General features: G+C 51.9%; 100 protein-coding genes, 1 pseudogene and 2 riboswitches (2 of these 103 cut by a window edge). Of the genes and pseudogenes, 25 read left to right on the top strand and 76 right to left on the bottom strand.

What is annotated here, in order from left to right; genetic code table 11:
* Together IRJ17_RS06140 and IRJ17_RS06135 are read right to left on the bottom strand one after the other, a co-directional pair.
* Nucleotides 1-362, bottom strand: partial view of a fibronectin type III domain-containing protein gene (locus tag IRJ17_RS06140; protein ID WP_242773761.1) — the beginning only. It extends 955 nt beyond the left edge of the window; 362 of the gene's 1,317 nt are visible here — the first part of the coding sequence; its start codon is at nucleotides 360-362; the stop codon falls past the left edge of the window.
* Between the two features lie 434 nt (nucleotides 363-796).
* Nucleotides 797-2,230: an NAD(P)/FAD-dependent oxidoreductase gene (locus IRJ17_RS06135; protein ID WP_173596325.1), complete on the bottom strand. Its 1,434-nt coding sequence runs from the start codon at nucleotides 2,228-2,230 to the stop codon at nucleotides 797-799.
* A gap of 130 nt (nucleotides 2,231-2,360) precedes the next feature.
* Nucleotides 2,361-2,460: riboswitch (purine riboswitch) on the bottom strand.
* 283 nt (nucleotides 2,461-2,743) lie between these two features.
* Between IRJ17_RS06135 and IRJ17_RS06130 the strand changes: the two genes are divergently transcribed.
* Entirely contained in the window at nucleotides 2,744-3,931 is a 1,188-nt protein-coding gene (locus IRJ17_RS06130; RefSeq protein WP_173599072.1) for an amino acid deaminase/aldolase, read from the top strand.
* On the top strand, nucleotides 3,919-5,235 hold the full coding sequence (locus tag IRJ17_RS06125; RefSeq protein ID WP_242773746.1) for a D-arabinono-1,4-lactone oxidase: 1,317 nt from the start codon (nucleotides 3,919-3,921) through the stop codon (nucleotides 5,233-5,235). Before IRJ17_RS06130 ends, IRJ17_RS06125 begins: the two co-directional genes overlap by 13 nt.
* 90 nt (nucleotides 5,236-5,325) lie before the next feature.
* On the opposite strand, the gene IRJ17_RS06120 is transcribed toward IRJ17_RS06125, so the two are convergent.
* Nucleotides 5,326-6,735, bottom strand: a complete 1,410-nt coding sequence (locus IRJ17_RS06120) for an amino acid permease (protein ID WP_122962500.1) — start codon at nucleotides 6,733-6,735, stop codon at nucleotides 5,326-5,328.
* Between the two features lie 75 nt (nucleotides 6,736-6,810).
* Entirely contained in the window at nucleotides 6,811-7,575 is a 765-nt protein-coding gene (locus IRJ17_RS06115; protein WP_063228884.1) for a dimethylarginine dimethylaminohydrolase family protein, read from the bottom strand.
* A 288-nt stretch (nucleotides 7,576-7,863) separates the two neighbouring features.
* Between IRJ17_RS06115 and IRJ17_RS06110 the strand changes: the two genes are divergently transcribed.
* Nucleotides 7,864-8,604, top strand: coding sequence for an IclR family transcriptional regulator (locus IRJ17_RS06110; RefSeq protein WP_122962499.1), 741 nt, complete (start codon nucleotides 7,864-7,866; stop codon nucleotides 8,602-8,604).
* 58 nt (nucleotides 8,605-8,662) lie between these two features.
* On the top strand, nucleotides 8,663-10,297 hold the full coding sequence (locus IRJ17_RS06105) for a M20/M25/M40 family metallo-hydrolase (RefSeq protein ID WP_242773743.1): 1,635 nt from the start codon (nucleotides 8,663-8,665) through the stop codon (nucleotides 10,295-10,297).
* A gap of 108 nt (nucleotides 10,298-10,405) precedes the next feature.
* On the opposite strand, the gene IRJ17_RS06100 is transcribed toward IRJ17_RS06105, so the two are convergent.
* The 3 genes from IRJ17_RS06100 to IRJ17_RS06090 are packed head-to-tail and all read right to left on the bottom strand — an operon-like array spanning nucleotide 10,406 to nucleotide 14,284.
* The gene (locus tag IRJ17_RS06100; protein ID WP_242773741.1) at nucleotides 10,406-11,542 is read right to left on the bottom strand and encodes a DUF4339 domain-containing protein; all 1,137 of its coding nucleotides are present in this window, start codon (nucleotides 11,540-11,542) and stop codon (nucleotides 10,406-10,408) included.
* Nucleotides 11,512-12,816, bottom strand: a complete 1,305-nt coding sequence (locus tag IRJ17_RS06095; protein WP_242773739.1) for a tetratricopeptide repeat protein — start codon at nucleotides 12,814-12,816, stop codon at nucleotides 11,512-11,514. The genes IRJ17_RS06100 and IRJ17_RS06095 overlap by 31 nt, the downstream gene beginning before the upstream one ends.
* 52 nt (nucleotides 12,817-12,868) lie before the next feature.
* Nucleotides 12,869-14,284, bottom strand: a complete 1,416-nt coding sequence (locus tag IRJ17_RS06090; RefSeq protein WP_341276021.1) for an AAA family ATPase — start codon at nucleotides 14,282-14,284, stop codon at nucleotides 12,869-12,871.
* Nucleotides 14,285-14,440: 156 nt separating this feature from the next.
* Here IRJ17_RS06090 and IRJ17_RS06085 point away from each other — a divergent pair, with 156 nt between their 5' ends.
* The 3 genes from IRJ17_RS06085 to IRJ17_RS06075 all read left to right on the top strand — a co-directional run bounded on the left by IRJ17_RS06085 (nucleotide 14,441) and on the right by IRJ17_RS06075 (nucleotide 17,605).
* The gene (locus tag IRJ17_RS06085) at nucleotides 14,441-14,833 is read left to right on the top strand and encodes an OsmC family protein (RefSeq protein WP_217022084.1); all 393 of its coding nucleotides are present in this window, start codon (nucleotides 14,441-14,443) and stop codon (nucleotides 14,831-14,833) included.
* Between the two features lie 42 nt (nucleotides 14,834-14,875).
* Nucleotides 14,876-16,501: an AraC family transcriptional regulator gene (locus tag IRJ17_RS06080; RefSeq protein ID WP_341276020.1), complete on the top strand. Its 1,626-nt coding sequence runs from the start codon at nucleotides 14,876-14,878 to the stop codon at nucleotides 16,499-16,501.
* A gap of 108 nt (nucleotides 16,502-16,609) precedes the next feature.
* Entirely contained in the window at nucleotides 16,610-17,605 is a 996-nt protein-coding gene (locus tag IRJ17_RS06075; RefSeq protein WP_173599539.1) for an ABC transporter substrate-binding protein, read from the top strand.
* A 101-nt stretch (nucleotides 17,606-17,706) separates the two neighbouring features.
* Here the strand turns inward: IRJ17_RS06075 and cls are convergent, their stop codons facing one another.
* Together cls and IRJ17_RS06065 are read right to left on the bottom strand one after the other, a co-directional pair.
* Complete coding sequence (gene cls, locus IRJ17_RS06070; RefSeq protein WP_122962495.1) at nucleotides 17,707-19,155, bottom strand: cardiolipin synthase; 1,449 nt, start codon at nucleotides 19,153-19,155, stop codon at nucleotides 17,707-17,709.
* A gap of 83 nt (nucleotides 19,156-19,238) precedes the next feature.
* Nucleotides 19,239-20,183, bottom strand: a complete 945-nt coding sequence (locus IRJ17_RS06065; RefSeq protein WP_173599540.1) for an aminopeptidase — start codon at nucleotides 20,181-20,183, stop codon at nucleotides 19,239-19,241.
* Nucleotides 20,184-20,497: 314 nt separating this feature from the next.
* Here IRJ17_RS06065 and IRJ17_RS06060 point away from each other — a divergent pair, with 314 nt between their 5' ends.
* Complete coding sequence (locus IRJ17_RS06060; RefSeq protein WP_063228874.1) at nucleotides 20,498-21,781, top strand: haloacid dehalogenase-like hydrolase; 1,284 nt, start codon at nucleotides 20,498-20,500, stop codon at nucleotides 21,779-21,781.
* Nucleotides 21,782-21,897: 116 nt separating this feature from the next.
* On the opposite strand, the gene mdh is transcribed toward IRJ17_RS06060, so the two are convergent.
* The 15 genes from mdh to eutL all read right to left on the bottom strand — a co-directional run bounded on the left by mdh (nucleotide 21,898) and on the right by eutL (nucleotide 34,622).
* A complete protein-coding gene (gene mdh, locus IRJ17_RS06055) occupies nucleotides 21,898-22,839 on the bottom strand; it encodes a malate dehydrogenase (RefSeq protein WP_122962493.1) in 942 nt (313 codons plus the stop codon).
* Between the two features lie 33 nt (nucleotides 22,840-22,872).
* The gene (gene eutC, locus IRJ17_RS06050) at nucleotides 22,873-23,805 is read right to left on the bottom strand and encodes an ethanolamine ammonia-lyase subunit EutC (protein ID WP_242773733.1); all 933 of its coding nucleotides are present in this window, start codon (nucleotides 23,803-23,805) and stop codon (nucleotides 22,873-22,875) included.
* 20 nt (nucleotides 23,806-23,825) lie between these two features.
* Entirely contained in the window at nucleotides 23,826-25,187 is a 1,362-nt protein-coding gene (locus IRJ17_RS06045) for an ethanolamine ammonia-lyase subunit EutB (RefSeq protein ID WP_063228871.1), read from the bottom strand.
* A 20-nt stretch (nucleotides 25,188-25,207) separates the two neighbouring features.
* Nucleotides 25,208-26,668 (bottom strand): ethanolamine ammonia-lyase reactivating factor EutA, encoded by a 1,461-nt coding sequence (locus IRJ17_RS06040; protein WP_242773730.1) that lies wholly within the window; start codon nucleotides 26,666-26,668, stop codon nucleotides 25,208-25,210.
* 158 nt (nucleotides 26,669-26,826) lie between these two features.
* Entirely contained in the window at nucleotides 26,827-27,423 is a 597-nt protein-coding gene (locus IRJ17_RS06035) for an ANTAR domain-containing response regulator (RefSeq protein WP_425266752.1), read from the bottom strand.
* On the bottom strand, nucleotides 27,389-28,849 hold the full coding sequence (locus IRJ17_RS06030; protein WP_063228868.1) for a sensor histidine kinase: 1,461 nt from the start codon (nucleotides 28,847-28,849) through the stop codon (nucleotides 27,389-27,391). The genes IRJ17_RS06035 and IRJ17_RS06030 overlap by 35 nt, the downstream gene beginning before the upstream one ends.
* Nucleotides 28,850-28,924: 75 nt before the next feature.
* The gene (locus IRJ17_RS06025) at nucleotides 28,925-29,368 is read right to left on the bottom strand and encodes a EutP/PduV family microcompartment system protein (RefSeq protein WP_063228867.1); all 444 of its coding nucleotides are present in this window, start codon (nucleotides 29,366-29,368) and stop codon (nucleotides 28,925-28,927) included.
* Nucleotides 29,365-29,706, bottom strand: a complete 342-nt coding sequence (gene eutS / locus IRJ17_RS06020; protein ID WP_063228866.1) for an ethanolamine utilization microcompartment protein EutS — start codon at nucleotides 29,704-29,706, stop codon at nucleotides 29,365-29,367. Before eutS ends, IRJ17_RS06025 begins: the two co-directional genes overlap by 4 nt.
* A 2-nt stretch (nucleotides 29,707-29,708) precedes the next feature.
* The gene (locus IRJ17_RS06015) at nucleotides 29,709-29,996 is read right to left on the bottom strand and encodes a EutN/CcmL family microcompartment protein (protein WP_063228865.1); all 288 of its coding nucleotides are present in this window, start codon (nucleotides 29,994-29,996) and stop codon (nucleotides 29,709-29,711) included.
* Between the two features lie 4 nt (nucleotides 29,997-30,000).
* Nucleotides 30,001-30,819 (bottom strand): hypothetical protein, encoded by an 819-nt coding sequence (locus tag IRJ17_RS06010; RefSeq protein ID WP_173596318.1) that lies wholly within the window; start codon nucleotides 30,817-30,819, stop codon nucleotides 30,001-30,003.
* A gap of 16 nt (nucleotides 30,820-30,835) precedes the next feature.
* Nucleotides 30,836-31,615: a phosphate propanoyltransferase gene (gene pduL, locus IRJ17_RS06005; RefSeq protein ID WP_063228863.1), complete on the bottom strand. Its 780-nt coding sequence runs from the start codon at nucleotides 31,613-31,615 to the stop codon at nucleotides 30,836-30,838.
* A 6-nt stretch (nucleotides 31,616-31,621) separates the two neighbouring features.
* Nucleotides 31,622-31,909: an ethanolamine utilization microcompartment protein EutM gene (gene eutM / locus IRJ17_RS06000; RefSeq protein WP_005827515.1), complete on the bottom strand. Its 288-nt coding sequence runs from the start codon at nucleotides 31,907-31,909 to the stop codon at nucleotides 31,622-31,624.
* A 42-nt stretch (nucleotides 31,910-31,951) separates the two neighbouring features.
* Nucleotides 31,952-33,445, bottom strand: a complete 1,494-nt coding sequence (locus IRJ17_RS05995; protein ID WP_173596317.1) for an acetaldehyde dehydrogenase (acetylating) — start codon at nucleotides 33,443-33,445, stop codon at nucleotides 31,952-31,954.
* A complete protein-coding gene (locus IRJ17_RS05990; RefSeq protein ID WP_063228861.1) occupies nucleotides 33,445-33,936 on the bottom strand; it encodes a BMC domain-containing protein in 492 nt (163 codons plus the stop codon). The genes IRJ17_RS05995 and IRJ17_RS05990 overlap by 1 nt, the downstream gene beginning before the upstream one ends.
* Before the next feature lie 35 nt (nucleotides 33,937-33,971).
* The gene (gene eutL / locus IRJ17_RS05985; RefSeq protein WP_063228860.1) at nucleotides 33,972-34,622 is read right to left on the bottom strand and encodes an ethanolamine utilization microcompartment protein EutL; all 651 of its coding nucleotides are present in this window, start codon (nucleotides 34,620-34,622) and stop codon (nucleotides 33,972-33,974) included.
* A gap of 335 nt (nucleotides 34,623-34,957) precedes the next feature.
* Here eutL and IRJ17_RS05980 point away from each other — a divergent pair, with 335 nt between their 5' ends.
* The gene (locus IRJ17_RS05980; RefSeq protein ID WP_242773728.1) at nucleotides 34,958-35,554 is read left to right on the top strand and encodes a hypothetical protein; all 597 of its coding nucleotides are present in this window, start codon (nucleotides 34,958-34,960) and stop codon (nucleotides 35,552-35,554) included.
* Nucleotides 35,555-35,716: 162 nt separating this feature from the next.
* Here the strand turns inward: IRJ17_RS05980 and IRJ17_RS05975 are convergent.
* Together IRJ17_RS05975 and IRJ17_RS05970 are read right to left on the bottom strand one after the other, a co-directional pair.
* A pseudogene (locus tag IRJ17_RS05975) lies at nucleotides 35,717-36,031 on the bottom strand (SDR family NAD(P)-dependent oxidoreductase); the annotation flags it as partial.
* A gap of 31 nt (nucleotides 36,032-36,062) precedes the next feature.
* Nucleotides 36,063-36,413, bottom strand: coding sequence for a MarR family winged helix-turn-helix transcriptional regulator (locus tag IRJ17_RS05970; protein ID WP_242773725.1), 351 nt, complete (start codon nucleotides 36,411-36,413; stop codon nucleotides 36,063-36,065).
* 176 nt (nucleotides 36,414-36,589) lie between these two features.
* On the opposite strand from IRJ17_RS05970, the gene IRJ17_RS05965 reads away from it, so the two are divergent.
* Both IRJ17_RS05965 and IRJ17_RS05960 read left to right on the top strand, forming a co-directional pair.
* Entirely contained in the window at nucleotides 36,590-37,267 is a 678-nt protein-coding gene (locus IRJ17_RS05965; protein WP_242773721.1) for a response regulator transcription factor, read from the top strand.
* On the top strand, nucleotides 37,257-38,765 hold the full coding sequence (locus IRJ17_RS05960) for a HAMP domain-containing sensor histidine kinase (RefSeq protein ID WP_242773718.1): 1,509 nt from the start codon (nucleotides 37,257-37,259) through the stop codon (nucleotides 38,763-38,765). Before IRJ17_RS05965 ends, IRJ17_RS05960 begins: the two co-directional genes overlap by 11 nt.
* Before the next feature lie 110 nt (nucleotides 38,766-38,875).
* On the opposite strand, the gene IRJ17_RS05955 is transcribed toward IRJ17_RS05960, so the two are convergent.
* On the bottom strand, nucleotides 38,876-39,772 hold the full coding sequence (locus IRJ17_RS05955) for a LysR family transcriptional regulator (protein WP_242773715.1): 897 nt from the start codon (nucleotides 39,770-39,772) through the stop codon (nucleotides 38,876-38,878).
* A gap of 130 nt (nucleotides 39,773-39,902) precedes the next feature.
* Here IRJ17_RS05955 and IRJ17_RS05950 point away from each other — a divergent pair, with 130 nt between their 5' ends.
* Nucleotides 39,903-40,973, top strand: coding sequence for a YeiH family protein (locus IRJ17_RS05950; protein WP_242773712.1), 1,071 nt, complete (start codon nucleotides 39,903-39,905; stop codon nucleotides 40,971-40,973).
* 114 nt (nucleotides 40,974-41,087) lie between these two features.
* Nucleotides 41,088-42,797 (top strand): sulfatase family protein, encoded by a 1,710-nt coding sequence (locus IRJ17_RS05945; protein ID WP_242773707.1) that lies wholly within the window; start codon nucleotides 41,088-41,090, stop codon nucleotides 42,795-42,797.
* Between the two features lie 24 nt (nucleotides 42,798-42,821).
* Here IRJ17_RS05945 and IRJ17_RS05940 read toward each other — a convergent pair whose 3' ends face one another.
* From IRJ17_RS05940 to IRJ17_RS05855, 18 genes are all read right to left on the bottom strand, one after another.
* Nucleotides 42,822-43,079, bottom strand: coding sequence for an HPr family phosphocarrier protein (locus IRJ17_RS05940; RefSeq protein ID WP_122962479.1), 258 nt, complete (start codon nucleotides 43,077-43,079; stop codon nucleotides 42,822-42,824).
* A gap of 15 nt (nucleotides 43,080-43,094) precedes the next feature.
* Entirely contained in the window at nucleotides 43,095-44,822 is a 1,728-nt protein-coding gene (gene ptsP, locus IRJ17_RS05935; protein WP_242773704.1) for a phosphoenolpyruvate--protein phosphotransferase, read from the bottom strand.
* Between the two features lie 19 nt (nucleotides 44,823-44,841).
* The gene (locus tag IRJ17_RS05930; RefSeq protein ID WP_173596311.1) at nucleotides 44,842-46,002 is read right to left on the bottom strand and encodes a mannitol-1-phosphate 5-dehydrogenase; all 1,161 of its coding nucleotides are present in this window, start codon (nucleotides 46,000-46,002) and stop codon (nucleotides 44,842-44,844) included.
* Nucleotides 46,003-46,008: 6 nt separating this feature from the next.
* On the bottom strand, nucleotides 46,009-46,443 hold the full coding sequence (locus IRJ17_RS05925; protein ID WP_122962476.1) for a PTS mannitol transporter subunit IIA: 435 nt from the start codon (nucleotides 46,441-46,443) through the stop codon (nucleotides 46,009-46,011).
* Nucleotides 46,443-48,548 (bottom strand): BglG family transcription antiterminator, encoded by a 2,106-nt coding sequence (locus IRJ17_RS05920; RefSeq protein WP_242773701.1) that lies wholly within the window; start codon nucleotides 48,546-48,548, stop codon nucleotides 46,443-46,445. The genes IRJ17_RS05925 and IRJ17_RS05920 overlap by 1 nt, the downstream gene beginning before the upstream one ends.
* Nucleotides 48,549-48,611: 63 nt before the next feature.
* Nucleotides 48,612-50,045: a PTS mannitol transporter subunit IIBC gene (locus tag IRJ17_RS05915; RefSeq protein WP_242773698.1), complete on the bottom strand. Its 1,434-nt coding sequence runs from the start codon at nucleotides 50,043-50,045 to the stop codon at nucleotides 48,612-48,614.
* A 194-nt stretch (nucleotides 50,046-50,239) separates the two neighbouring features.
* Nucleotides 50,240-50,548, bottom strand: coding sequence for a PepSY domain-containing protein (locus IRJ17_RS05910; RefSeq protein WP_242773695.1), 309 nt, complete (start codon nucleotides 50,546-50,548; stop codon nucleotides 50,240-50,242).
* 105 nt (nucleotides 50,549-50,653) lie between these two features.
* Complete coding sequence (gene cshA / locus IRJ17_RS05905) at nucleotides 50,654-52,168, bottom strand: degradosome RNA helicase CshA (protein WP_122962473.1); 1,515 nt, start codon at nucleotides 52,166-52,168, stop codon at nucleotides 50,654-50,656.
* A gap of 309 nt (nucleotides 52,169-52,477) precedes the next feature.
* Entirely contained in the window at nucleotides 52,478-53,335 is an 858-nt protein-coding gene (locus IRJ17_RS05900; RefSeq protein WP_173596448.1) for a transporter substrate-binding domain-containing protein, read from the bottom strand.
* Between the two features lie 100 nt (nucleotides 53,336-53,435).
* Complete coding sequence (locus IRJ17_RS05895) at nucleotides 53,436-55,409, bottom strand: methyl-accepting chemotaxis protein (RefSeq protein WP_122962472.1); 1,974 nt, start codon at nucleotides 55,407-55,409, stop codon at nucleotides 53,436-53,438.
* A gap of 72 nt (nucleotides 55,410-55,481) precedes the next feature.
* Nucleotides 55,482-55,582, bottom strand: a riboswitch (cyclic di-GMP riboswitch).
* A 222-nt stretch (nucleotides 55,583-55,804) separates the two neighbouring features.
* On the bottom strand, nucleotides 55,805-57,262 hold the full coding sequence (locus IRJ17_RS05890; protein WP_122962471.1) for a methyl-accepting chemotaxis protein: 1,458 nt from the start codon (nucleotides 57,260-57,262) through the stop codon (nucleotides 55,805-55,807).
* Nucleotides 57,263-57,581: 319 nt separating this feature from the next.
* Nucleotides 57,582-59,210, bottom strand: a complete 1,629-nt coding sequence (locus tag IRJ17_RS05885) for a formate--tetrahydrofolate ligase (RefSeq protein WP_122962470.1) — start codon at nucleotides 59,208-59,210, stop codon at nucleotides 57,582-57,584.
* A gap of 146 nt (nucleotides 59,211-59,356) precedes the next feature.
* The gene (locus IRJ17_RS05880; RefSeq protein ID WP_122962469.1) at nucleotides 59,357-60,721 is read right to left on the bottom strand and encodes an FAD-binding oxidoreductase; all 1,365 of its coding nucleotides are present in this window, start codon (nucleotides 60,719-60,721) and stop codon (nucleotides 59,357-59,359) included.
* Between the two features lie 32 nt (nucleotides 60,722-60,753).
* Complete coding sequence (locus IRJ17_RS05875) at nucleotides 60,754-61,524, bottom strand: SDR family oxidoreductase (protein WP_122962468.1); 771 nt, start codon at nucleotides 61,522-61,524, stop codon at nucleotides 60,754-60,756.
* The gene (locus tag IRJ17_RS05870) at nucleotides 61,521-62,945 is read right to left on the bottom strand and encodes an aldehyde dehydrogenase family protein (protein WP_242773682.1); all 1,425 of its coding nucleotides are present in this window, start codon (nucleotides 62,943-62,945) and stop codon (nucleotides 61,521-61,523) included. The genes IRJ17_RS05875 and IRJ17_RS05870 overlap by 4 nt, the downstream gene beginning before the upstream one ends.
* Before the next feature lie 22 nt (nucleotides 62,946-62,967).
* Nucleotides 62,968-64,044, bottom strand: coding sequence for a tartrate dehydrogenase (locus IRJ17_RS05865; RefSeq protein WP_274874520.1), 1,077 nt, complete (start codon nucleotides 64,042-64,044; stop codon nucleotides 62,968-62,970).
* A 507-nt stretch (nucleotides 64,045-64,551) separates the two neighbouring features.
* A complete protein-coding gene (locus tag IRJ17_RS05860; protein WP_173596306.1) occupies nucleotides 64,552-65,037 on the bottom strand; it encodes a hypothetical protein in 486 nt (161 codons plus the stop codon).
* A 69-nt stretch (nucleotides 65,038-65,106) separates the two neighbouring features.
* On the bottom strand, nucleotides 65,107-65,811 hold the full coding sequence (locus IRJ17_RS05855; RefSeq protein ID WP_173596305.1) for a M23 family metallopeptidase: 705 nt from the start codon (nucleotides 65,809-65,811) through the stop codon (nucleotides 65,107-65,109).
* Nucleotides 65,812-65,895: 84 nt separating this feature from the next.
* Here IRJ17_RS05855 and IRJ17_RS05850 point away from each other — a divergent pair, with 84 nt between their 5' ends.
* Nucleotides 65,896-66,225, top strand: coding sequence for a DUF3139 domain-containing protein (locus tag IRJ17_RS05850; RefSeq protein ID WP_242773679.1), 330 nt, complete (start codon nucleotides 65,896-65,898; stop codon nucleotides 66,223-66,225).
* Between the two features lie 201 nt (nucleotides 66,226-66,426).
* Here the strand turns inward: IRJ17_RS05850 and IRJ17_RS05845 are convergent, their stop codons facing one another.
* Nucleotides 66,427-68,211: a sigma-54-dependent Fis family transcriptional regulator gene (locus IRJ17_RS05845; protein WP_122962463.1), complete on the bottom strand. Its 1,785-nt coding sequence runs from the start codon at nucleotides 68,209-68,211 to the stop codon at nucleotides 66,427-66,429.
* 265 nt (nucleotides 68,212-68,476) lie between these two features.
* On the opposite strand from IRJ17_RS05845, the gene adh reads away from it, so the two are divergent.
* A complete protein-coding gene (gene adh, locus IRJ17_RS05840) occupies nucleotides 68,477-69,997 on the top strand; it encodes an aldehyde dehydrogenase (protein ID WP_122962462.1) in 1,521 nt (506 codons plus the stop codon).
* A 3-nt stretch (nucleotides 69,998-70,000) separates the two neighbouring features.
* Entirely contained in the window at nucleotides 70,001-70,342 is a 342-nt protein-coding gene (locus IRJ17_RS05835) for a DUF779 domain-containing protein (protein ID WP_063228830.1), read from the top strand.
* 73 nt (nucleotides 70,343-70,415) lie between these two features.
* Here IRJ17_RS05835 and IRJ17_RS05830 read toward each other — a convergent pair whose 3' ends face one another.
* Nucleotides 70,416-72,254 carry a DEAD/DEAH box helicase gene (locus IRJ17_RS05830; protein ID WP_242773677.1) on the bottom strand — a complete coding sequence of 613 codons (1,839 nt, stop codon included), beginning with the start codon at nucleotides 72,252-72,254 and terminating at the stop codon, nucleotides 70,416-70,418.
* Between the two features lie 21 nt (nucleotides 72,255-72,275).
* Nucleotides 72,276-72,899 (bottom strand): class I SAM-dependent methyltransferase, encoded by a 624-nt coding sequence (locus IRJ17_RS05825; RefSeq protein WP_122962460.1) that lies wholly within the window; start codon nucleotides 72,897-72,899, stop codon nucleotides 72,276-72,278.
* A gap of 153 nt (nucleotides 72,900-73,052) precedes the next feature.
* Between IRJ17_RS05825 and IRJ17_RS05820 the strand changes: the two genes are divergently transcribed.
* Together IRJ17_RS05820 and IRJ17_RS05815 are read left to right on the top strand one after the other, a co-directional pair.
* Nucleotides 73,053-73,745, top strand: coding sequence for a response regulator transcription factor (locus IRJ17_RS05820; RefSeq protein ID WP_122962459.1), 693 nt, complete (start codon nucleotides 73,053-73,055; stop codon nucleotides 73,743-73,745).
* Nucleotides 73,723-75,855 carry a sensor histidine kinase gene (locus IRJ17_RS05815; RefSeq protein ID WP_242773675.1) on the top strand — a complete coding sequence of 711 codons (2,133 nt, stop codon included), beginning with the start codon at nucleotides 73,723-73,725 and terminating at the stop codon, nucleotides 75,853-75,855. Before IRJ17_RS05820 ends, IRJ17_RS05815 begins: the two co-directional genes overlap by 23 nt.
* 70 nt (nucleotides 75,856-75,925) lie before the next feature.
* Here the strand turns inward: IRJ17_RS05815 and IRJ17_RS05810 are convergent, their stop codons facing one another.
* From IRJ17_RS05810 to IRJ17_RS05770, 9 genes are all read right to left on the bottom strand, one after another.
* Complete coding sequence (locus IRJ17_RS05810) at nucleotides 75,926-76,189, bottom strand: HPr family phosphocarrier protein (RefSeq protein WP_122962457.1); 264 nt, start codon at nucleotides 76,187-76,189, stop codon at nucleotides 75,926-75,928.
* Nucleotide 76,190: 1 nt separating this feature from the next.
* Complete coding sequence (locus tag IRJ17_RS05805; protein WP_229049768.1) at nucleotides 76,191-77,084, bottom strand: Cof-type HAD-IIB family hydrolase; 894 nt, start codon at nucleotides 77,082-77,084, stop codon at nucleotides 76,191-76,193.
* A 12-nt stretch (nucleotides 77,085-77,096) separates the two neighbouring features.
* Nucleotides 77,097-78,419 (bottom strand): 6-phospho-beta-glucosidase, encoded by a 1,323-nt coding sequence (locus tag IRJ17_RS05800; RefSeq protein WP_173596299.1) that lies wholly within the window; start codon nucleotides 78,417-78,419, stop codon nucleotides 77,097-77,099.
* Nucleotides 78,416-78,742: a PTS sugar transporter subunit IIA gene (locus IRJ17_RS05795; RefSeq protein ID WP_122962455.1), complete on the bottom strand. Its 327-nt coding sequence runs from the start codon at nucleotides 78,740-78,742 to the stop codon at nucleotides 78,416-78,418. The genes IRJ17_RS05800 and IRJ17_RS05795 overlap by 4 nt, the downstream gene beginning before the upstream one ends.
* 12 nt (nucleotides 78,743-78,754) lie before the next feature.
* Nucleotides 78,755-79,501 carry a chitin disaccharide deacetylase gene (chbG, locus tag IRJ17_RS05790; RefSeq protein WP_122962454.1) on the bottom strand — a complete coding sequence of 249 codons (747 nt, stop codon included), beginning with the start codon at nucleotides 79,499-79,501 and terminating at the stop codon, nucleotides 78,755-78,757.
* A gap of 22 nt (nucleotides 79,502-79,523) precedes the next feature.
* Nucleotides 79,524-80,867, bottom strand: a complete 1,344-nt coding sequence (gene celB, locus IRJ17_RS05785; RefSeq protein WP_370641087.1) for a PTS cellobiose transporter subunit IIC — start codon at nucleotides 80,865-80,867, stop codon at nucleotides 79,524-79,526.
* Nucleotides 80,868-80,879: 12 nt separating this feature from the next.
* Nucleotides 80,880-81,182: a PTS sugar transporter subunit IIB gene (locus tag IRJ17_RS05780; RefSeq protein WP_063228821.1), complete on the bottom strand. Its 303-nt coding sequence runs from the start codon at nucleotides 81,180-81,182 to the stop codon at nucleotides 80,880-80,882.
* 204 nt (nucleotides 81,183-81,386) lie between these two features.
* On the bottom strand, nucleotides 81,387-84,065 hold the full coding sequence (locus IRJ17_RS05775; RefSeq protein ID WP_242773664.1) for a sigma-54-dependent transcriptional regulator: 2,679 nt from the start codon (nucleotides 84,063-84,065) through the stop codon (nucleotides 81,387-81,389).
* 146 nt (nucleotides 84,066-84,211) lie between these two features.
* A complete protein-coding gene (locus IRJ17_RS05770) occupies nucleotides 84,212-85,969 on the bottom strand; it encodes a methyl-accepting chemotaxis protein (protein ID WP_242773656.1) in 1,758 nt (585 codons plus the stop codon).
* Between the two features lie 258 nt (nucleotides 85,970-86,227).
* Here IRJ17_RS05770 and IRJ17_RS05765 point away from each other — a divergent pair, with 258 nt between their 5' ends.
* From IRJ17_RS05765 to lplT, 4 genes are all read left to right on the top strand, one after another.
* Nucleotides 86,228-87,598 carry a sensor histidine kinase gene (locus tag IRJ17_RS05765; RefSeq protein WP_122962450.1) on the top strand — a complete coding sequence of 457 codons (1,371 nt, stop codon included), beginning with the start codon at nucleotides 86,228-86,230 and terminating at the stop codon, nucleotides 87,596-87,598.
* Between the two features lie 25 nt (nucleotides 87,599-87,623).
* Nucleotides 87,624-88,262: a response regulator gene (locus IRJ17_RS05760; protein ID WP_122962449.1), complete on the top strand. Its 639-nt coding sequence runs from the start codon at nucleotides 87,624-87,626 to the stop codon at nucleotides 88,260-88,262.
* A 107-nt stretch (nucleotides 88,263-88,369) separates the two neighbouring features.
* Nucleotides 88,370-90,478 carry an AMP-binding protein gene (locus IRJ17_RS05755; protein WP_173599553.1) on the top strand — a complete coding sequence of 703 codons (2,109 nt, stop codon included), beginning with the start codon at nucleotides 88,370-88,372 and terminating at the stop codon, nucleotides 90,476-90,478.
* Between the two features lies 1 nt (nucleotide 90,479).
* The gene (lplT, locus tag IRJ17_RS05750) at nucleotides 90,480-91,670 is read left to right on the top strand and encodes a lysophospholipid transporter LplT (protein ID WP_122962447.1); all 1,191 of its coding nucleotides are present in this window, start codon (nucleotides 90,480-90,482) and stop codon (nucleotides 91,668-91,670) included.
* 105 nt (nucleotides 91,671-91,775) lie between these two features.
* Here the strand turns inward: lplT and IRJ17_RS05745 are convergent, their stop codons facing one another.
* From IRJ17_RS05745 to IRJ17_RS05655, 19 genes are all read right to left on the bottom strand, one after another.
* Entirely contained in the window at nucleotides 91,776-93,746 is a 1,971-nt protein-coding gene (locus IRJ17_RS05745; protein WP_409362251.1) for a bifunctional metallophosphatase/5'-nucleotidase, read from the bottom strand.
* Between the two features lie 232 nt (nucleotides 93,747-93,978).
* On the bottom strand, nucleotides 93,979-95,754 hold the full coding sequence (recQ, locus tag IRJ17_RS05740) for a DNA helicase RecQ (RefSeq protein WP_122962445.1): 1,776 nt from the start codon (nucleotides 95,752-95,754) through the stop codon (nucleotides 93,979-93,981).
* Nucleotides 95,755-95,904: 150 nt separating this feature from the next.
* Nucleotides 95,905-96,546: a GNAT family N-acetyltransferase gene (locus tag IRJ17_RS05735; protein WP_242773653.1), complete on the bottom strand. Its 642-nt coding sequence runs from the start codon at nucleotides 96,544-96,546 to the stop codon at nucleotides 95,905-95,907.
* Between the two features lie 18 nt (nucleotides 96,547-96,564).
* Entirely contained in the window at nucleotides 96,565-97,335 is a 771-nt protein-coding gene (locus IRJ17_RS05730; protein ID WP_242773650.1) for a MerR family transcriptional regulator, read from the bottom strand.
* Between the two features lie 80 nt (nucleotides 97,336-97,415).
* The gene (locus IRJ17_RS05725) at nucleotides 97,416-97,985 is read right to left on the bottom strand and encodes a VanZ family protein (protein ID WP_242773647.1); all 570 of its coding nucleotides are present in this window, start codon (nucleotides 97,983-97,985) and stop codon (nucleotides 97,416-97,418) included.
* Nucleotides 97,960-98,868, bottom strand: coding sequence for a D-alanyl-D-alanine carboxypeptidase family protein (locus IRJ17_RS05720; RefSeq protein WP_173599556.1), 909 nt, complete (start codon nucleotides 98,866-98,868; stop codon nucleotides 97,960-97,962). The genes IRJ17_RS05725 and IRJ17_RS05720 overlap by 26 nt, the downstream gene beginning before the upstream one ends.
* Before the next feature lie 107 nt (nucleotides 98,869-98,975).
* Nucleotides 98,976-100,088, bottom strand: coding sequence for a sensor histidine kinase (locus IRJ17_RS05715; RefSeq protein ID WP_242773644.1), 1,113 nt, complete (start codon nucleotides 100,086-100,088; stop codon nucleotides 98,976-98,978).
* Nucleotides 100,078-100,770 carry a response regulator transcription factor gene (locus IRJ17_RS05710; RefSeq protein WP_423751956.1) on the bottom strand — a complete coding sequence of 231 codons (693 nt, stop codon included), beginning with the start codon at nucleotides 100,768-100,770 and terminating at the stop codon, nucleotides 100,078-100,080. The genes IRJ17_RS05715 and IRJ17_RS05710 overlap by 11 nt, the downstream gene beginning before the upstream one ends.
* A 220-nt stretch (nucleotides 100,771-100,990) precedes the next feature.
* Nucleotides 100,991-102,379 (bottom strand): class II fumarate hydratase, encoded by a 1,389-nt coding sequence (gene fumC, locus IRJ17_RS05705; RefSeq protein WP_173596288.1) that lies wholly within the window; start codon nucleotides 102,377-102,379, stop codon nucleotides 100,991-100,993.
* A 181-nt stretch (nucleotides 102,380-102,560) separates the two neighbouring features.
* Nucleotides 102,561-103,238, bottom strand: coding sequence for an MgtC/SapB family protein (locus IRJ17_RS05700; RefSeq protein ID WP_063228806.1), 678 nt, complete (start codon nucleotides 103,236-103,238; stop codon nucleotides 102,561-102,563).
* Between the two features lie 187 nt (nucleotides 103,239-103,425).
* The gene (locus tag IRJ17_RS05695; protein ID WP_173599557.1) at nucleotides 103,426-104,781 is read right to left on the bottom strand and encodes an MATE family efflux transporter; all 1,356 of its coding nucleotides are present in this window, start codon (nucleotides 104,779-104,781) and stop codon (nucleotides 103,426-103,428) included.
* 169 nt (nucleotides 104,782-104,950) lie between these two features.
* Nucleotides 104,951-106,435, bottom strand: a complete 1,485-nt coding sequence (locus IRJ17_RS05690) for a lytic polysaccharide monooxygenase (RefSeq protein ID WP_242773640.1) — start codon at nucleotides 106,433-106,435, stop codon at nucleotides 104,951-104,953.
* A 339-nt stretch (nucleotides 106,436-106,774) separates the two neighbouring features.
* Nucleotides 106,775-108,484 (bottom strand): adenine deaminase, encoded by a 1,710-nt coding sequence (locus tag IRJ17_RS05685; protein WP_242773638.1) that lies wholly within the window; start codon nucleotides 108,482-108,484, stop codon nucleotides 106,775-106,777.
* A 17-nt stretch (nucleotides 108,485-108,501) separates the two neighbouring features.
* Nucleotides 108,502-109,563 (bottom strand): ABC transporter ATP-binding protein, encoded by a 1,062-nt coding sequence (locus IRJ17_RS05680; RefSeq protein WP_122962433.1) that lies wholly within the window; start codon nucleotides 109,561-109,563, stop codon nucleotides 108,502-108,504.
* Between the two features lie 16 nt (nucleotides 109,564-109,579).
* Nucleotides 109,580-110,368 carry an ABC transporter permease gene (locus tag IRJ17_RS05675; protein ID WP_063228801.1) on the bottom strand — a complete coding sequence of 263 codons (789 nt, stop codon included), beginning with the start codon at nucleotides 110,366-110,368 and terminating at the stop codon, nucleotides 109,580-109,582.
* Nucleotides 110,369-110,373: 5 nt separating this feature from the next.
* Entirely contained in the window at nucleotides 110,374-111,195 is an 822-nt protein-coding gene (locus IRJ17_RS05670; protein WP_122962432.1) for an ABC transporter permease, read from the bottom strand.
* A gap of 26 nt (nucleotides 111,196-111,221) precedes the next feature.
* Nucleotides 111,222-112,154 carry a nucleoside hydrolase gene (locus IRJ17_RS05665; RefSeq protein ID WP_122962431.1) on the bottom strand — a complete coding sequence of 311 codons (933 nt, stop codon included), beginning with the start codon at nucleotides 112,152-112,154 and terminating at the stop codon, nucleotides 111,222-111,224.
* Nucleotides 112,155-112,232: 78 nt separating this feature from the next.
* Nucleotides 112,233-113,306 (bottom strand): ABC transporter substrate-binding protein, encoded by a 1,074-nt coding sequence (locus tag IRJ17_RS05660; protein ID WP_122962430.1) that lies wholly within the window; start codon nucleotides 113,304-113,306, stop codon nucleotides 112,233-112,235.
* A gap of 290 nt (nucleotides 113,307-113,596) precedes the next feature.
* A complete protein-coding gene (locus IRJ17_RS05655; protein ID WP_063228797.1) occupies nucleotides 113,597-113,947 on the bottom strand; it encodes a hypothetical protein in 351 nt (116 codons plus the stop codon).
* Between the two features lie 257 nt (nucleotides 113,948-114,204).
* Here IRJ17_RS05655 and IRJ17_RS05650 point away from each other — a divergent pair, with 257 nt between their 5' ends.
* From IRJ17_RS05650 to IRJ17_RS05640, 3 genes are all read left to right on the top strand, one after another.
* Nucleotides 114,205-114,642 carry a hypothetical protein gene (locus IRJ17_RS05650; RefSeq protein ID WP_063228796.1) on the top strand — a complete coding sequence of 146 codons (438 nt, stop codon included), beginning with the start codon at nucleotides 114,205-114,207 and terminating at the stop codon, nucleotides 114,640-114,642.
* Complete coding sequence (locus IRJ17_RS05645) at nucleotides 114,630-114,929, top strand: YxcD family protein (RefSeq protein ID WP_063228795.1); 300 nt, start codon at nucleotides 114,630-114,632, stop codon at nucleotides 114,927-114,929. Before IRJ17_RS05650 ends, IRJ17_RS05645 begins: the two co-directional genes overlap by 13 nt.
* A 200-nt stretch (nucleotides 114,930-115,129) precedes the next feature.
* A protein-coding gene (locus IRJ17_RS05640) for an ABC transporter ATP-binding protein (protein ID WP_122962427.1) crosses the window boundary here: on the top strand, nucleotides 115,130-115,343 show its beginning. The gene runs 662 nt beyond the window's last position; only the first 214 of its 876 coding nucleotides appear in the window; the start codon lies at nucleotides 115,130-115,132; its stop codon lies off the right edge, out of view.

Raw genomic sequence — 115,343 nt, 5'->3', positions numbered from 1 at the left:
TCTAATGTGCTTTTTGAAAGCCCAGACAGTAATTCGTTCTTTTCCTTGGGCCTTGTCATAGTCTTTACATTTACCTGATCTATAACCTTACCTTCTGCATCTAAAGCTTTTATAACGTAATAATATGGCATTGAATCAACCAGATTATCATGTTTAAAACCCGAATTTTCCCCCTCATAAATTAAGTTCCCATTCGAGAATACTTGATAGCTTTCTCCAACTTCATTCCAATCCAGTTTAATTTGACTTTCAGACGAAATGATTGGTTTTATTTCTAAATTTTCAGAGGAATCAGCATAACAATTACCGCAAAGAATCATAGTAAAGATAAAGCTACTTACTACTCCTATTAATTTCTTCATCATCTTTCTCCTTCTTAAATTGATCGACAAAATACACGTTACCATAATTAGTAAATTTATTCCATATTTATTTTTCATTAATGCATTTATTTCCTTTTAAAACTAGATATGTATGTAAACTTTAAAAAGTCACAAAAACGATCCTCCATCCTCAACAATCACTACATAAGTTTCACTTTCGATTTTTTAAAAGTGATAATCAAGCACTTAAAAATGTTGATAACTTAACATTCACTTATGTATTTAACAGCCCGAAATATCTTGAGCGTTCATATTGTTGTACGATGCATTGTCATTGAGGAAGTATCTCTACAAATTAGGAACTCATACTATTACGTTAAAACTAAACATACTTTTTCACAAAAAAGACTTCTACCTAAACATCGCTGTTTCAGGTAGAAGCCCTTCTCATTATTCCCCAATTATATGGACGGTTAGCTCATCCGTTTGACCATGCTGCGCGCCATCCAGACGCCTGCCGCTCCCGCCTGCGCCAAGCCGCGTGTGATTCCCGCGCCGTCGCCACCGCAGAACAATCCTTTGATCTCTGTTTCAAACTCCTCTGTAAGCTTCGGACGAGCCGAGTAAAATTTCGCCTCCACCCCGTAAAACAGCGTGTGCTCCGAGGCGATTCCCGGCGTAACCTTGTCGAGCGCCTCTACCATTTCTATCAAGCTTTTCATCGTGTTGTACGGCAAGACCAGTCCCAGGTCGCCCGGTACCGCTTCCTTCAAGGTCGGCTCCAGGAAGCCTTCCCTGATCCGCGCTTCAGTCGAGCGGCGCGCCCGCAAAATATCGCCGTACTTTTGCACGATGACGCCGCCGTTGGACAAATCGTTTGCCCGTTTGCATATTTCCCGCGCGTATTCATTCGGCTTGTCAAAAGGCTCTGTAAACGTGTGGGATACGAGCAGCGCGAAGTTCGTATTCGGCGAGCCGAGAGCCGGGTCCTTGTAGGAGTGACCATTTGCCGCCATCACCCCGCTGTGGTTTTCCACGACCACGTGCCCGGACGGATTGCTGCAAAACGTGCGAACCCGTGTGCCGACAGACGTGTTGAAAATGAATTTGCCCTCGTACAAATGCTCGTTGATCTCGCGCATCACGACATCTGATGTCTCTACGCGCACCCCGACGTCCACCTGATTGTTGTACATTTTCAGGCGGCGTTTTTTCAAAATGCTGGTCAGCCAGGCGGAACCGTCCCGTCCAGGGCCGATCACGACAAAATCGCTTTCGTATTCTTCCCCGTTTTTCAGGACAACCCCTTTGACCCGATGGGCTCCGTCTTCCTTGACCGTCAAAATATCCTCGACCTCTGTCTTGAACATCATGTCGATCCGTTCCTTCAAGTATTCAAAAATCGACTGCAAAATCTCCAGGTTTTGCTCTGTGCCCAAATGGCGAACCTGGGCGCGCAACAGCTTCAGCCCTGCCGCGTATCCGCGCTGTTCAATGCTTTTGATCGTCTCTGTCGTCGGATCGGTAATCGTCTCGGTCGCGCCGTGCTCCAGATTGATTTCGTCTACGTATTTGATCAAGCCGAGCACAGTCGAAGGATTGAGGTAATCCGTCATCCATCCGCCGAACTCCGTCGTAATGTTGAATTTGCCGTCACTGTAAGCGCCTGCTCCACCAAACCCGCTGGTGATCGAACAGGCCGGAAGACAGCCTGCGTAATCCTTTTTCCCGGCAGGAGGCGGGCAGAGCTTGATTTTCTCTTCCAAAATCGGGCAGCGTCTGCTGTAAATATCGTGGCCTTTATCTATGAGCAGCACCTTCGCATTCGGCGCTTTTCGCGTCAGTTCATAGCATGTAAAAATTCCGGCTGGTCCTGCTCCTACTACAATGGCATCGTATTTTTTCATCTGCAATTCCTCCCTGTAAACACGTTTGAATACTTGGTTTTTATCAAGCATGAGTCACTCTTGCGCAGTCTCCCCTGAGTTGTTGTATGGACGACAACACAAAAAATTCCCGGCCGACGAATAAGGTATGTCAAAAAACAACCTCATTCGTAGCCGGGAATTTACGGTTCCCTGTAGAGACCCTCAAACCATATTTTCGAGGATATACGAATTTATTAAGGATTCATCAAGCCAGTTCATCTTGCTAACAACCATATGTATAGTAGCGCATAATCTGAATCAAGTCAATATACGACCATCCATTTATTCGTGTTTACATTTTTTTAACATGAAAACAGCTTGTTTGAAACGGTTACATTCAGCAAAAACCGAACATTATATCCGAACGTTCGTAATTTCCAAGGAACTCCCCCAAAAAAGTTGGAAGGAAACGACATAAAAAGATAGAATATGTAGAATTTTAAGAAATATTTTCGTATTACTACACTCATACAAAAAGGATGGGGCTTGCCCATGCGGGATTATCGTTATTACCAGTCTGCCTTTGCAGGGATTCCAAAGCCATTCGCTTTCGTCGACCTGGACCTTTTGGAGCAAAATGCCGAGCAGATCGCTTTGCAAAGCAATGGAAAGCCGATTCGGATTGCCAGCAAGTCAATCCGCAGTGTCGCCCTTCTCAAGCATCTGTTGCAGTTCGATGACTGCTTTTCCGGGCTTATGTGCTTCTCGGCTCCCGAAGCGCTCCATTTGTGCGCGGCAGGCTTTGACGATTTGCTGCTGGGGTATCCCGTCTGGGAAAAAAGCTGGCTGCTCGCCCTTGGCGAACAGATCAGGCAAGGCCGTACCATCACTTTGATGATCGATTCCGTCTCCCATGTGGAACATCTGGAACAAATCGCCCGCGAGCAAGACGTGATTTTTCCCGTCTGCCTGGATATAGACATGTCGTCCGATATGTTGGGCCTGCATTTCGGCGTTTGGCGCTCTCCTCTGCGTTCTCTGGAGTCGGCCGTTGCGCTTGCTTCCCGCGTTGCTTCCTCCAAGCATCTCCGCCTGGACGGAATCATGGGCTACGAAGCGCAAATTGCAGGCGTCGGCGACCGCTATCCCCGGCGATTTATGAAGAACAGCCTGATTCGACTGCTGAAGCAACGATCGGTAAAGGAGGTGGCACATCGCAGAGCGGAACTGATGAAGGCACTTACGGCAATGGGAATCTCGCTGCGCTTCGTCAACGGCGGAGGGACAGGAAGCTTGCACCATACGGGAAAAGAAGACGCCGTTACAGAACTCACGGCTGGCTCCGGCTTCTTTTCTCCCGGACTTTTTGATTACTATCAAGACTTTCATTTCCAGCCAGCAGCCGGCTTTGCCCTGGAAATCATCCGCAAGCCGACCGAGCATATTTACACTTGCGCAGGCGGCGGCTATATCGCTTCCGGTTCAGCCGGAGCGGACCGATTGCCCAAACCGTACTTGCCGCAAGGTGTCCGGCTCATTTCCAACGAAGGCGCCGGAGAAGTGCAAACCCCCATCCAGTATCGCGGGTTGGAAACATTGGAATTGGGTGACCCCGTCTTCTTTCGCCATGCCAAAGCGGGCGAGCTGTGCGAGCGCTTTTCGCGGCTCTATTGTGTCTCAGGAGGAAACGTTGTTGATGAAGTGACGACATACCGGGGGGATGGACTATGCTCACTGTAAGCAAAAAAACAAACCGCTGGAGCAACTGGACAGGAAACGTTCAGAGCCAGCCGCGGCACATTGCCATGCCGCAATCTTTGGATGAGGTCATCTCCGTCGTCCGCGCCTGCAAAGCTGACGGAACGCGCATCCGCGTCGTTGGTTCCGGGCATTCTTTTACCAGACTCGTGCAGACCGAGGAATGCCTGCTTTCCCTGGATCGCTTGCAAGGAATCGTCCACGTCGACCAAGAGCAGCAAACCGTGGAAGTCTGGGCGGGAACGAAGCTCAAGACGCTTGGCGCGTTGCTTCATCAGGCGGGCTATTCCCAGGAAAATCTCGGCGATATCAACGCCCAGTCCATCGCAGGTGCCGTCAGCACCGGAACGCATGGCACGGGCATTCATTTCGGAAGCGTCTCGACACAAGTCGTCGGATTGACGGTCGTTACCGCATCAGGCGAAGTGCTGGAGGTGTCAGAGCAGTCACATCCCGATCTGTTCAAAGCGATGCAAGTCTCCCTTGGATTGCTCGGCATCATCGTTCGAGTCAAACTTCGCGTCCTGCCTGCTTACCGCCTTCGCTACCAAAGCCATCGCATGCCGCTTGATAAATGCTTGTCTTCCCTCGATACATTCAAGCAATCGCACCGTCATTTCGAATTTTACACCTTCCCGTACTCCGATACCGTCCAGGTCAAATTCATGAATGAAACCTCCGAGCCATCCAGTGCGAATCAGCAATGGAGCTACATGAAAAAAATGGTGGTGGAAAACGGTCTGTTCTGGCTGCTTTCGGAGAGCTGCCGTCTGCGCCCGACGCTTAGCCAATCCGTGAGCAAGCTGTCGGCGCAAAGCGTCCCGAACGTCAACGAAAGCGGCTATAGCCACGAGCTGTTTGCCACGCCGCGTCTGGTCCGTTTTTACGAGATGGAGTATTGCATTCCCGCCGAGCATATGGGCGAAGCCATCAAGGAAATGCGGCAAGCCATCGAGCAGGAACGCTTTGCCGTGCATTTTCCGCTGGAGTGCCGTTACGTGAAACAGGACGATATTTGGCTCAGTCCCGCTTACGAACGAGACAGCGCCTTTATCGCCGTGCACATGTACAAAGGCATGCCATATGAAGCGTACTTCGCGCGCATGGAGCAAATTTTCCGCCGCTTTGGCGGTCGCCCGCATTGGGGAAAAATGCACAACATGACGGCAGAACATCTGCATCAGGTGTACCCGCGCCTGCCCGACTTCCTCGCGATCCGCGCTCAGCTTGATCCTGACGGCATGTTCGTCAATCCGTATTTGTCTGAACTGTTTGGGCTGACCTGAATCTGACCCAAACAACCAGCCATACCCGACACGACACGCAAAAATGCCCCGCCACGGCAACTGGCAGGGCATTTCATTTTGACCGATCGTCTAGCCTTGGGTCGGAATATCCGGCTTGATTTTCTTGTTGCGGCCATAGCGCAAATAGTAGTAGAGATAGAACAGCGCCAAAGCGCCGATCCCGTAAAACAACCCTACCCGCTGCGTCGGATCAAACGCCGGGAAGATGAGGATGAACGTGCACAAAGCCAGACACAACAGCGGCATCACCGGGTAAAACGGCGCCACGAACTGCAAGTCTTCAAGCTTGCCGCCTTCCTGCAAATATTTCCGGCGGAAGTTGAATTGGGACAGGGCAATGCCCATCCAGGTAAACGTGACCGCGATCCCGGAAACAGACATCAGCAAAACGTACACGGTATCAGCCGCGATCACGCTGGTCAGAAGCGACAAAAGCGAGAAGGCCAGAGTCGCAAGCAAGCTGTTCAGTGGAACGCTCCGCTTGGTCAGCTTGCCGAATGCCGGATGCGCCATCCCGCTGTGCGACAATGCCCAGAGCAAACGGGTAGCGGCGTACAGGCAAGAGTTTCCGACAGATAAAAGCGCTGTCAAAATGACGAAGTTCATAATATCCGCCGCAAACGGAATGCCTACCGAATCAAATACGGTCACGAACGGGCTTTCCAGCAACCCCAGCTCGCTGGATGGGAAAAGAGCGGACAAAATCATGACCGAAGCCACGTAAAACACAAGAATCCGGAAAACGACATTGCGGATGGCCCGCGGGATGTTTTTGTGCGGATTTTCCGTTTCTCCGGCAGCGATCCCGATCAGTTCCGAGCCTTGATACGAAAACACGACGTTCATCATCGTGACGAAGACAATCGCAAACCCGAACGGAAACAGCCCGCCATCCGCGGAAAAGTTGGAGAAGAACGGAGCTTCCCTGCCCTCCATACTGACTATACCGAAAATAGCACCTAGTCCGACAATAATGAAGATAAGAACGGCCAACACTTTGATGCCCGCGAACCAGTATTCCGTTTCCGCAAATCCTTTGGTCGTCAGAGCGTTGAAGGTAAAGAGCAAAAGGATAAAGAGCGCGCACCAAATCCAGATCGGCGTATCCGGGAACCATCGCTGCATAACCATGCCGGCCGCAGTAAACTCCACGCCAGCCGTCGTCGCTGAACCGAGCCAGTACATCCATCCGAGTGTAAAGCCGCTTGCCGGGCCAATGTACTTCGTCGCATACGTTTGAAAAGAACCTGTTACGGGCATTTTCACGGAAAGCTCACCCAGGCAGGTCATCACCAGGTACAGCAGAATGCCCCCGACGACAAACGCGACGAGCGCTCCGCCCGGCCCCGCCTGATTGATCGTATACCCGGCATTCAGAAAAAGCCCCGTTCCGATTACTCCGCCAAGCGACAGCATAAAAAGATGGCGGCTTTTCATCGAGCGTTGCAGTTGTTTGTCCTTGTCATTCCCAGCGTTCATATAATCCCTCTCTTTCCCCAGCTCGTGAGTGGAAAATAGATGTGTAAAAAGTAAGCCGGGAAGGAACTGCCTGCGTTAGAAGCGCAGGGACAGGCAGCTCAATCCTCCATCTTGCTTGCGGAACTCGGACATATCCAGCTCGATTACTTGGTAGCCAGCATCCGTGATCTGTTTTTTCGTGCTGTCGAAGCCTTTTGGAATGATTACATGGTCATTGATGTGGATGCAGTTGGCGGAATACTCCACTTCTTTTTCCACTACCAGATGCTTGTAGTCTTTGAACACTTCGGAGTCGATAAATTCGCCTGCGAGTACGAGCGTGTCGTTACCCAGGTAAGCAATGCCCGTTTTCAGGTGGAAAAACTCCTTCAGCGGAACGATCGTAACCTCATAGCCGTATTTGGAGAGGATTTCCCGGAACTGAATCGCGCCTTCCTCGTTCGTACGCGTGGACAGGCCCACATAGAAATGATTTTCTACCTGCATGACATCTCCGCCGTCAAGGAAGCCCGGAGCCTGAATGTATTCAATCGTGTCATAGAAACGCGGGAGCACTTGTTTCATGTCCTCAATCTCACCGTTGCGGCTGTCCGCGCCAGGGTTGGTGATGACCGCGCACTTTTCGGTCAGAACCGCTGTATCTTCTACGAAAGTGGAATCCGGGAAACGCTCGTCCGCTTCCAAAACGGTCACTTCCAGACCCGCTTGCTTCAGCGCCTCTACATAAGCAGCATGCTGCTCCAAAGCAAGAGCGAAATCCGGCTTTCCCAGATCGGAAGTCGTCAGACCGTTCACGTAGCTCTGCCCCGGTTTTCTTACAATCGCACGAGAAAATTTCATGATAAAATCTCCCTTCTGTTTTGAAATCTCGTCAGTGGAACAAATGTTTCAGCGGCGATGATGCATCGCTTCGTTTTACTGTTGATTATTCCGTATTGTGGAACGGCTTCTACAATACAAAATTACACTCCTAATGTAAAATAGTTTTAAATTTTTTGTCAATGAATTTTTGTCTGCATGAAATGATGTTGATTCGTCCGAATAATTCTGATAGATTGATCTCATAAAAAGCTGGCGAAGCATCTGACAAATCGTCATTCGCAAAACGAAAGCCAGGAGGGAAACAACTTGGTACAATCGATTGACCGGGCGATGAGCATCATCTTGGTCCTGACATCTGACGAAAGCAAGACGCACTGGTCTATCTCAGAAATCGCAGAGAAGACATCTCTCCCCATCAGTACAGTCCACCGCCTGATCAGCAGTCTCATGAAGTACGGGCTGATTCAGCAGATCCCGGAAACCAAGCAGTACAAGCTTGGCATCACCTGGATGGAAATCGGTCTGCGCATCCTGGACAAAATCGACATGCGGGCAGTCGCCCGAACCGTTATGGAGCAGTTGGCGGCAGATGTGCGCGAGTCGGTCTACCTGAATATTCCAGATGGGCATGACGCTATCGTGCTCGAACGGGTGGAAAGCTCCATGACTGTCAGAAGCATCGACAATCTGGGAGAGCGCATCCCGCTGCACATCGGCGCGGCCAACAAAACGATTTTGGCGAACATGGAGCCTCGGGAAGCGGAACGAACCGTCATGGCACTGATTCCTGATCCTGAGCAGCAGCGTGAATTTATGAAGCAGCTCCCCGCCATCCGCGAAAATGGTTACGCTGTCAGCTACGGGGAGAAAACGGAAGGAACCGCCTCCATCGCCGCCCCCATTATCGGCTATAACCAGCGAGTGGTCGGCGCCCTGAGCATCGGTGTTCCCACTTATCGGATCACAGAGGAGCTATTGGCTACCTTGATCGATCGCGCCAAGCAAAGCGCCAAGGAAATTTCCAAAAGAATCGGAGCAACTCCGTAATTTTTTTGCCCACTAAACGGAAATGGTTTTCACTATACGGAAAACGGAGGCATACCCCATGCAAAAATGGCAAACAAAAGAGCAACTCGTCGATCTTCTGTGCAATTTGGTGAACATCCCGAGCATTACCGGATCGCCTGCTGAGAAAGAATTGCCTGGCTACATCGTCGAGCAGCTGCGTTCATTGCCTTACTACCAGGCGAATCCCGACCACGTTCAGGCCAATCCGACCGAGGATGGACGTCATTTTGTCACGGCGCTCGTCAAAAAACCGGGCGTTCGCGACACCGTCATTTTGGTAAGCCACTTCGATGTAGTCGATGTGGAGGATTACGGCGGCTGGATGAAGCATGCCTTTGATCCGAAGACGCTCACTCCGCTGTTTCAGCAAAACCAGGCTGACATGCCTGCCGATGTGCAGCAAGACTTGCGTTCCGGCGACTGGCTGTTCGGACGCGGGACGATGGACATGAAATGCGGCTTGACCCTGCACATGTCCATGATCGAGCAAGCTTGCGCGGGCGAGTTTGACGGCAACATCCTCTTGCTGACTGTGCCGGACGAAGAAGTAAACTCCGTCGGCATGCGGGCAGCTGTTCCTCGTCTTTTGGAAATTGCCCAAGAGTTTGATTTGCACTACACGACCGTGCTTAACTCCGAGCCGATGTTCACCCGCTATCCGGGCGACCAGAACACCTACGTGTACACAGGCTCCATCGGAAAGGTCCTGCCAGGCTTCCTCTGCTACGGAAAAGAAACGCATGTAGGCGAGCCTTTTGCCGGGTTGAACGGGAACTACATGGCGTCGCAAATTACGTGCGAGCTGGAGCTGAACACTTCTTTTTGCGAAGTCGTGGACGGCGAAGCTTCTCCGCCGCCTACCAACCTGATCCAGAAAGATTTGAAAAAAGAATACTCGGTGCAAATCCCGCATCGTGCCGTGACGCTCTTCAACCTGTTCCTGCTGGAAAAACAAATGGAGGAAGTCGTGGAGCCGCTGCTTGGCGCAGCCCGCAATGTAGCGGAACGCATCCGCGAAAACTACCTTCGCCACGCCAGCCAGTTCGCCAATTTCGCTCCGTTCAGCCCGCGCGACCTGACGATCTCTGTGATGACCTATGAGGAACTGTACGCCTACGCCCTGAAAACGCACGGAGAAGACAAGCTGCGTCAGTTGGAGGCAGATGTCATCGCCAACCGCCAAGACAAGGACGACCGCGACACGACAATCGAGCTGGTCGATCAACTGGCGATTTTGTGCAAAGAGCTGTCCCCGATGATGATTTTGTTCTTTGCCCCACCTTTCTACCCGGCCGTCAGCTCGCGCAACCATCCGTTGATCCAGCAAACGGTCGCAGAGATGGAAGCATACGCGCGCGAACAGCATCAAGTGACCTTGCTCAAGCAAAACTACTTCGGCGGAATCTCCGACCTCAGCTACGTCGGCCTGCAATACCCTGCCGCGTCGATGCAGCCGCTGGTCGCCAACATGCCGCTGTGGGACAACGGCTACTCGATTCCGCTCCAGGAGCTGGAAGCCTTCGACGTCCCTGTCATGAACCTCGGCCCCGTCGGCCGCGACGCGCACCAATGGACGGAGCGCCTGGACGTTGATTATGCGTTCGACACATTGAAAGACATGCTGCCGAAATGCATTCAGTCCTTGTTGCGGAATGGGCGGGCAAGCGAGTAACTAACACATCAATAGAAAAAAGGCTCTTACGGCGAGGCATGAAGCATGGCTGTCGCGTAAGGGCCTTTGTTTTCAGGAAAAAAGGGACGGCAAGACAAGAGGCTACCTTTAGACTTTGTCTCCCACCGTTTCTTTGAACTGCTCCACGCTCTCCACCGCAAGCCAACCGGGCATGCCTCTCGTCCACACACTCAGTTGCTGCCAATCGACCTGCCCCGTCTCGATTGCCCATTTCAGCTCATTCGTACGCAGCATCGGCAACGGCATACCATTTTCAACCGGAAGCCACAAAGCTTCCTCCCCCGAGCTGGAAATCGGCATCGCTCGAACCTTGGAATACGCTGTGTCGTAATCGTACCGAATAGGGCAGCCGTCAGTAACGATCCCCTCCAGATACAACTGGATGTTGTTCACCAATTGCACAGCCTTTGCTAAATAGCTGTCAGCTCCCTCCAACAACCGGGCATTTCCGGCACGGATCGCGCCTCCCTGTTTCTCCACCTTGTTAAGCAGGACTTCAGACCAGTTCCAGCAAACAGGGGCATTGTCGCTATTACGCCACTTTACCCCCTGAGAATGAACCACCATACCGTACTTGCCCAATGCAAATTTGCTAGGATAGACAATGCCGTAAACCCATTCATTGTTATCAATTTCGAAATGGTTGCAAAGAAGCTTCATCTTTTTGGTCGGAACGTCCACACCTGTCCAATAATGTGGATACCAATAATACCGGAAGCATATATCCCGCATGTAAAATAGGTCTACCTTATCATTGCAGTTGATACCTTCCCGGCGCACAGTAATTGGCGTGTTGCTTGATCCTTTCTGTCCAAACTGCGGCTTCTGAAAATGTCTCCCCGCTGCTTCCTGTATCTCCCTTAACATCTCTGCGACAAGATGAGCATTGTACTTCCTCTTGACCTTAACCATGATGTTATCTTTCAGCCTAACGGTATTGGCGTCGATAGCCGCAATATCCGAAGAAATCAACTCGTCCCAGGAAAACCGCGTGAGCGACCACCACTTTTTTCTATATACAGCAGAACAAGTAACGACAAGTCCATCTTTGCCACTACCGAACGAGGAATTGATGAGGGTAACCAAAATCTTCTCATGTGCTGGAATCCGAAAGATACGCATGGTTTGATGCTTGTTGTTTTCGGACAACACCAGTTTGTCAGCTTCCTGGAAATATTTCAAACATATAGAGGTCAGCTCAACCGTCCATTTCGCCTGTTCCACAGAGGATCTCCTTCCCTTATTATTTTAAGTAAGCGACCCTTTACACGCTTTCTCCTCATTTGGAAAAGAACATCTAGCGATTTTAGCAGAAAGTAAAGTATGAACACAATCGGCCTCAACAATATCAGCCAGAAAAAGTAAACAATATGGGGAGGCATCGCCCTGATCCAAAAACCTAACTTGAGTTTAAACAGGGAGAAGCCTGCAGGCGCTTCAGAAGCTTTTTGCAGCCAGTCTTCCACTTGCGGTTGCCCCGGGAAACGTTCGGCACACTTTTGAAAATGGGCAACAGCCTTTTTGTACCTCCTTCCGAGATATAACAATCGACCATAATGCATGTTCATTTCCAGATTATCAGGTTCAAGCTTTAAATACTTTTTGAGTTCCTTAATTGGACTAAATCGGTTTGCCATCAGCATCAGCTGAATCGATCTTAAATAAATATCAGGACGGTCCCTGTAAAGCTTTGCATAAACAGCGCTTTTAAAACTCATCCCGTGAAGATATCCAAAATAATCCGCCTGGCTCTTGGAAATTGTCTCCTGCAACTCACTTGCAAAACGATACTCTGGATCAATCTCCAGTGCCGCATCAACTGCTTGCTTTGCCTCTTCCAGTTTCCCAAGATCGTAAAGAACATCGGCATGTCTCGCTAGAAAAGTCGGGTTACTCGGTTCTATCTCAAGCGCTGCCTTGGAATTCCGTTCTGCTTCTTCCACAAACCCCAGCGTTCCGTTAACATATGCCAACTGGGCATAGCTCCAACCATACTCCGGGTTCAATTGTATGCTTGTCTGCAAAAGCTCCCGTGCCTGCTCAAACCCTGCTTTATACCCTTTATTCCAGAATCCCGTGCCTGCAACTGATTGAATGATCCTATCACCGTAATTGTTCTCCGCCTGATAGCATATGGACACAGCCAAATGATAATAAGACATGGCCTCTTGTGGATCAAGCTCGACGCTGTGCTTCAACACTTCAACTGAATCGTCATATCGTTTGGTATCCCGATAAATCAAGCCAGCCAAACGATACACATAATAATCGTCCGGTTGAAGCTCAATCCAGTGAGCAGCGTACTGAAGCGCCTCTTCATAACGGTTGAGATTGTAGCAATTCCAGCCCGCAATGCGTAAAGCATCGCAGTGATCGGGGGCAATCCGCAATGCCTCCATGGCTTGTTCCAAAGCAGCCTCGTTCTTGCCCATATCCCAATAATGATTAGCTAATTTGATAATAGCTGAAATCGTTCGCTCTTGTTCTGATATCGCCATGGCTTTCTCCCTTTTCCGATAACTCAGTCTGAAGGTACTGCGATGTAAAGCGTCAAATCAATCTGCCGAATTGCCGGAGATAATCTTCGACTTCATTGTAAATACCGCTTTGGTTCGAGTATTTGACGTAGTTTTTGGCTGTGCGCAACCATTCCAGCGTAGTCGGTCGAATTTCGCTCAACGCCTGCTCCATATCCCTCATCTGAATCGGGCGCTCAACCCCTGTCTCAAGAATGTTCTCCAATACGTGCTCCGTAGCTCTTTCCACTACGTTTTCAATGTCTGCACCTGAATAAAATTCAGTGGCTTTCGCCAGTCGTTCCACATCAATTTTGCTTGAATATCTTCCTTGAAGCTTGATTTCAAAAGTAAGTTTCCTCGCCTCCATATCCGGTGGCGCAACAAAAATCATTCGGTCGAACCTGCCCGGGCGTTTTAATGCATTGTCGACATCCCAAGGCAAATTGGTTGCTCCCAGTATCAATACCTGGTCTGTGCTTGTATCAATGCCTTCCATTTCTGTCAGGAGCGTGTCGACAATCCCTCGCATGGTATCGGTGGAGGCTTTGGAGCGGTTGTAGCCGACCATGTCAATTTCATCGAAAAACATGATGCTCGGTTTGTGAGCACGAGCTTTTTCGAACAATGCCTTCAAATTTTGCTCGCTTACTCCTATGTACGGGTCGATCACATCGGTAATATGCACAGGAAGAAATGTCGCCTTGCATTCGCCCGCTGTCGCTCTGGCCATAAACGTTTTCCCACAACCGGGCGGCCCGTAAAGCAGGACGCCGCCACCGATTCTTTTGCGGAATTTCGAGAATAGCCCCTGATTGAAAAACGGACTGATAATGCGTAACTGAATCACCTTTTTCAGATCATTTAACCCCGCTACATCCTGAAAGGTAATCGTAGAAAGTCCAGGAGACGCTACTCTTTGCTCTTCTTGCCCTCCATCTAACAGCTTCAAACCAGGAAGCGCTTTTGCCGCATAGTAGCGTACATCAGAACTGGCCTGATCGTTTTTTTCGTCTTCCCATTTATTCTCAGGCTCCTCCATGTTATGTTCTTTCTCAACCTGGCAGGATTCAATTGCACATTGCTCATCTTGATGAGCACCATCGTTGCTCGCTTTCGGTGCCTGCTGCCGCTCTTTTGGCTCCATCCCCTCATTCAGGACGACTGAAGCGGAAGCCGTTTGAAGCTGCGTTGTAACTTGCGAAAGCTCCAGAAGCAGTTTTTTTCGCAATTCATCATCTCCACCACAGCAAGCAAGCCCGGCCGAAAATGCACCAATTGCGTCTACATTCAGTCCATTTGTGGCATATTCTACCCCGAGCCAATAATGAGCCTGAGCATCTTCAGGCCGATCGACAACCATCTGGCGCAGCCACTCTATTTTATTCATATTTTGTTTTCCACCCTTGTCAAAAAAATAGATCCTTCTATTATTGTCGAATTTTACCATGGTTTTTTGAATAGTTTTGTCGAAAATTTTGATAAACTGGGTTATTATGCCACGAAATTACCAGCAATCGACCAACACATAATTACCAGCTTTTTATGCCCCCCTCCCCACTTTTTCTTTATAATGAAGAAAAGCTATCGCAAAGGAGAGCGGGACATGAATTTTGAAGCAAAAGAAAAAGGGTTCGTCACCCATTTATCATATGGCGATCTGCACGTCTCTGGCGATGAGGCGTACGGCTTTCGCCCTTACCAGCTGCTCGTTTCTTCCATTGCCGTTTGCAGTGGCGGCGTCCTGCGCAAAGTGTTGGACAAAATGCGCATGCCTTGCACCGATATGAAAATCACAGCAGATGTCACGCGCAATGAAGCAGAAGCAAACCGCGTTGAAAAAATTCACCTTCACTTCATCATTACCGGAGAAAACTTGAAGGCAGAAAAAGTGCAAAAGGCCGTCGATGCCGCCAGCAAAAACTGCCCGATGGTACAGTCAGTAAAAGGCAGCATCGTCGTCACCGAGTCATTCGAACTTGTGCCACTTGTACCGTAATCCGCTAACTCCACGCTATTCCATTTGAAATGAGAGGTCATCATGGGCGACAACCACGCAGAGACGACAACCTTTTTCCTCTTGAAAAGCATCCGGCAAATCGCTTTGCCTCCGAATCAAGCATGGTCGCTTCCCGGCTGCCCGGAACACGCCTTGCTCATGATTACGGAAGGCAGCGGATATTGGCAGGGCGACGACACCGCTAGTGCCCCGCCCCTGTCTTCCGGGAGTGTACGATTTTTCGCACCGGAAGCTGCCGATTCCATCGTAGCTGGGCGTGATGCTTCTCTGTCTTTTTTCGCCCTCTTTTTTGACGCGCTGCAACAAGACGCGAGGCAACATAACAGCTATGCACCGGATGGCCTGTGGCACCCTCCGGCCGACAGCTATCATATCCAGTCCCTGCATGCCTGCCTGGAGCTGGCCCGCGCCTTGCTTGCCGACCATGAGCACAAGCACGAGGCAGCGAATCCACTGGATATGTTGCAAAATCAGATTCGTTTTCAGCAGCTGTTGCTCACGATCTGGGAGGCCCCTGCCGCGCAAGCAGTCGTGGAATCGTCGCACCCCATCGACCAGACTCTCTCCTACATCCATGAGCATTACGCACAATCGCTCTCGCTGGCTGATCTGGCCAACAAGGCCGGGCTTACGCCTCGCTACTACACGGAGCTATTCAAAAAGAACGTAGGAAAAAGCCCGATTGAATACTTGACCGGGTATCGGATGGATCAGGCAAAAAAGCTGTTGTGGGACTCGAAAAAGCGTTTGCGTGAGGTAGCGCAGCTTGTCGGATATGAGGATGAGTTTTACTTCAGCAGACGGTTCAAGCAACAGGTTGGCGTCTCTCCGACTGTCTTTGTCAAAATGAGTCAGCGGCAAATCGCCCCTGTCACTTTCCAGTACACCGAGTATTTGATGGCTCTCGGCATCAAGCCTGTGGGGGCGCAGGAAGACCAAGTCTCTCACATGCGGGAACAGCTCCGGCTACAAGAGGCGTCAGATATCATTTCGCTGTCCAAAGCTTGCCCGGATTTGATCAAGCCACTGCAACCGTCCTTTATTTTGACCGATTATCCAAAAGACTGTGCGGCCTTCTCCTCGATTGCCCCTACGTGCGCACTGTCCTGGACGGATGACGACGTCTTTGGTCATTTGCAGCAAATTGCCGACCTGTTCGGGCAAAAAGACAAAGCGCTGCTCTGGTTCAAGCAGCATGATCAAAAAGTGCAGAAAACGAAGCGGTACGTGGACGCACGCATCGGCAAAGAGGAGACGGTGTCGATCCTGAATGTCCGTCCGGCGCACACCTTTGCTTACGGGGTTCGCAATATCGGGCACGTCTTGTACAAATCGCTGAAGCTGACGCCGCCCCCGATCATTCAGGACAACATCAAGCGCGATCCGAATTTTTGGGCCGTTCCCGTACAGGAACATCAACTGAACGCTTACGCTGCCGATTGGCTGTTCGTCCACATTTTTGACGACGACCTGTCGCGTGCTCATTTTCAAGCCTTGACCCAGCGCAAAGAGTGGCAAAGCATTCCTGCCGTACAAAAAGGACAAGTCGTGCTGCTTGGCCCCGTCTGGTTCGCGTATGATCCCCTGTCGCTTGACGCCCAATTGGACGAAGCGATTCAGCTGTTGGAGCAGCAGAAAACTTCCTGACCGCCGGATTGTCCAAAGAAAACCGGAATATCCTCCATGGATGAGTCAAACGGTTCACGGTAAGATGAAGCTTGTTGTTGAGAATCATTTTCATTCAGGAGGGTATTCATGAAACGATCTCGCATACAAGCGTGTCTGTCCGGCATTATGCTCTTTGCCCTGCTTCTTTTGACAGCATGCTCCCAAACGGCTCCAAGCCAGTCCGAGCAGCAAACCGCTTCACCAGCACCTGCTTCCGAGCCTGCCAAAAAAGAGACGCGTGTCATCAAGCACGCAAAAGGCGAAGCAACGATTCCAGTCAAGCCAGAGCGCGTCATTGCCTTGCAATACTTGAGCAATATGCTCGTCCTCGGTATAAAACCGATTGGCGCGGTGCAAGGTCACATGGAAGGGGCTGACATGGCCCCGTTCGTAAAAGGCATCGAAGTGGTAGGCGATTACGATTCCTACAATCTCGAAAAAATCTTGGAGATGCAGCCCGATCTGATTGTGACCGACACCGAGGTAGAGCAGCAAGTTTTTGAGAAGCTGCAAAAAATCGCTCCTGTAGTCGCAATCGATTTCGATAAAACCGACTTCATCGGCCACACGAAGCAAGTTGCTGACGTCCTCGGAAGACAAAAAGAGGGCGAAGAGTGGATCGCCAAGCATAACGCCAAAGTCGAAGAAGCCCGCAAGCTGGTGCAGGCCAAAATCGGCAAGAACGAAACAGTCGCAGCCTTGAACGTCCGCGCGAAAGTAATCAAAATGTACGGCGCGCGCAATATGGGCCACGTCCTGTACAATTCGCTCCAACTGACGCCGCCCGCTCCGATCAAGGCCGAGCTGGACAAAGACCCTAACTTCTGGTCCAAAGACATTTCCATGGAGCTGCTGCCAGAGTATGCGGCCGACCATATTTTCCTGATGCTGTTCCCAGGCGAAGATGCCGCTTCCTACTTGAAAGAAATCGAAAGCAGCAACCTGTGGAAAAACCTCCCGGCTGTGAAAAACAATCATGTGTATATCGTCGATGTAGACAGATGGCTTGGCTACGATCCGATTTTGATTGAAAAACAACTGGATGAAGCTGTGGAATATTTGACAGGCGCGAAAAAGCCTTAAAGTACCTCGCTGAACTGGGAGTGACGCCCGGGACGCGCAAAAAACGAAAGGACCCCCAACCCGTGAAAAAGATTCACAGGGCCAGCGGGTCCTTTTTCTTGTTATAAAATCGGTGACAACAGCCGTGTCAATGATTCCTGCATCCGCGAACGGAGCGGACGGTTCAAATACTCTTCCATCGTCATTTCCCGGCAATCCTCCAGATCAGCCTCGAACAGCTCCTCCAGTTGCTTGGCCATCTGCGAATCGTACAGGAACACGTTCGTCTCAAAATTCAGCTTGAAGCTGCGAATATCCACATTCGCTGTCCCTACAGAAGAAAGCTGCGTGTCCACCACCATCGTCTTGGCGTGCATGAAGCCTTTTTCATACAAATAGCAGCGGACACCGCTTTTCAACAGCTCCCCCAAATAAGAGTGGGTCGCCCAGAAAACCATCAGGTGGTCGGGCCTGCCTGGCACCATCACGCGCACGTCCACTCCTGACATCGCCGCCATCTTCAGCGCTGTCAGCATGCTGTCGTCCGGAATGAAGTACGGTGTTTGCAAGTAAATCTTTTTCCGCGCCTTGTAGATCATTTTCAGAAACGCGTGCTTGATTTGCTGTTTCTCCGAATTTGGCCCGCTGGACACGATCTGGCAACCAATCGTCCCTTGTGGCTCATTCATTTCCGGGAAATAGGCAAACGACTCCTGTATTCGCTTGGGAGCGGACAAATTCCAGTCCAGGAAAAAGCGGGCCTGAAGCATGTAGACGGCTTTCCCCTCGATTAGCAGGTGGGTGTCTCGCCAATACCCCAGCTTTTTGTCCTTGCCCAAATATTCATCCCCGATGTTGAAGCCGCCGATATAGCCGCTTTTCCCGTCGATGATCGTCAGCTTGCGGTGATTGCGGAAGTTGACCCGGAAATTAAGGAACGGGATCGACGAAGGGAAAAAGGAGACGACCTCCCCGCCCGCTTCCACCAGCGGCCGGAAAAACCGCGAAGGGACGCCTGCCGACCCTACTGCATCGTACAGCAGCCTGACTTCTACGCCTTCGCGCGCTTTCTTCGTCAACAGCTGCACGAGCTGTGTTCCGAGTTCATCATCATTGAAAATATAATAGAGCAAATGAACGTGCTCTTTTGCCTCTGCGATCTGCTTGAACATAAGGTCGAACAAGCTGTGCCCCTCGGCAAACACCTGAATGGCGTTATCCTGCGTATAGTAAGCACCGTCGCTCACCACGTTCATGAAAATCATGTCCCGATGCCGTTCCATCGCCAGATCGTTCACTTGCAGCTCGCCTTGTTCCAGAAGCTTTTTCTGCTTGTCGACAGCCGCCCGAAAATGCGAGAACTCTCCCTGGCGGAGCCGATACAGCTTTTTCTTGCTCAGTCTTTGCCCAAAAATCAAATAGAAGAGAAACCCGATACCCGGCAAAAACAGGAGAACCATCAGCCAAGCCCAGGTAGCCGCAATGTTGCGCCTCTCCATGAAGATGAGAACAGCGGCCAAAACCAGGTTCCCTGCCGTAATGACCGCCACAATTTGCTCCAGCAACAACATCACATCACATCCGCCTCAAAGGATATGCTCCCATCATACACCATTTGTGATCGGGATTCATCCTGGCTCCCGGGTCAAGTCGGCTACTGTCCCAAAAGCTTCCCGCTTTTCATGATGCATGTGTCGTCCAAATACACATCCGGGTCTTTGACCACCAGATCGATATGCACTCCCGCCACAATTGTGCCGCCGAATGTGTTGTTGCTGCCAAACGCAACGTGAATCGTTCCGTACACTTTTTCGTCTTCCAGCACGACTCCCGTAATTCGTGCCTTGTCGTTCGTTCCTATCCCAAATTCGCCGAGCAGACGGCCGTCTTGATCGCCCAAAATTTGCAGCAGTCGCTCAGCCGATGCGCCTTCTGCCTGCGTGATCCGCCCTTTTTCAATCGTCAACAAAAGGGGCGAGTCGATTTTGCCAATCCCGGCGATCGAGCCGTCCACGAGGATTTGTCCCTCTGCCGTTCCTTCCAGCGGTGCCACATACGCTTCTCCGGAAGGCAGGTTGCCCGATTCACCCGGATTGACATACATGCCTGTGCTCGGCACGCCATTGCGTCCGGCTATGGAAAAAGTGAGCGATTTTCCTGCCTTTTCAATCCGCACGCTGCTGGCTGCGGTCAGCAGCTCGGTCACTTTTTCCGTCAGCACTTTCACTTGCGCATAGTCGGCAGAAATCGCCCCTTCGAGGAACATGTCTGCGGTGATGCCTGGCATGGTGGCAAGTCTCGTCCCGTTTGCCGCTGCTTCTTTGCGCGCTTTGGTGTGCGTCAAGGAATGCTCGGTCACACACACGACCACGTCGGCACTCTTCATCGCCGCTGCTACCGCCACAGGCGGCTCCTGCCCGGACTTTTCACGCTCTGTCATCACCATCAGCACCGACTCTGCTCCAAGCTGCTTGCCGGCTTCCCATAGCGCCTCGCCAAGCTCCCGCTTCGGTTCGTCCGCGACTACCAGAAAAGACTCGTTTGCTTTTAACGCCATGCAATTGGTCAAAATGCCCTTGCTCGTCTCGATCAGCTTCACCGTTCATCATCCTTTTCCTGACATCTCTTTATTCATTATGTCCATCACGAACCTGCAAACCTTTTTGACTTCGCGTTCTTTTCCATCCACTCCTGCCTGGCAAACAACTGGCGAAATTTTCTTGATTTTTTGGCTGAATTTAGTATGATGGATGTACAAATAAAAACGCAAAAGACAATGGGGTCTTTTTCTGCGCTTGCGTCAAGCGCCGGGAAGGGCCCTGTTTTTTTGCCTTTGGTCCACTTCCCGAAAAAATGATAGCGTTTTCATTTGGCAAATCGACGAAACTACAGAAAGAAGAGGGGATGACAACTATGTCTCACACACTGGCAAAACGCAGCTTTTGGTGGCTGACACTGCTGATGATCGCTGTTCTGCTCGCGACTACTGTGTCCGCACAGGCTGCCACACCAGCCGCGCAAGCGCTCGACAAGGGGAAATGGGCGCCTGCAACTTATCAGGCTGTCAACGCATTGATTGAGAAAAACGGCATGCAAAATCCTGCCTACAACGCTGCAAAAAAACCGTACGCCGTTTTTGACTGGGACAATACAAGCATCATGCACGACACAGAGGAAGCTCTCTTCGTCTACCAGATCAACCACCTCGCCTACAAAATGACGCCGGAACAATTCGGCAAGGTCATCCGCACCAATGTGCCAGAAGGACCTTTTTCCGATTCGTACAAAAACGTGGACGGCAAGCAAGTGACGCTCGACGCGATCGCAAGCGATCTCGTTGCCGACTACACGTACCTGTACCAAAATTACAAAGGCTTTAAAGGAACGAAGACATTGGAGGAAGTGAAAGCAACGGAGCAATTCGCTGACTTCAAGACAAAGCTGTTTTTCCTGTACGAAGCGATCAACGATACACACAGCAACTCCGTCGGCTATCCATGGGTGCTCTACCTGTTCACCAACATGACGATCGACGAAGTTCATCAGCTTGCCGAGACTTCCAATGACGTCAGTCTGGGCATGGCGATTGAAAAAGTGACCTGGACAAGCCCGAAAGCATTGGCTGGCAAAGCTGGCGTGGTCACCGCTTCTCACACAACAGGACTGCGCCTGACTTCGGAAGTGGCAAACCTGATGAACACTCTGCGCGCCAACGGTATCGACGTGTACGTCGTATCGGCATCGCTTGAGGACGTTGTCCGCGTATTTGCCACTCTGCCAAAATACGGATACAACCTGCCAACTGAAAACATTATCGGCATGCGCTTGAAGACAGAGAATGGCCTGATCACGAACGTGTACCAGCCAAACTATCCAATCACTGTCGGTCACGGCAAAACAGAAGTCATCCAAAGCGTACTCGCGAAAAAGTACGGCTATGGCCCAATCCTGATCGCAGGCGACAGCAACGGCGATTTTGAAATGATGACCGAGCTGGACAGCGTACAACTGTCACTGGTCGTAAACCGCGTCAAAGGCGGCAAAATCGGTCAGCAAGCAGCGAAAGCAGCCGAACAGCTTGGAAAAGCCAATCCAACAGTTGTGCTGCAAGGCCGCGACGAAAACACAGGCATGTGGATTCCGAGCGAAACTACGATCAAGCTGGGCGAAAAAGAGCCAAAACTGATCAGCAAATAAGAACCGAAAGCGCGAAAAACCGCCCTGCCAGTAGGGGCGGCTTTTCTTTGCATTCCCACGAAAAAAGCCCCGCCAAATCCAGATGGCAGGGCTTCCTTCTTCTTTAGCACGCGCGCTTACTGCACAGCTACTTTCATAACCGCGCGAACAGAGTCAGCCGATTTGTCCAGTGCCGCCTTCTCGGAGGCAGTCAAATCCAGCTCGATGACTTTTTCGATGCCGTTTCCACCCAGGAGAGTGGGCACGCCCAGGTACAGGTCGTGGTAGCCGTACTCGCCTTCCAGATATGCGATGGATGGCAAAATGCGCTTCTTGTCTTTCAGGATCGCTTCTGCCATTTCCACCAGGGCAGCGGCAGGCGCGTAGTAGGCGGAGCCGTTTCCGAGCAGGGCGACGATCTCACCGCCGCCTTTGCGCGTGCGCTCGACGATGGCATCGAGGCGATTTTGCGGGATCAATTTGTCCAGCGGGATGCCGCCAGCGTAAGAGTAACGCAAGAGCGGAACCATGTCGTCACCGTGTCCGCCCAGTACGAAGCCTGTCACGTCTTCTACAGAAACGTTCAGCTCCATGGCCACGAAGGTGCGGAAACGGGCGGTGTCGAGTACACCGGATTGACCGATGACGCGGTGTTTCGGGAAGCCGGACGTTTTGAAGAACGTGTACGTCATCGCATCAACCGGGTTGGACAAGATGAGTACGATGGAGTTCGGCGCGTAAATTTTCACTTGCTCCGCTACAGAACGCATGATGGCAGCGTTTGTTGCCACCAGGTCGTCGCGGGACATGCCCGGCTTGCGGGCAATCCCTGCGGTGATGATGACGATATCGGAGCCTTGAATGTCTTTGTAATCGGATGTGCCTGTGATTGAGGAATCAAAACCGAGAACCGGCGAAGATTCCATCATATCCAGCGCTTTTCCTTTGGTCGGATTCTCCAGCTGCGGGATATCCACCAACACGATGTCAGCCAACTCTTTTTGCGCCATGATGAACGCAGTGGTCGCTCCGGTAAAGCCGCTTCCGATGACGGCTACTTTTTTTCTGCGGAATGTCATGGTAGTTCCTCCTCGGGTCATTTTCCACGTATCTTACAAGACCAGCTTCACACCGCTTGCTTTTTGCTCCAGCATTTTGGAGAGAATCGTGCCGATATGTGCTCCCGCCTCAACGGGCGATGTGCCTTGACGGTGAATGTTGGAGATAACGGTACGCTCGGACTCTACCATCCCTTTGCGCGGACGATAGCACATGTAGGCACTCATCGAGTGCGCCGTGACCAGACCGGGACGTTCGCCGATCAACATGACCAATACTTCCGGCTCCAAAACTTCGCCGATATGGTCCATGCTTGCTACGCGGCCGCCTTTGACAAAGAACGGTGTGCCGCAGCTAAGCCCGTAGCTTTTCAAAGAGTCCAGCAAGGACGGCAGCACGTCTTTCAGGTTGGCGTCCACCGCGCTGGCGCTCAGTCCGTCAGACACGACGATTTGCACCTGCGGTTTCTTTTGGCAACGCTCTTGCAACAGGCGTACTCCCTCATCTGTGAGAATGCGTCCCATGTCCGGGCGTTTCAAATAGTTCTCGGTGTTGTCGTACTGCGTTTCCACTGTGAACAAGGAAAATTGGTCAAGCACTTCCTGACGAACCTCGCCGTATACGGCATCAACGGCTGCGGCGTGATCGCGACGCAATTGCAGCATCGTTTTGGTCAATGGCCGGACGCCTGTACGCCATACGCCAATCCGGGCTGGCGTACTTGTCAACAGCTCATCGAGTCCTTCTTTCCATTGCGGATTCGGAATTTGTGCCGTTCTCTCCGGCTCCTCCGATACGTCGGACTGGAGAGCTGCTGCCCCATTCGCTTCCACGCTTGGCTGTGCGCCTGGTTGCATGCTTGCTTCAACCACTTTCTCCACGGCCTGTTCCACCGCTTGCGCAGGAGCTTTTTCTCCCAGCTCAGACAGTTTCTTTTGCAGTTCTGCCACTACTTTGTCTACTAAAAAATCCAATTGTTGTTCCATCCGTCATACACCCCCTCTTCTTACATGAAGATTGTCGGATCGCCCGCTCTTGCCGTCAGCTTGCCGTTCTCCATGATCCCCATTTTCTCCAGCCATTTTTCAAAGGCAGGCGCCGGGCGCAGGCCGAGAACTTCGCGGAACGCAGCGATATCGTGGAAGCTGGTCGATTGATAGTTCAGCATGACGTCGTCCGCCATGGCTACCCCGATGACAAAGTTGACCCCTGCCGCCGAGAGCAAAATACCCAAGTTGTCCATATCGTTCTGGTCAACCTTCATATGGTTCGTATAGCATACGTCACAACCCATTGGCAGCCCGTGCAGCTTGCCCATGTAGTGGTCTTCCAAACCTGCCCGAATGACCTGGCGGCTGTCGTACAAATATTCCGGTCCGATGAAGCCGACAACCGTATTGACGATAAACGGGTTGTACTTGCGAGCCAATCCGTAGCAACGGGATTCCATCGTCACCTGGTCGATGCCGAAATGCGCCTCGGAAGAAAGCTCGGAGCCTTGCCCCGTCTCGAAATACCAGAAGTTCGGCCCGTAGGACGTACCTTCTTTGCGCATCAGCTCATCTGCTTCATCCAACAGCTTGACGTCGATACCGAAAGCGTTGTTGCCTTTTTCGCTGCCTGCGAGTGATTGGAAAATCAGGTCGGCAGGCGCACCTTGACGGATTGCCCGCATTTGGGTAGTGACGTGCGCCAGAACACAGTTTTGCGTCGGGATCTCCCACTTGTTCATCACTTCTTTGGTCATCGTGAGAATATCTTTGACGCTGTCTGACGTATCGATAACCGGGTTGATCCCGATAACCGCGTCGCCAATTCCGTAGCTAAGCCCCTCGTACAGCGCTGCCTTGATCCCTTGCACGTTGTCCGACGGATGGTTTGGCTGTACCCGTGCGGCCAGTACGCCTGGCTGGCCAATCGCTGTGTTGCAGTGGGTCACATTGCGAATTTTCGCCGCCGCTGTGATCAGGTCGAGGTTGCTCATCAGCTTTGCTGTTGCGGCGATCATTTCACTGGACAAGCCACGGCTGATCCGCTTGATGTCGTTCTCGCCCGCATTGTGGCTCAAAATGTACTCGCGCAGCTCGGCAACGCTCCAGTTTTTGATCTCGTTGTAAATTTTCTCGTTAATCCCCTCTTCAATGACACGAGAGACCTCGTCTTCCTCCGGAGGAAGCATGGGGTTGTTGCGGATGTCGGCCAAAGTCAAGTCAGCCAGAACCTGCTTGGCAGCTACGCGTTCCCGTGAATCGGAAGCAGCGATCCCAGCCAGCTGGTCTCCTGATTTGTCTTCGTTTGCCTTCGCGAAAATTTCTTTCAAATCGCGAAATTGATAGGTCTGTCCAAGCACAGTCGTTTTCGTGTTCATTTTGTCCACCCCTTTATACGTTACGCCTTCTCGTCAAAAGCGAGGGTTTTTACCACGACCGGGATAATCGTTCCCGAAATCGGCTCGCCCAGGTCGATATAATCGCCATACTCTACCCGCACCTGATCGATGCAAATAATTTCCGGTGCGCCCTTGCAACGCAGCGCCAGCGCCTGCCCCAATGCTTTTGCCATATCCGTCTCGCAGATCACGACCATCGTCTGGCTCTCGGCAAAATAGTGCCGATACTGGTCGGACAGCTCCTGGGATATCGTTTGCAGCAACGCATACGAGCAATAGCCGATGCCCGAGATCGCGAGTGCGAACGGGATTCCTGTCGTTTTATCAAAAAGCCGTTCCCCCAGCTGGTAAATCGCCGCTACTTCCTGATGAAGCTGCGCCGGGTTCGCCAACTGCTCCTGGGTAAGCTCCAGCTTGAGAATCGGAATGTTTTTGATCGGGAGCAGCTCAGGCTTGATATGCACAGTCGATCCGCTGATCTCTGTACTTTGCATGCCTGCCCCGATAACCGTAGCCCGCACCGTCTGTTCCGGATCGAGCCAGTTAACCGCGTACGTCCCTTTTTCCCGCTCCTGCTGCAACACGTAACCGAGCAGCGGGCCAAAATCGCCGTAGCGACTCACCTCTGCCATGCTTCTTACGGGAGCGCCTTCCATCAGCTTCCCGACCCCGCCGGAAACGGTCAGCTCCTCCACCGGGAAATCGCCGCGCAATTGAGGCCCTACTACCAGCAAGCCCGATATTTGCCGCTCTTTTCCCGTCAAGTAATCCAGCATGCTGCACGCCATCTGCCGCGCCACTTCCGAAATCTCGGCCAGACTGATTCTTTGACCGACCGTGATGCGCAAGCCTTTCGCAGAAAGCCATGCCTGGATGTTCGGCGACACGTACGTAACCATATCTTGCTGGTCCAGGCGAATCAGCCTGCCTCCGACGTGAAAAGTCACCGTCGCAATCGCTCGGCCGCGCTGGAAGTAAGCAGCATTCGCCGTCCCGCCGCCAATATCGACATTGACGATCGTTCCCTGGATCGTTTGCGAGCGTTTTTCCGCCCCCGCGCCTTTGCCTGCCAGCACGCCTTCAAGGTCCGCTCCCGCAGTTGCTACCACGAAATCGCCGGATCGCTCCGCCAGCAGATGAACGATGTGCTGCGCGTTTTTCTTGCTGGCTGTCTCTCCGGTAATGATCACGGCGCCTGACTTGATGGACGACAGACTGATTTGGGCCTTTCTGTACTCCTCTTGCAAAATCGCACCGATTCCTTCAGCGTCAATCTCGTCAAACCCGATCAACGGGGTGGAATGCACCTCACTCGCATACAGCAGCTGCCGCTCCACGATCTGGTAGCGCGGCAGCGAAAACGTGCTGGACATGCGCCCCAACCGCAATCGGCTGACGATCATTTTCGTTGTGCTGGTTCCGACATCGATGCCGACGCTTTGGATCCACTGTTCATCCATAATGAACCTCCTTGAACCATTGGCGTGCCAGACGAGGCAAGCAAAAAGACGCTTGAACAGCCGAAATAATCGCTTCCGGTCTGATACAAGCGCCTTTGCTTCTCTTGCTATCTACTTGTTGCGTTCGTTTCTTTTTATGAAAAAACTGCTCAGAGACATTACCCCTGAGTCAAAATCGTTTGCTCGCCTGAAAGAATTTCTTCCGCCAGCTTCACAAGTGGCATGCGCCGTTGCATGCTTACTTGCTGCATCCATTTGTAAGCGGCCTCCTCCTCTAGGGAGAGCGCGCTCATCAGCTTGCCTTTGGCTTTTTCCACTGCTTTGCGATCCTCGATCTTTTGTTTCAGATCACTAATATCTTTCTTCAGCGACACCACTTTTTCCTTTTGGCTGAGCGCAATCTCGACCGCAGGAATCAGGTCATCTTCGGATACAGGCTTTACCAGATACGCCGTTACCCCGGCTTTGCGCGCATCCAGGACAAGTTCCTTCTGGCTGTACGCGGTCAAAAGAAGGATGGAGCAGTCCGAAAAGGTGCGGATGATCCCACTCGCCTTGATCCCATTCAGGCCCGGCATTTTGACGTCCATGATGATGAGGTCGGGCTTGTGGCGATGAGCGAGTTCGACTGCCTCTTCCCCGTTTTTCGCCTCGGCCACTACCTGATACCCTTCGTTTTCGAGCATCTCGCGCAAGTCCATGCGGATGATCGGCTCGTCATCAACCACCATAATCTTCGGCTGTGTCATCTTCATCCTCCTTTTGGATCGGATAGAGAATGGTAACTTCCGTTCCGTTGCCTGTGTTGCGGAAATGCATGGTTCCTTCCAGGTCTTCCCTGACGAGCGTATCGACGATTTTCAGGCCAAGGTGTCCCTTTTTATGAATATGCTCCATATCCTCGATTCCCACTCCGTCATCCGTAACAGACAGGCTGACGAAATCGTCTTTCGAGACGAGCGCGATCGAGATGCGCCCTTCATGAAGCTCGCGGAATCCGTGAATCATGCAATTTTGAATCAGCTCCGTGACAATTAAAGCAAAAGATGTCGCCTTGTTGGACGGAAGGTACACGGATTCCCCCGTCACGACGACGTGTATGGCTTGCTCTGAACGTCTCATCGAGGAGACGATAATTTTCGATATTTTGGTGAGAATCTCTTTGAAATCGATCTGTTCCAGACCATCTTGCGCCAAATATTCGTGAATAATGGCGATGCTGTTAATCCGGTTGATGCTCTCCCGGTATACTTTCTCAATCTCGTTTGACTGCGATCGCCGCATTTGCAGGCGCAGCAGGCTTGAAATAGTTTGCAAATTGTTTTTGACGCGATGGTGAATCTCTTTGATGACAGCCGACTTGATCATCAGCTGCTTCTCTTTTTCGCGGATGTCCGAGATGTCCCGGAGCAAAATAATGCCCCCGATGATGTCGAGCTTGCGAACGGACGAAACCGCTTTCATCATGATAAAATGCTTTCCTTTTGACAACTCATCCTGAATATAGCCGCCATGGCGCACGAAATTTTCCGGGGAAACTCTCCAGGAAAAAATGCGTTCGATGCTCTCTCCCTTTTCCGGCCGATCAAAGCCGATCATGGAGAGCAGCTTGTGGGCACGCCCGTTGGCATACGTAATGATTCCACTCTGATCAAACAAAATCATGCCCTCATGCAGAAGCGAAGAAATCGGCATGTCAGGCACAGCAAACTGAATCAGTGTCTCGCTGAGATGCTCGGTCGTTTCCTTGAGCATTTCGACGTTTTTTTCTTGTTCTACCTGCTTGGAAATGTCTTGCTCGGTAATCAGCGTGCCAATCGTCTTGCCCTCGGCGTTTGTGATCGGTACGACGCTTTGACGCATGACGACCTGCTCTTGCGATACACCTCTGGAGCCGATGACCGGCTTGCCTGTAGTCAGGCAGTACATGACGGCTGGCTCGTTGATCGCAGTCGCCAAATGGCCTACGACTGAACCGCTGTACATGGAACGCGCCGTGCCCGGCTTGGCCTGCGCAACAACCAAAGCAGCACTTCGATCTACGGTCGGGCAGTCGATGAACATGTCTGCCTGCGACAGATCGGCAAAAATTTGCAGTTTGGAAGCAAGGTCCTCCACGATCTGGATGTCGTCCTCACTCAATATCGTAGACGATTTGCACAGTTCCCGTATGGATTGCATGCGAACCTCTTTTCACCTGCTAGGAGTTTGATATTGACTTCATTTTCTCACAGACTCGCTACGGCGGAAAGAGGCTTATTCGCTGACAATTTCTTGCAAATACGCACGCAATTCCGGCACTCCCTCGCTCGTGTAGGAAGACGTCGGGAATATTCTCGCGTCGCCCAGAGACTGGCGCAAGTAGCCCTCCGCTCGTTGTACATCGGCATCGGGATGGTCGACTTTCGTGATGACCCCTACGCAAGCTTGGGGAAAGCCTTGCGCGAAACCTGGGGGAAAGTAGTTGCGGTCGCGAGTGGCATCCTGAACCATCACGACGATGGTCGCCTCCAGCGAGGTAGCCATCAGCGTGCGGTAAAACATCGGATTTTCGCTATACTCGCCCGGCGTGTCAATCACCCAGTCCCGATATTCAAGCGCCTGAGTCTTCCTGGCTGGCTGTTCATCGTTGAACAGCGCTTTGACCAGAGAAGACTTGCCCGCTTCGATAGCACCGATGATCATGACACGGCCTGTCATGATTTCGTCACCAGCGCCGGTGTGAACCGCAGTTTTTCACTCAACACCTGATTGACCGCATCCACTGCCATCTGCACAGCAGAAACATCCCCAACGACAATCAGTGAGCCTGTGAAGCGATCGAGAAATCCAAGCTCGACACCCGCAGCCTTTGTCGCGATATCCGCAGCAATAATGGCTGTTTCTGTCGGTGTCAGGGTCAAAATGCCGATTGCCCCGGCTTCCTTGATCCCCAGCTTGGTGTAAAGCATAGGGTCAGGATTTGCGATCACATGAGCCAACGTGACCTGTTTTCCTGGCACAAATTCCTGTATGACTCGCGAACGTTCCTGTTCCATCGCTATTCCTCTCCTCCTGCGGCCCCCGGCACTTCAAACGAATCCACGATACCTACGATGATCGCATCGATCGGCACGCTGTTGCCCGTGAAAAGAATCCGGGCAGGCGTTCCTCGTGAAACGATGACCTGCTCGCCGATTCCAGCCCCGATCCGGTCTGCTGCGATCACGGTTTGCCCGCTCTCTTCGCCGCGCCAGTCAATCGGCTGAACAACCATCAGCTTCAAATTTTCCATGCCGTTTTCCTTTTGGGTTGCCCAAACGCTGCCGATCACTTTTCCCAAAAACATGCGATCACCCTTTTCCTAAGTAGCTGACCGTAATGCCGCGCTCCCTCATGCTGTCGTAAGCCAAAGGAGAGACAATCGCTCCTTTTTTCACATGCAAGGTCGTATCCCGAAGTTCCGGTTGGGATTTGATCCAGTCAGCCGTAAGCAGCTTGCCGGAAAAAACCGCCTCTGCCTCGTCCAACGCAGTCAATGTCGGCTGTTCAGGCTTTGCCTCCGCTTTTGGCAACTGCGCTTTCAGCTTGGAGACTACGCGATCAGCCAAACGTTTTTGTTCCGCAAACTCTACGCCCAGCTCTTTCATCGCTTCCACGTGGCGCTCGAACAGCTTTTCATAGGCTGGCGTCAGCGTCAATGTTTGCAGGGTGCGACGGTCGGCGCGCTTGATGCCCGGCACATCGGAGCCTGCAATGACGAACTTGCCTGTCACGAGTGCGGAAAAGACGATTTCTGCCTTGATCGTGCCTTTCAACCCGGATGCGATTCTTGCCGCATTGTCCAGATCGATTTCCGGGATGACGATACCAGCGTAATCTTTTGGCACTTCCAATGGCGCAGGAGCGTACTCATCCGCAGTCAGGACTTTGCCTGCTCCCCCGCATTCGATCTTGTGCATTCCCAGCCAGGACGAGGTTTCCCCGTCCAGGAAGAGAATGTCGTGGCAGATGCCGTGGTTTTTCAACTGGATAAAATGATCCTGAAACGCCTCATGAGCCTGGCTGTCGCAAAAGACATACAGGACACGAGGTGCTTCAGGTTTCTTTTCTGTATTCATCGACAGCAAAATTTCTTTTGTAATCGATGCCACCATTTCTCTGATGTCCATCAAAGCTCTACCTCCGTTAGCCGGAGTAAAACTGGCCGTTTTTGCCGATCACTTTTACCCGGTCGCCCGTTTTCAAATTGGCGGCATTCCCTTCATCCAAATCGACGTGGAAATCGAGTGCGAACTGTGGATGTACGCGAACAACTACATCCGGATAGATGACAGGGCGGTCACTCTGCGTCGCAAGGATCAGCGTGTCGCCATCCTTCACTTCGTATTGCTCGGCATCCGCAGGCGACATATGAACGTGCCGCTTGGCTACAATTACACCTTTGTCGAGTACAACTGTGCCTTTTGCTGTTACGAGTACCAGACCCGGTGTTCCTTCAATATCTCCGGACATCCGCACAGGTGCGTGCACACCGAGCGCAAAACCGTCAGTACGAGAGATTTCCACTTGTGTCGCGCCACGCGCTGGCCCCAGAATCCGCACTCCGTGAATGCTGCCTTTTGGCCCGACGATTGTCACGGTTTCCTGGCAAGCAAACTGACCAGGCTGCGACAGATCGCGCATTGGCGTCAACTGATGTCCTGCTCCAAAAAGCTTTTCTACATCGGTTGGCGACAAATGAACGTGGCGATTCGATACACCAAGGGGAATTTCCCGCACTGCCTCGGCAGTCTGATTGGTGGAAGGTTGCTGTTGTTGTTCTTCAAAAGATTTCACTTGAATCCCTCTTCCTTTCAAGAAATCTGCCGCTGCTGGTGTGATTTTATCCCCTTTCTCAATGAGAAAGGGGTTTGGGATGCCTGTCTTATGCATTGCTCTCAAAGATGCTTCTGTAATAACTGCCATAGGGGATTACCCTTCGAGCTTAGGCAGGATCAATTCAATGTCTCCGTGTGGACGTGGGATAACGTGTACAGATACGAGCTCTCCTACTTTTTCGGCAGCAGCGGCGCCTGCGTCCGTGGAAGCTTTTACTGCACCTACGTCACCACGTACCATGACTGTTACGAGACCGCCACCTACGTGTACTTTGCCAATCAATTTAACGTTAGCTGCTTTTACCATTGCGTCAGCAGCTTCAACTGCTCCTACCAAACCTTTTGTTTCTACCATTCCCAATGCGGACATTTCTCCAGCCATGTTTTCGTTCCTCCTTAATTATATGGACAAATTTTTAACGTTTTAGGACGTCATTTCAGTTAAAACAGATTTAATGATGTTTTTGATCTCATCCCGGCTCAGGCCGACATTCATGGACGAGACAGCTTGCAGCACAGCTTCTTCCGCCTGTGTCGTTGCAGCAGCTTGCACTGGCGTGGACTCAGGCATTTCTCTCACGCCAAAAGCGACGCGCTTGATGTTGAAGAGATGCTTCGGACCGATGTTGTCGGATGTGATGTTGTTCCCGAAAGAACCGCATCCGAGTGTAAAGGATGGCTGCACGCCAGTCGTTGCTCCGATTCCCCCGAAAGTCGTTCCGGTATTGACCGGGATGCGGGAAGCCGGCATCGCTTGACCGTAGGATGCAATCACATTGTCATCCTGCGCGTGAATCCCAGCGGTGTGCCCCAATCCGCCATGCGTCAAAAGCTCCCGGCAGCGGGCAAACGCTTCGTTGTCTCCCGAAACGGTGTAGAGAGCGAGGATCGGTGCCAGTTTTTCAACCGACATCGGGTACTCTTTGCCTACTCCGGTTTCTTCCGCGATCAGCACTCGTGTTTCGGCAGGAATCGAGATGCCTGCCATTTGCGCGATCACATGCGGGGAACGTCCAACGATTTTGGCGTTGAGCGAGCCGTTCACCATAATAATGGCGGCTACTTTTGCCTTCTCGTTTTCGTCCAGGAAGTACGCTCCTTCGCGCTTCAGGGCAGCAATCATCTGGTGTTTGACCGATTCCTCGATCACCAGTGCCTGCTCGGAGGCGCAGATGGTGCCGTAGTCGAAGGTTTTGCTCTGCACAATGCGCTTGGCAGCAGCAGCGAGGTCAGCGCTGTGGTGGATGTAGACCGGAACGTTTCCTGGTCCGACACCGTAAGCAGGCTTTCCGGAGCTGTATGCAGCCCGCACCATTGGCGTACCGCCAGTCGCGAGGATCACATTGGTCAGCTTGTGCTTCATCAGCTCATTCGTCGCTGGAAGCGTCGGCTTGGAGACGCAGTGGATCAAGCCTTCCGGCGCCCCAGCCTGCACAGCCGCCTGTGCCATCAGTCGCGCTGCTTCCAGCGTGCACTTGGCTGCCGACGGATGCGGACTGAATACGATTGCGTTTCTCGCTTTGAGCGCGATCATCGACTTGAAAATAACGGTCGATGTCGGGTTGGTGGATGGTACGATCCCGGCGACGATTCCTACCGGCTGTGCCACTTCCCACACTTTGTTTTCCTCGTCTTTGCGAACGATGCCGACGGTTTTCACGTCTTTGATGGAAGCATAAACATCTTGGGAAGCAAACAAGTTTTTCATCCGTTTGTCCGGGACGTTTCCGAAGCCTGTCTCCTCAACCGCAAGAGCCGCCAAACGCTCGGCATTCTCAACCCCAGCCTTGGACATGGCAGTGATGATCCGATCGATTTGCTCTTGCGTGTAAGTAGCGAGCTTCGCCTGCGCTTCCTTCGCTTGGGCGAGGTACGTACGCACTTCCTGAATGGAATACAAATCAGCGTCGAGTGTCATTATGCTTTGTCACCTCCGCCTTGTTGCTTTTCTTCAATCAGGCGAATGAGGTCTTCTTTCTTCGCCGTATTGATGTCATTGGTCGAGAGCGGGAAATCAGCAAACGAGCGAGCCAGCTTGCGCAGATCGTTGATCGATTGCTCTGCCAGCGTCGGCTCTGCCTTTGCCTGTGCAGGCTGCGGCTTCGCTTCTTCCTGCGCTTCCGAACGCATCAGATTTTTAATCATTTTCGGAACATTTTCATCAGGACGCGGTATGACGTGGGAGTGCAGCAAGCGTCCAACGCGTTTTGCCGCCTCAGCGCCAGCGTCAACAGCCGCCTGAACCGAAGAGACATCTCCGATTACGTAGACCGTTACGATCCCGCCGTCCGCGCCTTCATATGTGGCGACCTTGACGTCTGCCGCTTTGGCAGCAGCATCAGCGGCCGCAATAAGAGCGGGCAAGCCAAGTGTTTCAATCATGCCCAGTGAGTATGCATGAGCGCGCATTTACATTTCCTCCCCTTCAAGAGGGAAAATCCCTTTTATCGTTTGACTGGCTGTCGGGCAACGCTTCTTACAGCGTCGGCAAAAGCATCTGCTGCGGCAGTGCATGCCGATTGGCTTCCAGTAAGCAACGCTCCCCCAAAGTTCGTTTCCGTGGGCGGGCCAAAAAACTGCACCATCTGCACATCTGCTGCTTTGAGGGCGGCGTCAATACCGTACATGGCCTCAAGCGGCGGAGCGATCAGATAGGCGAGCGGCTCCCCTTCCCTGATTCCGGCGAGCCCAGACAAGTAGCTGCCCGTCCGCGACACGACATGTGCGTAATACGCATGCGTCCCCTCTTCATTTAACGAGTAAAAGCAAGCTCCACTCTCCATGAATGCAACGGCTGCATCGATACCGCTCTCTACCTCCGATGGCGTCGCTCCACCGATCATCCCGATGAACTCGCCGGACAACGGACCAGACGCATTTCCAGATCCTGCATAAAACGACTTGGCGTAAATCACTTCTACAGCTGCCTTTTTCGTCGCCTCATCAATGGCCGTATAGCCCACATCATCAATGGTGGATGTAAGCATCCCCACACTGCGAATATGGGAAGGCAGGTTCAGCTTCTCCGCAAATTGTGGATCGACGTTGGGAATCATTCGGATCGCAAGCGGCGTCGCTCGAATTGGTTTTTCCATGCGTGTCACACTCCTTTCAGACAACTTCCCTTTTCAAAACGCAAAAAAAGGTGCCTAAACACGAAAGAACAAGACTCGTGTTCAAGGGCACCTTTGCCTTTTGTCTATTCACTTGTTTGGATAAGAATCACGCCAATTCTGCGATCTTATTCCTGCTTCTAATGTATGACAAGGCAGGAAAAAATGCAAGCGTTTTCGGTATTCCACGACTTTTCCATATTCCGGTCATTTGGCGGACACAAGCCCTGACTATTCTTGGTGTGTAGCCGGGACAGGTAAGCCTGCAAGCCGGCGCAATGAGCACGATACAACCGAAACCCAAGGAGGAATTTTTCATGAAAAAGAAACTCGCAATGTCCGTAATGGCTCTGGCCGTATCCGCAATGGCAGGCTCCGCATTTGCAGCAGACCATTCTACAGCGGCGCAACAGGCTCAAGCCACTTTCCCAACAAAAGTGATCACACTCCAAAATGACGGCAGCCAAGTCATGATGCAGCAGGTCATCGACTTGAACCAACTGGCAAAGGAAAAAGGCATCACTGTCGAAGAACTGATCAAGCAGTTTGAAAAAGAAGGGCAGATCACAAAAGCGACTCCAACCAAAGTGGCCGTAAAAGAAATGAAAAACCTGACTGCAAACCTCAAAATCGTAGAAACAGGCGACGCCACTCAAGCGGTTGCTACCACCGTCGCCCTCGATCTGAACGAAGTGGCAAAAGAAAGAGGAATCACTGTCGAACAGCTCAAAGCGGAGCTTGAAAACAGCGGCAAGACAAAAGCCGACCTCAAAATGGTTACAATCCAGCCTGCGATCAATCTGGAGCAACTGGCCAAAGAAAAGGGAATCACTGTCGATGAGCTGATCAAGCAACTCGAAAAGGAAGGCAAGCTGACCAAAGCTGTGAAAATCATGCCAGCAGTCAAAAAATAAAAAATGACAGACCGCCTTTGGCGGAAACGGGCTTATACATGAAGCAAAGAACGGCAAAGACCTCTGGCACACTCGTCAGAGGTCTTTGCTTTATTGTCTGCTTTTACAAGGTCAGTCCGCCGTCTACAGCCACGATCGAGCCTGTCATGTAGCTCGCTTGCGGCGAATCATGCCAACCACAGCGTGCTTGCTCGCCGAGTAAACGGACAGGCTGCTCTCGCTCTTCAAACCTGCGGTGGAGGCCGTGTTGATGATCGAACCCGCTCCTTGCTTCACCATCACCGGAATCACGTATTTCATGCCGAGGAAGACACCTTTCAAATTGACAGCCAAAACGCGGTCGAACTCGGCTTCCGGAATATCCGCCAGCAAGTACGGTTTTTGGATGATGCCTGCGTTGTTGAAAAACACATCAATGCGTCCGAATGCTTCAAGCGCTTTGTTCACGTAGTTTTCCACGTCTTTCGATTCGGCCACACGCTACTTGTCCTTGTTGTGCCATGCTCGATCACTCCTTATGTTTTTGATGTTCCTCCAGGTTTTGCACCATCTTTTTGTAAGAGACGAGCAGATCGCCCAGCTCTGCTTCCGAAAAATCGCTCCATAGCGCATCCGTAAGCGTTGCGTAGCGATTGTTGCTCATCTGGAGGATTTGCTGGCCTAATGGGGTAATGGCGAGCAAAGTAACCCGTCTGTCTGTTTCCGGAATTTGCCGCTCCACGTACCCTTTTCTCACCAGCTTGTTCGCCAGATTGGTGACAGCAGGCAGGCTGATGGACAAACGCTCAGCCAGTACGGAGCTTTTCACGGCTCCTTCCTCTGCCAAAATCTCCATGATGTACACCTGCGATCCGGACATGTCGCTGTCTCCCGTCGCCATATGGCGGACACAGAAACGTTGTACACTGCAAGTTGCGCCTGAGCGCAAGCTTCCCTGCCACAAATCACATATACTGCCAGGTCACTTCGCCTGGAAACGTTGCTATGATTAGGCTGACAGCTTTTTCGTACGGATAGAAATGAGGTTGTGAACTGATGAAACGAATACTCGTAATCGAAGACGAAATGCCGATCGCCCGCCTGATCCAGGTGTATTTGGAGCGAGCGGGCTTTGAAGTGCTCTGGAACACGGGCGATCAGGAGGCGATCCCTGTTTTTCGCTCCTGGAAGCCGGATCTCGTCCTGCTCGACCTGATGTTGCCCGATCATGACGGGCTGGATATATTGTCCCAAGTCCGCCAGTACGGCAGTTGCCCTGTCATTATCGTAACGGCGCGCGGAACTGTACCGGACAAGCTGCTCGGACTCGCCCAGGGAGCTGATGACTACATCGCCAAGCCGTTCGATCCGGAAGAAGTGCTCGCCCGCGTCCAAGCCGTCCTGCGCCGCTCGTCGTATTTGACTGACTCCGATACGGTCAGACTCGGCAGCCTGACGATTGATTTCACGGCGCAAACCGCCTTGCTGGGCAATATGCCGCTCTCGCTTTTGCCCAGAGACTGGCAACTGCTTGCCTTTTTGTCCCGGCATCCGAATCAGTGCTTCAGTCGCGAGCATTTGCTCGATCAAGTATGGGGAGTGGATTTTGAAGGAGGGGATCGCTCAGTGGATACGGCTGTAAAACGTCTGCGCAAAAACCTGCTCAGCTGGCCAAGCTCGGAAGGCGAGATCGCGACGATTCGGGGAACGGGGTACAGTCTGCGTGTTTACTAAACGAGCTGCCGCCTCCCCTGTCCCGTTGCTGCGTTACTGGACGTGGCGTTACGCCATGATCCTCTCCGTCATGCTGCTCGGCATCGGCTTTTTCGGCATCTACTGGATCAACAAAAACGCCACTGAACAGCAGTTTCAAGTATTGGAAGCGCGCACAGAGCTGCTCGCAGACTCGTACTCCAAAGTGCTGATCAGCAAAAAAATCGAGCTTCCTGCCACAGCAGTCCTAAAGCCCGCTATCACCTTGACACCTGCCAGTTCGGCAACGGCTGCACAAAAGAGCGGAGACACGGCTGTTACGGCTACCTTGAGGGCGATGCCGGCAGTCCCGCTGAACCACATCGTGCAAATCTACGATGACGCAAGCAAACAATTGAAAAGCGATCAGGCTACCCTCACCAAAACAACAATCACTTTGCCTGCACCCGTCCTGCCTGCTGACAGCAAAAAGGAGACACGCGAGATCATCACGACCAAAGATGCGACCTGGCTGCGCGTCGGCGTGCCTTACTACGAGCAAAATGCCGTAGCGGGAACGTATTACGTCAGCACCCGGCTCAACAATGACCTGGTTCATACGTACATCACGATCATGGTTTCCATCGGGATCATTACGCTTTGCGGGTGGGCGATTGTCTACGTCCTGTCGCGCTCGCTGACACACCCTCTTCGGCAGTTGGCAACAGCTGCGGAGCAGATTTCGTCCGGCAATTACGCTCCAGCCCTTCCCGACTCTGCACGGATCAAGGAAGCCGAGATCAGCCAGCTCGTCGCTTCTTTTGCCGAAATGGCGAATCGTCTGGGCCAACTGGAGCGGATGCGCACGGACCTGCTGGCCGGAGTCTCCCACGAACTGCGCACGCCAGTCACTTCGATTCGCGGCATGATTCAGGCGGTCAAGGACGGGGTAGTAACCGGACCGGATGCTGACGAGTTTATGCAAATCAGCATGGATGAAGCGAAAAGGCTGCAAACGATGGTCAACGACCTGCTCGACTTTTCCTCGATGGAAGCCGGTGCCGTCTACGTCGAAAAGCAAGAAATCAGGCTTGACGAGTTGCTTGCGCAGATCGTCGCTCAGGTAGGAACCTTGCCCGCTTTTTCCAAAGCAACTGTCCACTTCACGCCGCTACAAAAGGAACTGATCTGGTTCGGAGACGACTCGCATTTCAAGCAAATTTTGCTGAATCTGCTCAACAACAGCGTGGCCGCAGCAGCGACACGCATCGATATCGTCGCAGAGCAGCAGCAAGACAAGCTCACCATTGACGTCATCGACAACGGAAAAGGCATCCCCGCCGAGGAAGCCCCGTTTATTTTCGAACGGTACTATCGCGGCGACAGCAAACGGAAGAAAAAACAAGGACTCGGGCTCGGACTGACCATTTGCCGTCTGCTTGCCAAGGCGCATGGCGGCAACGTGGAGCTGGTGCAGAGCGGCTCGGTTGGCACCACCTTCCGCCTGACGCTCGCTCTGCCCTCTGGCGGAAACTCATGAGTGAAAGCAATCTGCTCTCCGAAAAGCTCCCCCGCCCGCTGAAAGTCGCGCATATATCGAACATATGAAAAAGGAAGCAGCGCGTCTGATCGACGGTGCTGCTTCCCTTTTTATACGTGCGATCCTTCTGGCAGATGGGAACGAATGAGGTCCATGAAAATTTCCAGCGCCCGCGTCTGAAATTCGTTCGATTTCGTCACCAGCGAAAAGTCCCGCGTCACGGGCGTTCCCGCTATTTTCAGCGTACAGAGCGTGCCGAGCTGACGTTCTTTGCGAATCGCCCAATACGAGAGCAGACTGATCCCCAAGCCAGCCTCGACCGATTCCTTAATGACTTGGGTACTGCCAAACTCCATTCGCTTCTGTGGCTGAAACTGGAGCTGACGAAACATTTTTTCCGCCGCCTCCCTCGTTCCTGAGCCTTCCTCCCGCACGATCCAGGTTTCCTCCATCAAATCATGGATGCTGACTTCTTGTTTGCTCGCCAGCCGATGACCGGGAGAGATAATCACGTACATGCGATCGTCGGCAAAAGGCTCGATGCACATTTTGTCATTGACGTACTCCCCTTCGACGATCCCTACATCAAGCTGCCGGGTTGCCACCAGCTCCACAATCACGGTCGAATTGTGAATCGTGATCGTCGGAGTGATCAGCGGATAGTCCTTGCGCAGCTTGGCGATCACATGTGGCAGGACGTACTCGCCATACGTATAGCTGGCGCCAATCGTCAAATGCCCGCTCGGCGTGTTCATCAAGTCATCGACGAGGCTTTGCATGCGCGTATACAGCCCTAATATTTCCCGGGCATGGTGGTAAACAATTTCGCCCGCCTTGTTCAACCGGACGTATTTGTTGTTGCGCTCCAACAGTTTGGTTCCAATCGTCCGCTCCAAAGACAAGATATATTGGCTAACCGCAGGCTGGGTCATGTGCAATTCCTCTGCGGCCCGCGAAAAGTTTTGCCTGTCTGCCACCGTGACAAACACACGCAATTGCTGATCCACGCAAGCATCCCTCCCTCGATTGTCTCTACTATACAAAATTACTTATTGTCATTATATCAATCATTTATTTTTCTTATTGTAGCAGTTGTTTTATGCTTTGGTTGTCAAAACTTTTCAAGGAGTGATTGCAATGGCTTCCCCGCTTAACGAAAGCGCGCCATTGAACGACAGCCATCATCCATCTGCTCAATCCAAAAGCAAGCATACAAACACTCCCGCCTCGCTCCCGCAGTGGATAGCGGGCGTCGCCTTTACGTTTCTCGTTGCCGTCCTCGGCTACGGTTTAGCTCAGGTTCCCGGCTTTGACCGGGTCGGGCCACTCGCCTGTGCCATCCTGATTGCGGTGGCGTATCGCCAGTTTTGGGGCTACCCGGAGGCGTTGCGCGCTGGCATTCAGTTCTCGGCAAAACGCTTGCTGCGGCTCGCCATCATCTTGTACGGTCTCAAGCTGAATGTCGATGTCGTTTTGCACCAAGGTTTAGGCTTGCTCGTCTACGACGCCGGAGTCATCGTATTCGCTATCGCGCTTACTGTGCTGCTCGCCAAATGGCTGAAAGCCGACGCCTCTCTCTCCCTCTTGCTCGGCGTCGGGACAGGAGTCTGTGGAGCGGCAGCGATTGCCGCCGTTTCCCCGATCATTCAGGCCAAAGAGGAAGACACCGCCATCGGCGTAGGCATTATCGCCTTGGTCGGAACCATTTTTGCGATTCTCTACACGGTACTGCGCCCGTTTTTGCCGCTGACTGCCCTTGATTACGGCATGTGGTCCGGCATCAGCTTGCACGAAATCGCCCACGTTGCACTCGCTGCTGCTCCCGCCGGGCAGGATGGTCTGGCGATCGGGCTTTTAGCCAAGCTGGGCCGCGTCCTCCTCCTGGTTCCGCTCTGTTTTCTCCTGATGTTCTGGATGAAACGCAGCGGCAAACTGCAAGGAGAAGCAAAAGTCGAGTTCCCCTGGTTTTTGATCGGCTTTCTCGTCATGAGCCTGTTTGGAAGCTATGTGCTGGGAAAACAAATTCCCGTCTCCGAGTCCTTCAACGCCGGAGTAGCCCACGTGACCACCTTCGTCCTCACGATGGCAATGGTTGGCCTTGGGCTGAACGTCAACCTGCGTGCCCTGCGCACGAAAGCAGCGAAACCGCTGATTGCCATGTCGATCACCTCCGTGCTTTTGTCACTGCTCTCTTACGTGTTGATTTAACTGTGGAACAATCATGTCGCCTTGCGCACAGCGAGGCGATTTTTTTGTGGATAAGGACAAAGCTTATCCCCATATGTTGATAACAGTGTGTACATCTCATCTGGAGGCGTCGATATGTCGAGTTGTTCTTTCAAGACACGTCCGAACATCCTGTTGATCATCGTCGACCAGGAACGGTTTCCGCCAGCGTACGAGGAGAGCAGCTTGCGCACATGGCGCGAGGAAGCTCTGCCTGCCCACTCGTTTTTGCGCAGGCACGGCATGGAGTTCAAGCGCCACTATGCAGGCGCAACAGCCTGCTCGCCTAGCAGAACGACGCTGTTCACAGGCCAATACCCTTCTCTGCACGGGGTCACGCAGACGAGCGGCGTCGCCAAACTCTCCCCGGACAGCGACATGTTTTGGCTCGATCCCAACACCGTGCCGACGATGGGCGACTACTTCCGTGCGGCGGGCTATCGAACGTATTACAAAGGCAAGTGGCACATCTCTGACGGCGATATTTGGATACCGGGCACGCATGTCCCTGTTCTGAGCTACGACTCCGTCACAGGGATTCCCGATCCGCAAAAAGAAAGCTTGTACTGGCTGGCGAATCGGCTGGACGGATACGGTTTTTCCGGCTGGATCGGCCCTGAACCGCACGGCAGAGCGCCACACAATTCCGGCTCCTCCGCTGCCATCGGTGTAAACGGGCGAGACGTCGTGTACGGCAGCGAGATGATCCATCTGTTGTTTTGGCTCGAACAGGAGAAACAACAGTTGGCGCACCCTGATGAGTATCAGCCATGGTTTGTCGTCGCCTCTTTCGTCAATCCACACGATATCGCTCTTTATGGGGATATCTCCGCTCAAGTTCCGCTTTTTCGCTTTCATGTGGATGACTCCATCCCCGACATTCCGCCTTCGCCGACGCAAAACGAATCTTTGTTGACGAAACCTCGCTGCCAGGCGAGCTACCGCGATGTTTATCCACAAGCATTCCAGCCCATCTCTGACGACGCCTTTTACCGCCGTCTGTACTTTCAATTGCAAAAAAACGCCGACCAGCAGGTCATGCGCGTGCTGCAAGCGTTGACGGCGACATCGTTTTACCCGGAAACGCTCGTTGTCTTCACAGCGGACCACGGAGAACTGCTCGGCGCCCACGGCAATCTCCATCAAAAATGGTATTGCGCCTACGAAGAAGCCATCCACATTCCGCTCATTATCCACAATCCGTTGCTTTTTCCACAGTCGCTGTCTACTGAAATGCTGACAAGCCATGTGGATATCCTCCCGACCTTGCTCGGCTGCGTGCAAGCCGACGTGCCCGCACTCGCCGAACAATTGCAGCTGACTCACAGCGAAACCCGCCCTTTCGTGGGAAATAATTTTTCATCGCTGATTGTCAGTGGCGGCGAGATACAGCCAGATGATTTCGGCCCGCTTTACTTCATGTCAGAGGATGATGTGACAAAAGGCCAGCATCAAGTCAGTCTGCTCGGTCAGCCTTACCACTCTGTGATCGAGCCTAACTTGTTGGAAAGCGTAATAGCTTACTTGCCCACAGATGGGCATTGGGAGCTGTGGAAATACTCCCGTTATTTTGCTGCACCCTCTGCACCGGGCCAGCCTCCCCCGCCGATCGAACCGGAATACGAATTGTACAATCTCACGACAGACCCGTGGGAAATGCACAACCTCGCCTTCCCTGCCCTGTCCACTCCCTATGTCGAACAAGTCCGCACCCAATTAGAGCTTTTGCTCGATGAGCAGCGACAAGCCAAACGCCTGACCCCTTTTTCAGCAGTAGATAACCAAACAAAAAAGCTCCCCGGATAAGGGAGCTTTTGCACGTTATTCACACTATTCCTGGGAAGTCAGCACCGCTTCCAAAGCAGCAATCGCTTCGTTTTCGTCTACGCCATCAGCAATCAGCGTAATTTCCTCGCCTTTGGCGATCGCCGAAGCCATGATGCCCATGATGCTCTTTCCGTTGACCGTCTTCTCGTTTTTGACAATCTTGATCTCGCTGGAAAACGTCGTGGCTGTTTTCACGAAGTTGGCCGCTGGTCTGGCGTGCAAGCCGTGCGCCAGTTGAACGACGATTTTTTTCTCCACCATAATGATCTTGCCTCCTTAGATGCCATCTTTCATGATCGTTGTTTTGACGAACGCCTCTACTTGCGCGGACGTACTCATTTGCAAAATGGTGTCGATGTGCTTTTCCATTTCTTCTCGGGAAAGAAGACTCAGCTGCTTGCGGGCGGGCAAAATGCTGCTCGCACTCATGCTGAACTCATCGAGGCCGAGTCCCAACAGAATCGGTACGGCAACAGGATCGCCTGCCATCTCGCCGCACATTCCTACCCATTTTCCTTCCTTGTGCCCGGCTTGAATCACATTGCGCAAAAGCCGCAGGACAGCCGGATGGTAAGGTTGGTACAAATACGCAACCCGCTCGTTCATTCGATCGGCTGCCATCGTATATTGAATCAGATCATTGGTGCCGATGCTGAAAAAGTCCACTTCACGCGCGAATACATCTGCCATCATGGCAGCAGCAGGGATCTCAATCATGATACCCACTTCGAAGCGATCGGATACAACTACACCGCTATTTTGCAGGGCGTGCTTTTCTTCTTCCAGGATCGCTTTCGCCTGACGGAACTCCTCCAGTGTCGCAATCATCGGGAACATGATTTTCAGGTTGCCATGCACCCCGGCGCGAAGCAAGGCGCGCAGTTGCGTGCGGAAAAGCTCCTGTCTGTCCAGACACAGGCGGATCGCGCGATAGCCCAGAAACGGATTCATCTCTTCCGGCATGTCCAGATAGGACAGATGCTTGTCTCCGCCGATGTCCAGCGTGCGGATGACAACAGGCTTGTCTCCCATGCTCGTCAGCACTTGTTTGTACGCAACATACTGCTCTTCCTCGGTCGGGAAATCATCCCGGCCCATGTACAAAAATTCGGTGCGGAACAGCCCGACTCCTTCTGCGCCGTTCGCCAGCGCTCCTGCCACATCTGCCGGACTTCCGATATTGGCTGCCAGCTCCACGTGATGCTGGTCTGCCGTAACCGTCTGGTTGTGAACGAGTTTTGCCAGCTCGGCCTTTTGCTCTGCGTCTTCTGCTTGCTTGCGCGTATAGTGCGCGACCTCTTCTTCGCTCGGATCGATGATGACGACGCCCTCATGCCCGTCCACAATCATAAGCGTAGAAGCCTGGACAGCACTCGTAATGTTCTGCGTCCCGACTACAGCCGGAATCTCCATGGAACGCGCCATGATAGCCGAATGCGAGGTGCGCCCGCCAATGTCGGTCACGAACCCTTTTACAAATTGGCGGTTAAGCTGAGCCGTATCCGACGGCGTCAAATCTTCCGCCACGATAATGACTTCCTCCGTCAATGAGCTGGGTTGAAAAAAGTTCACTCCAAGCAAATATGCCAATACACGCTTCGTGACGTCGCGAATGTCCGCCGCACGTTCCCGCATGTAGTCGTTGTCCATTTGTTCAAACAGGCCGATAAACGCTTGCGCCACATCATGCAGCGCGCTCTCCGCGTTTGTCATCTCCTGCGTAATCTTGTCCTTGACGGTATCGACAAGCTCCGGGTCCTCCAGGACGAGCAGATGGGCTCTGAAAATGTCGGCTTGCTCTGTGCCCATTTCTGTCTCCACACGCTGGGCAATTTCCTGCAAATCTGCCTTTGCCCGCGCAAGCGCTGCCTCGAAGCGATGAATTTCGCCGGCAGCATCTTCAATTGCCACCGTCTTGATCTGCATGTCAGGAGCCGCAAGCAAAAACGCTTTGCCAATGGCAATCCCCACAGAAGCTTTTACACCTACGATTTTCTGGGACATCCCCCGCACCCACCCTTCTTTACTTGGTACTTGTCCACTCCTGCATCAACCGCGCCTGTTTGCGAACGACTTCCTCAAGCGGATGGCCTGCCGGAATGCCTGTGCAATTGTGCAATGCATATTCCCAACCGTACAGCTTCAAATCTGACTGAATGCGCGCCGCCTCTTCGTCCTGTGGATAATCAAACAGCAGCGCCGCTGCAATCGCCATCCCCAAATGCTCGGGACGGATTCCTCTGTCCATGCATTCCAGAGCAGGGCCAACCAGCCTGTCATGCCGTGAGAGCTTGCGAAGCGGCGAACGTCCCACACGGACAACGTCGTCCGAGAGCAGCGGATTGGCAAAGCGCCCCAATATTTTCTCGATGTACTGCCCGTGTGCCTGTGCGTCAAAACCATACTTGGCGGTCAACAGGGCACCCGTTTCCTGCAGAGCGCCTCTGGCAGCCTTGGCGACCTTTTCGTTTTGCATAGCCTGATCAATCGTTGTCATCCCCAACTGGTAGCCCATATAGGCAATTACAGCGTGGCCCGTATTTACGGTAAACAGCTTTCGTTCGATGTACGGAGCCAAGTCGTCCACATAAGTGATTCCTTCAATCTGCGACACCTCTCCAACCATTTGCGAACGGTCTACGACCCATTCAAAAAACGGTTCGACAGTAACCAGCAGCTTGTCTTCATGCTGCTGAATCGGCACGATGCGGTCTACAGCCGCGTTCGGAAACCCGATCAACTGCCCTGCCTTCGCCTGAAGCGGTTCCGCAAGCCGGGCAAAAACGTGCTCTTTCAGCTTGGCGCTTCCGCCAATCATGTTTTCGCAAGCAATCACGTTCAATGGCTGCGGATTGTCGGCAAGCCGCTTCTCGATTCCCGCCGCAATCGCTCCGGAAATCGGGCCGAGGACATTTGGCCCTACAGCAGTCGTCACCAAGTCGGCGGAAGCGATGGCAGCAGCGACCGCTTCCATATCCTGACCGTGAATCGCACGCACTCCTTCCACGACGGATTGCGGATTTCCTGCCGTTGCCAGCTGCACTTGATACATTTTTCTGCGGTTAAGCTCATCAACCAATGCCGTATTGACGTCGACGAATACGACTTCGTAGCCAGCCTGGCTCAGCAACTGTCCGATAAAGCCCCGACCGATATTCCCTGCTCCGAAATGGACTGCCAGCATGAGCGCTTACACCTCCTCTGTGAACATCGCAATGATTTCTTCAGCAGAGGAAGCATGGACGATCCGTTTCACGTTTTCCTCCTCGGAGCAAAGAATAGCGATATTGGACAGCACCTCCAGATGCTCATCTCCTACGGCCGCAATTCCCACCAGCAAATACGCCACATTTCCTTCGCCAAAATCAACGCCGTCCGGCACTTGCACGACAGAAATCCCTGTGGATAGAATATCTGCCTTGGCTTCGTTCGTTCCGTGCGGGATCGCTACACCGCTGCCGATATAAGTAGTTGCCAATCCTTCGCGTTCCTGCATTTTTTCAACGTAAGACGCCGTGACGTGACCAGCGCGCACCAACAGCTCGCCCGTCAGTCTGATCGCTTCTTCCTTGTTTGCTACTTTGGCATTCAGCATGATTTTTTCTGTAGTCAGTATGTTTTTCATTACACTCTCTCCCATCCAGTCTTTTTCAGGCAAAAGGCATACAACTTGCCTGCTATATAATCAGCAATGTGCTGTATTTCTCCTGTCTTCAACAATTCCTGCATCTCTTCCTCAATCAAAAGCGAGCTGACCTCGCTGAGCACCTCCAGCCCTTCCTTGGGCACTTCTTTTGGCCCGAGCAAAAGCAACAGCAAATCAACGGACATCTCTTCTTCATCCATCGATCTTAGCCGCACAGGCTGCTCCAGAAAATGAATCGTGAACGAGGCTGTCGTTACCGCCTCATTCCTGCCGTGAAACAGGGCCATTGCCGTTCCCGGTATTCCCAGCCCGCCGAGCTTTTCGCGTTCAATCAGCTGCTGCACGACCGGATCGACAGCGTATATCGCCCCTCGCTGTTCCAGCTCCGAACAAATATCGTGCAGGACGCTGGGCATATCGCGCGCTACATTGCTCACTGTGCTTTGCCGTAAACCGTCGATGATCTGGTTGGCAAAAGCGGCATAGAGCTGCATCGACTTCAACTGCGCCTGTGCTTGCTTTCCTTTTGGCGGCATTCCCTTGCTTTTTTTCATCGACTCTACTTGAACAGGTCGGTTATGCAAATGAAACTTGATCTTTTGAATATCATCCTGCGGCAAAAGCGGGCTGACGACTACGTATTCCGCCGGATCAAACGACAGCGGCAAGGTAGAAATAATCAAGTCGTAATCGCTTCGCGGCACACTTCCTACATCGAACATGGACAAGTTTTTCAAGCTGACGATTTCGGGAATCTCTTTTTTGATGCGCGTCGCCAATATTTTCGAGGAACCGATTCCGCTTGAACAGACGACCAGCGCCCGGTATCGCTGCTGCTCCTGCCTGCCTCGTTCCAGCGCCGCTCCCAAGTGCATGACCAGATAACCGATCTCTTCGTCCGGCACTGGCAGTTCCGGCAAAAGCGCTGCCATCGCTTCCTTGGCAACCGAAAACAGCTCCGGGTAGTTTTGCTTGATTTGACCGAGAATCGGATTGTGAATCTCCATCTTGCGCCTGAGTCTGTACAAGGCTGGCTCCAAGTGCGTCAACAGCCCGTGAAACAAGGAAGAGTCGTCTCGCAGCGAAAGCCCGAGCCGCTCTTCGCACAAAGCGATGAATCGCCCAGTCAGAGCGGCAAGCTCCGTATTTTCCGGCCAGACGTAATCGTCGTGGGAATGGCGCAGCTTCGCTCCTCGCAAATGCATCGTAATATACCCGATTTCATCCCGAGGAATCTCCATCTGAAAAATGTGCCGCAGCCGTTCCATGATGTTTTCGGCAATCACAAACTCCGGCGTTCCGATTAGCTCGTTCCACGTATGCTCGTCGAAGCGAATTTTCTCGCCTTTTTCGATTCGCTCGATCGCCAATGCCAAATGGGCAACCAGGCCGATGTAGGCGCTGTCTGCCAGCGGGTACGGCAGTTCGGCTTCGAGATGACTGAGAGCATTTTCTACCTTGATCAGCTTATCCCGATCGATCAGGGAGAGCAGACGCCGGGAAATCGAATCCATGTCCCGTGTCGTCTTGTTTTGAATGTTCTCCTTGATCACCCCGATCAGCTCATGGTCATCGAGGTGCTCGGCTATCAAACGGCTGATCGCCCTTCGCTTGGAAGCTTCATTTCCCAGCAGTTCGACGCCGTATCCCCGCTTTCGCAAAAGAGTCAGGTCGTACCGTCCCAAAAGCTCTTCCAGGTCGTCCAGGTCGTGGCTGATCGTAGCAGTCGTCACTTTCAGATCAATGGCGAGCGAGATCAGCTTGACTGGCTCCGTGGCTGCCAAGAGGGAGCACATAATAATCGCCTTGCGTTCCTCTGCGGTAAATTCGGTCGTCGTTTGGTGCAAAACAGACATTTTCAAAGCAAGCTTTTGCTCCGCTGTCCCTGCGACCTCCACCCCGGCCCCCGTCTTTCTCACCAGCTCCAGTTCGTTTTTCGCAAAGAGCGGGGCCAATGCGTCCAGCTCCCTGTGTACGGTCCGGGTGCTTACGCCGATTCGTTCGGCGATCTGCGCCACGGTGATGCCCTTTTCCTCCTGCAATAAAATCTCCATGATGGATCGCTGTCGCGAGGATACTTGCATGCCGTGTTCCCTCCTTAACGCCAAAGAGGGAAAACGCTAGCTTTCACTAGCGTTGATCCCCTTTTACCCCAGTCGTTTGACCAACTTGTCATACTCCGGACTATTCAAGAAGTTATCGATCGAGATGTGCTCGGCAGTCGGTGCTTTTGCCTTCGCCCGCTCTGTCAGCGACTTGTGTGTAATCACGATATCGGCATCATTGGGGATATCGTTAATAGCTGTGTTGATGACGGTGATTTCGCCAATTCCGGCATCCTTGAACTTTTTGCGCAAGGAAGCTGCTCCCATCGCGCTGGAGCCCATTCCGGCGTCGCAAGAAAACACCACTTTCTTCACGTCCGCTGCCGCGATTTCTTTTGTTGCCGCAGCTTCTTGCCCTGCTGCTGCCGACTGCTTGTTGCCTTTCAGCTCCTGCATTTTCTCTGTCGCCTTGTCCAACTCGTCTTCTTCGGTCTTGCTGCTCATTTTCAACAAAGCCGAAGCGATGAGGAACGAGACAACGGTTGCGGCAACGACCCCTGCCCATACCGGGAGCAAACCGCCGCGCGGAGCCATGGCGCTGAGTGCGAAGATACTGCCTGGCGATGGCGGTGCCACCAGCCCTGCGCCGAGCAGCGTAAAGGTGAAGACCCCTGCCATCCCGCCGCCGATTACCGCCAAAACGAGACGCGGATTCATCAAAATGTAAGGGAAGTAAATCTCGTGAATCCCCCCGAAGAAGTGAATGATCACGGCACCTGGCGCCGATTGCTTGGCATTGCCTCGACCTGCCAGCCAGTATGCCAGTAGGATTCCCAAACCTGGGCCAGGGTTGGTCTCCAGCAGGAAAAAGATCGATTTTCCTGTGCGCGCCGCTTCATCCAGACCAATCGGGCTGAAAATACCGTGATTGATCGCGTTGTTGAGGAACAGCATTTTTGCCGGTTCGACCAAAATGCTCGCCAGCGGGAGCAACCCTGCATTGACGATGACCTGCACGCCTGATGCCAGCGCCTTGCTAAGACCCGTCACGACCGGACCAATCGCCAGGAAAGCGAGCAGCGTCAGCAATGCACCGATAATCCCTGCGGAAAAGTTGTTGACCAGCATTTCAAAACCGGAGCGAATTTTGCCTTCGAACAGTCGGTCGACTTTTTTCATGACCCAACCGCCCAGAGGCCCCATGATCATTGCCCCTAAAAACATCGGGATATCTGACCCGACTACGACCCCCATCGTGGCGACAGCCCCCACGACACCACCACGTACATCGTGAACCATTTTCCCGCCCGTGTATCCGATCAACAGCGGCAGCAAATACGTAATCATCGGCCCGACCAGCTTCGCCAGGTTTTCGTTAGGCAGCCATCCTGTCGGGATGAACAATGCCGTAATCAATCCCCAGGCAATAAACGCACCGATGTTTGGCATGACCATCGCACTGAGAAACCGTCCAAATTTTTGTACCGAGACGCGCACTCCACCAGAAGACTGGTTCTTTGTCGCCAAATTCTCCATACTGGACCCTCCTTTACCTTTTCTATAAAAATGTTGACATGATTAAACAGATAATGTGCACACCTCAAATATAAAGCGTTTACATACGCGCCACAACAAAATCAAAGCTCGCATTTGTCGTTCTCATTGTTGCCAAAACTTAATAGCAGCAAAAAAAGAGACTCCCGCTCCGACGAGCAGAAGTCTCTTTTTCCTCAAAAATCTTCTCTCTCCACCTTCATGACCTTTCCCGTTTCCGCATTGACCTCTACCTCGTACACCTGGTTCTGGTCGGTAAGAATAATAAACTCATAGACCAGCACGCCATTTTCCGTATCCAGCTCCGAGTGCAGCACGCGTCCTTTTATTTGCTGCAAAGCGATTTGCTTCGCTTGCTCCTCTGTAATTCGCATCGGCTTTACGTCTGTTGCCTGTGCTTTCTCAGCGTGTAGCGGGGCTGGCATGGCTGTTCCAAGTACACTTGCCAGCGCAACGGCTGTGGTCCAGCCAATCGGCTTTTTCATGATTGCACTCACTCCTTCCTCCAAATCAATCAGTAGTTTGCCCTGCCGCCCCGCTTGTATGCAAAAAAAGCCGATGCGCTTTTCGTCGCATCGGCTCTTGCATTCTTATCGTTGTTTGTTGCTGTATGGTCTTCCGCTGGACTCTGTGCTGCGTGGGCGAGATTCTCCACTGCGCGGACGGGAATCGCCGCTGCGAGGACGGAACTCTCCACCGCGTGGACGAGGTGGGCGTTTGCTTCCAAAGCCGGAGCCAGAACCGTATCCGCCTTTGCCTTTCGGGAACGCTTTTTTCTTGCCGACACGCAGAGGCGCTTCTTCTGTCAGGCGAACCGGAGTTTGATCCGGCTCTTTGGTCAGCAGCTTGAGTGCAGCAGATACGAGCGTCACGGAATCGATATCTTCCAGCAATTGCTCGGCCAATGTTTTGTAGGCGCTCAAGTCATCGCGGCCAGACGCCTCCAAAATTTTCTCCACGGTCAAACGTTGTTGACCTTCCAGCGCTTCGCTCATGCTAGGCACAGAACGACGCTCCATACGGCGGTTTGTCGCGCGCTCGATCAGACGCAGGTGGTCGATCTCGCGGGAAGTGACAAACGTGATGGCAAGACCAGTCTTCCCGGCACGACCAGTACGGCCGATACGGTGAACGTAGCTTTCCGAGTCTTGCGGAATGTCGAAGTTGAATACGTGCGTAACGCCGCTGATATCCAGACCGCGGGCAGCTACGTCTGTCGCAACCAGCACTTCGATCGTACCTTCCTTGAACTTGCGCAGCACGCTGTCGCGTTTTGCCTGGTTCAAATCGCCATGGATTCCTTCAGCGCCGTAACCGCGCTTGGTCAGAGCCTCGGACAGTTCATCCACTCTGCGCTTGGTACGACCGAAAATGATCGCCAATTCAGGGGAATGAATGTCAAGCAGACGACACAGAACGTCGAATTTTTGCTTCTCGGCAACTTCCATGTATTGCTGCTCAATGTTTGGCACCGTTACTTCTTTCGGTTTGACGGAAATCAGCGTCGGCTCGCTCATGAACTGCTGGGCAATTTCCTGAATCGCTCTCGGCATAGTTGCAGAGAACAGCAAGGTTTGACGATTGTCAGGAACTTCTTGCAAAATTTCCTTGATATCGTCGATGAAGCCCATGTTCAGCATTTCATCTGCTTCGTCCAGAACAACGATCTCGATCGCATCGAGGCGGATCGTTCTTCTTCTCATGTGGTCCATGAAACGGCCAGGCGTCGCTACGATGATTTGCGGGCGCTTTTTCAGCGCCTTGATTTGGCGGGTAATGTCTTGACCACCGTAAATTGGCAGAGCGGAAATGTTTTTGAACTGGGCAATTTTGTTGATTTCCTCTGCTACCTGCACAGCAAGCTCACGGGTCGGTGTCAGTACAACCCCTTGAATATTGCCGTTGTTTTCATCCAGGCGCTCAACCAGCGGAATACCGAAAGCAGCGGTTTTTCCTGTACCTGTTTGCGCCTGTCCAATCAAATCGCGGCCTTGCAAGGCTACAGGAACAGTTTGCTCCTGAATGGCTGTCGCCTCTTCAAACCCCATGTTGCCAAGAGCTCTCACAATAGAATGATGCAATCCAAAATCAAAAAAAGTAGTCAATGAACGTCAGTCTCCTTTTACTTTACCTTCTTCTATAAAATTCTCACTAAAAAAGGGCACTATTCCTTACAGCCGGAACATGCCCTTTTATCTCCGATTGTACATAAGCACCCTACAAAGAACATAGCTGTAATCGTATCATGCATCTGGAAAAATTGCAAACGGGATTTATGCCCATTTCCCTTTTAGTATCAACCGATTTTTGTCAGAATATACGGCGAAACACATAAAAAACAAAACAGCCCTGCCGGGACACTCCAGACAGGGCTGCTGCTTTGCATCATTGCGATCGATTATTCGACTAGACGCTTATTTTACCCATTTGTGGAACAGCTCATCGAATTTTCCTTGCAGCTTCATTTCGTCCATCCACACATCGAGATAGCTGGCAAAAATAAAGTCGCCACGCGGAATCATGTACGCCTTTTCGCTGCGGGTAAACGGCTTGTCGGTCAAAGCAGCGTACAGGCGGGAGTCTGCTTTGGAGTAAACCATCGCTTCAATCGTATCGGTGATCATGACATCGTACGTGCCGTTTGCGACAAGGCCCGGGATGTCCAGATTGTTTTGAACGACAGTCACGGTCGCGTTTTTCAAATAGTCACGCACGAACTTTTCATTGGTGCCGCCCGGATTTACCCCGATTCGCACTTCTTTCTTGTTAATGTCGGCCAGGCTCTTGTACTTGTCCTTGTCTTGCGCGCGAATCAACGGCGCTTTGCCAAATTCGATGTACGGATCGCCCATGTGCGCTTTTTTCTGCCGATCCGTGTTGCGTGTCACGCCGCCTACCGCGATGTCGAATTTGTTTGCCAGCAGATCGTCCATCATCGTCGGCCATGAAGTCTGCACAAAGCGCGCCTCTACGCCCAGGCTTTTGGCGAACTCTTTCATGGCGTCAATGTCGTAGCCTTCAAACTCGTTCGTCTTCGGATTCAAATATGTGAACGGCTTGTAGTCCCCAGGCGTTCCCACTACAATATATCCTCGTGCGATGATCTCGTCGAGGCGGGACTCAAACTTTTTATTGTCCTGTTTTTTGGCCGCTTCTACCGCCACGGCTTGTCCATTCGGTGTTCCCGCAGTTGCGGCAAACGCTCCGGTTCCAGTCATCAGCAATGTTGCAGCGAGTGTGCTCGCCACCATTCTTTTGGTCCACTTGTTCATCGGTTTCTTCTCCTCCTGGTTGTTGCTCTCTTTGTTTGTCTTGCTTTGTTCAAACTGTCTCATCCCTTATATCGCATCCCCCCTTTAACAGGGATGGGACCTACAGGCTAAACTTGCCAACCCCTTGTTGCAGTTCTTCCGTCACGGCGTTCAAATGCTCGACGGAACGGGCGATATCTTGAATGGCCTGAAGCTGCTCGGCTGTTGCCTCCACAACCTTTTGGGCATCAGAAGTAGCGAGCTTCGCGATGTGATGCATTTCATCCACCGAGGCGCTCACCTGCTCGGAGCCTGCGGACATTTCTTCCGATGCTGCTGACACCTCCAAAATATGGGCAGCAACATTGCGGGAAGACTCCAAAATATGCGCAAAAATTTCCCGGACTTCTTCAATCATCGTGATTCCTTCGTGCGCTTCGCGGTTGCCTGTGTTCATCACTTCGACGGCATGGCGGGTATCCTGTTGGATTTCGTGAATCAATGTCGCTATTTTCGCAGCCGATTCCTCGGATTGGTGAGCGAGATTTTTCACTTCTCCGGCCACGACGGCAAAGCCTCGTCCATGCTCGCCAGCCCGCGCAGCCTCAATCGACGCATTGAGAGCGAGCAGGTTGATTTGCGACGTCAACTGGCTGATCGTATCGAGAATCCCTTCGATTTCCTTGGAGCGGCTGTTCAAACGTTCGATGGCCTCAGTTGCTTTGGTCGTTCCTTCGCCGATGCTGCCCATTTGCCGCACCGCCTGCTCCACGACAGTCGTTCCTTGCTCAGCCTGTTCCGAAGCCTCGCGCGCCGCCTCGGAAACATGCGCAGATGTCTCGGCGATTTTCACGATCCCTGCTGCCATATCATTCATGGACAGCGCGACATCTTTGGAGCTGGTCGCCTGCGCTTCCGCTCCGCCTGCAATTTGATTGATCGATTGCCCGATGCGATTGACGTTTTCCGTCGCGTGCTCAATGCCTGCCGATACTTCCTGAGTAAAGCGCAGCACCTGCTCGGAAGATTGCGACACGCCCTCAATCAGACCTTTCAAGTGGGCAACAGTCTGGTTGAAGTCACGGGAAAGCACCGCAAGCTCATCCTTGCCGTCTACCGTAACGGTCTGCGTGAGATTCCCTTGCGCCACCACATTGACCACTTGGTTCAGACGCTGAATCGGTTTCACCAGGCGAACAGACAGCCAGTATACGAAAATGATCCCGAGCGCCAACACAACCAGTGAAATCGCAAGCAGCTTGATCGACAGCTCATTTACCGGAGCGTGCAAATCTTTGACCGGAGCCGTGATGAATACGCCCCAGTTCAGTTTCGTCGATGCGTATGAGGAGAACTGCGCTGTTTGCTCCTGCTGGTATTGAATAATTCCATGCCCGCCTTGCTGCGTCGCTTCAAATGCCGTTTTCAGCTCGGGAATGTCGCTTTCCAGCACGGATTGCTTCAAAATAAACTCGCTATTCGGATGCCAGATATACGTTCCTTTTTTGCTGACGAGAAAAGCATAGCCGCTGTGCCCGAATTTCTCTTCAGAAACCGTTTTTTGAATCTCATTGATTGGGATAGTAGAGCCGACATAGCCGTATTGGCGGTTGTCTTTCATCAATGGCAAGATGACCGTCACAATGTTATTGCCTGTCCGTTGGGAAACAACCGGCTCGGATACGATGATTTTCCCTTCGCCTTTTCCTGCTTCCTGAAAATGCGGACGGTCGGAAGGATTGGTTTCCTCTCCTTTGAAGTTGATGACCTTTTTGCCGCTCAAGTCATAGGAAAAGAAAAACGTTTCAAACTCAGGGTTTTTCTTTTGCGCTTCCTGAATCAGCCTCAAGTCATGCTCGAAATTGTTGTCTGAGGACATCATCTCCCCGACTGTTTCCACGATTCCGATTTTTTCCTGGAAGAAGCTGTCGATACGGATGGATAGATTGCTGGCTGTCAGTTCCGCTTCTTTGTCCAGGCTCGATGATAGCAATTGCGAAGAGCTGTAGTAGCTGGCCCCGCATACCGTGCCCAAGCTGATGATCAAAAGCAGGCACATAACGACAATTAACTTTTTCTTTAGACTTGATTCCATCACACGGTGTACCTCCTATCCTTTTTTTCACAACAAAAAAGACTGCCACCCGGACAGCCTTTTTGCGTTCGGCATGGCAACCCGGCTATCGTAGCAGCAGAGAAATGCAATCTGCTTGCCTTAGACCCGTGGCTTTGCGTCCCTGCCTTTCAACAGGTTTGCCTTTGTCATTTTTTGTCGTATTTTGTTTATAAATTTACTATAGCACACGAAAGTAAAAATGTGGGTTAACTTTCAAATAATGCCTTGGATTTTTTTCCACACGAAATCTTTACCCGATTTGTTTGATAGCTAAACTACTTTTCTTGCATAAAATTACAAAAAAGCCCCTCCAAGTAAACCATTGTGCGCTTTTCACGCCATGTCTACTTAAAGGGGATGCTATCAGATCATAGTTACTTCCCAGACTCCACAGCCAAGCTGCTTAACGTATCGGTAAGCAGCTCCAACTCTCTAAAGCTTGCCACAATTTGTTCAATCCGTTCTGTTTGTTCGTCTACACTCGCCAATACTTGCTCTACAGACGCACTCGATTGTTCCGTTACGCTATAAATCTGGGTGATTTCATCCACAATCCGCAGCGAGCCATTCTCCAACGCATGAATGAGCGTCTCAACCTCGCCCGCTTGAATCACAACGCTATTCGCGTTATTTGTAATTTGTTTTAGTATGGATTCTGTGTGCTGCGCAGCGTTTTGACTGTCTACAACAGCGGCTTGTCCGGTAATGATTTGCTTGGCAAGGTCGCTTGTCTTATTTTGGATATCCACCAATATGCCTGCTATTTCTTCCGTCGATTGCTGTGAATGGACAGCCAGCTTCCTCACTTCATCAGAAACCACGGCAAAACCCCGCCCGTGCTCTCCCGCACGCGCTGCTTCGATGGCAGCATTCAAGGCCAGCAGGTTGGTTTGGTTGGAGATCTCGCTAATCTTGGAAAGAACAGAACCGATTTGCTGATTTCGTTCATGAAGCTCGTTCATCAACGTCACGGTTTTATCGATGATCGTACTGATATGAGCCATTTGTTTCGTTAGCGTCGACACCTGTTCATTTCCTTCTTCCGTTACCTTCACAGTCGCTAATGTTAAATCTTTCATGCGCTGCGAACTGGCGGCTACTCGCTGAACTCCATGATTTGAATCTTGTACGGAGTTGGAGATATCGCCGACACTTGCTGCCTGCAGTTGCACGCCTTTAGCCACCTCGGAAAAAGACGTCAATACTTCCCGAGAGACGCGTTCCGTAAAAAGGACATTATCTTTTAGCGACAAGCTGAATTGTTTAAGCGTCTCCACCGAATGTAACACCTTACCAAAAATTTGCTCGATTTGCTGTTTAGCAAACAGCGTTTCCTTATGCCGGCTTTCCGCTTGCAAATACACGTTCTCGTTAAGCTTTGCGACATAGATCGTGATGATGGCAACCACGACGAGCGGAACATTATTTGCATCTGCATAAACATTCAGATATTGACCTAGATTCGCAGTAATGATGGCTACAACTGACATCGCAATAACAGGGCGATAGTTGGGATAAAGAGATACAAGAGCGAGGTACTCGAACAAATTTAGCATACTCCTCTCGGCTGTCCGGGGAAAAGTAAGCAAATGCATAACACAAATAAGAGAAAGGACGCCAACCAAGACATACGGAATGAGCAAAATGGTTTTCGCTGCGCGGTTCATCCACATCAGCAGCAAACAAATCCCGGCAAACACGAACCACTGAATGACAAAAGCAAGGCTTAAACCTCGTGTTATATCGATCGCTACTTGCAGTACTACCATAAGCCATCCAATGCAAATGACAATTTTATTGCGCTGCTTGGTAATCAATGTTTTTTGATCCACATGGCACCTTCCTCTTCATCTTAGAAGTATGGAAAAGATGGATGAATGAGTAGCTGTGAGCCTCCTTTCCGCTATGCAACTGATAATCTGAGGCAATTTTCCCAACTTTCGAGAAAAAAATAGAAAAACACCGTCTGTTTTTGGTAAAATTTTGGTTTCCAGCAAAACCTCCAAAACAGATAGGTGTTCTCTTCTATGATAACGAAAGAAAGCTCTCATGATCAACTACAACCGGGTTTGCAGGCTTGTTTAGCTCTGCCTAAGCGCGAAAAAAAGCTGACACTTTGTTGCCCGTGTCAGCTTTTTGCCTTTGTGTTGCTTAGCTCAGTCCCTCTACATGGCCGTGCTCATCCACGTACAGCGACTCGGCTGCCGGCTTTTTCGGAAGTCCAGGCATCGTCACCAGGCTTCCGGTGAGCGCCACGATAAAGCCTGCCCCCGCCGAAATCCGCACCTCGCTCACCTGAATGGTGAAGTCTACAGGTGCTCCCAGCTGGTCAGCGCGATCTGTAAACGAGTATGGTGTCTTCGCCATGCAGACAGGCAGATGGGCCAGCCCCATGTCTTCGATCTTTTGGATCGTCTTCAATGCCAATGGGGAAAAGACTACGCCAGAACCGCGGTAAATCTCCTTCACGACCGTCTCGATTTTTTCTTTCACGCTGCGGTCTTCTTCGTACAAAAAGCGGAACTGCGAAGGACGCTCTGCCGCCCGCGTTACTTTTTCAGCCAGTTCGACCGCACCTTCGCCGCCTTCTGCCCAAGCCTTGGATAGCGCGGCTTCTGCTCCGGCCTCCTGGCACAGCTTCACGACTGCGTCGATCTCTCTTGGCGTATCTGTGGCAAAATGGTTGATGGCTACAATCGCTGGTACGCCGAACTTTTGGAGGTTCTCCAGATGGCGACGGACGTTGGCAAAGCCTGCCTCCAATGCAGCGAGGTTTTCTTCCGCCAGATCAGGCACTTTCACCCCGCCGTTGTATTTCAGCGAACGAACGGTAATCACCACTACGGCCGCCGCTGGAGTCAGTCCCGCTTTTCGGCACTTGATATCAAAAAACTTTTCTGCGCCCAGATCAGCGCCGAAGCCCGCTTCGGTTACGACGTAATCTGCGAGCTTGAGAGCGGTTTTGGTTCCGATCACGCTGCTGCACCCATGGGCGATGTTGGCAAAAGGACCGCCGTGGACGATGACAGGCGTGCCTTCAATCGTTTGCACCAGGTTCGGCTTGATCGCTTCCTTGAGCAGGACGCACATTGCTTCTACCGCGTTGATTTCCTCCGCACGAACCGGCTGATCCTGATAATCGTAGCCGATGATGATGTGATTCAGTCGGTCGCGCAAATCGGCGAGGTTTTCGCTCAAGCACAAAATAGCCATGATCTCCGAAGCAGTCGTAATCATGAAGCCGTCCTCGCGTGTCATGCCGTTGCCTTCGCCGAGTCCGACCACAATATTTCTGAGCGCTCGGTCATTCATGTCCATCGCCCGTTTCCAGACAATCTTCTTCGGATTGATGCCGCGCGGATTGCCGTGGAAAATATGATTGTCAATCATCGCTGCGAGCAAATTGTGCGCAGCTGTAATCGCATGAATGTCTCCGGTAAAGTGCAGGTTGATTTCATCCGCGGGGAGAATTTGCGCCTTGCCGCTTCCGGTAGCGCCTCCCTTGATGCCCATGCACGGCCCCAGAGATGGCTCCCTGAGAGCGGCAATCGTTTTCTTTCCAAGCAAATTAAGCGACTGCGACAGACCGATCGTCGTCAGCGTTTTACCCGCTCCGGCTGGATTCGGATTCATCGCGGTGACGAGAATCAGCTTGCCATCAGGTCGATCTTTTATCTTATTCCATAGTTCATCAGATATTTTTGCCTTAAACTTTCCGTAAAGCTCCAGATCCTGCTCATCGATCCCTGCTGCCTGGGCAATCTCAACAATCGACTTCATGCATGCCTGCCTCCCTGCCTTGCGAAATGTTTATTTACCAATCTCCTACATTCCACATCCTCGCCCTTTCTCCTCTACCTTTCGCCATATTTCGCCAAAAAGAAAAACCTGCATTCGATCATGCCAGATCAGAATGCAGGCCATTGCTAGTTTGCGAATATTTTCCCCGGGTTCAGGATGGCGTTCGGATCGAGAACTTGCTTCATCGACCGCATCACGTCCAGCGCCGCTCCGTGCTCCTTGCGCTGATATTTGACTTTGCCCACTCCTACGCCATGCTCTCCGGTGCACGTCCCGCCGCGGCTCAGCGCGTACTCTACCAGATGGGCATTCAGTTCCTCGGCTCGGGCCATTTCTTGTGCATCATGTACGTCGATCATCAAAATCGCGTGGTAGTTTCCGTCGCCGACATGTCCCAGCACGGCTCCATCCAAACCTGAGCGGTCAATGGCCTGCCGGGCGTCCACGACTGCCTTCGCCAGTTCGGAAAAAGGCACGCATACATCGGTCACCATCATTTTTTTGCCGGGCGATTTGTGCAGAAAAGCGTAAGCCAGATTGTGACGCGCATCCCAAAGCGCGGCACGGGCTTTGGAATCAGTCTCGAACAGAAACTGCGTGCAACCGTGCTCGGCACTGATGTTTTGGGCGAACTCAATGTCATGCGCAAGGCTTTGCTCGCTGCCGTGAAACTCAATAAAAAGCGTCGGGTTTTCCGGATAGCTCGTTTCCTTGTACAAATTCACCTGCTGAATGGAACGCTCGTCAACCAGCTCGATGCGGGCAACGGGAATCCCCGCTCCCATAATATCCACGACCGTATCTACCGCGTCTTGAACGGTTGGGAAGCTGGCCCGCGCTGCCATCGTCGCCTCGGGAATCCCGTACACACGTAGCGTCAGTTCTGTAAACACGCCCAATGTCCCTTCTGATCCGACGAACAGCCCTGTCAGGTGATACCCGGACGATGATTTGGCCGTCATGCTGCCCGTATGAATGATCCGCCCGTCTGCGAGAACGACCTGCAAATCGCGGACCTGGTCGCGCATGACACCGTAGCGGACGGAAGTGGTGCCACTCGCATTGGTGGCCGCCATCCCGCCTAATGTCGCGTCAGCACCCGGATCAACGGAAAAGAACAAACCGTGCTTTTTCAACTCGCGATTGAGCTGAGTGCGCGTCACCCCCGGCTGTACTCTGACCAAAAAGTCTTGCGGACGCACCTCCAGCACTTGGTTCATCAGCGAAAAGTCCATACTGATTCCCCCTGCATACGGAATCGCATGGCCTTCCAGACTGGTGCCCAGACCAAACGGTGTCACGGCAATACGCTGTTCATTAGCCAGCTGCAAAATGGCGCTGACCTCATCCGCAGACTGCGGAAACACGACAACATCCGGCAGATGAGGGGGATGGTACGATTCATCATGGCTATGATTCATGAGGACAGTCGGATTGGTCGTCACTCTGTCCTCTCCCAACAAACTTGCTAGTTGCTGCCGATAATCCACACACACTCTCTCCTTTGCTGCTTCTCCATAGACTAGATTCCCCTCCCGCCATCAACGTTCATGACTTCCCCAGTCACGATCTTGGACAGATCGGAAGCCAGGTACAGAGCGGCCTGCGCGATATCCTCCGGCTGAATCAGCATGCCCAATGGAACGCTGCTGATGAAAATGTCCTTTTTCCCGGCTTCTACCTCTTGCTCGTCTCCGTTGATGAACTTGCCCAGCATGGGAGTCTCCGCCGGGCCAGGATTGATGACATTGACTCTGATTTGATAAGGAGCCAGTTCGATTGCCAGAGCCTTGCTCAGCATGATCGCCGCGCCTTTGGAAGCGCAGTAGGCATTCAGGCCGGGACGCGCGCGGATGCCCGCGATGGAGGCGATGTTGATGATGCTGCCCCTCGCTTTCGCCTTCATGTGCGGAACCGCATGTCTGGCCGTCAAGTAGAGCGACTTCGCGTTGACGGACATGATCCGATCCCACTGCTCCAATGTCAGCTCCTCAATCGGAGTAAAAGCTTGCGGAACTCCGGCGCAATTGACCAACACGTCAGGCGCACCGAAGACGGCGACTGTCTCTTGAATCAGCGCGGCTACACTTTCGTCATCGGCCACGTCGACTTGCACGGCATGGCCCCTCCCGTCCGGCAATTCCAGAGCGACCTGCACAGCCGCCTCTTTGTTCAAATCAGCCAGGACGACATTCGCTCCCTCCGCCGCGAACAGCTTGGCAGTCGCTTTTCCCATTCCGGAAGCAGCGCCTGTGACGATCGCCGTTTTCCCTTGCAGCAGTTGACCGCTCATAGATTGATCACCACCATTCGCTCGTCGGTCATTTCTTCCACGGCATAGCGCGGTCCTTCCTTGCCGAGTCCGCTGTTTTTCACGCCTCCGTACGGCATCACGTCATTGCGGTACGTAGAGACGTCATTGATGACTACCCCGCCGTACTCCAGCGTGCGCGCCGCTTTCATCGCGACATTCAGATCACGGGTAAAAATCCCCGCTTGCAAGCCGTATTCCGAATCATTCGCCTGGGCAAAAGCATCCTCCAGATCGCTGTACGGAATAATCGTCACTACCGGGGCGAACACTTCCCGGCACACTACCTTCATATCCGGTTTCGTATTCACAAGCACCGCCGGATAAAACAGAGCGCCCTCCCGCCTGATGGGTAAAAGCGCTGTTGCTCCTTCGCTGATCGCTTCCCGTACCCACTCTTCTGTCCGCTTTGCCTCTTTTTCGCTGATCATCGGGCCGACATCTGTGGCCGGGTCCTCCGGGTCGCCTACCTTCAACTGCTTGACGTGCGCGATATACTGCTCGCTGAATGCCGGAAACACATCTTCGTGCACGTAAATGCGCTGGACGGCAATGCACGCCTGACCTGCATTATGAAAGCTGCGCGCAGCCGTCTGCCGAGCCGCCAGCTCCACATCCGCATCGTAGTGAACGATATTGGGCGAGTTGTTGCCAAGCTCCAGAGCGACAGGCCGCATGCCGCTGCGCGCTTTGATATGGCGGCCAACCTCGCCCGACCCGGTAAAGGTGTACATGGCGATGCGTTCTTCGTCCAAAAGCCACTCGCCCACTTCGCTGCCCGCCCCCGTCACGATGTTCACATAGCCTTTTGGCAGCCCTGCCTCCTCCAGTACTTCCACCAGCAAAAAGGTCGCGAGCGGCGTGACAGTCGCCGGCTTGACCACCAGCGTATTGCCTGCCGCCAGAGCCGGAGCGATCTTGTGCGTGCTGAGCAGCAGCGGATAGTTGAAAGGCGTAATCGCGCCAATGACGCCTTTCGGTACGCGGATCGTGAACCCGAGGCGATTTTCCGAGCCTTCCGTCGATTGCAGCGGGATCATCTCGCCATGAATTTTTTTGGCTTCTTCCGCAGACAAGCGAAGCGTATTAATCGTACGATCCAGTTCGTTCATCGCATCTTTGCGCGTTTTCCCGACTTCGCGGATGAGGGAAAGCTCCATCTCGTCCCGGCGCGCTTCCATCAGCTCAGACGCCTTCAGCAAAATTTTATAGCGCTGAAACGGCGTCAGCCGATCGTTCCGAAATGTCTCCCACGCTGCCTCTACCGCTGTCTGGACATGGTGCCGTTCGGCGCGGGCAATCTGCGAGATGCACTCGCCGGTGTATTTGTGCAAAACAGGGATATAGCTGCTCGTTTTGATCCATTCTCCGCCGATGTACAAATCATACGCTTTCGCTTCCATACTCTCTTCCTCCCTTGTCTCTTTATCTCGTCCCCAAATAAATGTGCCGGACAATCTCGTCCCCCAACTCCCTCGTGGTCGCCTTGCCCCCCAGGTCAGGCGTCAGCACCTTGCCCTCCTGGACAACTTGCTCGATTGCGTTCATGATCAGAGCACTGATTTCCGGCAAATCGAGATGATCCATCATCATGCTCAGGCTCCACACTTGCGCGATCGGATTGGCGATCCCTTTTCCGGCAATATCAGGGGCTGATCCGTGGATCGGCTCGAACATCGACGGGTATTGGCGCTCCGGATTGATGTTGGCCGACGGAGCCAGCCCAAGCCCGCCGACTATGGCTGCCCCCAGGTCTGTCAAAATGTCTCCAAACAAGTTGCTCGCAACCACCACCTCAAACGTCTCCGGTCTGGTGATAAAATAGGCGGCCAATGCGTCGATATGATACAAGTTGGTGCGAACGTCCGGGTGCTCCAGGCTGATCTCCTTGACGATCTCATCCCAGAACGGCATGGAATGGTTGATTCCGTTCGATTTGGTAGCTGCCGTCACGCTTTTTGTCGGACGTTTCTCTGCCAGCGCGTACGCGTAGCGAAGAATGCGCTCCGTGCCATACCGGGTGAAGACGTTGTTTTGCACCGCCATCTCGTAAGGCGTCCCCTGGTGCATCCGCCCTCCCATGTTGGAATACTCGCCCTCGGTGTTTTCCCGCACGACGACAAAATCGAGATCGGCATGTCCTTTGTAGCGCAGAGGGCTTTCCAGACCTTTGAGCAGCTTTACAGGCCGCAGGTTCACATATTGCGAAAAGCTGCGGCGAATCGGCAAAATCAACTCCCACACCGATACGTGATCGGGCACCTCTGGCGCTCCAATCGCTCCCAGCAAAATCAGATCGTGGTCTTTCAATATGTCCAGTCCATTTTCCGGCATCATCCTGCCGTTCGTGAGGTAATACTGGCAGTTCCAGTCCATAATCTCGCGGGTAAAACGAATCCCTCCATGCGCTTCCTCTACGGCCGTCAACACCTTCAATCCCTCGTCCATCACCTCTGGACCAATGCCGTCTCCTGGTATGACTGCGATCGAATATTGCAGCAATCGTCTCCCTCCTTGAATTAATTCAATTTTAAAGAATAATCGGATGCACTGATCTAATGCACCTTTAATGCCAATCGTTCATCTTTGCACAGAAATACCCGAAACATTCAGTCTTTTTATTTTTTATATCATAATTTGGAAGTCATGCTTATCTTTTTTAAAAAAGTGTTGCAACAAAATGTTGCAACACTCAGACTGTCGGCAGTTTTTAATTGGTCAAGCAGCTCCGTTCATGCCCTTTCCTGCATTCCATAATCTGACACTTTACTTGCAGGTCGTTTTTCAAGCGAAGCACTCCCTCATTGGATTTTCATTCTAAAAAAGACGAACTCTTTTTCTCCCATGCAGAGAAAAGCAATTCGTCAGTATTTCCGCCGAGTTGATTTACTTCGATGAAACCCCACTCTATTCGTCGTACAATGCCGACTTAGCCTGCAAGGGGTTCCCTCATTCAAAACGTTGCGCTTCAAACGTAGGCTATAAATTAAGCTACATTCCACTTTCAGCTTATTTGATAACACTCTCTTCAATTTTTCCATTTACGTTACTGTAAAAATGAATATGTTTGTCGGTACCTAGATAAGTGATCGTAAACAACGTTATCTTTTCATTTTTCCAACCGATGAATAGCTCCACTCCTGCTTTTCCACTTAACATACCTTCTTCGTCTATCATATGATCCGGGCCCGCAGGCTTGTAATTGACATCTCCAAGGAATCGATACGTCCAATGCTCGTCATTCCCATTCTCAAGATCGCCGTTGTCGTTAACTAACGTATAGTTACTACCATAAAGCTGTTTTATTTCATTCATCGTTAGACCGATCTTGACTTCATTCTTTATTTTTTCAACTTCATTAATCACATCATTAGCACTGATCGACTGAGTTTCTTGTATGCTAACGGAGCGTCCAATAATGCCCGTTGAATATAAAATAACGAATACAATTACCAGCAATCCGAGAATGAGTAGGTACCCTTTTTTGTTCTTCATGTTATTCCTCCTTACTTGATATTGGAAAAATCTACACTCCCATGTTCAAATCACGGGAGTGTAGATTTTTTACTGATTTGCAGATGCGTTAATAACCTCTGCTTTTGCCTCTTGTGTCAACTTCGTGTTCATAATTTCTTCAATGTCATTATCGCTTAAATTAAATTGCTTTTTGAAATTTTCCGTCGTTCTTTCAGACTCTTCGACTGAATAGAACCAACTATAAAACGCATCCGATCCGACATAAGAAATAACCAGGAAGTCAAAGAAATCTTCATCTTCAGGATGAGTATGCCCATTTTCCTGTTCATGTTCTCCATGTCCTTGTAAATCCAAAGCACTTAACAAGTTTGGCCTATTTTCTGGCCAGAATACCCAAGGAGAAAAAGTATCCCGATCTCCCGGTTTTTCCAAACCTTTTGCATTTACATCAAAGTGCAAATGATATCCAGTCGCTCCACTGGTTCCAGACATAGCAATCGTTGTGCCTTTTTTTACTTTTTCATTCGTTGTATAGTAAAGCTCTTTAGGTTCTAAGTGAAGGTATCTCGTAATTAGCTTCTTATTGGTATCTGGGTCTCTATCGTTATGTTCAATGGTAATAGCATAGGTAACCCCATCTTTAAAATGCCCGCTTTGAATGACTTTACCTTCGGCCACTGAATATACATCTTTCTTTTTAACTCCAATGTCAATTCCCTTATGCCAACGGTCACCAACATCACCATAATCATCGGTGATCTTTGTACTCGTTGTTGGCCATGCCCATCGCATATCTTCTTCCTACTTCTTAATTTTGGGCCATTTCCATTGCCGATACTACCTATTCATGCATTGATAGAAAAAGGAGAGATATTTATGAAAAAATGGTTAATCATTTCTGCATCAGTTGCGATTTGTGCAGTTCTTTTATTTGTAGGTTTCATTAACTTCGAAAAATATAAGTTAAAAAGAGATGTTGAAGAATATCTTCTGATGAAGGGATATAAAAGCAGCGACATCATATCTATTACCACTCACTATGGCAAACTCCCATCCTTTGGAGCAAAGGTGATTTTTGCCGATGAACCCGAAGTTATGTACTTCTATTTAGAAGACACTGATGGTGTAAGACAGTATGCTACACCTGCTAATTTAGGCTCCGATAAAACGAATAGTGTGTTCAAGCACCAGGAGAAAAAATATTAGTCTTGGTTAAGACGCCATACAATACTAAAACGGCACCCGGTATTATCGGGTGCCGTTTTTTGTAATGCAAATCGTATTGTTTAGTTATCATTTCCCTACTCCAATGAGTTGTGATTTTACAGCTTCAAGTTAATGCAGAAGAGTTCACGTTATTTGCTAAATGCTATCTGATCGAGTTTTTATCAAACTTGTACCACTTCGTCATGACTCCCCCATATAAAAAGGCGCCCCAAGCTGATACTCCGCCATCTTGCGGTACAGCGTATTCCGCCCGATCTGAAGCAGCTTTGCCGCTTTGCTGACGTTGCCGCCGCTCGAATGGAGCGCGCGTCTGATCGCCACAAGCTCGGTCTCCCGCAAAGACGGAATCCCTTGCTCATGCTCCGCTTCTTCCGTCAAGCCCTCCAGTTGGATGTGCTCCTCGCCAATATCATCGCCATCGGACAAAAAAGCGGCCTGCACCAGCACTCCTTGCAGTTCGCGCACATTTCCCGGCCAGGAATAGGCAACGAGCTTCGCTTTCGCACTCGGGAGCAATTCGCTTGGCTGCTCAGGGGCAATTTGCTGCATCAGATGCTCCGCCACCTGGATGATATCGCTTCGTTTTCGCAACGGCGGCAAGTGAATCGAGACTCCTTTGAGCCGATAGTACAAGTCAGCCCGGAAACGTCCCGCCTTGATTTCTTCCGGCAAATTGCGATGCGTTGCCGCAATGATTCTCGCCTGAATCGGCCGGGACTGGTTGCTGCCTACTGGCGTGACGACCTTCTCCTGCAACACCCGCAGAAGAGCGGCTTGTCCGCGCAAAGACATATCGCCGATCTCATCCAAAAAGATCGTGCCTTTTTTCGCCGCCTCAAACTTGCCGATCCTTCCTTCGCGATTCGCCCCGGTAAATGCCCCGCTTTCGTAGCCGAACAATTCGCTTTCGATCAAATTTTCTGATATCGCACTGCAGTTCACGGCGATAAAAGGCTCCTGCGCCCGTGGTCCCGTCTCGTGAACCATCTGCGCGAACAGCTCTTTGCCCGTGCCGCTCTCCCCCAGGATCAGCACGGGAAAGTCGACCTGCGCCGCCTTTTGCCCCAGCATTTTCGCCTGCAAAAACAGCGGGCAAGAACCTGCGAGACGAGGAAACGGCTTGAGCTGCGTCTTTGGCTTTTTCAAACTTTTCAAAGCATCCGCATCCGACGTCTTGGATGAAGCATCTGTCCATGAGCCTGACGTGAACAGGCGCGGGCGTTTGTCCTGCACCTCTCGTCCTGCGCGCTCGTACTCTTGCGGAAGCCTTTTCCCAAGTGCTTCCGTTCCCAGCTGCTGCTTGGCAGGCTCATTGAAGCCGATCAGTCGTCCGTCCCGATCCAGACCGACCAGTGGCACTTTTCCCGGCTCTCCTTTCACAACCGGACTCTCGCCAAGCGCGATGACCCGCTGTGCATCGGCGTACAAAAAGCGGTTTTGCAGCGTTTCCGCAATCATGCAAGCGATGGTCAAAGCAAACGGATGGGAGTATTCCTTGCGCGTACTGATGTCGATGACGCCGAGCAACTCGCCAGTCGGTGAAAAAATCGGCGCCGCCGAGCACGTGAGAAAGCGGTTCTCCAAAAAGTAGTGCTGCTCTCCTTGTATTTGAACAGGCTGCTGCGCGATCAGCGCCGTCCCGATCGCGTTCGTTCCTTTTGAATTTTCTGTCCAATTCGCCCCGATTTGCAGTTGCACTTTTTGCGCCTGATTGGCAAACACGGGGTCGCCGACAGTGTGAATGATATTGCCATCCCGATCCGACAACAAAGCGATGTGCTCTGTCGACAACAAAAAGGGAGCGAGCTTGTTGAACAGCGGGAGGCTTTCCTGAATCAGAGGGTGATTTTCCTGAATGATTTCTTTGATTCTTTTGCTGGAAATGATTTGGTCATTGGCTTTCTCCCAAGCATTGAGGTTCGATTCCTGGCAGCGCTTCCAAGATTGCTTGACAATCGTTGACAACACTCTTCCCTCCCCCAAAAATCATTCACTACCAGTATAGCACGAGTAAGTATGCGAATCTTGGCGGAAAAAGCAGTTCCTTGTCTAACGCTCCCAAATATTTACGAGGTGTCCCAAAACGGAACAACTTTTGCTCCATTATGGAGCATTTTTGCTGTCTTACTTTTTCGAAAACGCTGTCATTTCCAGCTTCCCGGCAGTTGGTACAGGATTTGCTTTTAGAAAAAGCCGTAAAGAAAAAGGTGATATTAGAGGAGGCGTTCGCATGATCTACGCTCAACCCGGTCAAGCCGGTTCCAAGGTGACTTTCAAAAATCGCTATGAAAACTACATCGGGGGCAATTGGGTACCGCCGGTGAAGGGTGAATATTTTGAAAACTTATCTCCTGTAAACGGCAAAGCATTTTGCGAAGTAGCTCGCTCCACTGCAGAAGATATCGAGCTTGCACTGGATGCCGCCCACGAAGCCAAAGACGCTTGGGGACGCACCTCTGTTACACAGCGATCCAACATCCTCTTGAAGATCGCAGACCGCATGGAAGCCAATCTGGAACTTTTGGCAACGGCTGAGACGTGGGAAAACGGAAAGCCTGTCCGCGAGACGCTGGCTGCCGATATCCCGCTGGCGATCGATCACTTCCGTTACTTTGCCGGAGCGATTCGCGCCCAAGAAAGCTCGCTGGCTGAAATCGACAACGACACAGTCGCTTACCATTTCCACGAGCCGCTCGGTGTCGTCGGACAAATCATTCCTTGGAACTTCCCGCTGCTGATGGCTACATGGAAGCTCGCTCCCGCTCTGGCAGCAGGAAACTGCGTTGTCCTCAAGCCCGCAGAGCAAACTCCTGCTTCGATCATGGTGCTGATGGAGCTGATCGGCGACTTGCTGCCTCCGGGCGTCGTGAACGTCGTAAACGGCTTCGGTCTGGAAGCTGGCAAACCGCTCGCATCCAGCAACCGCATCGCCAAAATCGCATTTACCGGAGAGACGACTACAGGTCGACTGATCATGCAGTACGCCTCCCAAAATATTATTCCGGTCACATTGGAGCTGGGCGGAAAATCTCCGAACATCTTCTTCCCGGACGTGTGTGCCAAAGACGACGCTTTCTTGAACAAAGCAATTGAAGGCTTCGTGCTGTTTGCACTCAACCAGGGGGAAGTTTGCACATGCCCGTCCCGCGCCCTCATTCACGAAAGCATTTACGACCAGTTCATGGAGCGCGCTCTGAAACGCGTAGCCAGCATCAAGCAAGGCAACCCGCTGGATACCGACACCATGATTGGCGCCCAGGCTTCCCTGGAGCAAGTTGAAAAAATTCTCTCCTACCTCGATATCGGAAAACAGGAAGGGGCAGATTGCCTGATCGGCGGCTCCCGTGCGCAGTTGGAAGGAGACCTCGAAGGCGGCTACTACATCCAGCCTACCGTCTTCAAAGGACACAACAAAATGCGCATCTTCCAGGAAGAAATCTTCGGCCCGGTAGTCTCCGTGACGACCTTCAAAGACACGGACGAAGCGCTGGCTATCGCCAACGACACGCTGTACGGCCTCGGCTCCGGCTTATGGACGCGCGATGTGAACACCGCTTACCGCGTAGGACGTGAAATCCAGGCTGGCCGCGTATGGACCAACTGCTACCACGCTTACCCGGCGCACGCCGCATTCGGCGGATACAAAATGTCCGGTATTGGCCGCGAAAATCACAAAATGATGCTCGCCCACTACCAGCAAACCAAAAACCTGCTGGTTAGCTACAGTGAGCAGGCATTGGGCTTCTTTTGATCGATGAGCCAGCCTGAGAAAGTGCTCGCTACAGACGCTGCCCTGGAGCTGATCGAACGGCTGCGCGCCAAGCATGGCGACTTGATGTTTCATCAATCAGGGGGCTGCTGCGATGGAAGCTCGCCTATGTGCTACCCGCTAGGTGAATTTCTCGTCGGGGAACAGGATGTGCTGCTGGGCGAAATTGGCGGCTGCCCGTTTTACATGGGAAAAGCGCAGTACGAGTATTGGAAGCATACTCAGCTGATCATCGATGTTGTCACGGGTCGTGGCGGAATGTTCTCGCTCGAAGGGCCCGAAGGAGTGCGTTTCCTTACACGTTCGCGCGTCTTTCCAGACAGCTGATCGGAATACACAAAAGACCGTTCCTGCCTTTTTCCCGGCGGAACGGTCTTTCTTTTTCCTCGCTTTATTTCATTCAGCGCTTCTTGGTCCTTCGAGCGGTGCTGCCGCGTTTTGCTGGCGCCGGACTTGGCCGTTTGCCTGTCTGTTTTTGGCCATCAAAACGAGCGCTGCCACCATGCTGCTTCTCTGCTCGCTTATGGGAAAAAGCCCCCGGCTTGCGCGAAGCATTTGCGGATTTGCCCGCAAAATCGCTTCTGCCTGCCAATCGCTCGCTGCTCTGCCCTGTTTTCGTCATCCGTTCCTGGGTTCGCTGGTCATCCCCATTTTTGGGGGTCAAGCGAGCGGTTTGCTGCTGGCGATCGGCTCCGTGCTGCCCGCGTTTTCCCGTCTCGCGCTTCCCTTTCCCGGCCTGTTGCTTACCCTCGGCTTTAGGTGGTTTGCCCCCACGTTGACCGCCCTCAGCTCTGGCTGGCCTGTTTCCACGGTGCTCGCCTTCTGCTCTGGTTGGCCTGCTTCCACGGTGCTCGCCTTCTGCTCTGGCTGGCCTGCTCCCACGGTGCTCGCCTTCTGCTCTGGCTGGCTTGCTCCCACGGTGCTCGCCTTCTGCTCTGGCTGGCCTGCTTCCACGGTGCTCACCTTCTGCTCTGGCTGGCTTGCTCCCACGGTGCTCGCCTTCTGTTCTGGCTGGTTTGCCTCCACGCTGACCGCCTCTGCCTGCGCGCTCCTGCCCCTTATGCTTTGTCTTGTGCTGCTTATGCTCCTCGTTCTCCCCGTAATCCGCCGCCCGCTCGCTCGCACGCCGCTCCAAAGTCATGGCGATTCCTTTTTCAATCTCTGCGAGCTGTGCCCGATCCTTGGCCGCCACCATCGTATAAGCGATGCCCTTTTCTTTGGCCCGGCCCGTTCTGCCGATCCGGTGAATGTAGCTGTCGACATCTTCCGGGATGTCGTAATTGAACACGTGAGTGACTCCCTCGACGTCAAGCCCGCGCGCTGCTACATCCGTTGCCACCAGCAACTGGATTCTCGCTTCTCGAAAACGCTTCATTACATCCTCGCGTTTTGCCTGCGACAAATCGCCGTGCAGCTCGTCCGACAAATAGCCAAAGCCTTGCAGGGCGGCATTCAACGTGCTCGCCCGGCGTTTCGTGCGACAAAAGATGACTGCCAAAAACGGGCGTTCTTCATCAATCAAGGTACGCAAGGCAGACTGTTTCGCACGATCCGTCGTTTCCACGGCGATTTGCCGGATATTCGCCAGTGTAATCCGTTTGCCTTGCACCCGGATATCTTCCGGATTTTGCATGAAGCGCTGCGCCAGTGCGCGCACCTGCGGCGTCATCGTCGCGGAAAACAGCATCGTCTGCCGCTTGTCAGGCAGGCTCGCCGCGATGTCTTCCACCTCTGGCAAAAAGCCCATATGCAGCATCTGGTCTGCCTCATCGAGAACAAACATGGAGACGGTCGACAAATCGATCGTTCCTCGTCTCATGTGATCCAGCAATCTGCCGGGAGTAGCGATCACCACCTGCTTTTTGCCCGCCAGCTTGCGCAGTTGCCGGTCGACGTCTTGTCCGCCATATACGGCCAGCACGTGCAGATCATCTGTGGCAGCCGTCAGCTTTTTCACCTCTGCCGTAATTTGCAGAGCCAGCTCGCGGGTAGGTGTGAGCACCAGCGCCTGCACATCGTTTGAGTCCGGGTCCGCTTTCTCCAAAATCGGCAGGACAAAAGCAAGCGTCTTCCCCGTTCCTGTCTGCGCCTGGGAAATCACATCCTTGCCTGCCAACAGCGCAGGAATCGCTTTTTCCTGGATCGGGGTCGGCTCTGTAATTCCATTTGCTTGCAGCGCATCTATCCATTCTTTTCGTATGCCCAATCTAAAAAAATCCGTCAGTTTCGCCATCTCCAATCATCATGTATCCGAGCAGGATCATTTCGTACAAACAGCCACACCGATAAAGTAGCGCACGCCATCTCGCGGCTTTTCAAACGTCGGCCCTCGCTGATAGTAAATCTCCACCTGCGAAAACCGGACAAACAGCTCCTCAAACTCTTGGGGAGTCAATTGATGCACATGAAAAGGCTCGCTCGTCTCCTTGCCTCTCCCCCGGCCAAACGGACTGGACAAAACCAGTGTTCCGCCCGGTTTCAGCATGCGATACAGGTTGTCCATGAACAACAGATCGTCCGCTACATGCTCAATCGTTTCAAAGCTTAAAATCGTATCAAACAAGCCCAGCTTCTCGGGAAGGGCGGGATCGAGAGCGTCGGCTTTTTGGTACGTAATTTTTTGATGGTGATATTCCCGATTCGCGTAAAAAATCGTGTCGTCATCAATATCGACAGCGATCAACTCGGTCAATTCCCGCTTCCGATCCTTGGCAACCATATGACAGCCGTATCCTGTCCCGCATGCAATATCAAGCACTCTTCCTTTAATATAAGGAGTAGCAAAGTAATAGCGGGCGATGTGCTCCAGAAGCATGCCATTCGTCGGCTTCAGCAGCTTGGGGATGATTCTCTCCCCGGTCCATTCCAGCAAGGTCATCACCATTTCCTCGTTTTTACTTCCTCACATCTTACCCTATTTTTCGTCCAGTTCCTATCTCGGACAACTATTAAGAAATTTGTAAGAGATTTCTATGCTGTTTTGTCAAAGCTTTTCGTTAAGATAAAAACATGAATGCATTCATAAGGTGGGAAAACAATGGCGAACTATCATGTCCTCGTAGTCGACGACGAGGCAGAGATCAGAGATGCGATCGAAATCTATCTCAAAAACGAGTCTCTGATTGTGCATCAAGCGAGCAATGGTCTAGAAGCATTGGATATTTTGGAACGGGAAGAGATTCATCTCATTCTTTTGGACATTATGATGCCTCAGATGGACGGAATTACGGCAACTTTTAAAATCCGGCAGGACAAAAATATCCCGATCATCATGCTTTCTGCCAAATCGGAGGACACCGACAAAGTTCTGGGCTTGAACATCGGGGCCGACGACTATGTGACCAAGCCTTTTCATCCGTTGGAGCTGGTGGCGCGGGTCAAGTCCCAACTCAGACGTTATACCAATCTCGGCAATTACAAGGCAACCGAAGACGAGATTCAGGTTCGTGGATTGTCGCTGAACAAAAGTACGAAGTCCGTCGCTGTAGATGGCACCGAAGTCCGCTTGACCGCTACCGAATACAAGATTTTGGAGCTGCTGATGGAAAACAAGGGCCGGGTCTTTTCCATTGAGGAAATTTACGAACGCGTCTGGCGAGAGCCATATTTGAATGCAGAAAACACGGTTGCTGTTCACGTCAGGCGCATTCGGGAAAAAATCGAGATCAACCCGAAAGAACCGAAATATTTGAAGGTGGTATGGGGAATTGGATACAAGATCGAAAAATAGCCGCTTCACGCTGCCAGCGCTGTTCGCCCTGGTTGTCAGCGTCGCGCTTCTCGTACTGATTATGGCGGATATTTACCGCAACCGCGAGTATTTGCAACGGGACAACTACTTCCAGAGCGAAAGCTTCAATAGCGAAGTCAGACTGTTTGTAGGTCTGGTGAAAACGGTTCATGTCGACTTTGCCGACTATGAACGCAAGACGCCAGAACAAAAGCTGGGGAAAGCAGCCGTAGAGCAGTTCCAGCAAGACCGCAACAATGCTTATCAAGAGATCAGGCAGCGGTATGCTGACATGCACCCCGACGATGCTGCAGCGAAAAAGTCCGAGATGATCCGCGAGCTTGACGAAGCAACAGCCGAATGGGATGCGAAATTCAAACAAATGGTCGCGGAAAAAGATGCCGAGTACGAAGAACGGAAAAACAGCCTTGCCCTTCGCAACCCATCGTTCCACTACTATGTCAACGACTACAAGACAGGGAAAATTTACTCCAATAGCCACACGCCAACGGATGCAGAATTAAGCGAGAATGCCCGCTACGTAATCCGCTTTCCGGAAAACTCAGATCAAAGATACGGCGATTTTGCCGACATTAACCGCATGTATCAACTGAATCAATGGTCCGGCACTTTTTTTGTTCCGAAAATTCCTGATGGCTACAGCCAAGTACATGCAGATGCTGCCTACTTCGATGCCAAAAGGGATCGGCTGCGCGGAGAAGTCGTCCTGTTGATCGTGACATTGCTCTCTACCGCTGTCCTTTGCTGGTTTTTGCACCGGAACAAAGGCATTGAGCAACCGATTGTCGGCAAAACGCTGAGACTGTTCCGGCGTATCCCGCTCGATATCCGCATCCTCTTGCTGTTTCCGCTAGGTGCTACTTACCTGGCTATGATTTTCAGTCTGCGCTTCTTCTTTTTGCCGGTGGATGTCGAGCATTTCTTCACTCTCGGATTCATGTCTTTGTTTACCGCCTATTGGCTGCTGCAAGTTCTGGAAGCATGGCATATGTATCAGCAACCTGAGTCTCTTTCGCAACAGTGGCAAAGAAGCCTGTTTGCCCGACTGAAACTTGTTCTGCGTGAAAGCTACGCGCACAAAGGCTTGTTCTTCAAGTCTTCCCTGTTGTTCATTTTGACTGTCGGATTCGGCATGAGCGCAGCACTCGGCCTCGTCTCCATCGCGAAAGGCTCGGAAGAGTTGTTCGTGCTCAGTTTTCTGTACGGCTTGTTCTACCTGGCAACCGTCGTTCCGTACATTTTTCGCCGTTTGGCACTTATGAACCGCATCATGCGCGGAGCTTCCGAGATGTCAGCGGGAAATATGCAGGCCACGATTGAAAAAATCCATAAAGGGAGCCTCTCCGATCTCGCGCACTCGCTCAACAACATCAAGCTGGGCTTAAAACACGCGCTGGAAGAACAAATGAAGAGCGAGCGCATGAAGACAGAGCTGATTACCAATGTGTCGCACGATTTGAAAACGCCGCTCACCTCGATTATCAACTACGTGGACCTGTTGAAACGGGATAACCTGTCGGCGGAAGAGCTCAAGAGCTATGTCGATGTGCTGGACCGAAAAGCGGGCCGTTTGCGAGTGCTGATTGATGACCTGTTCGATGCCGCGAAAATGTCCAGCGGAGCTGTCGAGCTGCACATTGAGCAAGTAAACGTCTCGGCACTGCTCAACCAGGCGATCGCAGAGTTCAGCGAAAAGATCGAGCAATCCTCTCTCAAGTTTCGCGTCCAAACCGAGCAGCCGAAAATCATGGCTCCGCTCGATGGCAAAAAAACATGGCGCGTTTTCGAGAATCTGATTGGCAACGCCTTGAAGTATTCCATGCCGAATACGCGCGTCTTGATTGATTTGATCGAAAAACAGGATGAAGTCGTGCTCACCTTCAAAAACGTCTCGGCCTACGAAATCGACTTCGATGCCCAGGAACTGTTTGAACGATTCAAACGCGCCGATCAGTCCCGCCATACGGAAGGTTCCGGACTGGGGCTGGCGATTGCCAAAAGCATCGTGGAGCTGCAAGGCGGAAAGCTGTTGCTGGAAATCGATGGCGATTACTTCAAAGTAACGGTCGTATTTCGAAAAAGTCTCTGATCGATAAAAAGCCGTTGCCCGAACATGAAAAAGCCAATGCCCGCACTGTCAGGCATTGGCTTTGCGATTTTTATACGGCAAAGTTCCGCTGAAACAGCGACTGCAAAGCCGACGCTGTCTCCTGCTCGTCGATGCCCTCCACCTCAAACGTCATTTCATCGCCGGTCTTCGCCCCCAGCGCCATGACGCTCAAGATGCTTTTGCCGTTGGCTTGCTTGTCGTTGTAGATCATTTTGACCGACGAGCGGTATTGATTGAGCAAGTTGACCAGTACAGAAGCCGGACGGGCATGAAGGCCGCCGCTTACGGTGATTTCTACATTAAATCGGACCATTTCACACCTCCTTTTCTGCATCGTGTATGCCGAAAAATTTCTGGATGACGGCCGCCACCCCATGTTGATCGTTCGTGTCTGTCACATGTCGTGCCAGCCGCTTGACTTCGTCTGGAGCATTGCCCATGGCGACGCCCATCCCGACAAATTGCAACATTTCCAAGTCGTTGTAATTGTCGCCGACAGCCACAATTTGTTCCGGACTGATTTCCAGTCTTTTTGCCAAAAGCGCAAGCCCGCTCGCTTTGGAGATTCCCTCTGGCAATATCTCCAGATTGCGTGCACCGGAAGTCGTTACCCGAATTTCCGGCAAGTCGGTTGTCTCCAACTCTTTTCTGGCTACCGCAATCTCGCTTTCCTCGCCCATGACGAAAATTTTCGGTACGCGCACCGCATGCTCCTGGACGTGCCCGATCAAATCAGCGGAAGTCATCAGTTTGACCGGATAGCGCTCCCGCCAAAGCTGGCGCAAGGTGCGCGTGTTCACCAGCGGATACAAGTCCTTCCACTTCCAGCGCCGATTGGTGAGCGTATAAGCTTCGTGCAGCAGCATGACATCCAGCTCGTACTTCGCCAAAATGTTTGTCACCGAAGCGGTCGTTTCAACAGGTATCCGACTGACGTGCAGTTCCTCGTCTGTCAGCGGATCAGCCACATACGCCCCGTCATGCGACACGAGCGGAGTGCTGATGTTCAACTGTCGGGCCAAAGCTTTCGCTGACGGATACGCCCGTCCGGTAGCCAGCGTTACGAACACGCCTCTGTCTGCAAGCCCGCTGATCGCTTGCTGCGTGACTTTTGCCATCGAATGATTCGACATCAGAATGGTCCCATCCACATCCAGGGCGAGCAGCTTGTATCTCGCGCTCTCGTTTTTTCTCTCAGCTTGTTCCACGGTTTTCCATCCTTACGTTACTGGCTTGAAAAACTGTGGCAAATGCTCTTTGTGCGCCTCCAGCATCTCGTCGAGAATTTGCTTGGCTACCACATCGGACGGCACCAAAGGATTGATCGTCATGGCGAGCAAAGCCTGGTGATAGTCACCCGTTACAGCCGCTTCCGCCGCCACTCGTTCAAACGACTTGATCTGCTGCACCAACCCGCGCACAGGCACTGGCAAATCCCCTACGGCAAGCGGGACTGGCCCTTCCCGGGTAATAACGCAGTTTACTTCCACAGCAGAGTCGTCAGGAATGCTCGCAATCGCCCCGTTGTTGCGGACGTTCACTGGCTGAATATCCCGTTTGTCGTTGTAGATCGAGTAAATCAGATTGCAGGCTGCTTCGCTGTAATAGGCACCCCCGCGCTTTTCCAGCTGCGGCGGCTTGATGTTCAGGTCAGGGTCTTCATACAGCGCGAACAGCTCCGCTTCCACCTGCTTGACCACTTCTGCCCGCGTGCCGTTTTTGCTCGCTTCCTCCTGCTCGTGCTCCAGCATGGTGCGAGTCTGGTAGTAGTAGCGGTGATACGGGCAAGGAAGAATCCCCAACGCTTTGATGAAATCTTTGTCCCAGCCGAGATCGAGAATGTTTTGCATCGTAATTCCCGATTGTTCGCCAGTCAGCTTGTCGATGATCTGCGGAGTGACGTTGTTTCCGTCCAGGTAGACTCCCAGCCCGAACACCATATGGTTCAGCCCGGCAAAGTCAATGTGTATCCGCGACTGATCGACCCCCAATATGGTCGCGACTCCCATTTTCATCCCGATGGGCACATTGCACAGCCCGATTACTTTCTTCCGGTTCGTGTATCGCAGAACGGCCTCCGTCACCATGCCAGCCGGATTGGTAAAATTAATCAGCCAGGCATCCGGGCACAGCTCTTCCATATCGCGGCAAATGTCCATGATGACCGGAATCGTGCGCAGCCCTTTGAACAGTCCGCCAGGCCCATTCGTCTCCTGACCGATGACCCCGTACTTCAGCGGAATGCGCTCATCCTTGATTCGGGCGTCCAGCAGCCCCACGCGCATTTGCGTTGTGACGAAATCCGCGCCCGCGAGCGCTTTGCGCCGATCCAGCGTCAGATGCACCTTCATAGGTACTCCGGCCTTTTCCACCATCCGCTTCGCCAAAGCACCGACGATTTGCAGCTTCTTCTCACCCTCGGGAATATCGACGAGCCACAGTTCGCGTACAGGCAACTCGTCGTATCGTTTGATCAGACCTTCCACAAGCTCTGGCGTATAGCTCGATCCCCCACCGATCGTTACGATTTTGATTCCGCTCACACTCCCGCCTCCTTTGCCGCGTGGACATGGCTGTACAGCTCGACAAACTCGCTGGCCAAATCCTTGATCGTCATCGCATTCATCAAATGATCCTGCGCATGGATCAACAGCATGCTGATCTCCGGTTTCTCACCCGCAATCTCCTTTTGGATAAAAGTCGTTTGGTGGTGATGGGCCCGGCTCAGCTCTTCGCCAGCTCGTTTCAGCGCATCTTGTGCGCCCGCCATGTCTTTGTTTTTCGCCAGTGCGATTGCTTCCATCGCCAGGCTTCTCGCGTTCCCTCCGTGTAAAATCAGCTGAAAAATAACGTCTGTATGGTCCAAATAGATCTCCACCTATCCGAGTTCTTTAAATGTCACGAGCTGTATCTGCCGTGTTTGCACGTACTCTTTTATCTCTTTTGCCGTTAAAATTTGCAGCTCCCGTGTACGCGGCAGCGCGTATGAACTGCCTGTCAAAATCGCTTCATCCAAATATGCGGGATGGGTCATCATCTCGGCCACAGAGCAGTCCGCCAGCTCCTCGACAATATCGAAGAAAGTTTGAACAGACAGGTCCTCTCCGTAAAAGCGGTGGGAAAAGCCTTCCGTGGTCAGCACATCCGGCTGCTTCTCCCTTTTCCCTGCTTGAAACCCCCACGGATTGCGCACCGGAAGCCGATATTCTTGTGCCAGGCGCAAAACGATCGGCAAAATCGCTGCATGAGCATGGACGTGATGATGACTGTCGATGTGCGTCGGGGTAAGTCCCGTCGCCAAATACTTTTCGATTTGGCTGCGCAGCTCCCTTTCTACATCCTCCGGCGACGTCGTGCCCAAATAGTCGTATCCACGGTGAAACCGCCCATGCTCATCTGTCAGGGATGGTACATCGTGGCTGACTGGAGCGCCACAGGTGAGCACCAGATGGATGCCCACCCCGAGTGTCGGCGTTTCCCTGGCCAATTGTACCGCGTGTTCGAAACCGCCCATGTTCACCATGGTCGTTGTAGAGGTGACGACGCCCGCCCGGTGCGCCTCGATGATCCCCAGATTCACCCCTTTCGAATAACCGAAATCGTCCGCATTCACAATCAGCTTCATAAAGCGCCTCTCCTCTGGTAAATTACAAGTTTACGGCTTGGTTCGAAGCGGCATTCGCCTGCTCCTCGCTCACCTTTTGTTTATCCCACAAGCGGAAGAACGGATAGTAAATCACCAACGCAATGACGAAATTCACAAGCTGGAGGACGCTGCCCGAGATTTTCCCGCCGGAAGCCAAATAGCCGCTAATAATGACAGGAGTCGTCCAGGGAACTGCCACGCCGCTTGGCTTTGCTACCCAGCCCAGTGACATCGCCACATAGCTGACAATGACCAGCACAACGGGCGCAAGAATAAACGGAATAATCAGAATCGGATTCATGACGATCGGCATCCCGAAAGTGACAGGCTCATTGATGTTGAACAAGCCTGGACCGATGGAAAGTCGGCTAATGTTTTTCATTTGCTCGCTGCGCGCACGGAACAGCATGAGCACCACGAGCGCTAAGGTCGCACCTGAGCCGCCCGCGTACACCCATAGATCAAAAAATTGGGTGGTGATGATGTTCGGCAAATCTCCATTCGGGTCCGCCTGGAACGCCGCCCGGTTTTGATCCATCAGAGTGAGCCAGATCGGGCTCATGATTCCGCCGACAATCGCCGCTCCATGCAGACCGAGCGCCCAGAGCAGATGGACGAGCAACACGCAGACAATCGCTCCAATCAAGCTGCTGCCCAATGCACTCAGCGGGCCGACCAGCAAATCTTTCACGATGTTGTGGATGCTTTCAAACGAAGTGTTTTCAATGAGGATGCGCAAGAGCCAGACGACCAGAAGCACGGCCGAAGCAGGGATCAAAGCGACAAAGGAGCGGGAGACAGCGGGAGGCACACCATCGGGCATCGACAGGACGATTTTCTTTTGAATGATCTTGCGGTAAATCTCGGTGGACAGCACCGCCAACAGCATCGCCACGAACAGCCCCTGGCTTCCCATCAAGGCGACCGGGATCACTCCGCCTACCTCTTGGGCTGCTGTAGCTCCCTCGGGGGTAAACATCGTCTTGTACGGGGTCGCGAGCAAGAAGGCAGCGACAGAAATCGCACCTGCCGACAGCGGATCAACCTTGTACTTTTCAGCCAATCGGTACGCTACTCCGAAGCTGACGATGAGCGCCATGATGTCAAACGTGGCATTCACCGGATACAAAAGCTTGGTTCGCCACAAGTCGCCAAACAGCCCAACCATGAACTCGTTGTAACCAGGGATAGGTATGAAGCCGATAATGAGAAAAAGAGACCCGATAATCAGCAAAGGCATGGTGAGAATGATCCCGTCACGAATTGCCTGCAAATGCTTCTGCTCCGCGATCCTGCCCGCCACAGGCATCACGCGGGCCTCCAGAAAAGAATTGAACCCTGCCATACGCATCCCCCTCTACTGTTTTAGACGAAGAGCAAATTCCAGCACGTTCTTCCCGTTCAGAGAACCGTAGTCAACCGTACGGATTACATCGACTGGAATCCCTCTTTCTTCCCCTACTTTTTTCATTTCCGCCAGCTTGTAGCGCACCTGCGGCCCCAGCAGGAGTACCTCGGCTTGGTCAATATGACTTTTTACGTCATCTGCTGATACCGCCCAGATTTTCACTTCCAGCCCTTTTTCCCGTGCAGCCTGCTCCATTTTTTGTACCAGCAAGCTCGTTGACATCCCAGCTGCGCAGCATAGCAAGATATTCAATATAACTTCCTCCCCTCAGTTGGTTATGTCCTTTTTCTAGAGCAAGTCGCGTGCCAAAACACCTTGTTTGTATGCGCTTTCACCAAAAAGGGCACCGTTGTCGCATTTTAAGAGTCGCAAAGTCAGCTTGCGCCAAAAGTGTTTGAATGAAAGCGCTATAGTGTTTGGAAAACAGGGACAATTTGAAAAAAAATAAAACACTAGCTACACCAGTGTTTTATTGTGTATGAAGAAATTCATGACGAAACAGACATCGTCCTCACTAAAAGTCACGTCGTATTTGTCTGCCAACGGCTGCAACTCATGGCGGATCAGGTTGTGCAGCGTGCGATTGCCCGCTAAAAATACGGCTTTGTCTGTATACGCGATGGAATGCTCTCCTGCTTTCAGCCGATCGACGAGACAACAAATGTGCAAATAGGCTCCGATTCTCGTATCAAAAGTAAGCGTGTTGCCCAGTCTTTCTTCCATGCGGGTCACACACGTCCTGACGTCATCGAGAATGTCCTGCCCTTTTACCATTTTCAGATGTTCTTTGAGCGATTGTTTCATTTTCACGTACGCTTCTTCCAGGTCGATCAGCTGCTGGATATCGGACAGCGCCTCGCCGTTCATCACATCATCCATGCTGTAGCAGCGCAAGCCGCGATCAAGCATGTAATTGCTCACGACGCACAAAACGGTCCGTTCTTCCTTGATTTTTTTCAGCCGACTTTTGGCCTGTGCTTTGTCCAGCAGTTGCAGCGGCACAAATTCCAACAGCTTTTCGTCATAGCGCAGCCGCGATTCCAGCAGTTGTTTTAAAAATAGCGCGCTGCCCTCGCCCGACAGGCAGGCTGCTACAATCGTCAAAGCTGGCGACAGCTTGGCTGGCGACTCCTTGGGCAGCTCCTCCCGATGTAGCATCGATATGCTGACGACATCGCGGTACACATCCTCCAAAGAATGTCCGAGCATGGCCTTGCGCGTCGCTTCGATGACGTGCGGGGTGCTCACCATCGGCACTACCTTTACCGGGATTCCCAGTTCCTTTTCGATCATTTCCCCAAAACCGAGCAGCGAGCCCATATCGACGAGCAAAAGCAGGCCGGATGCGCTACCGATGTCCCGCGCTGTCTTGATCGCCTGCTCCAGCACAAGCATGGAGTCTTCTTCCAGCGGCAAGTCAATTGCCCGCGCGTATTGGGTGACAAGCAACCGATTGGTCACGTCGACCATGGCTGTCGCGCCTCCGCTGCCGTGTGTAATGACAAGCACGCCCACCGTTTCCCGCTCCTCTTGCATGCTCTCGTCATCCAGCACGAAAAACATGGTGAGGTAGCCCGCTTCGCCAATCGGCAAGTCCATGAGCAAAGCTTCCTCGATCATCCGCACGCATTCCAATGCTACAGCGAACTCTTTTTTGTACTTGAGCCGCACGCTGTTGATATGCGGATGGACGATCTGCTTCCCTTGCGACAATCGCTCCTTTGACGTCTGGATGTGCAGCGCCAGCCCGAAGATTACTTTTTGGCTCAAAATTTTCTCCAGCTTCGCTTCCGCATAGCGCACGATGTCTTCGACCAGGTGGATAATGATCGGATCAATGATACGTGCCATATCTCCTTTGTTGATTCGCTGATGAACCCCTTTGATAAAAGTCGTGAAGTAGTTTTCTATGTCAAATTCCAGCTCTTCTTCGCTGACGCCCTGATTTTGCAGCTCGTATATTTTCTGCTCGATCTTTTCATAGACGCTGTTGGCAGCATCCTCCTGCTCGCCGCCAAACCAGATGCTTTCCTCGGAGGGCTGCACGACAAAACATTTGTGCTCGGTGCCAATCAGCTCGTCCAGCTCCTGCCTGTAGTCTTTTGCCATGAGCAGTCCCTGCTTGACGTGATGGGGCACATCCTGAATGGAGATGTGCAAAACATGCTTTTTCAGGGAGATATACTCGGCATAAGCGCTGGCGCAGGTCAGCTGGATGTCGGTCTTCAGTTGTCCGATGTTGTTGGGGCAGTGATAGCAAAGAAACGCCTGCAACACGCTCGCTGATATTTGAATCTCCCGGCCCAAGCGAAACGCTTCTTCACGGAAAATTTCCATGACGAGCCCGAGACGCTCCTCCATCCCCCGCTCCAGCAATGAGGGGAGCTTGATCACCATCGGTATGCGGCGCATGAACGTCTTGAGCAAGCTCGACTCCGGATTTTCGGTCGTCGCCATGACGATTTGCACCTGAGCCGTACGTTCCACTTCCGTCTCGCCGACCCGCCGAAATGTCCCTTTGTCCATGAAGGTAAAAAAGATTTCCTGGCCTTCCGCTGGCAGCCGATGAACCTCATCGAGAAACAGAATGCCGCCGTCCGCTTTTTCTACCAGGCCTTTGCGATCCATTTCCGCTCCGGTGTACGCGCCCTTTTTGACTCCGAACAATTGGCTGATCAAAAGCTGCGGATTGTTGGCGTAGTCAGCGCAGTTAAAGACGATGAAGGGCGCCCCCTTGTCCAGACGGCCGATATCTACAGCAAACTCGTGAATCATGCCCGCAAACCACGACTTGCCCACTCCCGTCTCCCCGAGAATCAGACAATGCATGCCGCGCGGCGGATACAGCACAGCCGCTTTGGCCTGCTCGATGCGCGTAATCAGGCTTTTGTTTTTCTTCGCCAGCCTGTCCAATGCAGTTTGCGCCAGGTAGAGCGAATCCTTCGCCTGTTTGACATAAAACAGGGTAGGACGCCCCTCCTCCTTTTCGATGCGGCCTTCCTTCCACAAACGGTTCAAATCACTGCTTACGTTGGCGCGGCTAAGACCCAGCAGCTCAGCCAGCTCGCTTGCACTGAGCTTTGTATCAGGACCTGAATCAAGCAGCTTCTGGTAAATGAAATCCACTCGTTTCATTGCGATCACCTGCCTCACAACTTGTCCGTTTTCATTTCAACAATATTTTGGAAAAACCTGCTTACCCATGAATATGATGGATGTACATGCCTCATCACGAAAAAACAGCCACCCTTCCAAACAGACAGGGTGGCTGTGTACAGTCGCTATACATTGACTTGCTGAATCGCTTTTCTCATGTCCAGCGTGTTGGCATTCAGGACAGCAGAAGCATCGTACACTTGTTTCATCATCTCCAGCTGCCTGTTCGTCATCGTCCGAATCTGTTCCGTCTGCTCGCTCACACCGGAAGCGATGTGCGCAATGCTGTTGACCGTAGCCGCTACTTCCTCAGACCCGGCAGACAGCTGCTCTGTCGTGACGGATACTTCCTGCACCTGCTCACTGACCAGCATGAACGCCTTGACCGCATGCAAAAACGATCGCTCTGCTTCAGTCGACAACTCTACGCCCTCTTTGATCTCTGTCGTGACCGTCTCCATCTCGACACTGATTTTCTCCGAGTCTTTTCCGATGTTGCCCAACAAAGCAGTGATTTGCTGGACAGAAGCGGCCGAGGCATTCGCCAGCTTGCCTACCTCCTGCGCCACAATCGTAAAGCCGAGTCCGTGTTCGCCCGCTCTCGCCGCTTCAATCGAGGCGTTCAGCGCGAGAATTTTCGTCTGCTCCGTGAAGCCTTGGATCGTGCCTAGCACATGCTCGATTTCCTGCGAATACGCTTTCAATTTTTTGGCGATCTCATAAGTCTGCTCAGCCGAAAGCGAAATGTCTTGCATCTGCTGGCTCATCCGTTTCATTGCCGCGTCACCGGATTGGGCGATTTCCAAAGCGTGAATGGAAGCATCGGATACCGTAGCGGAAGATTCAGCGATCCGCGCTATGCCAAGTGCAATCTCTTCAATCGCATTCGCACTGTCGTCCGCGCTTTTCTTTTGCGCGTGCGCTCCGTCGTAAATGACTTTGACGCTGTCATTCATGCTCTCTCCCATTTCCAGCATCTCATCGGCACTCACTGCCAGTTCTTTCGATGAGAGGACCAAATGATCAGACGTCTTGTCCATATTCACTACCAGTCCGCGAACCCGGCTGTGCAGATGTTCGGACATCGTCAGCATAGACTGATAGACGGTGCCGATTTCATCCACGGACTTTACCGGAGAGGAACGCAAAATGACTCCGGCTGCCGCCAGATCGCCCTCAGCCAGCTTCTCCGCGCTCTCCTTGACGACATGCAACGGACGCAATGCCCGCTGGACAAACCAGACAATCGCGAGCACAGCCGCGAACATGACAACGAGCATCAGGATGTAGATCGGAACGCTTTTCCACAGCACGTTGGTCGCCAACTGCTCGTACACCTTTACATCGGTATCAATCCCCAACGCCCCGAGCACTCCACCGCTTTTGTCTTTGACAGGAACATACGCCGATATGTAAGTCCCGTACTCCGGATTTTCGATAATGGGCGAGCTTGCCTTGTTCCCCGCCATAATCGCCTTCACAGCATCTGGGGGCATATCTGTCACTTCATCAATCGGAGAAGCAGCCGGATCGTTGGGCGGACGTCCATCAATCATAATTTTCGGCACTTGATTCTCATCAAATCGCACGAAGTAGACGTAAATCGCTCCGATTTGTGTGCGGAACACATCCAGCTCCTGTCTAAGCTCCCAGTACAGGTCCGTTTCCTTCGGCTGCTTCAGAAAATCAGCATACTGCTCCGGCTTCATTTGAGCAGCATAGCTTTCTGCAATGCGCATGTTGTAATTGTTGATTCCTTCTTCAACCGCATCTCTCGTCTGCACAATCTGCGTGGCAATGTTTCCCGCAGCGACCAGAACCAAGACGGAGATGATGACACACAAAATACGAACAATCAGATGCTTTTTCATAAATGACATCATTCGTCTGCTTCTCCTCCGCGTCTCATGATCAATAAAAATGAGTTCTGTATGACTATCTGCATGAATACCATCATAGGCGATTTTTGGAATCAGGAACAGAGCATATAGTTCAAAATACCCATATCTGTCACAATTTTTTCACTCTTCCCGGCAGATCGTCTCTGTTCGCTTTTCATGGACAGTTGATTAATTTTCGTTCCATTCTCCGCAGGTACGATATAATGGTTTTATCATGACTGACAGGAGATCAAGATTGCCATGATGGTTTTCACCTTGTTCACCATGTGGGCATTGGGCCTGCTGGCTCTGTTCACCGACCCGAAACGGACGTCGATCCGCTGGGCCTGTGCCACTGCCTTTGTCGGAGGGGCTGGCTTTCTCTCTGCGGTCATCGATGAAACGATCATGCCGCTTTGGGCGGAGATGTTCACCATGACACCTGGTACAGAACAAACCTTGCTTTTTCTCAGCCGCCTGTCGTCTTTTATTTGTCAGGTCGGACTGCCTTATTCGTTTCTCATGTTCGCCGTGCATTCGGCGGAGTTTCTTGCGCGCAGAACCAAACTCATCACGCAGTTTGCTGCGCTCTGCTTCCCGGTCTCGATGCTTGCCATTACGCCGATTCACCCGGTTTTGGCTTTTAATTACTGGATCATGGTCGCCTGGGTCATTCCTTTTTTTCTGGTTTCGTGCACGCTGCTCATCGTACAGTACCGGAGCGAGAAAGACCCGCTGGTCAAAAAGAACAGCTTTTTCACCAACGTGCTGATTATCGTCCCGCTCTTTTTCGTCTTTATTTTTATTTACGTCATGCGCATCCAAAACGATTACGAAGCCTGGCGGTACAACATGCTCGTCGTCGCCATCCAGTTCATTCTGATTGTCGCCATCAGCCTGAAATACGGGTTCCTCGGCGTCCGGCTGCGCGTAGAAAAAAGACGCCTGGACAGCACGCTGCGTGCTCTCACATCCGGTGCGCAAATCATTAATCATACGATCAAAAACGAAGCAGGAAAAATCTCCTTGTACGCGGATCGCATCGAAACGTATGCAAAGGAAACAAACCAGCCAGGCTTACAGGAAGATGCCGTAGTGCTCCTGCAATCGTCCCAGCACATGCTGGACATGATGAACCGCATCCAAACCCAGCTGCGCGACGTGGAGCTGCAAGAGTCCCCTACTGCGCCGAGCGAAATCGTCACACAAGTCATCCACAATTTGAAGCCGTACACGGAAAAATATCAGGTTCAAGTGGAAGCCGAGCTGGATGAGAGCCTTCGTCTGCGCTGCGATGCCGTGCAGCTGCGGGAAGTGTTGACCAATCTGTGCATGAACGCGATCGAAGCGATGCGCTCCGGCGGAAAGCTCCATGTGCAGCTCTTTTTGTCCAATCGGCATCTCGTCATCGCCGTTGCGGATACGGGAACAGGCATTTCCAAAGAAAATTTGCCGCATGTCCTCGATCCGTTTTTCTCTACCAAAAGAACCGGACAAAACTTCGGGCTTGGCCTGTCTTATTGCTACAATGTCATGCAAAAACATCAAGGAATGCTGGAAATATACAGCGAGCAGGGAAAAGGCACGACCGTCTTTCTGTTCTTCCCGAAAAAACGCGTCATAACACATTGATGAAAGCAGGAAGGGGGCTATCGGCATGGAAGCCATCAAAGTATTTCTCGTAGAAGATGATCCCGTCTGGCGAAAAGGTCTGATCGATTACTTGAACAAAGAGCCGGGTCTGGCCGTGGTCGGCGAGGCAGGGACCAAAGCAGAAGCTGTGGAGCGGTTTTTGAACGCAGGCGCTGACATCGTCCTCATGGATATCAACCTGACCGAAAACAATCTCGATGGCATCGAAACGGCCATGGAGCTGATTTCCCTGCAAGCGGACTGTAAAATCATCATGCTGACGTCATTGACAGCCGAGGACGTCATCGTCGAGTCCTTTTCCGCTGGTGCCGTCAATTACATCAGCAAATCCAGCTTCAAGGAAATTCCCGAAGCGATCCGCGCTGCCCACAACCGCCAGTCGGCGATTCACCCGACCGCCGCAGCCGCTTTGCGCAACGAGTTTTTGCGCCTGAAAAACGAGGAGAACCAAAAGCTGCTTTCCCCGGCAGAAAAGGACATCCTCCAACTGATTCACCAAGGAAAAACCCAGACGCAAATCGAACAATCCTTGCACATCACCAAGCGCACGATCAAAAACCACATCAACCGCATCCTGAAAAAAATGGGCGTGAAAACGAGCAAGGAAGCGGCCTCCAAAGCCAGCCAAAAGAAGCTGTTCTAGGTCTTATTACCAGGTACCAATGAATGTTGGTACTTTTTTTACTTCCCCCACTCCTTACAATGAAAACATAAAGCAACGCCATTATTCCTTGTAAAGGTGTGGTCCACATGGTCCTCATTCATTCCTTCCTGAAAATGATTTTAATGCTGTGGTTTCGACCTCGCGTTCACGGACTAAACAAAATCGATCTGACGCAGCCGTCTCTGATCATTCCCAATCACGTCTCCCTGCTGGACGCGGTGCTCCTGTCGTTCTGTTTGCCAAAAGGAGCGACCTTCGTCGTCAACACGGAGATCGCCAAGCGCTTCGCCTTCTTCCTGCGCTTCCGCAAGCACATCGCCATCGATCCGCTGAACCCTTACTCGATCCGCCATATGCTGCGGGTGATCCGCAAAGGGGAGACGCTGGTGATCTTTCCGGAAGGCCGCATCACGACGACTGGCGGCCTGATGAAAATTTACAGCGGCGTAGGCTACCTCGCCATGAGAACGGGCGCGACTGTTTATCCGATCGCGATCAACGGACTGGAGCGCTCGATCTTCTCCTATCTGAAAGGCAAGCTGCGTCTCCAACTGTTTCCACTCGTCACTATGACCGTAGGCACCCCGTTCACCATCGCACGCGAAGAAAACCGTTCGATGCGCGAGCAAAAAGCAGCAGCCAATGACCTGATCCTCCGTACGTTGCAAGATGAAATTTTTCAAAGCCGAATGAAGCAAAATGTAAACCTGTTCGATGAAACGATTGCAGCCGCGCGCCTTAACGGATCAAAAATGGAAATCGCCAAAGACTTGACCACAGCGATCAACTATCGCACGTTGCTGATCGGAAGCTACTTGCTCGGCAAAAAATTGCAGCAGCCGCTGACGGGAAAACCAGTGGTCGGCGTGTTCCTCCCGAACTCGGTCGGTCACCTGATTACGTTGCTGTCCTTGTTTTCGATCGGAAAAACACCTGCAATCCTAAACTTTTCGCTCGGCATCCGCTCGCTTCTGGACTGCTGCGAGACTGCCCATATCGACACGATCCTGACATCGCGCGCCTTCATCGAAAAAGGCAAGCTGGATCACATCATCGCTGGCCTGTCGCCGAGCATGCAAGTGATTTATCTCGAAGATTTGAAAGCATCGGCGACCGCTTTTGACAAACTGGCTGCCTTTGGCTCCTATCTGACTGGCAAAAAAGCGGCGCACGGCGCCAATGAGCTGATCCTGTTCACTTCCGGCAGCGAAAGCAAGCCAAAAGGCGTCGTGCTGACGCACACCAACCTGTATGCGAATATCCAGCAGGTGACCAGCATGATCGACATTACGAGCCGCGACAAGTTTTTCAATGCATTGCCGATGTTCCACAGCTTCGGCTTGACTGCCGGCACGCTTTTGCCAGTCGTCAAAGGGATTCCCGTCTACTTGTACCCTAGCCCGCTGCACTACAAGGCGATTGCGGAGCTGGTGTACGACCAGAACGCGACGATTTTGTTCGGCACCTCGACGTTTATGGCAGGCTACGGACGAATGGCGCACCCGTATAACTTTTACTCGCTACGCTATGTGTTCGCAGGAGCGGAAAAACTGAAAGACGATGTTCGCAAGCTGTGGATGGAGAAATTCGGCGTGCGGATTTTTGAAGGGTACGGGGCAACCGAAACGGCACCGATTCTCGCTCTGAACACGCCGCTGGCGAACAAACCCGGTACGGTGGGACGCTTGGTGCCTGGCATGTCGTATCGCCTGGACCCTGTTGCCGGAATCGACGCAGGCGGAGAACTGCTCGTCAAAGGCCCGAACGTCATGAAAGGCTACCTGATCCACGGAAAAGGCTTCGTTCCGGCAGAAGAGTGGTATCACACCGGAGATTTGGTGACAGCCGACCAGGAAGGTTTTCTCAGCATCCAGTCCAGACTGAAACGCTTCGCCAAGATCGGCGGCGAAATGGTCTCGCTGAATCTGATTGAAGAATTGGCGATGCAATGCTTTGGACATTCCGGCTTCGCTGCGATTACCGTCAATGATCAGCGAAAAGGCGAGCGCGTCCTGCTGTTTACGACAGACGAAAATGTGGCGCTCGGTCAACTGCGCTCGTATTTGACCGAAAAGCAATACTCGCCACTGCTCATCCCTGGCACCATGCAGTTCATCAAGACATTGCCGCTGCTCGGGAGCGGGAAAACCGATTACGTCAGTCTGAAGCAACTCGCAGAAAGTGGAGGAAACTGATGTGAAAACGCGACTACAACCATTGCAAGCTCTGTATTTCACGCAATTCCTTTCGGCTTTTGCAGACAACATGATTTTGTTTGTCATCGCCAACTTGTTGCGGGAGAACGGTTTTTCTCCCGCGATGCTCGCACTCGTATCGATTTCCTTTTTTCTGCCTTACGTATTTCTGGCTCCGCTCGTCGGACCTTTTGCCGACAAACATGCCAAATCGTTTGTCCTGGTGATCGGGAACTTGATCAAAGCACTCGGTGTCGTACTCTTGTTTGTGATCGATCATTCGAGCATTTTGCTGTTGATGCTCAGTTACTTTACGGTAGGCGTGGGAGCCGTCGTATACTCGCCTGCCAAGTACGGCATTTTGCCAGAGCTGACGCGCAATGAAAATGAGTTGTTCCAGGCCAATGCGCGCATCGAAGCGTATACGATCGTCGCCATTTTGACCGGAATCGGCGGAGGCGGAGCGATTGCCTCCACGACCGCACCGCTCTTGTCGTCGAGCATCTGTCTCGCTCTCTACTTGCTGTCACTGGGCATGACCTTTTTCATCCCGCGCATCAAAGGAAACAGCCTGATTCGCTACGGTGCGGAAGCTCGCCGCTTTTTCATCGACTTCCAGCACTTGATGAACCGCCCGGAAACGAGCTTTTCTTTGATCGGCACAGGGGCGTTCTGGATGAGTTCCGCTGTCCTGCGGGTAGCTGTACTGGCCTGGATTCCCGTCGCTCTGGGGATCAATCCGCAAAGCTTCTCCGTCTCGCTGATTTTGGCTACGACTTCCATCGGCATCATCATCGGCGCGTTTCTCGCCCCCAAGCTGATTCCGCTGTCCCGCTTCACGCGCTCGGTCGGTTACGGCTTCGGCATGTTTCTCATCATCGTGCTGTTCCCGTGGATTCACGTAATCGGCATTGCCATCTCCCTGCTGCTTTTGGTCGGGTTCATGGGAGGAGTATTCATCATTCCGATGAACACCGTCCTGCAAGAAGAAGGCAAAAAGATGGTCGGCTCCGGGAAAACCATCGCCATTCAAAATTTTATCGAGAATTTCCTGATGGCAGCCGGCTCGGGAATTTACTACCTGATTGTTTACCTCGGCGCTTCCATCTCCGCAGCGATTGTCGGCCAAGGCTTGCTGCTGCTCGTGTTCCTGCTGTACCTGGTGAAGCATCGCAAGCGAATCGTCGGTTAGTCGATTAGTTCCTGAAAAAGCTGCGAAGGGAAGACCGCCTGAACAGCAAAAAGCCGTGACTGTAAGCGTCACGGCTTTTTTGGTGCGGTTCGAGACCAAGCTGCGTTATTTCTTCTGTTGCGTAGTCGTCGCAGGGGCGGCAGGGGTTGCCGGGGTTGCTTGCGCTTCCTTGGCCGCCGCTGCTTTTCTCGCTTCGTTCAGCAGGCGATAAAACTCGCCTTTTGTTTTCACGTTCGCGAATTTCGCTGCGTCGACTTTTGCCTTCGCTGTCAGTTCCGCGATTTCTTCTTTGGTCACCGCATCTTTGATGTTGATCGAAGCGATATTGGTGTATTTGCCGTCTTCTGTTTTCGGAACGCTCAGGACGCCAGCATTGATCAGCTCTACTACGTCTTTGCGCTCAGGAGCAGAGGTGTCGACGCCGATGATCTTCCAGTTGTTTTGCACTTTTGGCTCATATACGCCTTTTTTCACTTCTTGCAAGTACGCGATAGCGCGGTTGCGGATTGTTCCGCCTGTTTCTCCAAAAGCATCATTTGCTTTGGACGTCCACAACTGATCGAACTTGCGTCCTTCCAGCGCGCCGCCTTTTGCTTGCAGGGCTTCCATCCGGTACGCATTCATGCCGAGCTTCAAGCTGTCCTCTGGCTTGATTGGTGTTCCGTCGAGCTTGCGCAAGTTGGTGATGCGGCTGCCGTATGGCTTGGTCAGGTCAATCTCGTATTTCACGCCGCCGAAGAAGTCGTTGGTGCTGTATTTGGAAGCGCGGCGTTTCGGGTCAAAGCTGACAGTTACGTCGCCAGGACGAGTGGAATTGAAGTAGCCTACTGCCCACTCCATGTAATCTTTCAAATCTTTTCCGGTCACTTTGTATACTGTGATTTCGCCGAATGTGTACTGATAGTTGTAGGCGATGTCTTTTTTCTTGATCGGGCCGACATCGAGCTTGGCCTTGTCGTTGTCGATCTGGTGGGCGACGACATCTGCCTTGCTGTAGTAGAGCATCACTTCGTGGAAGAAGTCGGACAGTGGCGTCTCCTGAATTTGCACAGTCGGGATGCCTTCTACCTCGTTTTTCGGCACCAGGTTCATGCCTTTCAGCTCGGCAACAACGATGTTCGCATCTGCGCGGGCAAACTCGTGGAACGGCTTGAGCTTCGTTTCCAGCTCTGGATCGGAAACAGCCGGAGTGCCGTCAGCGCCTTTTACAGGCAAAGCAGTCGCTTCCTTGCTGGTCAGCACAACTTTGCCGTCTTTCTTTTCAAAAGTCAGGTCAATGCGCGACAGGTGCGTACCGTATTTGTCCGGCTCGGAAATCAGCACACCGTTGATTTCTTCTTTTTTCACCAGTTTGTGCATGTGGCCAGCAAAAATGGCGGTCAGCTCCGGTACGGCGTTGGCGATATCGGCTACGCCTGTGCCTGGAATGCCGTTTTCGTTCTCGATGCCCATATGCATGACGCCGATCATGACGTCTACTTTGCCTTGCAGTTCTTTTACGGCTTTCTTCGTTTCTTCTACCGGATTTTTGACCACGAGGCCATCCAGATGGTCGGTGCCTTTTTCAAAATCGGTAATCATTGGCGTGTTCATGCCGATCAGACCGATTTTTACGCCTGCGCGCTCTACGATCGTATAAGCAGGCAAGAAACGCTCGCCATTTTCTTTGTAGATGTTGCCCGCGAGAACTGCCCCTTTATACTGGCCGCTGATCTTGTCCAGCACATCCAGCCCGAAGTTGAACTCGTGGTTGCCAAACGCCCAGGCGTCGTAGTTCATTTCGTTCATGGCGACCATCATCGGCGACTGCGGCTGGTCGTTGAACAGTTCAGCGGAGTTGTCTTGTATCGAATCACCTGCATCGACCAGCACGGTGTTCGGATTTTCTTTGCGAATGTCCTTGATCATGGTGAACAGTTGCGTCAGGCTGCCGTTTGTATTCGGGCCGTCGAGCGCATAATCCCATGGCATGAAGCGGCCGTGGATGTCAGATGTGCCCAACAGTGTGATTTTGGTCGGCGCTTCCGCCGCTTTTGTCGGTGCAGCGATTCCCGCCAAGGCACTGCCCAGCACCATAGTGGTCATCGCTACGCTCATCAAGCTTTTTGCCAGTAAAGCTACCTTCTTTTTCATAGTTTCCCCTCTGTTTCTCTCATTCTGTCAGATCCCTTGCGCTGGTAAAGCTTTTCGCTCCTCCTGTTCTCTATTCTAAGAAAATTTTGGCTTTCTCTCTAACTATAGCAGGCAGTGCCGGCGAATGGGACGATTTTTGCTGATTCTCCCCACAAAAAAGCCGCGACAAAAGAAGTCACGGCTTGACGGCAGCGTAGTTTTGCAAGCACTCAAGGAAGAGCTGCCCGTACTTGTCGAATTTGGATTCGCCCACACCTTTGATCTTGAGCATGGCCTGTTTGTCAGTCGGGCAAAGGCTGCTCATTTCCTTCAAAGTGCTGTCGTGGAAAATGACGTACGGCGGCACGCCTTCTTTTTGCGAGATTTCTTTGCGCAGCGTTCGCAGCTGTTCGAACAGCTCGTCATCTTCCGTGAGGGCAACCGGACGGATCGAGATTTTTTGCACGACGCGCTCTTCGCCCATCAAAACGGGCAATGCCCGCTCTCCCAGCTTGACGATCGGGTATTGGCTCTCTGTCACCTGCAAGTACCCTTCCGCGATCAGCAGCTGGATCAGGTCGGCAATTTCTTTTTCCTTGTACTCCTTCATCAGACCGTACGTGGGAAGCTGATCAAATTGGAGCTGGGTCACCTTTTTGTTTTTCGAGCCTTTGAGCACCTGTGCGACCAGTGCCGCGCCGAAGCGTTCCCGCATGCGCTTCACGCAGGAAAAGATTTTTTGCGCTTCGAGCGTGATGTCGCTCAGCTCTGTCTCATCGGTGCAGTTGTGGCAGCGGCCGCACTCCGGGGCATCGGCTTCCCCGAAATACTGCACGATATACTGCTGCAAACACCTCGGCGTCCGGCAGTAATCGACCATGGCGTAGAGCTTTTTGTACTCGTGATCCTTGCGCTCGTCCGTCAGCTGGTTTTGCTCAATGAAAAACGACTGGGTCTGAATATCCTGCGGCTGGTACAGCAAAATGCACTCGCTCGGCTCGCCGTCACGCCCGGCGCGCCCGGCCTCCTGATAGTACGCCTCCAGGTTTTTCGGCATGTTGTAATGAATGACATAGCGCACGTTGGACTTGTCGATTCCCATTCCGAACGCATTGGTGGCAACCATCGTGCGAACGTCGTCGAACAGGAAAGCTTCCTGATTGGCAGCACGCTCTTCCTCTGACAGTCCGGCGTGGTATTTGGTGACCGGAAAGCCGCGCTTTGCCAGATCGGCATGAAGGGCATCGACGTCTTTTCTCGTCGCAGCGTAAATAATTCCGGCCTGCTGTCTGTTCGCCTTCAAATAAGATTGGATGAACTCGCGGCGATTTTCCCCTTTGCGCACGGACAGGATGAGGTTGTCCCTGCCAAAGCCCGTGATGAAAAGCCGCTCGTCTGCAAGCGACAGCTGGCGCTTGATATCAGCGGTTACTTCCGGTGTCGCTGTCGCAGTCAAGGCAGCGACGATCGGACGCTCTGGCAGCGTGTCCAAAAAACGGGCGATTTCCAGATAGCTTGGGCGGAAATCATGCCCCCACTGGGAGACACAGTGCGCCTCATCGACAGCGATGAAGGAAATCGGCATATTCCGAATCAGTTGTTGAAAAGATTCCGATTCGAGCCGTTCCGGGGCAATGTAGAGCAGCTTGTATTCGCCGCGCGCAGCCATCCGCAGTCGCTCCCGCACCTCGCTGTAATCGAGCGAGCTGTTGATTTGCGTAGCGGCAATCCCCATGCTGACCAGTACGTCAACCTGATCCTTCATCAAGGAAATGAGCGGCGAGATGACGATGGTTACCCCGTCAAAAAGCATCGCCGGAACCTGGTAGCAGATTGATTTTCCCCCGCCCGTCGGCATGATGCCTACCGTGTCGTGTCCTTCCAGGAGGCTTTCGATAATTTTCTTTTGTCCCTCGCGAAATGTTTCGTAGCCAAAGTATTTTTGCAAAACTTCTTGCGCTTTATGCAGCAAAGAGAATCACCTTCTCTTTCGATAGAATAGGTCGTAGCTTTCAACTAATTATTAGTGTAAACATAGGCGTTGGGACAAAACAAGGGGAACTGTCTGCATAAAAAAGAGCACCTCGGCGGGTGCTCATGATACTGATCATCCATTTGCGTTTCATGCACTTTCCCCTGCTCTCCGTTGCCGCACCATATACTCCCATTCGTATTCCTTGAACAAAAGCAAGCTGGTCAAGCTTTGTTGCCTGGTTTCGGTGCGAAAAGACAGCTGTTCGTACAATTGCTTGGCACGCTGGTTTTTCCCGGAGACATGCAAACTGAGCTGATCCAGTTGCGGGCGGTCTTGCCATTCATTCAACGCCCATTGCATCAAAAGTTTGCCGACTCCCTTCCCCTGATGCAGCGGGTGGACAGCCACATCGGCAATATAGCACTCGCCCACTTTCAACTGATGGGTGAGACAGTACAGGCCGATAGTCAGCTTCAATAGCTGCCATTTGCCGAATGTTTTGAACTCATCCCACGGAGGAAACAGATTTTCTTGCTTCGCTTCCTCGGCGGTCTTCCATTTGAGCGAGAGCGTCCCGACAACCTCTCCGTTTTGAACGGCAACGGCTCGCTGACTTGCCGGTTCATCGGGAAAATGATGGAGCAAAATTTCAAAGCACCGCGCCAACTCACTGTCGCTCATTTTGGTTAATGGCTGAAACTTGTTGCGAAAGCTCTCAACAAGCAGACGGCTGACTGGTTGATTGTACTTCGCCTGCATCGGTTCCAGCGTGATCGGTGAGACATTCATGATGCCTGCACCTCCTTTTTACAAGTCAGCAGCGTCCAGCAGTACCCGCAGCTCGTAATGCAAGTGCTGGCCGCTGAACAAAGACAAATACGATTTTTCAATCAGCACAAGCGGTCCGGTCGCGACGAGAGATTGAGCCGCCAGATACTCGTAAAAGCGCTCGATCAACTGGTCGGTTGCCGCATCGCCATTCGCCAGCCCTTGAAAAGACAGGTATGAGCCGCCAGGCAACGTAATGTTTCCAGACTCCGGCGCTTCCAGACACAAGGACACCGTTCCCGAACCGTCGTACAAATAGTGGACGTCTGTCTCGAACAGGTCTGGCACCAGCCTGGCCTGTTCAGCAAGTTGTCTCGCCTGAATGTGTGTCTGTTCGTCCATTTCCAGCCAGCGCATGAGACGGACAGGTTCGTACCGCTTTATTTGAAAGGAATCGGGCCGACTCGCAAAATCATGCTGCTCTCGCAATACTTTTTGAATGAATGCTTGCAGTTCCAAAAGCTTGCGAATTTGCGCGTTCGTTTCCAGCAACGACTGGCGGAGCAATTGCTGATATTGATCTGCGGTGAAAGCTGTCAGGCAATCCTTGATGGCAGATACGGATACCCCCAGTCTGCGCAACAACAAGATGTGAGACAGCTCGTAAATCTGCTCGATGCTGTACATTCTGTACTGGTTGTCATCGATATAGGCAGGCTGGAAAATGCCTTTCTCTTCAAAGTAGCGAATTTGATGCACAGACACATTCATAATGCGCGCCAGCTCGCTGATTGTGATTTCATTTTTCATGCAACACCACTCCCGGCCAGGATTACCTTAACCTTACACCTTAGGTCAGACCTAAGGTCAACGGCTTTTTGCCTGATCGGTTAATTTCTTGTGGAATGAACAGCCACGGAGCTTCTCCTGTTTTGGACACGCGGAAAAAAGGCCAGCCGCACCAGCCTGTACATGACATAACCCAAAAACCCTCCTGACGTGTTCAGCAAAAGGTCGTCGACGTCAAATGTCCCGCAACTCATGACCAGCTGAGTTGTCTCCAGCAGCAGGCTCAGCAAGAACGAGAGCCACACGACTTTTCCCATTCCGCTCGCCTTTTTGGCAAACAAAAGCGGCAGTAAAAAACCGAACGGCATAAAAGCCACTATGTTTCCAGCAAAGTTCACCAGACTGTGCCCGCTGCGATGTTGCTGAATCGCGTGCAAATAGCTTTGGATTTCATGAAAAGGCACCAAATTGGCTCGCGTGTGAAAACGCTCCAAAATGGCTCCGGGGTCGCTACGCACAATCTCCCATTGCGCTGTCAGCAGCTCTCTGTCCAAGCTGCCGAATTTAAACAGCAATATTTTGACCACCAAAAACAAATACAGGGCGAACACGATATAGCCAACGATGGTCACCAGTCCCAGCGGGTTACCCTTTTTTTCGGTCTGACTCAAGGTCGAATCCCCTCTCCAACAACTTCTTCGTCTCCGTAAAACGAATCGCCTCATTTTCTGCGCCCATCACCACGGAGATCAAGCGTTTATCGCCTTGTTTGGCGGTTCCGGTGAAACAGTAGCCTGCCTGATCGGTGAAGCCCGTTTTCAGCCCGTCCAGTCCGAGCACGCTCATCGAATGGTCGTCTGCTTGCACCATCAGGTTGGTGTTTTTCACTCTTTCTCCTGTTGTAAGCCGCACAGACGGCTGCGCGGTCAAATCCACAATCTCGGGAAAATCCCGGATCAAATAGTAAGCGAGCATTCCCACGTCTCTCGCTGTCATTTCGTTTTGTCCATAATCATAATCCAGTCCGGTCGCATTCACAAATGACGAGGCTGTCAAACCAAGCTCCGCCGCTTTCAAATTCATCTGCTCGGCAAAGGCCGGGGTGCTGCCTGCCAAATATTCGCCAATCGCCACTGCCGCATTGTTCGCTGAGCCGACTGCCATGGCTTCGTACAAGTCTTTCAACGGATAGCTGCGCCCCGGCTCAAGACTGACTCTCGCTCCCTCGGCGCTGGCAGCATTGACGGAAACAGGCACCTCGTCTTCCCACGTTACCCGCTGTTCCCGGATCGCTGCGAGCAGCAGGTACTCGGTCATCATTTTGGACATACTCGCCACCGGATATGCTGTATCGGCGTCTTGCGCATACAGGACTTCGCCTGTCTGACTATCAATCAGGATGGCTGCCCGCGCATCTACATTGGCGTCCAGCACCCGCAAATTCCCCAAGACTTGATTAAGCCGCAGGTCAGCCTCTGCGGAAATCGTATCGCGAAAAAACGCAATTCCGACCACCAGAGCCACCAACAACAGCAGCAAATTGCCTCTCCTCATAAAAAAAGCCCTCCTTGCCCACATGACACGTTCTGCATCCATGCTGATAAGGATAGGCTTTCAGATTAAAAAAAATCGCAACCAATGGTAAAGAAAGAGTAAAGGATTTATAACGTTCCGCTTATAGTGCGGGGAAGCCATACGGTGAACGTCGTCCACTCCGGCGTGCTCTCCACAGAAATCGTGCCCTGGTGCAAGTCGATAATGCTTTTGGCGATGGCGAGTCCAAGACCTGATCCGCCTGTTTCTTTGGAGCGCGAGCCTTCCACGCGAAAAAACCGTTCAAACAAGCTCGGCAAATACTCAGCCGGGATGGGCGCCCCGTTGTTGGCAACGGTAATAGCCACTCCCCGCCCCTCAACAAATACGCGCACGAGAATGTCCGTACCGTCACGCCCGTATTTTACCGCGTTGGAAATGAGATTTTCCAACACGCGCACGAGCTTGTCGGTGTCTCCGGTCATTTCGATTTTTTGATCCGGCGTATCGACGTGCAGAGACAGCCCCGCTTCCTGCGCGTCGATGCGAAAACCGACCGATACTTGCTCGACCAGCTCGACCAGATCAAATTGCGTGTGGCTCACATGCGCTCCTCTGTTTCGCACCTTGGTATATTCAAACAGATCGTTGACCAGCACGTTCATCTGTTTGGCCTTTTCATAAGCGATATGGGTGTACTGCTTGATCTGCTGTTCGTCCGTGTACTTGTTCTGCTCGATCAGCCCCAAATATCCAATAATCGAAGTCAACGGAGTGCGCAGGTCGTGGGAAACGTTGGTCACCAGATCATCTTTGGACTGCTCCAGCCGCCGCTCCTCCTCCATCGCATCGCGCGTGCTTTTCACCAGCGCATGAATGCTGTCCACGACATTCCCCAAATTGCCTTCGGGGCGTATGGAAATAACGTGCTCATAGTTTCCTTTGGCAATGTAGTGCAGCTCGGAAATAATTTGCTCCATCTGCTTTTGCTCGACGTATTTGCGAATACGGACGATCGTCCAGGCGGCAAACAAGCCTGTCGCCAAGAGAATGATCGGGATTTTGAAAGAATCTGTCCCGAATGTGCGTCTCAGCATCCAAACGTACTCTTTGATCTGGGGAATGCTGTACAAATATTTGTTGGCGAAATAAGCGGCTGTCTGGAACAGGGCGTAAAAAATCAGCAAGCTGAGCAACAGATCGACGAGAATGCGAAAAAAATACTTGGTACTAAGCTTCAATTTTATAGCCCACCCCCCAGACCGTTTGGATCACCTTCTCGCCCTTCGTCGCTTTCTCCAGCTTCTCCCGCAAGTTGCTGATGTGCACCATGACGGTTTTGTAGGACACGTAGTTCTCCATTTTCCAGCAGCGGTCGAAAATTTCTTCGGAAGAAAATACCCGGTTGGGGTGGCTCGCCAGCAAAAACAGCACGGAAAATTCGAGCGCCGTCAGCTTGATCGGGATGCCGTCCTTCGTCTGGACGACATGGCTTTGCTTGTCGATAATAAGCGGTCCCGCCTCGATCACATGGTCTTGTTTTTGCTGCTGCACGTAGTTCGCCCGCCGCAGGAGCGACTTCACCCGCGCAATGACCTCCAGCGGATTGAACGGCTTGACGACATAGTCGTCGGCTCCCGTCATCAGTCCCATGATTTTATCCATGTCGTTCGTCTTGGCGCTGGCCATCAAGATCGGGATGGTGGAATTTTTGCGTATGCGTTTTGTCACTTCCAGCCCATCGATATTGGGCATCATCACGTCCAAAATGACGAGATCCGTGCTTTTTTGCGCCAGCTTTTCCAGCGCCTGCAAGCCGTCGTAGGCTTTTTCGATTTCGTAGCCTTCGTTGCCCAAATAAATCGCCAGCAAGTCCACAATTTCCTTGTCGTCATCTACGATCAAAATTCTCATTGTCCGCACCTCCGCACGAATCCGAGTCGTTATTGACCACTATAGCAAAAATGTTTAAAGAAAAGCTAAAGCTGCGTCAGGCAGCCCAAATGCTCGGCAAAAATCGCAAGTCCTGGAGCGAGTTCGCCCGCTTCTACACGCCTTCCCAAACAAAAAAGCCGACGGCACTCGCGCCATCGGCTGCATCAGTCGACTCACACACTGGCGTGCGCAAGCTTCCGACTGCTTTCTATTCTTTTGGATGAATCATTTGCTCAGGACGCACTACCGCGTCGAATTGCTCCTCTGTCAAAAGGTTGCTCTTGATCGCCGCTTCCTTGAGCGTAATGCCTTCCTTGTGCGCCAGTTTCGCTACCGCTGCCGCATTTTCATAGCCGATATGCGGGTTGAGCGCCGTTACCAGCATCAGCGAGTTGTTCAGGTTCTCCTTGATAACAGCAAGGTTCGGCTCAATGCCTACCGCGCAATGGTCGTTGAACGACTTGATCGAGTCTGCAAGCAGACGTGCGGATTGCAGGAAATTGTAGATGATAACCGGCTTGAACACGTTCAGCTCGAAGTTGCCTTGACTAGCGGCAAAACCGATAGCGGCATCGTTGCCCATGACTTGGCAAGCTACCATCGTGATCGCTTCGCTTTGCGTCGGGTTCACTTTTCCTGGCATGATGGAGCTGCCTGGCTCATTGGCAGGGATCACGATTTCACCGATGCCGCAGCGCGGGCCGCTCGCCAGCCATCTGACGTCATTGGCGATCTTCATCAAGTCGGCTGCCAGTGCCTTCAACGCGCCATGTACGTGCACCAGCTCATCGTGGCTGGTCAGCGCGTGGAATTTATTTTCCGCCGTGACAAACTTTTTGCTGGTCGCTTCACTGATTTCCGCAGCGACCATCTCACCGAAGCGCGGATGTGCGTTGATGCCTGTTCCAACCGCGGTACCGCCAATCGCCAGTTCGCGCAAATACTCGTTGCTTTCCTTGATCATTTTCTCCGTTTTTTCCAGCATGCGCACCCAGCCGCTGATTTCCTGACCGAGTGTCAGCGGGGTAGCATCCTGCAAGTGAGTCCGGCCGATTTTGATGATGTCTATGTATGCTTCGCTCTTTTCTTTCAGAGTCTGTTTCAGCAGGGCGAGTGCAGGCAAAACTTGATCCTCGACTGCGACCAGTCCAGCCATGTGCATGGCAGTCGGGAACGTATCGTTGGAGCTTTGCGATTTGTTCACATCGTCGTTGGCGTGAATGCGCGCGCTGCTGCCTTTTGCCTCCAGCAGTTGATTGGCGCGGTGCGCGATGACTTCGTTGACGTTCATGTTGGACTGGGTGCCGCTTCCCGTTTGCCAGACAACCAACGGGAAATGCTCGTTCCATTTTCCTGCGATGACTTCGTCTGCTGCTGCCACGATCGCTTCAGCCTTTTCCGCATCCAGCTTGCCCAGCTTTTGGTTAGCCAAAGCTGCGCTTCTTTTCAGAATGGCAAACATGCGGACAACTTCCAGCGGCATTTTTTCTTCACCGATCTCGAAGTTCTGGAAGCTGCGCTGCGTTTGCGCCCCCCACAGCTTGTCGGCAGGCACTTTCATTTCACCCAACGTGTCTTTTTCAATACGAAATTCCATCTCGCATCCTCCTCTATGAATGATTGCCTCTTTTATCATGTCCACTTCTTCCCTTTTGGAATAAAGGCAGACGTATTCAATTAAAATGATAATGATTTTCATTCTTGTTATCAAGAGGAGAAGTGTATATAAAAAACCGCAGCGCCTCTTGTGTGGCAAACTGCGGTTCTTGTCCAAGTGCTTATCTGCTTTCTACCTCGACGGACATCACGTGATCCACAGCTTTCAGCAAGCTGTAAATATCAGTCGTATATGTATTCTCCGAAGCGGTAATCATCATCTCCAGCTTTTGCAGTCCATTCTCCAGGTCCTTGACCTTGACCCGCTTCACCTGCAGGTCGATGTGCTTAATCTGCTTGAAAATGCCATCCAGATCGCCGCCGCTCTCGACCACGATCTTGATCGACAAATCTCGTTGCCGCAAAGATTCGGGTCCGACCCATTTGAGGATGAGCGGAAACAGGTTGATCGCCAAAATGATCAGGACTGTCGCGGTCACAGCCTCAAAGTAAAAGCCTGCTCCCACCGCAATACCCAGCCCGGAAGCCGCCCAGACCATGGAAGCTGTCGTCAGCCCGGAAATCACATCGTTGCTTCTGCGCAAAATGACGCCGGCGCCGAGAAAACCGACCCCGCTGACAATTTGTGCAGCAAGTCGCAACGGGTCCATATTGGTGTGCCCAGGCAAGGAGAACCGATGGACAGACTCAATCGAAACAATCGTAATCAAGCAGCTCGCCACCGATATGACCATGCTTGTCTTCACGCCAAGCGGCTTGTGCTTCAACTGTCTGTCCATCCCGATCAGCAAGCCCAGAAACATCGCAATCCCCAGCTTCATCAAAAAATCATAAGCCATTCGTTTCTCCTCCCCTCTCGTTTAATGTCAGCTTTTCTTCCATCACTCTATTAGAAAGTATATACGCTCTCCCTGAAAAATAGGAGAGAAATTTTTCATCTGCTGCTCCTATTGTAATCCGGCCCCTCTGTCTTCATGCAAAAAGCGGAAAACCCCCTCGCCAGGGATTTTCCGCTTCGCTTTTGCTTTATGAATGACTGCGAATCATGCGTTTTTGTAACGACAGCAGACGTCCAAAAAGGAAGATGGCTCCGGCAGCCAATCCCGTGATCAGACCAATCCAGTAGCCAAATGCGGCAAGCGAAGTGAACTTCGCCAGGATATATCCCAAAGGCAAGCCAATCACCCAGTAGGATACCAGCGCTACGATAAAGGGAACGGTCACATCCTTGTACCCGCGCAGCACCCCTTGGATCGGGGCAGCGACAGCATCAGAGATCAGGAAAAGGATCGAGTACATCAAGAAATGCTGGGCAAGCTCCAACACCTCTATGTCCGTCGTGTAGAAACCGGCTACTTGCTTGCTAAACATCAGCAAGCTGACCCCAAACATCAGGGCGATGCCAAGCGCAATCCCTATGCCCAAATAACTGTACTGCTTCGCGTCCTGAAACCTTTTGGCTCCGACCTCAAAGCCGACGACGATCGTCAACGCCATGGATATGCTCAGTGGCACCATGTACAGGAATGACGCGAAGTTCATCGCTGCCTGATGCGCCGCAATCGTAATCGTGCTGTATTCACTCATGAACAACGTGACGGCAGCAAAAATGCTGACCTCGCAGAAGATGGAAAATCCGATAGGCAGCCCGAGCTTCAGCAGCTCTTTCCATGCCTTCATGGAGATGCGATAAAATGTAGAGAACATGCCAAATTCGACAAAAGGGTGGACGCGATTCACGACGACCAGACTAATGAGCAGGATACACCAATACGTAATGGCAGAAGCGTACCCGGCACCGATTCCCCCCAGTCGAGGCAAGCCAAAATGACCAAAAATAAATGCGTAGTTCAATAGCACGTTAATGGGTAAAGATAGCAAGGTAATGAACATCGTTACCCGTGTCTGTCCCAATGCGTCGATAAAGCAACGGAGTACAGTATAGAGGAACATCGGAATAATTCCGAGGCCAATTGCATGCAGGAAGCCACGCGCAATCGTGCTTACCTCCGGCTCCAGTTGCATCCAGTTCAGGATCGGATCAAGCAGCAAACCGCCGACGATCATGACGCCAATAGCAATCGCCACACTCAAATACAAGGCTTGCATCACGGTATAAGGCACCTGATCTCGTTTCCCTGCCCCAACCATCTGTGCAACCATTGGCATGACTGCCATCAAAATCCCGGTCAAGCCTGCTTGAACAGGTGTCCACAGACTCGCCCCAATCGCTACACCCGCCAAATCTGTCGGACTCGCATGCCCTGACATAATCGTATCGGCGAACGTCATGGAAAACAGCGCCAGTTGCGATATCAAGATAGGAAGCAATACAGTCAAAAACTGTCGCCATTTTTCTTTTAGCGAATAGGTTTCATTCATTTTTTCGTTTCCTTCTAACCTTATAAGATGGGAAAACAATCATGCACCGATGTAACAGAAGAACTGTTTATCTCTTAAATTATAAGTATAACAAAACAAGCAGGAATCGGCAAAATAATGGCAGTACATAAAAAACAAAGCCCAGGCTGTTCACCCGGGCTTTGCAACATTATTCAGCGAGATCCCATACAGCGGATTTTCCTGGCTCCTCGCCTTTTGTCCACCATTTTGCCTTGTAAACCTGGTCTTCGTAGCTCACTTTTGTCCCGCCCTCATAGGCTTTGCCTGCATCCCATGACAGTACGGCATCGCTTACCAGCTTCCATGCATCGGAACGATCCGGCCGCTCGCCTGTTACCCACCATTTCGCTACGTATTCCAATCCGTTGTAGATGACACGATCACCCTGTACATAGACAGCAGAGGAATCCCACGCAGCAATTTCACCCGGTACTTCCGGACTCTTCTTCTTCGTACTGACGGCAAATGGTGCGCTCGCTTCGGAAACATTTCCTGCCGCATCCACGGCTTTGATCTTATACGTATACGACGTTCCCGGGGTTAATTGTTTATCGACAAAGGAGGGCTGGTCAACTGTCCCTACTTGTGTGCCATCACGGTAAACCTTATATTTCACGACTCCAACATTGTCCCGGGAAGGGCTCCACATCAGATCAATCACCGTCTCTGTCTGGTGATGAGACATGATACCTGTTGGTGCGGTCGGTGCTTCCGTATCCACGATATCTTCCGCTTTTGTGCGAACAGTCAGTGCCTTGCTTGGCTTGGACTCTTTTCCTCTGGTATCCACTGCCACGACGGTGTAGGTGTAAGCGGTAGCAGGCGTCAAGCCTTTGTCCGTGTATGCCGTTTCCTTGGTGGATGCGATTTTTTGTCCATCGCGATACACATCGTACTGCTTGATTCCATTAGAGGCTACAGAATTGCTCCAGCTAAGCTCAATGCTTGTAGCTGTCTGCGATACGGAAGTCACATTGCCCGGAACAGTTGGCTGTTGCTCGCCACCCGTTCCATCGTTAATCAGATTCACGTCAATCGCCTGATAAAACGCCATGCCCGTATCGGCAATCTCCCAAACACCCAAAATAATGTGGTAGCCGCTGCGATCTGTCGGTACATTGCACGAATGCGTTACCGTGAATGGCGGCCTTTTCCCTCCGTCCTGGAACGAGCAGAACAGCTCCAGATCCGCTCTGGCAAGCGGCTTGTCAGGATTCCAATCTTTTTTCGTGATGTAATATTTCCACTCCGCCGTGCTATGCGGGGCTGTCAGCTTCCAAGTAAATGTATTTTGTCCACCCTGCAAGGTAACCTTGCTCCAACGATCTGCTGTTTGTGCGTAAAGCTCAGGATAGCGGCCTGCACCAGTAAATTCACCATCGGCAGGACCGGATTGCGGGAACGAGCCGATGCCCTCCACGCTTTGCGGTTCGTACTGGATTTGACCGCAGCCTTTGTTTTGCCCTGTCTTGCACAAGTAAGAGCGACTCGCTGGCGATTCGATGTACCCGTGAGCCGAAGCTTTTTCAGCAAACACGAGAGTAGCTGCGCCCGCCACCAGCATCATTGCCAGCATGAACAGAAGCGCCAGCCCTTTCCTGCACAGATTGTTTCTCAACCCTACGTTATCCATGTATTATCTCCTCTTTTCTGGATTAGGATCGAATACCATGTTACAGAAAATTTTTCCAGTAGCACAGGTTCTGAATACCCAATCCAAACTAATTCCAGCAAGAAAATATGGAGATGATTCAGGAGTGTGTTCCTATGTACTTCCTTTTGTTTATCTACATGTTAGGAATATTTGATCATTCTCAAGGAAAACGTTAGGGGATTCTCTGTGTACGAAAATATTTACTTTTACTGAAAATGGCCTGTGAGCGTGCTAATTGCTATTAAAAACAAGCTACTCGCTGAAGTTTAATCTCCTCAGCAAGTAGCTTGTTCGGCACTTGAGCAGTGTTATTTACTTTTACATCAACAGCAACGGCACTACCTTCCCGGCGTTTACATCAATCAACCCCAGATCGGTCAGCTTCAAAGCCGGACTCACTGGCAACGAATGCGTGCTGATCGACATGATCGGGTTGTAATGGTCGTAGCCAAGCGATTCCATCGCGCGGCGAAGCTGCTCGACTTCTTTTGCTGTCTTTTCCAGCGGTTCCTCGGTCAAAATGCCGCCGACCGGCAAGTTCAGGTTCGCCAGCACCTTGCCGTCCTCCACCACACAGAAGCCGCCCTGATTGCGGATGACTTCATTCGCAGCCACCATCATGTCGTGCGGATTGTGACCAACGACGAGCAAATTGTGGTTATCGTGCGAGTAGCTGGTTGCGATCGCCCCGCGCTTGATCGTGTCGCCGCTGATCAATCCGTAGCCGCGGTTGCCGTTTTTGCCGTAGCGTTCAAACACCGCAATCAGTCCGTACGGGCTTTCCTCCCAGCATACTTGCCCTTCCCGCACCTCGACGATCCCGCGATGATCCTCTGTAAAAGTGGAGCCGTTTTGTACGAGCATCACCCGGCACGGATAGCGATTGTCTGGTGCAGTAGAAGCTACCTGGAAGTCGCTTTCCGAAAGCGGGGCAAGCTTGATGCTTTCGTAAAAATGCGCTGGGAACTGCTTCGTATGCACGACCTGGCGGTACTCTTCGCGAACGTCGTACGCTTTCTTGCCGTTTTTGTAGACCTGCTCGATGTTCAGTTCGCGCAAATCGGATACGAGCACAAAATCGGCGATCTTGCCCGGAGCAATGGCTCCGCGATCCGTCATATTCATGCGTCTTGCCGGGGTGAACGTGCTGGCGTAGATAGCTCGCTCAGGCTGCATCCCCATGCTGATCGCCTTTTTCACAAGATGGTTCAGGTGGCCGCGCTTGAACAACGAGTCGGTCATGACGTCGTCCGTCACAAAACAAAAATGCTCGGAAACATCTTCCTTGATCAAATAGTCCATGACTTCTTCTGTCATCGATTTTTCCTGGATCTCCAAAAACATGCCCGCTGCTATGCGCGCTTCCATGCCTTCCGGCGTCTGATGCGTATGGTCGGAGTCCACCCCTGCGTAAATGACGCGATGCAGGTCCAGATCGAGCAGCTTGGGCACATGTCCCTCAATCACCAGAGTCGGGTACATTTTGCGAATGTGCTGCAAAATTTGGTTGGTCTTGCAGTTCTCATCGCGGATGATATCGACATAGTTCATGATCTCGCCCATGCAAATGATCTCGCAGGAAGCAAGCAGCTCATCCATATCGGCAATTTCCACGGAACCTCCCGTTGTTTCCATCGAAGTTGCCGGCACGGAGCTGGGGATCGCGTATTTCATGTCGACTACGCAATCTTTGCTTACGCGAATCATCTCTTTGATTCCTTCGATCCCGAACACATTCGCCATCTCGTGCGGCTCCGGCACAATCGTCGTCACGCCGTTTCGGATCAAGCCGTAGGAAAATGTCTCGGGCGTCACCATTGTGCTCTCGATGTGCAAATGAATGTCAATCAGGCCGGGGATCATGTAGCGGCCTTGACCATCTATCGTCTCGCCCGCTTCAAACGTTTCGCTGTTGCGCTCGCCTACGTAGAGAAAACGCCCGTCCAACACAGCGACATTGCCTTTGCGAAACGTTTTGAAGTAGCTGTTAAACACTTGAACATTTTGGATCAATAAATCAACCTTCACGAAAAGCCCTCCTGTCTTTAGTCCACGAGCACCATTTTGTCTTTCGGGAACAGCAGATTGACCTTTTGGCCGCTCCGATAAGGGGTCTCCATCTCCTGGTTGACGGTAAAATCGCCCAGCTCTGTTTCCACGACATACTGATAACTGCGCCCCAAAAACGTGCTGACTTTGACACTGCCATGCAGACGATTCATCCCCGCCTGATCAGCCTCTTCGGTTGTCACCAGCAGATCGTCCGGACGCATGGCGCATTTTTTGCTCATTGGGCTGGCTGTTCCTGGGTTTTTGGCCGCAACAAACTCGTGTCCGCCCACACGCAGTCCGATCTCTCCGTTTGTTTCGGAGCGCTCGGCGAAGTCGATAAAGTTGGTAAAGCCGATGAAGCGAGCAATAAACTCGGTTTTTGGATATTTGAAAATCGTAGCCGGATCGTCCAGTTGCTCGATAATGCCTTTGTTCATGATCGCTACCTGATCCGAGATAGAAAAGCATTCTTCCTGGTCATGCGAGACGTATACCGTCGTGATGCCCAGTTCTTGTTGAATGCGGCGGATTTCTACCCGCATGTTGATCCGCAAGTTCGCATCGAGGTTGCTAAGCGGTTCGTCGAACAAAAGCAGGTCAGGCGAAATGACCAGCGCACGGGCAATCGCCACACGCTGTCTTTGCCCGCCGGACAGCTCCTTGGGGAAACGCTTTTCAAAGCCGCCAAGGCTGACTACCTCCAAAATCCGCAAGACGCGCTGCTTGACCTCGGCTTCATTCACCTTGCGCAGCCTGAGTCCAAACGCCACGTTATCGAACACAGACAAGTGCGGAAACAACGCGTAGCTTTGGAACACAAAGCCGAAGTTGCGCTTGTTGACCGGCACGCGCGTGTAATCTTTGCCATCGAACAGGAAGCGGCCGTCCTTCGCTTCGAGAAAGCCCGCGATCAGGCGAAGCGTCGTTGTTTTCCCGCAGCCGCTCGGCCCCAGCAGGGAGATAAGCTGCCCCTTTTCGATGTTCAGGTTGAAGTTTTGCAAAATGTACTGATTGTCATAGGCAACCGATACGTTTTCCAATGCGAGCAATGCCATATGTTTGATGCCTCCGTTATCGTTTTGTAAAGTAGGAAAGCCCCATCAATCGTTCAATGACGAACATGAGAATAGCCGTAATCATCATGAGCACAACCGAGATCGCCGCGATCGTCGGGTCGAAGTTGTTCTCGACGTAAGTCAGCATCTGGATCGGCAAAGTGCTTACTCCCGGCCCGGTCATGAACACGGAAATATCCACGTTGTTGAACGACTCCAGAAAAGCAATCAAAATCGCCGCAATAATCCCGGAGCGAATGTTAGGCAAAACGACTTTGAAAAATGTCTCCAGCCGCCCCGCGCCAAGGCTGAGCGCCGCTTCTTCAATCGCAAAATCGAAATTGGACAGGCTGGACGCGATGACGCGAATAATGAAAGGAAGCATCAGCACCGTATGGCCGACAAGGAGTCCGGCGTAAATCGGCAGATGGTAGACGACGATGACGTACTTCAGCATGGCAAAGCCCATGACAATGCCCGGAATCAACACAGGCGAGATGAAGATGCCGTTCAACAGCCCTTTGCCGCGAAACTGGAAGCGGCTCAGCGCATAGGCCGCCGGAATCCCCAGCAAAAGCGCCAGCAGATTGCCCAGCAAGGACACGATCATCGACGTCTGGAACGTCGTCATGAACATCTCTACGTTGAAGATGTTTTCATACCAGCGAAGGGAGAAGCCTTCCGGCGGAAATTTCAGGACGCTTCCCGGTTCAAACGATGTAAAGGATATGATGATGAGCGGCCCCAGCAAAAACAGAAACACAAGAAGGGTAAACAGGGCCAACCCGCGATTTTTCTCCTGCATAGCTTCTACCCCTTAGGATTTAGTTTCGTCGCCAGCTTGTTCATGAAGAAAATGACGACAAACGTGATGACGATCATGATCGTGGCAATGACCGAAGCCATGTACCAGTCGTTCAAAGTAATCGCGTTCTGGTAAAGGAACGTCGAGATGACGCGTTGCTTCCCGCCGAGCAGCGCAGGAGTCGTGTAAGCAGTCAAGCTGCCGACAAATACGAGAATGCTTCCGATAATCAGACCCGGCACACTGAGCGGCACAATTACTTGACGGAATGCCGTAAATTTGGAAGCACCCAGGCTTTCAGCCGCTTTGATCAAATCGGGATCGATGTTTTCCATCACGCCGACAAGCGTAATGATGATCAGCGGCAAGAACAAATGAATCAGACCAATCATCATGGCGGTCGGGGTATACAAGATTTCCAGCGGCTTATCGATCAGCCCGATCGACAGAAGCGAGCTGTTCAGCAAGCCTTTTTTGCCGAGAATGATCATCCAGGAGAACGAGCGTACAACCGAGCTGGTCAGCAGCGGGAAGATGGCCAGCGCCAGCAAAATCCCTTTTTTGCGCGGTCCCAGCTTGGAAATGTAGTACGCGGCAGGGAATCCGAGCACAATGCAGGCAATCGTCGTCACCAGACTGACTTGCAGCGTGGTCAGCAAAATTTTCACGAAATACTTGTCCGTCAAAAACTGCATGTAGCCTTGCAGCGTAAAGCTTCCTTCATGGAAAAACGTCGACGCAATCGTCATTGCAATCGGAATGACCATGAACAGCGTCAAAAACAGCACACCAGGCAGTAGCAATAAATAAAGACCCTTTTTTCTCATCAAATTAACTCCTGTTCACGGTATCGTCAGGCTTTCAATGCGCCGATAAAACGCGCAAAGAACGCATCTGCATCTACGTCCAGACAGACGTTCATGTTGGGTTCTTTTTTCAGGCGGTTTTGAAAGTCGCAAACCGTCTGCCCGTCGCAAAGCTCGCTTTTCGTTTCGATGTCCACGTACAGCTTTTTCGTCTGCACCAGCGAACGGTCGAGCGCGACCGCGACCGCCAACGGATCATGCATGGCGCATGCGCGAATGCCGTTTCGTTCAAAGTAGCGATCCAAATAATCGGACGTGCTTTGCTTCACATATCGGCCGATGGGCGTATCTCCCAACGCTGCGATATGCTCTTCGTTCAGCAGGACTCTGCGTGTTACATCCAGCCCAACCAATGTCAATTGCGGAAACCCGGCATGAAAGACGACTTTCGCTGCTTCCGGATCGACGTACATGTTGTACTCCGCCACCGGGGTCACATTTCCGTATTCAGTCACCACTCCGCCCATGAAAATGACTTCCTTGACGTGCTGCACAAGCTCAGGGCACTTTTTCACAGCGAGAGCCAGATTGGTCAGCGGCCCGGTCATCACGAGAGTCACCTGGCCGGACTGAGCCAGCACCTGCTCGCAAATGAAGTCGGGTGCAAAGCCAACTGCTGGCTGCGTATGCACCTGTACATCCCGCAACGCTCCGCCAAGTCCATCCTCGCCATGGATGCGATGCTCGAAAAACTGCGGACGCAATAGCGGCTGGGAAGCCCCGCGGACGACCGGGATTTTGTCGCCTGCTTGCAGCAAATCGAGGATTTTGCATGTATTTTCTGTAGCCTTGCCAAGAGATACATTGCCGTTCACGGTAGTAATGCCGATCAATTCACATTGACCGCTCTTGATAGCCAAAATAATTCCCAGCGCGTCATCAATTCCGGTATCGACATCAAGAATGATTTTTTGCTCCACGAGTGGTCCTCCTCTGTTTGAAAAAAACAAGGGTATATCCGCGCCGACGTCTATACCCTTGTCCTGTTTGGTTGCTCGTTATTGTGTAATTTCGCGATTCCAGCGATCGATCCACGCTTTGGAATGCTCATTGACGAATTTCATGTCCAGCTTGCGCAGTTTGTTGACGGTTGCTTCCCCATAAGTAACGCCTTTTGCTTCCTCATCTGTCAGCTTCACGGAGGTGTTAACAGGAGAATCCACTTTTGCTTTCGCTGATTTTTCCTGCACTTCTTTGCTCAGCTGGTAGTTGATGAAGTCTTCTGCCAGCTGCTTGTTTTTGCTGCCTTTTACGATGTTGACGGTGTTCATGACAGCGTATCCTCCGCTTTCCGGAGCGACGAATACCGCTTCTGGCACAGCTGCCTGGATATCCTTGAAGTACATTTCCATGATCGGCCCAACTGCAATTTCTTCCTGGCTAAACATATTCACATACTCGGAAGTTTTGTCGTAATACTTCACAACGCCTTTGTTAGCTTCTTTCATTTTGGCAAACGCCTGATCTTCGTTGAACTCCTTGCTGCCTGCGACTACAGAGGCACTGTCGAGGATCATCGGGCCTGTCGTCGATGTGATGTTTGGCAGCGTCAGCTTGCCCGCCAACTCTGGATTCCACAGGTCTTTCCAGTCCTTGACCTCAGTTTTGACCAGCTTAGGATTGTAAGCAATCCCGAATTGTCCGATCGTGTACGCCGGGCCATACTCCTCGCCGAGCGGCGCTTTGGCGATATCGTAAATCTCGTTCAAGTTCGGAATACGGCTGCGATCGATTTTTTCGAAGGCGCCGCTGTCGATCCCTTGTTGCGCGTAGTAATCGGACAAGTAAATCAAGTCTACGTCAGAGCTTCCTTGACGCACTTTGTTCAGACGCTCGGCGTTGTTGCCAATTTCCAGCACGATTTTGACGTTGTGTTCTTTTTCAAACGGCTCGTAAATTTCTTTGCGGAAAAAGTCTTCCGAGAAGCCCCACGTGGAAATAACCAGTTTTTGCGGCTCGCCTTTTGGCGCTTCGCCAGCTGCTCCCTCCTGCGGTTTGTCGCTTGCGCCACAGCCTGCGAGTACCAAAGACAGCATGGAAGCAGAAAGGATTCCTGTCAGCATTTTTTTCATTGTATGATTCCTCCAGTTCAGCTTGTAACTTGCAAATAATGAATGATTGCATTGCAGTTCATAGATAGAATGAGGCGTTAACAAGCGATATTATTCATCAACCACATCCTTAAAAGGCGAATGAGAAGCGCAAAAAACAAAAAGAAAAGCACCCTTGAATAGAACGATACATTCTAAACAAGAGCACTTTTCTTCGTAAACAAAGAGAAGCGACACCCGTTTCACACCATTTTCACGGTCTTCCCTTGAGATAGATCAAAAGAGAAAATCCGAACGAATGGCTCAGGTATTTAATTTTCCGAGTCACTTACAATTACATTCGTGATCGCCCACTGCGTAGGCGCGTCGTAGTCTCTAAGCACAGCTTCCAGCTTCAGGCCCATCTCTTCCTCCAGCCGTTCTCTCAGCTTCCTCTTATAAAGAAGAGACATGCGAAAATCGACTTCCAGCTTCAGAGTCGGGGCTTCGCCTTCCAGCGCATCTGAGCGCGGAGAGCGGCGATGCTTGGCGTGGAAAGTAATCAACTGATTCTCAATCGTCACTCTCAGCAAAGTCGTTCCAAATCCGAACAACTCTTTTGCTATCTCATTATAAATGGCAGACAGCTGCTTTCTCGTTTCATTCGTGTCTACTAAACTCATGACATCACCCGCGAGAGCTGTTATCTGATTTGTTGTTTCCCATTATACATATGATTTCAGGCTAGAGCAAGCTAACATTCGTATTTAGATCATTTTTACATTTTTCAGTCATATATTCGTTCGGTCTTTGCTGCTGTCTTGCCGCTTCACAGCTTCTTCCATCCAGCAATGTTCACCGAATGTTTGGTGGAAAAGCCTCATATATTCATGTACACTTATATGTAACTTCACGAATAGAGAGGGGCTACTCCATAACCATGAAAAAACTCATCATGATGCTAGTCGCCGTCATGCTCGTACTCGCTCCCGCAGGATTCACAGATCATGCCGACGCAAAAGGTTATAAGTCCGGCAAAAAATCGTTCAACTCCAACACGGCTCCAACCAACACGCAGACGCCAAACAAAGCCGATTCCAATGTAAATGCATCTACCAATAAAAATACGACAACCAATACACCAGCTACTGCTGCTCCAAGCAAGAGCGGCGGATTCATGAAAGGTCTTCTCGTCGGGGGATTGGCTGGACTTTTGTTCGGCAGCCTGTTTGGCGACATGGGGGCACTGGGAGCGATCTTTGGCTTCTTGATCAACATGCTGGCGATTGTCGCTGTGATCGTATTGATTCGCAAAATCTTCGTCTACTTTAAAACGCAACGCGCGAAAAAACAGGAACTGAACACATGGAAAAGATAACACTGTCCGAACAAGTATTGATTAACGCCATCTGCCTGCATGTGGCGAGCAAAAAACAGATTCAGCCGCAAAACGTAGAAGTCGAACTGATGTGGGACGAAGAATACGGCTTCTCCGCTGAAGTATACGCGAACGAACGCAAACAAGTGTTCATCGAGATCAACCTGATCGAAGCCATTCGCTTTTACCTGGAAACGCAAATGCAGCGCAACCCTTACTCCGCCGGCATTGAGCTGGTATTAGATGACGAGGAAGGCATCATCGCCTACGTCACGTACCAAAGCTAGTCGCCATTGCTTCATCCGCTCGAACTTCCCAAGCCAGTTTGCTCACCACAGTGGGCAGATTGGCTTTTTACATGGGTGCATTTCCCTTGATCAAGTATTGAAATTGCCTTCGTTACGTTATATACTTTAATGAAAATGATTATCATTGTCTTTTTTTGCTTATACATGTACATACTTTTCTATAAAGGAGTTGGCCCATTGTGGAACGCTTATACACGCAAAAACTGGACATCGGTTACGGCGAGCTTTCCATTGTCAAAGACCTGAACATCAGCATCCCTTCTGGCAAAATTACCGCACTGGTCGGCGCAAACGGTTCGGGTAAATCGACCATCCTCAAAACGTTGGCCCGAATTATGAAACCGACAGGTGGACAGGTATTTCTCGATGGGAAGTCTATTCATCAGCAGTCAA

The sequence above is a fragment of the Brevibacillus parabrevis genome, from assembly GCF_022701015.1.
Classification (GTDB): Bacteria; Bacillota; Bacilli; order Brevibacillales; family Brevibacillaceae; genus Brevibacillus; species Brevibacillus parabrevis.
The sequence above is the reverse complement of the archived record's forward strand: the minus strand, read 5'-3'. Positions and strand labels throughout refer to the sequence as shown.

Bases quoted from the DNA above. Each gene is read 5' to 3' on its own strand.
- IRJ17_RS05825 (WP_122962460.1), bottom strand. From the start codon at position 72,899: ATGGTGATGACCTTGCTGGAATGGACCGGGGAGAGAATCATCCCCAAG.
- IRJ17_RS05650 (WP_063228796.1), top strand. From the start codon at position 114,205: ATGAAAAAACTCATCATGATGCTAGTCGCCGTCATGCTCGTACTCGCT.
- eutL (WP_063228860.1), bottom strand. From the start codon at position 34,622: ATGGAAAAACCAATTCGAGCGACGCCGCTTGCGATCCGAATGATTCCC.
- celB (WP_370641087.1), bottom strand. From the start codon at position 80,867: ATGGCAGGGTTCAATTCTTTTCTGGAGGCCCGCGTGATGCCTGTGGCG.
- IRJ17_RS06010 (WP_173596318.1), bottom strand. From the start codon at position 30,819: ATGGACATCAGAGAAATGGTGGCATCGATTACAAAAGAAATTTTGCTG.
- IRJ17_RS05660 (WP_122962430.1), bottom strand. From the start codon at position 113,306: ATGAAAAAAATGCTGACAGGAATCCTTTCTGCTTCCATGCTGTCTTTG.
- mdh (WP_122962493.1), bottom strand. From the start codon at position 22,839: ATGACATTCCGCAGAAAAAAAGTAGCCGTCATCGGAAGCGGCTTTACC.
- IRJ17_RS05695 (WP_173599557.1), bottom strand. From the start codon at position 104,781: ATGAATGAAACCTATTCGCTAAAAGAAAAATGGCGACAGTTTTTGACT.
- IRJ17_RS05735 (WP_242773653.1), bottom strand. From the start codon at position 96,546: ATGAATGTCTCACCGATCACGCTGGAACCGATGCAGGCGAAGTACAAT.
- IRJ17_RS05900 (WP_173596448.1), bottom strand. From the start codon at position 53,335: ATGAACAAGTGGACCAAAAGAATGGTGGCGAGCACACTCGCTGCAACA.
- chbG (WP_122962454.1), bottom strand. From the start codon at position 79,501: ATGAAGCTGATTGTGAATGCGGACGATTTCGGTTATTCGAAAGGGGTG.
- IRJ17_RS05945 (WP_242773707.1), top strand. From the start codon at position 41,088: ATGTCGAGTTGTTCTTTCAAGACACGTCCGAACATCCTGTTGATCATC.
- IRJ17_RS06095 (WP_242773739.1), bottom strand. From the start codon at position 12,816: ATGGCGATATCAGAACAAGAGCGAACGATTTCAGCTATTATCAAATTA.
- IRJ17_RS06060 (WP_063228874.1), top strand. From the start codon at position 20,498: ATGTCTCACACACTGGCAAAACGCAGCTTTTGGTGGCTGACACTGCTG.
- IRJ17_RS06120 (WP_122962500.1), bottom strand. From the start codon at position 6,735: ATGAACGCTGGGAATGACAAGGACAAACAACTGCAACGCTCGATGAAA.
- IRJ17_RS05920 (WP_242773701.1), bottom strand. From the start codon at position 48,548: ATGCAAGTATCCTCGCGACAGCGATCCATCATGGAGATTTTATTGCAG.
- IRJ17_RS06035 (WP_425266752.1), bottom strand. From the start codon at position 27,423: ATGAAGATGACACAGCCGAAGATTATGGTGGTTGATGACGAGCCGATC.
- IRJ17_RS05680 (WP_122962433.1), bottom strand. From the start codon at position 109,563: ATGGCATTGCTCGCATTGGAAAACGTATCGGTTGCCTATGACAATCAG.
- IRJ17_RS05720 (WP_173599556.1), bottom strand. From the start codon at position 98,868: ATGAGGAGAGGCAATTTGCTGCTGTTGTTGGTGGCTCTGGTGGTCGGA.
- IRJ17_RS06085 (WP_217022084.1), top strand. From the start codon at position 14,441: ATGAATTTTGAAGCAAAAGAAAAAGGGTTCGTCACCCATTTATCATAT.
- IRJ17_RS05810 (WP_122962457.1), bottom strand. From the start codon at position 76,189: ATGGTCCGATTTAATGTAGAAATCACCGTAAGCGGCGGCCTTCATGCC.
- IRJ17_RS05950 (WP_242773712.1), top strand. From the start codon at position 39,903: ATGGCTTCCCCGCTTAACGAAAGCGCGCCATTGAACGACAGCCATCAT.
- IRJ17_RS06025 (WP_063228867.1), bottom strand. From the start codon at position 29,368: ATGACAGGCCGTGTCATGATCATCGGTGCTATCGAAGCGGGCAAGTCT.
- IRJ17_RS05990 (WP_063228861.1), bottom strand. From the start codon at position 33,936: ATGCGCGCTCATGCATACTCACTGGGCATGATTGAAACACTTGGCTTG.
- IRJ17_RS06015 (WP_063228865.1), bottom strand. From the start codon at position 29,996: ATGTTTTTGGGAAAAGTGATCGGCAGCGTTTGGGCAACCCAAAAGGAA.
- IRJ17_RS05850 (WP_242773679.1), top strand. From the start codon at position 65,896: ATGAAAAAATGGTTAATCATTTCTGCATCAGTTGCGATTTGTGCAGTT.
- IRJ17_RS05895 (WP_122962472.1), bottom strand. From the start codon at position 55,409: ATGGAATCAAGTCTAAAGAAAAAGTTAATTGTCGTTATGTGCCTGCTT.
- IRJ17_RS05970 (WP_242773725.1), bottom strand. From the start codon at position 36,413: ATGTCCGGATCGCAGGTGTACATCATGGAGATTTTGGCAGAGGAAGGA.
- pduL (WP_063228863.1), bottom strand. From the start codon at position 31,615: ATGGCAGTTATTACAGAAGCATCTTTGAGAGCAATGCATAAGACAGGC.
- IRJ17_RS05675 (WP_063228801.1), bottom strand. From the start codon at position 110,368: ATGCAGGAGAAAAATCGCGGGTTGGCCCTGTTTACCCTTCTTGTGTTT.
- adh (WP_122962462.1), top strand. From the start codon at position 68,477: ATGATCTACGCTCAACCCGGTCAAGCCGGTTCCAAGGTGACTTTCAAA.
- IRJ17_RS06090 (WP_341276021.1), bottom strand. From the start codon at position 14,284: ATGGTAAAATTCGACAATAATAGAAGGATCTATTTTTTTGACAAGGGT.
- IRJ17_RS05965 (WP_242773721.1), top strand. From the start codon at position 36,590: ATGAAACGAATACTCGTAATCGAAGACGAAATGCCGATCGCCCGCCTG.
- IRJ17_RS05775 (WP_242773664.1), bottom strand. From the start codon at position 84,065: ATGAAACGAGTGGATTTCATTTACCAGAAGCTGCTTGATTCAGGTCCT.
- IRJ17_RS05645 (WP_063228795.1), top strand. From the start codon at position 114,630: ATGGAAAAGATAACACTGTCCGAACAAGTATTGATTAACGCCATCTGC.
- IRJ17_RS05820 (WP_122962459.1), top strand. From the start codon at position 73,053: ATGGCGAACTATCATGTCCTCGTAGTCGACGACGAGGCAGAGATCAGA.
- IRJ17_RS05870 (WP_242773682.1), bottom strand. From the start codon at position 62,945: ATGGAAGCGAAAGCGTATGATTTGTACATCGGCGGAGAATGGATCAAA.
- eutC (WP_242773733.1), bottom strand. From the start codon at position 23,805: ATGGAACAACAATTGGATTTTTTAGTAGACAAAGTAGTGGCAGAACTG.
- IRJ17_RS06105 (WP_242773743.1), top strand. From the start codon at position 8,663: ATGCAAAAATGGCAAACAAAAGAGCAACTCGTCGATCTTCTGTGCAAT.
- eutM (WP_005827515.1), bottom strand. From the start codon at position 31,909: ATGGCTGGAGAAATGTCCGCATTGGGAATGGTAGAAACAAAAGGTTTG.
- IRJ17_RS06115 (WP_063228884.1), bottom strand. From the start codon at position 7,575: ATGAAATTTTCTCGTGCGATTGTAAGAAAACCGGGGCAGAGCTACGTG.
- IRJ17_RS05700 (WP_063228806.1), bottom strand. From the start codon at position 103,238: ATGGCTTATGATTTTTTGATGAAGCTGGGGATTGCGATGTTTCTGGGC.
- IRJ17_RS05885 (WP_122962470.1), bottom strand. From the start codon at position 59,210: ATGAAGTCGATTGTTGAGATTGCCCAGGCAGCAGGGATCGATGAGCAG.
- IRJ17_RS06075 (WP_173599539.1), top strand. From the start codon at position 16,610: ATGAAACGATCTCGCATACAAGCGTGTCTGTCCGGCATTATGCTCTTT.
- IRJ17_RS05655 (WP_063228797.1), bottom strand. From the start codon at position 113,947: ATGAGTTTAGTAGACACGAATGAAACGAGAAAGCAGCTGTCTGCCATT.
- IRJ17_RS05860 (WP_173596306.1), bottom strand. From the start codon at position 65,037: ATGAAGAACAAAAAAGGGTACCTACTCATTCTCGGATTGCTGGTAATT.
- IRJ17_RS05770 (WP_242773656.1), bottom strand. From the start codon at position 85,969: ATGATGTCATTTATGAAAAAGCATCTGATTGTTCGTATTTTGTGTGTC.
- IRJ17_RS05940 (WP_122962479.1), bottom strand. From the start codon at position 43,079: ATGGTGGAGAAAAAAATCGTCGTTCAACTGGCGCACGGCTTGCACGCC.
- IRJ17_RS05995 (WP_173596317.1), bottom strand. From the start codon at position 33,445: ATGACACTCGACGCTGATTTGTATTCCATTCAGGAAGTGCGTACGTAC.
- eutS (WP_063228866.1), bottom strand. From the start codon at position 29,706: ATGGAACAGGAACGTTCGCGAGTCATACAGGAATTTGTGCCAGGAAAA.
- IRJ17_RS06040 (WP_242773730.1), bottom strand. From the start codon at position 26,668: ATGGATGAACAGTGGATCCAAAGCGTCGGCATCGATGTCGGAACCAGC.
- cls (WP_122962495.1), bottom strand. From the start codon at position 19,155: ATGTTGTTGCTGGAGCAAATTGTGGCGGTCATTACGGCAGGGAACCTG.
- IRJ17_RS05835 (WP_063228830.1), top strand. From the start codon at position 70,001: ATGAGCCAGCCTGAGAAAGTGCTCGCTACAGACGCTGCCCTGGAGCTG.
- IRJ17_RS06045 (WP_063228871.1), bottom strand. From the start codon at position 25,187: ATGAACACGAAAACGACTGTGCTTGGACAGACCTATCAATTTCGCGAT.
- IRJ17_RS05875 (WP_122962468.1), bottom strand. From the start codon at position 61,524: ATGAGCGGTCAACTGCTGCAAGGGAAAACGGCGATCGTCACAGGCGCT.
- IRJ17_RS05855 (WP_173596305.1), bottom strand. From the start codon at position 65,811: ATGCGATGGGCATGGCCAACAACGAGTACAAAGATCACCGATGATTAT.
- IRJ17_RS06130 (WP_173599072.1), top strand. From the start codon at position 2,744: ATGCGGGATTATCGTTATTACCAGTCTGCCTTTGCAGGGATTCCAAAG.
- IRJ17_RS05730 (WP_242773650.1), bottom strand. From the start codon at position 97,335: ATGAAAAATGAAATCACAATCAGCGAGCTGGCGCGCATTATGAATGTG.
- IRJ17_RS06125 (WP_242773746.1), top strand. From the start codon at position 3,919: ATGCTCACTGTAAGCAAAAAAACAAACCGCTGGAGCAACTGGACAGGA.
- fumC (WP_173596288.1), bottom strand. From the start codon at position 102,379: ATGGAATTTCGTATTGAAAAAGACACGTTGGGTGAAATGAAAGTGCCT.
- IRJ17_RS05910 (WP_242773695.1), bottom strand. From the start codon at position 50,548: ATGAAAAAGCCGATTGGCTGGACCACAGCCGTTGCGCTGGCAAGTGTA.
- IRJ17_RS05765 (WP_122962450.1), top strand. From the start codon at position 86,228: ATGATGGTTTTCACCTTGTTCACCATGTGGGCATTGGGCCTGCTGGCT.
- IRJ17_RS05925 (WP_122962476.1), bottom strand. From the start codon at position 46,443: ATGAAAAACATACTGACTACAGAAAAAATCATGCTGAATGCCAAAGTA.
- IRJ17_RS05755 (WP_173599553.1), top strand. From the start codon at position 88,370: ATGGTCCTCATTCATTCCTTCCTGAAAATGATTTTAATGCTGTGGTTT.
- ptsP (WP_242773704.1), bottom strand. From the start codon at position 44,822: ATGTCCCAGAAAATCGTAGGTGTAAAAGCTTCTGTGGGGATTGCCATT.
- IRJ17_RS06080 (WP_341276020.1), top strand. From the start codon at position 14,876: ATGGGCGACAACCACGCAGAGACGACAACCTTTTTCCTCTTGAAAAGC.
- IRJ17_RS06030 (WP_063228868.1), bottom strand. From the start codon at position 28,849: ATGCAATCCATACGGGAACTGTGCAAATCGTCTACGATATTGAGTGAG.
- IRJ17_RS05745 (WP_409362251.1), bottom strand. From the start codon at position 93,746: ATGGTGCTGGGCAGTGCCTTGGCGGGAATCGCTGCACCGACAAAAGCG.
- IRJ17_RS05915 (WP_242773698.1), bottom strand. From the start codon at position 50,045: ATGGAGAATTTGGCGACAAAGAACCAGTCTTCTGGTGGAGTGCGCGTC.
- IRJ17_RS05690 (WP_242773640.1), bottom strand. From the start codon at position 106,435: ATGGATAACGTAGGGTTGAGAAACAATCTGTGCAGGAAAGGGCTGGCG.
- IRJ17_RS05980 (WP_242773728.1), top strand. From the start codon at position 34,958: ATGAAAAAGAAACTCGCAATGTCCGTAATGGCTCTGGCCGTATCCGCA.
- IRJ17_RS05930 (WP_173596311.1), bottom strand. From the start codon at position 46,002: ATGCTGGCAGTCCATTTCGGAGCAGGGAATATCGGTCGGGGCTTTATC.
- IRJ17_RS05760 (WP_122962449.1), top strand. From the start codon at position 87,624: ATGGAAGCCATCAAAGTATTTCTCGTAGAAGATGATCCCGTCTGGCGA.
- IRJ17_RS05670 (WP_122962432.1), bottom strand. From the start codon at position 111,195: ATGAGAAAAAAGGGTCTTTATTTATTGCTACTGCCTGGTGTGCTGTTT.
- IRJ17_RS06135 (WP_173596325.1), bottom strand. From the start codon at position 2,230: ATGAAAAAATACGATGCCATTGTAGTAGGAGCAGGACCAGCCGGAATT.